Here is a 115,343-nt window from a genome sequence, read left to right as displayed (position 1 = left end):
TTGTTAATTCCCATATTTTCACGAAATGTCTCTATCATTTGTTGTCCAATCGTATCTAGCGGGTTGAAGGCTGTCATCGCATCCTGCACAATCATACATATTTTTTGTCCGCGGATTTTCCTTAGAGCATGGCCCGGCTGCTTCAGCAGATTGATTCCTTGATAATTAGCCTCTCCTGTTACTTGAAGCAAAGGAGAGACAAGACCTAGAATGGCTCTTGTCGTCATCGATTTGCCACTCCCGCTTTCCCCGACAATTCCGAGACACGAGTTCTCGCGAAGGGTGAAGCTGAGCTCTTTCACAAGCTGCAGATTCGTTCGGGAATCATTCACTGAAAGCTTTTTTATTTCGAGTAAAGACATGGACACGATCCCCTTTCCTTCTTTTCTTGCGATAGGTCTTCGGATTCATAGCGGAATGCAAGCTGTCGCCTAAGAAATTAAAGGCAGCTACAACGAGCAATATGGCAATACCTGGCGCAAGCATTTGCGTTGGATGGGTAATCATGACGTTCTTCGCATCACCGAGCATCATTCCCCATTCAGGTGTAGGAGCCTGTACGCCTAGTCCAAGGAAGGATAATGCGGATATGTTCAGGATCACCCAACCTGTGTCTAGAGTAGCGAATACCGAAACCTCTCCTGACACCCCTGTTAATAGATGCTTGCGCATGATATGACCCGTGCTGCAGCCGGATACCTTGGCGAATCGAATATAGTTCTTATCTGTATATTGGATGACAACCGAGCGGATCATCCGCGTATACCAGGCCCATTTGGCCATGATGTTGGCGATAACTACGTTCAATAAACCTGGACCCAGAATACCTACAATAGCAAGGATCATAACTTCTGCTGGAAAGGATAACATCATATCGCAAGCCCGCATGATGACCTCATCCACCTTGCCGCGGAAGAATCCAGCAAGCAACCCCAGAATAGTTCCTATTGTAATCGTAATGATGGTCGTTGCAATTGCATATAGAATGGTTGTCCGAACGCCATACAAGAGTCTAGAGAGTACACATCTCCCTAATTGATCCGTACCGAGCGGATAGGTTTGGCTGAATCGTGCATATTTCTCCACAATATTTACTGCGGTAGGATCATGTGGTGCAAGCCACGGAGCAGCAAGTCCTGCCATAATAACTAGTCCAATGAAACTCATACATAGCACGGCTACTTTATCTGAGACTAGGCGCTTCCATACATTCATGTTAACTTTCCTTTCTCAAGCGAGGATCCATTGCCGAATTGGCGAGATCAACCAACAGATTGAAGATGACGAACATGGCACCCATAATTAAAATATAGGCTTGAATAATCGGAAAGTCCGAGTTAAATATAGCGGTGACACATAAGCGGCCTATCCCGGGCCATGCGAATATATTTTCTACAACTACCGTTCCAGCTATGAGCTTAGGAATGGACATTCCAAGTGCAGTAATGGAGATCTGCAAGGAATTGCGGAACACTTTCCACACTATCGTTCGTTCCTTCAGCCCTCTAATTCTGGCATATAAGACATAATTCTCGTTCTTATTCTTAATCATATTGTTGCGAATCAGTCTGACATACGTCGCAATAAACACGAGAGAAAGTGTCAATGCAGGCAGCAGGACTGAGCTTGCCCCCTCCATTCCACTCGTTGGGAACCAATTGAGCCGCACAGCGAACAACCATATCAGCAAGATTCCGATCCAGAAGCTGGGCATAGAAGTTCCGATAAAAACGAACAGTCGCATGATGCGATCCAATAGGCTATCCTCATACATCGCGCTTAACACACCGATAACTGTGCTCACAACCATAATAATAACCAGCGACACGGCAGCCAGCTTCAGAGTAGCAGGCAGTGCCAATGCTATCTGCTCGCTGACAGGCTGCTTTGTAACATAGCTCATCCCGAAATCCCCTTGTATGCTGTTACCGATCCAGATGAAGTATCTCTCCAAGAATGGCTTATCGAGGCCAAGCGTCATTCTCATCGATTCAATCATTTCAGCTGTTGGCGTAACTTGATTCACCCTTAGAGCGATTTCAGCTGGGTCACTCGTTCTAAGATTGATTAATAGGAAGGCCAAGAACGATATGCCAATTAAGATGGGAATGATCGCAAATACTCGCTTCATCACATATTTCCCCAATGCCGATGCACCTCATCTTTCTAACATCTAAATGAAAAACCTCGCTGCCCGCTTCTCGTATCCAAGCGTGACAAACGAGGCTTACTGTTTATTTACTCTTCGAAATACATGTTCTCAAATGGAATTTCATATTGCGAGACGTTAAAGTCCACTCCCTGCAGTTCTTTGCTATGAACAGCTTTTGTTACAGAGTAAGTAAGCGGAATATAGACATTCTCTTCATGAATATAGGTAAGAATCTGCTTGTACATCTCTATGCGCTGCTCCTCGCTTTGTTCGACCATGAGCTCTGTTATCGTCTGATCGAGCCATGCCTTCTTCTCAAGACCTAACTGAGCTTGATAGTCCGCATGGGAAGGAACTCTCCAGGAAGACACATAGGTTTGAGGATCATAAGGCAGCCCCCAGGAAAGGGAATACATCAAATCGAATTCACCAGTCTTTTGACGATCAAAATAAGCTTGTTTTTCTTCTCCCACAATGTTCAGAGCGGCACCAACGAGCTTCAAATCGTTTTGCATGGACTCACTAATCGTTCGTTCCTGTGCATTATCAGAGTTATAGTAGATCGTAACTTCAAGCTTGAGACCATCCTTATAGCGATAGCCATCAGCTCCAAGCTCCCAGCCAGCTTGTGACAGCAGCTCTCCTGCCTTATCCGCATGATATGGAATACCAGTTAAGCCTGCATCAGCATACGGAATTGAGGGAGACAACAACGTGTCAGCTACTTTCTCAGTGCCATTCATGATGCCATCTGCAATCATGCCTTTGTTGATCGCATACATAAAAGCTTCGCGTACGAGAGGATCTTTCGTGGCAGATCGATTGGTATTCAATACGATGGCCCGTGAGCCTACTGGATGACTTATCACCGTTGTGTAAGACCCCTTCTCTGTCAGAGCCTTGAACGAATCGCTATCAATCATATCTCCGTCCGAACCGAACAAGAGGTCAACTTCTCCCTTTTCTAATGCAAGAAGAATGGTCTGATGATCAGGCATGACCTTCCATTTGATGGATTTAATCTTCGGTTTGTCGCCCCAATAACCTTCATTAATTTCAAACACTGCATATTGATTAAGCTTATGCTCCGTTAGAATATAAGGACCAGTTCCAGCATAGCCATTCACACCATTCGCAGTCGTTCCTTCGATGAAGCTCTTCGGTGAGATGAATCGGAATGGACGAGTAAGCCCCAGCTCCTCAAGTGTTGGATAATAGGGGTTCTTCAGCTCCAATTGGAACGTATGTTCATCGATAACCTCCGTTGACTTGATTTCTGCCACGAGGTTCAGCCAAGCGTTTTTCTCTATATTCTCGACTACAGCATCTACGTTCTTCTTCACTGCATCGGCATTGAATGGTTCTCCGTCAGTGAACTTCACGCCCTGCCGCAAATGAAAGGTATAGATTGTGCCATCCTCTGATATATCCCAGCTCTCTGCTAGAGCAGGCTTAATTCCTTCAGGTGTGTTAATGACCAGTGATTCGAACACTATATTCTGTGCAGGCATTTCACCTGCATATAGGTGAGGATTAATATCTCTAATATCCTTCGTGCTTGCAAATACTAATTCATCGTTCGTCTTAATCGAATCGCTTGTACCAGAGCTTGCGCACGCCGTGAGTAATACCATTGTAAAAATAAGTACAGCCATCATAAGCTTCAATCGAAAATTATTCATTTCATACCTTCCTTTGTGTTCAATGTCGTTGTGATGTATAAAGAGTGATATGCAGTTATCTAATCGTAATGATTACGGTTGTTAATCATAATAATTACGATTTGAATCGTACCACACAATGCTGCACATGACAATACCCTATTTACAATGGTCACATGCAGCATTCTATTAGATGCTTGACTAATATCTATGCCCAGCTCGGCATAAGGCTTCGATTCAGACGGGGCAAGTAAACAAGCAGGAACAAGGATCTTCCCAGACTAAATACGATGAATGCTAACCATAGTCCATGATTGCCGAGTGACGGAATGGCAGTCGCTTGCACACAAAAAAAGCATACAAGAGAAATAATCATCGAATTTCTTACAAAGCCTGCTGCTGCTGCGCCCGTGAAAACGCCATAGAACACGAGTCCAAAGCTGGCTGTCAGCGGGAACAACACCACCCAATTGCTATACTGGGCTGATAGCTCCAATACACTTGGAATATTCGTGAAGGCATGAAGTATCCTTTCCTTGTTAACATAGTAAGCTAGAGCAAGAATAATAGAGGTATAGATCGACCACTGCGTAGACAGTGAGATCGTTGCTCGATATAACCCATTATCCTTAGCCCCAATTGCTCTTCCAGTCAGTATACTGGAAGCGTTGGCGAAGCCATCGAAGAAATACGCCATTATATAATGAATTTGAATAAGAACAGCATTAGCAGCTAACATTTCAGTCCCTAATAATGCTCCCTGTGCAGTAAATAAATTAAATACGGTCAACAGACAGATCGTACGTATCAATAAATCCCGATTCATCGACATCATGCTTTTAATGGACACAGGGTCAAGGATTTTGTTGAGAGTAAGGGAATGTCTACTCCAAGGGACCGATTTTCCAACAATTATTATCCCAATAAAAAAGGCAATACCTTCGGCAAGTAGAGTGGAATAAGCGACGCCAGCTACTCCCCATTCGAATGTTAATACGAATAATAGCGACAAGACAATGTTAATTATATTCATTAAAATCTGTAGAAACAACGTGACTCTAATCATGGACTTGCCCATCATCCAACCGAGAATAACGTAATTCACCAGCGTAAACGGAGCGCCCCAAATACGAATGCCATAATATTCACGGGCAGCTGCCTCTACTTCCATGCTGGGATTAAAGAAATGCATGGCTACTTGTATAATGGGATTCTGTATTGCGACAAAGATTAATCCTAGTGAAACAGCTATCATAAAAGGACGCACTAAGGCCATGATGCTCTGATATTCATCATTCGCGCCTGATGCCTGAGCTGCAAAAGCTGAAGTGCTTACGCGAAGAAATCCAAATAACCAATACATCGTATTAAAAATGATGGTTGCAATAGCGACACCGCCAATATGGACCGGACTATCGAGCCTCCCTACCATTGCTGTGTCAATTGCTCCAAGAAGCGGAGTTGTCAGAGTGGAGATGGTTAGTGGTATGGCTAAGGCCAAGTACGTACGGTGATTCAACAAACGTTCCTCCTTAAAATCCCTTTCTAAATCAAAAACATTACGCTTTATAATAATGAAAAGCTGTGCATATGTAAATGAAATATTTTGGATATTACAAGAAAACATCAACATTTATTTTATCATTATAAATAAGAAAGAAGCCGCATTAAGCGACTTCTAACTACTACTGCTGGAATGCTTCTATTACTGAATTCACCAAGTACGTGAGATCCTCCTCGGTTGAGGATAACGGTGGCATAATGATGACATACGAGGAAGTGAATTGTATATAGGTTCTACTGAAAATATACCGTCGTCGCATCGTACTTGGCTTGTATATTCTAATTGGAATTAAGCTCCGCATAAGCTTAGGTATCAGAGAACAATTGACAAGTATACGGGAGGGTAACGATGGATAAAAAGAACTATAGTTCAGAGGATACAGTGAACAAAGCTCTTCACAATGATCAATGGGCGGGAGACTTACCTGCGGCCTTACATTCACAAACCGTAGGTGAGCGAGGCCCTGTGCTGGAACAGGATAACATCCTGCATGAGACACTAGAGACTTTCGTACATACCAAAATCATTGAAAGACCTGTACATGTCAAAGGCTATGGTGCTTTTGGGTACTTCGAGACGCTTCATTCCATGACGGAATATACGAAGCTGTGCTTCTTACAAAGCCTCGGCCAGCAAGTCCCTGTAACTGTCAGATTTTCACTTGCCGTCAGCAATAAAGGCACCCCGGATACTTCGCGGAATGTCCGCGGCTTCTCTACCAAATTTTACACAGAGCATGGCGTTTTTGATCTTATCTGCAATCATATCCCTGTCTTCTCCGTACGCGATGCCGTGCGGTTTCCGGAATCAATCAAGGCCTTCCTGCCTTCTAAGGCGAACAACCTAATTGATCCAGAACGGTTCTGGAGCTTTGTAGCTAGAGCGCCTGAATCCACTAATTTTCTGCTCTGGCTCTACTCTGACATTGGTACAGTGAAGAGCCTTCGCCACATTCGAGGCCATAGTGTGAACACTTACGTTTGGAGGAATGCACAGAACGTTCGGCGTTATTTGAAATACCATTGGATACCTCTTGCTGGTGAACAGTACATTGACCGTGAAGAGGCTGCTCGGCTAGCTGGAGAGAATCCCGATATAGCTGGTCAGGATCTATATGACACTCTTGCCAAGGGGGAAACCGTTGAATATGGGCTTTACGTTCAGCTGATGAACCCTAGTGATGAAACTAGTCTTCCATATGATCCATTAGATGATACTAAGATCTGGGATGATCTCCAATATCCGATGATTCCGGTGGGACGCTTGGTCTTGAACTGCAATCCCGATAACTATATGGAGCAGGTCGAGAAAATCGCCTTTGCACCTTCCAATTTGTTGGAGGGAGCCGAATTCTCGGATGATAGAATGCTTCAGGGCCGCGCTAATATATATACAGATTCACAGCGTCGGAGGCTTGGTCCTGACTTCCGACAAATCCCTGTCAATCACCAGAAGGACTGGACGCCCGAATCCCTTGTGACAAGCGGCAATGGTCGTTATGTTGAGGGTCATCTTATGCGGTCCGGCATATCGAAGCCCGATAATTTCAGTCAAGCTGGACAATTCTACAACGATCTATCCCCTACTCAACAAGATCACTTAGTAGGCAATCTTGCTGCTGATCTCACGGGCATATCCCATGCCACACAGTGCATTGTTCTGAGCTATCTAACCAATGCCTTGGCAGAGCTGGGGGAACGAGTTGCCCGGCAAATCGAGATGCATCAATAACACGATGGAATCGCTTATCGCACTTCCGAATGCCGAGCATAGGATCATCACTCAGGTATAACCCAAACAACCTCAAGCGGAAATGCCGCTTGAGGTTGTGTAACTAGACAATAATACTAGCTTATAAGATAGGAAACGGTCTGGTGAGCCTTCTCTTGTGACGCGCTATGGCTTAAGCCAAGTGACTGCGCTGTTGCTGTATGATTCTCTTGGAGAAGCTCTGTATTCTTCAACAATGATAAGCCATAGGAAGGAATCATTTCTTTAATCTTCGGTTCCCACTCATTCGCATGCTCTGGGAAGCATTTATTGATGACTTCGAGCATGACAGAAACGGCGGTAGAAGCACCCGGAGATGCGCCTAGCAAAGCGGCTATCGAGCCGTCAGCTGCACTGATAACTTCTGTACCGAACTGCAGTGTTCCTTTGCCAGCGGCAGTATCCTTTATGATCTGAACACGTTGTCCAGCTACCAATAGATCCCAATCCTCGATGTTAGCATTCGGGACGAATTCACGCAGCGCTTCCATACGCTTCTCTTTCGACAACATCAATTGCTTGATCAGATAAGTTGTCAGAGACATATTCTTGACGCCTGCTGCCATCATCGTTACAAGATTGTTCGTGTTCACGGAAGTAATCAAATCAAGCATGGAACCATGCTTCAAAAACTTAGGTGAGAAGCCGGCGAATGGTCCGAAGAACAGTGATTCTTTGTTGTCGATAACTCTTGTATCCAAATGCGGCACTGACATTGGCGGAGCACCAACAGGAGCTTGCCCATATACCTTCGCACGATGCTGTGCTACAATTTCCGGCTTATCACACACCATAAATAACCCGCTTACCGGGAATCCTCCAATTCCTTTTCCTTCAGGAATGCCGGATTTCTGCAGCAGATGAAGGCTCCCTCCACCACCGCCGATAAAGACGAATTTTGCAGTGTGACGTTCCACGATACCCGTATCGACATTGCGTACTTTCAAATCCCACATGCCGTCGCTAGTACGTTTAATATCATCAACATTTTGTTTGTATTTGATATCGACCTGTTTCTCTTGTAAATGGTCAAATAGTATTCGAGTTAACGCTCCGAAGTTGACATCTGTTCCTGATTCGATTCTCGTTGCCGCAATAGGCTGATTCGAAGTACGATCTTTCATCATCAGTGGAATCCATTCTGCCAGCTTAGCCGGGTCCTCGGAGTATTCCATTCCTTGGAACAGCGGATTAGTAGACAATGCTTCATAACGTTTTCTTAAGAACGTTACATCCTGTTCACCTTGTACAAAACTCATATGTGGTACCGGCACAATAAAGTCCCGCGGATTGCGTATCAGCTTGCTATTCACAAGATAAGACCAGAATTGCTTGGATAATTGGAACTCTTCATTCACTTTAATAGCTTTGCTAATATCTATGGACCCATCAGGTTTTTCGACCGTATAGTTAAGCTCACATAATGAAGAATGCCCCGTTCCCGCATTATTCCATTCATTAGAGCTTTCCTCTCCTGCCGTCTCGCGCCTCTCAAACACTGTAATTTCCCAGTCCGGTACTAATTCTTTCAGCAATGACCCCAAAGTCGCACTCATGATTCCCGCACCAATTAAGATAACGTCTGTTTTTGTTTGTCTGTTGCTCATCTTTACCGTCCTTATCCCCTACGTTTTGCAGAAAGGAGGCGATCCTGCTTAGGCGCCACTGCATGCCAGGGCGCGACCTAGGTCACTCATCTTTTCTGGATCAATAATAACCTTATAATAGTGTATCACTATTATTTATAGATTTAAATAATTGCACATGCTCTGGAACACTTTTTTTTAGCTTATTTCACTTGATTAACACATGTAATCTTTCGTACATCCATTGTTTAAATAATCCTGTGCATTACTCATGTTTAACTTGGAAAAACTTATTCAATTGTATAGTGCACTACTTGAGAAAAAGGCAGCCGAGTGTTCGGCTGCCATTGGTTCTTTTGTTTATTAAGCTATCTTCACCCGTTAGCTTAATACCGCTGCCAGTCATAGAGCTTGCCTCATGTAAGCAGAAGTTAGCAAACAGGCATTGTCCGCCCTTTATTATACTCCCCCTCCCCCTTACATTCAACACACAAAAAGGAAGTTCACAATTATCATGCTCTACTATCTTGAAGCCGCTGGCACTTCTTGCTGTTTCGCCTCACCTTGTGAATGACGATACAGCTCCTCATAATAGCCTTGTAAGTTCAGCAACTCTGAATGCGTTCCCTCTTCTACAATCTCCCCATGTCTAAGAACGATAATCCGATCAGCTTGCATGATAGTCGATAAGCGATGCGCAATGACGATCGTTGTTCTGCCTTCGGATACGACCTTAAGTGCTTGCTGCACCAGCTGTTCTGTCTGAGAATCCAAGTTCGCAGTTGCTTCGTCCAATATAAGAATGCCCGGGCGGAAAACAATGATTCGTGCAAATGAGATAAGCTGCCTCTCGCCTGCCGACAATCCACTGCCGCGCTCCGACAATATCGTATCATAGCCCATCTTCATGCTTCTTACTAACTGATCCGCTCCTACGAATTCACATGCACGAATGACTTGCTCTCGTGAGATCGACTCGTCGAACATCCTTACATTCTCAATGATACTGCCCGCATAGAGATAAGGCTCTTGCTGCACCAGCCCAACGATTCGGTGAAGCTGTGCCTGTGAGAAGTCTCGTATATCATAGCCATCAATGAGGATACTGCCTTCCTGAACGTCATAGAATCGGCACAGAAGGCTCATTAATGAGCTTTTGCCTGCACCAGTTGTCCCTACGATACCAATCATCTGTCCAGGATGAATATGGAAGTCGAGACCCCGGAATACAGTCGAACCATCCTCATAGCCAAACGTAATGTTATTGAAATCAATGCGTCCTTGTATGGATTCCTTCTTCACTTGAAGTGGTTCAGCACGATCTTGGATATCGGGCTCGGTATCGAGTACGCCCCATATTCGGTTTACAGCGACCGTAGCCGACTGTAGGGTGTTCCATTGCTGAGTAATAGCATTAATAGGCTGGAAAAATTGACGAATATACGTAATGAATGCATATAAAACTCCGAATTCGAGTGTTTGGCCTAATACAGCCTTGCCCCCAACCCAAATGACGAATGCAATCGTTAAGTTGCCCAATAGATCAAACGTCCGGTTAAATACAACCATCGTGCGAATTTCTCTAAGGTTCGCTTTGAAATACGCTTCATTCCGCTCATTGAATTGCTCTGCTTGGGCCTTTTGTTGATGAAAGACTTGAATCAGGCTCATTCCGGACAGGTTTTCGGCTACGAACGATACTAGACGGGATAGACGGGTACGTGCCATCTGATACGTAGTGCGCATGAACGAACGGAAAGACACGGCAATGATTGCAATAATCGGCAGCAGCAGAAGACAATATAAGCCGAGAGTTGCATCGAGATAAAACATCATAACAAGAATAGAGATCAATGTAAGGCCGTCACGCAGCAGCGTCAGCAGCACTTGGTTGAAAAACTGGTTTATGGCTTCCGTATCACTTGAAATATGAGTAATCAAGCTGCCGCTTGGCGTCTTATCGAAATACTTCATAGACAGCTTGGTAATATGCTCGAATAACTGCTTCCTTATTCTAGCCACGATACTTTGTCCTGCGGACTGCAGCAAATTATTCTGCAGGTAAGTAAACAGCAATCCCGTTATGGATAATCCCAAGTAGATTGCGCAGATTACAAGAATACTGCCGTAATCATTGTTGCCCGTCATCAAGTTATCATCGATCGCTACCTTTACTAAGTATGGCTGGAACAGCTCGGATGCAACCGCAATGATCGTACAGAGCACAACAAGCGCGAAAGTGCGTCTGTGTGGTCCTATATAAGAGCTTAAGATTCGAAAGGCTGATCGATATTGGGGCTTCGGCTGTTTGCCATGGTCCGCCTTTCCTTTTATCGGATTGTTACTGACCTGCGGCATGCTGGCGTCCCTCCTCTTGAATCGCATGAAGCTCAGCATATGGCCCCGATTGTTCAAGCAGCTCCTTATGCTTGCCTTGCTGTACGATTCTTCCTTCGTTTAGGACGATAATGAGATCTGCATGCTTCAATGCGCTAATTCGATGCGCGATGATAATCGTTGTTTTACCACGACGCTGCTCTTGAATAGTCTGAATAATCTCGGTTTCAGTTACAGCGTCCACGGCACTGACACTATCATCCAATATCATAACCGGCGCTTGCATAATGAAGCTGCGCGCCAGACTTGTTCGCTGTCTTTGCCCTCCAGACAAGGTAATTCCCCGCTCTCCAAGCTTTGTCTCGAAGCCGTCCTGGAGTTCGATGATATTGTCATAGATGCTTGCTTGTCTGGCTGCAGAATCAATCTCTTCTTGCGTCGCAGTCCGTCTCGCAAAGGAAATATTGTCGCGTATCGTTGTGCTGAAGAGAAAGCTGTCCTGCGGTACGTAAGCGATCTGACTTCGGAGGCTCTCCAGCTTCGTCTTGCGGATGTCCGTCCCTCCGAACTGAATGGTCCCTGCTGGCGGTTCATAGGTTCGCAGCAGCAGCTTGACAAGTGTGGTCTTCCCACTGCCGCTTCGCCCTACGATGCCGAGTGTCATGCCAGGCTCGATTGCTAAGTCCAAATGCTCAAGAGCAGGCCGTGATGCATCTGGATAAGTGAAGGTTAGTCCTTGAATACGTATGGTGCTGTGCTCAAGCTCAATAGGCACTGCATCTGCTGCTTCAACGATATCTGGCTGTATGGCAATGATCTCATTAAGCCTCTGCAAGGATGCGCGTGAGCGTTGTACGGTATTAATGACATTGCCAATCTGCTGCAACGGGTTCATCAGCATCCGGACGTACAAGGTGAGTGCGACGAAGTTACCGAGAGTAATGGTGCCATTAACCGTGTAGTAACCGCCAAGCGCTAATGCCATAATTAACGACAATGATCCGAGGAACGGCACGAGAGCTTGGAAGAGCGAGGATATGCGTACGAGAGACAACTGATTGTCGCGTATCCGGTCCACATAAGTGCCGAATCTGCCGATCATAACGGGCTCGACTGCGAATTTCTTAGTGACTCTTATCCCACCGAACTGCTCCTCGGCTGATTCGGTCATCGCGCCAAGCGCTTCCTGTACCTTAAGTGACCGCCTGCGAATATCAGGTCCTAGCCGCATCACAATCCAAGGGATAAGAAGCAGCGGACCTACCGAGGCTGCAATAAGATAGAGCGGGATATCGCTGAGAATCATAGCCCCTACACAAGAGAATAAGAGCATCGACGCCATAGCCATTTGGTTAATCCCCATCGAGATTGATTCCCTAACGCCTGTAACATCATTCATGAAGTAGCTCAGCATCTTGCCTACGCCATTCTTCGAATAATACTGCTCGCTGAGCCCCGAGAATTGTGCGAACAGCCGACCGCGTGTCATGTATTCGAACAATCTGCCTACATACATGACGAGATATTGGCCATATCCTCCGATGAACGCATACCCTGCGCCAATCACCAGCAATATAAGACTATACCGAACGAGATCATCACTCACTAAGCTTCCAGTCTTCAGGTTATCCGTGAAATCGCCTAATACCTTCGGGAAGTACGCGAATACAATGCTGGAGATTGCATGCAGCGTAATCGACGCGAGATAGATATGCCATGTTTTCTTAAAATAAGGCTTCAACACACCTTCAGATTTCAATTCTTATCACTTCCTCTGTCCTCTTCGTTTACTGTATCCGTGGAAGAAGGCTCTTCTGATAGTAGCTCATGAAGCTGGAACATCTGAATGAATTCATCGATAATCTTCTCTGTTGCTTTCAATTCTCCGCTAATGACCGGTTTAATGGCTTCAAAGCTTGGGTCATCCAGCTGCCGCAGTAAAGTCGCTCGATTAGTATTGAGCGTATCTAGAAATGCGATGGCTCTTCCACGTCGGAAGGTTTGAGCGATTTTGTTGGGATGATGACTATGCTCACAATGCTCTCGATGACCATGCCTGCCTTTGTGTCCATGTCCTTCTCTCATCGTATATCCTCCTCAATAATCGTATACATTTGTATACACACCTCTAATGTATACAAATGTATACAAAATCATGCCATCCGTCAACATGTATCTTGGAACGGGAATTCTGGAGAGCTGAATAGCAGCTTGGATAAAAACACAAAAAAGCTAAACCCTTTTCAATCGAAAAGTACCCAGCTCTTTCGGTTAATCTATCGTTACTAGTAAGGATTAATATTTTCGATTCGCCACATTTTCCGCTGCCATCGTCTCTGTGAATATACTCTCTGGTGTGATGATACGTTTCGGTAGACTGCGGCCTTGTATAATTTCATTCACAGCTTGCATTAAGTTAGGCCCTAGCAGGGGATTGCACTCTACTACACTATTCATCTTTCCTTCGACCATCATTTTGAACGCTTTACGTGTGCCATCCACTGAAATAATAATAATATCCTTTCCCGGTCTCAAGCCGTACTCTTCTATCGCTTCAATCGCACCAAGTGCCATATCATCATTATGCGAGTATAGAACCTTGATTCCTGTCCCCATCTCTTCCAAGAAAGAGCTCATTACCTCTTTCCCTTGGATAAAAGTGAAGTCTGCTGCCTCACTCTTCAATATGGTCAGCTTCTCCTGGCCTATAATCACATCTCTGAAGCCTCTGCCTCTGGCAATAGAAGGAGTCGAGCCCACAGTCCCACCAAGCTCCACTATTCCAATCTTATCCTCCCTGTTGCTCATCTTATCAATGAGATACTTACCTGCTTTGCGGCCTTCCTCATAAAAGTCGGAGCCTATGAAGGTCACATACAACGAGGGATCACTCACGTCTACCAACCGATCTAATATGATAAGTGGTATTCCGGATTGCTTGATCTCTTGCAGAATCGGGTCCCAGCCAGATTCGATTACAGGCGCGATGGCGATCACATCCACATTCTGTTTAATAAATGAACGGATGGCTTCGAATTGCTTTGCCTGTGATTGATTAGCATTCTCGAATAGCAGCTCGATCCCTGCTTCCTTAGCTGCTTCTTGTATAGAGGTTGAATTGGCCGTTCGCCACTCACTCTCAGAACCTAGCTGCGAGAAGCCTAATACAATCGGACGAACGGGCGTAGTCTCAAGCTCAGGATTCAGCCGCCCTTCACTTGGAGATACGATCCGATCCTCACGAATGGTATGAGAGGGGTGTGCAATCTTCATCGTTATGAATATACCCATTGCAATAATGGTAACTCCTAGGAGCAGCAGAAAGACCTTGCTTTTACACAATGAAAGAATAGATCTGCGAAGCATAAGACCCCCATCTCCTTTAAGTTGTATATATGGGATATGCCAAGTATAAAGCGCTTACAACATAGTGGCAACAGGTATACCCAAAAACGACTTTAGCAGACAATGTCACCATTGTCTGTCAAAGTCGTTCAAGCTATAACGCTGCATTGTTCCGATGCGACCATTTCCGCTCGCTTAATATCTTCTGAAGCAAGATAAAGAGGCATAGCAGCAGGCCGATCACTATTTTGGTCCACCAAGAGCTAAGCGTCCCTTCGAAGCTAACGATGGTCTGAATAACTCCTTGAATTAAGACTCCGAAAAACGTACCCGCAATGTAACCTGCACCGCCTGTCAGTAAAGTTCCTCCAATCACGACAGCTGCAATTGTATCCAGCTCCATGCCCATGGCATGCAGACCGTAGCCGGACAGCATGTAGAAAGTAAATACGACACCAGCTAATGCTGAGCAAAGCCCGCTGAAAGCATACACTCCCATTTTGGTTATAGCAACAGGCAAGCCCATTAGAATAGTTGACTGCTCGTTACCGCCAATCGCATAGGCATTGCGTCCGAACCGTGTATAATGAGCCAAGTATATGCCTACTGCTACAACAACGAGCGCAATAATCACACTTATCGAGATAAAGCTCCCTCCTGGCAGACGGATCTTTGTCTGCGCCACACTTGTGTAGAATGAATTGTTGATCGTTATGGTATTGATATTAATGACATAGCATAGTCCCCTCGCGAGAAACATACCAGCTAGTGTAACGATGAATGGCTGAATTTTAAAATAGTGAATAATCGCCCCCATTCCCCATCCGAACATGGTTCCAAATATAAGAACGAGTGGAATGACAATCGCTGGTGACCAGCCCTCATTCAGTAGAGACGAAGAGATCATCGTCGTTAATGCGATAACAGAACCGACGGACAGATCGATCCCACCTGATATAATAACGAAGGTCATTCCCACAGCCGATATGAGTAAGAATGCATTGTCTATGAATAGATTAAGAATAACTTGTAGGGAGAAAAATCCAGTATACCGGAAGGAGCCTGCAACATACATCAAGGCGAATAAACCAAAGGTCACATATATGGAAATATATTTGCGGTTAAGAAGCATGACGTTTGACCTCTCTCTCTGCCGGATAATGACGTGTTCTCCAGCGCAGCACTAAGGATTTGCGGAACGATTCGGATTGAATCAGACATACTAACAGCACAACAAAGGCTTTTACCACCAAAGTAATTTCTGGCGGAACTCCGATCATATAGATCGTTGTAGTCAACGTCTGAATAATCAGAGCGCCAATTACTGTACCTGCCAGATAGAATCTTCCCCCATTCAGTGAAGTTCCTCCGATAACGACGGCAAGAATGGCATCGAGCTCGTACCACAAGCCTGCATTGTTGCCATCCGCACTCGAGACATTCGAGCTGAGGATCAAGCCTGCGATACCTGCGCATACTCCGCAGAACATATATACAGCCAGCATAACCGTACGTGAGCGTACACCAGCCATAAGACTAGCTGTTGGTTTACAGCCGACTGACTCAATGAACATGCCGAGTGCTGTTTTGCGTGTCAGTGCAGCTGCAATAATAAATACAATCACGACGATGAAGATAGAGAAAGGCAGTGTGCCAAGTGATCCCGAGCCTATAAAGCCGTAGTTAGAGCTGTTTACCGTAATAATCTGTCCTCCTGTAATCAGTTGAGCGATACCGCGTCCCGCAACCATTAGGATCAAGGTTGCAATGATGGGCTGAATACCTGCTCTAGCGACCAGAACGCCATTCCATAGTCCAAGCAGCAGGGACATTATCAGAGCGATTGCAATGGATAGTATCAGCACACCTACTGTATTCTGATCACTGCTTTTGCTGATGGTTAAACAAGCTATTGCACCCGAGATTGCAACAATTGAACCGACGGATAGATCGATGCCTTTCGTCGCAATCACTACAGTCATACCAATTGCTACAAGAATAAGCGGAGAACCAAAGTTCAATATATCGATTAAGCTGCCATATAGATGCCCATCTCTCATTCTAATCGAGAAGAATTCTGGTGAGTAAATGAAATTAAATAGCAATAATGCCATCAACATACTCACTGGCCAAAACAAATGATGCTTTACCATGCTACTCAACCTCCTGCAATCGCCTTCATGACATTTTGCTGACTGATTTCCTGTCCGGACATTTCCAGTACTTTGTGCCGGTCCCTCAGCACGGCAATTCGCTCGCTTACCCGGAGAACCTCCTCTAACTCCGAGGAGATGAATAGAACCGACATTCCCGTCTGAGCTAAGGACAGCACCAGCTTCTGAATCTCTGCCTTGGCGCCAATATCGATTCCCCGTGTCGGCTCATCTAGAATTAAGAGCTTAGGATTAGTCAGCAGCCATCTCGCTAATAGCACCTTTTGCTGATTCCCGCCGCTCAGATTTTTAATGAATTGATTGGGATTCGGAGGATTAATATTGAGAGCACCGATATATTGATCTGCAATCTCATCTTGGCGTTTCCTAGGAATAACCTTGAACCACCCCTGTGTTGCCTGAAGCGCAAGAACGATGTTCTCTCGAATCGTCAATTCGTCAATAATACCCTCGGTTTTGCGGTTCTCCGAGCAGAAGGCAATACCTTGATCAATAGCCTGCCTTGGAGAATGAATGGATATAGGTGCTCCTGAGAACCTAAGAATACCAGAATCGGCTCGGTCTGCTGCGAAGAGCAATCTGGCAAGCTCGGTTCTTCCTGAACCTAGAAGGCCTGCTAGTCCGACAATTTCACCCTTGTGTATCGTGAGATCAGTTGGTTCAATGGACCCTTTCTTACCCAAAGAGGAGGCTTCTAATAGAACCTCCTTCTTATCTAGTTCAGCCCAAGGCAGCTTAGGCAGATCCTCCAGAAGATGAAGCTCCTTACCGATCATCATGGATACCAGATCTATTCGAGAGAGAGCTTTCGTCAGATGCTCTCCTATAAACTCTCCGTTACGAAGAATGGATATTCGATCTGAAATTTCATAGACCTGATCTAGAAAATGTGTGACGAACAAAATAGCCAGACCTTCGTTCTTAAGTCTCGTTATTACGCTGAACAGCTGCAGCACTTCGCCTCGATCCAAGCTGGACGTAGGTTCGTCGAGAATAAGCACTTTGGCAGATATACTAACCGCTCTTGCAATCGCAACTAATTGCTGTACAGCAACCGAATATGTGTGTAGGGGCAGTGTCACATCGATGTCCAGATTTAAGCGTCTTCGGAGCAGTTCCTTAGCATTGCGGTTGAGCTCTTTCCATTGAATCCGACCGAAGCGGAGCGGTTCCCTGCCGATATAAATATTCTCAGCTACAGAAAGATTGGGACAAAGATTGACCTCCTGATACACCGTGCTAATTCCCGCCAGTTGTGCATCTAGAGGGCTGCTTATTCGGAGCTGCTTATTGTCTAAGCGCACTTCCCCTTGATCGACAGAATAAACCCCAGTCAACACTTTTATCAGTGTCGATTTGCCTGCACCATTTTCTCCCATCAGTGCATGGACTTCTCCTGGAAACATCCGAAAGTTAACATCAGTTAAAGCCTTGATGCCGGGAAATTGTTTATGAATACCGGACATTTGCAGTACAGGATGATCATCTCTCATTAGATAACTCCTTTCCTATATAGAAAAGCCGCTCCAACACTAAATGTACAGTTGGAGCGGTTTCTCCTTGTTCATTCTATGTTCTAGTACTGACGTTCAGGGAGCACCTTCAGCGCTTCCTCTGAAGTGAATGTACCTTCCTCTGTAACGATGCGTTTCGGAATTTCTTTGCCTGCGAGCACATCATTGACAGCTTGCATCAATTGCGGTCCGAGCAGTGGATTACATTCTACGATAAAGTTGATTTTGCCTTCACTGGCAGCTGTCATCCCGTCTTTAGTCGCATCAACGGAAATAATCGTAATATCTACGCCTGGCTTCAGCCCTGCTGCTTCAATAGCTTGAATAGCTCCGAGTGCCATGTCGTCATTATGTGCATACAGCACATCGATATCTTTGTGTGCTTTGAGGAATGCTTGCATAACTTCCTTCCCTTTTGCACGTGTGAAGTCTCCAGTTTGTGAAGCAATGACCTTCAGATGTGCATTGTCCTTGATGATTTCGCTAAAGCCTGCCTTTCGATCATTAGCAGGAGCAGAGCCTGTCGTTCCTTGGAGTTCTACGATGTTAATGTCCTCTGCTGCATCTTTGAATTTATCCAGCATCCATTTGCCCGCCTTACGGCCTTCCTCTACGAAGTCAGAGCCAATGAACGTCACATACAAGGAAGTATCTTGCGAATCAACAGCCCGGTCAGTCAGAATGACTGGAATATTCGCATCCTTCGCTTCTTTCAATACCGTATCCCAACCGGATTCAACCACCGGGGAGAAAGCAATGACGTCCACTTTTTGTTGAATATAAGTACGAATAGCTTTGATTTGATTTTCTTGCTTTTGCTGCGCATCGGAGAACTTGAGATCGAAGCCTGCTTCCTTCGCTGATTCCTGAATTGAGATCGTATTCGCTGTTCTCCATCCGCTCTCTGCACCTACTTGGGCAAACCCAAGAGATATTGTCTTCGCTTCAGCAGGTGCATCTGTTGCAGCAGGTGCATCAGTAGCTGCAGCAGGAGTATTGGTAGCACCAGCAGTGTTGTTGCCACCTGAATTGCCATTATTCCCGCATGCCGCAGTAACTACCAGCATTAAGGAAATTGCAGCAAGAGCCCCCATTTTTTTTGATAACCATTTCATCTGTTCATTCCTCCCTATCATTCACCATTTGCTCGGTGTAGCCCAATTGTAGAACGCTTTCAATCCGCTTGATACGGAGTTTCAAGCTCATTTCTTGTGTATTTTTAAGGATTTGCTGTTGTGGATCAGGTCAAAAGTGTATTTTTTTAAGCGAAAATTGTTATTTCATGCGATGTTAGTTCGCTTCCATATCCATAATCTCTAATATTTGTTATATTGATTGTATCCAGCACAAAGGAAAGGCTTCTTCTATAATGATAAAGAAATACGCGGATTGGATTGCCTCAAGCTTACGTATTAAATTGCTTGCGATGTTTATTATTCTGACCTGTATCCCCCTTATTGCAGTCGGACTCATTTCTTACCAAATTTCTTATAACACTGTGTTTGACAATAGCAAAGCAGCTGCGCTGCTATCAGCAGAACAGCTTGCAGGAGATCTTGATGTTCAATTCACAGACACAAGAAGGCTGCTCGAGCTTGGCAATAATGCACAGGTCCTTCAATTCCTATTCTCACAAGAGGACATCTACGAAGATGCCAAGCAAATCCTAAGAACGATGGATTCTTACCGTCAGACGTATCAATATGAAAGCGTAATCAATATTACGATGGTTAACCTGTATGGAAGAGGAATTAGCGAGCGAAAAGGCGTATTTCAACTCGATAAGAATCCATTACGCAACAAGCACTTAAGCTATCTAATAGATCATCCTGACGAGGTATTGAATATCTCCCCTACCGAAGCAACCAATCTTGATCGTATAGACGGTTTCCAATATTCGAATACCAATGTAATCACTATTATGGCTGCTGTGAAACAGCAGATCACACATGAAGTTATTGGCTTCATTGTTATTGATTTGGACGATGAGATTGTGAAGAGATTTTGTGATCATGTGACCATTGGTAAGTCTGGTTTCTTCTTCGTGGTTGACTCACAAGGCAATCCCATCTTCACCCCTACCTTCTTGGATACAACGATACAATTGCCGCTGCCATCTGATCTAAGATCTGTATTAGGCAGTTCTAATACTAGCTATACGGATTCTTCAGCAGGCAAACCAAAGTTCATATTTGTATCTCCTTCATTAATGACCGGTTGGTCTATTGTGGGATATGTGCCTCTTCAAGAAATTGTAGAAGATGCGAATTCCATCCGTATGCTAACGATTATCACCGTCCTATTGAGCTTTATCTTCACACTTGGTCTGCACTTCTATATCTCATCGAGACTGACGCATCCCATCCAGTTATTGAAGAACAAAATGAAATTGGCAGCATCTGGATATCTCGAAGCCAAAATCATACCAACAGGTAAGGATGAAATTGCTGAACTAGGTTACAACTTCAACATCATGTTAAGTAAAATTCGAATGCTTCTCGATCAGAGCATTAAAGAGCAAGAAGCTATCAAAAAAGCAGAGCTTCGCGCATTGCAGGCGCAGATCAATCCTCATTTTTTGTACAATACATTAGATTCTATCGTCTGGATGGCTGAAGCCGGCAATCATAAACAAGTCATTCAGCTGGTTCAGTCCTTATCTAAGCTCTTCCGTATTTCGCTCAGCAAAGGGCGTGATTGGGTGATCATAGGCAAGGAGGTCGAGCATGTTCATAGTTATTTAGTTATCCAGCAAATGCGCTATCGGGATATTCTGGATTATGAGATCAACGTGGATGCAGAGCTGCATGCTTATCCCATCCTGAAGATGATTCTGCAACCGATTGTAGAGAATGCCATCTATCACGGTATCAAAAACAAACGTAGAAAAGGCATGGTTCGCATCAGCAGTTGCCTGGAACCAAATGGAGATATCATTCTTCTCGTCAAAGACAATGGCATCGGGATGTCAACAGATAAGCTGCTGCAGATCCGTGACTATATAGCCAATGAGACGCTCCCTGAGATGACTGGCAACGAAGTGTCAGGTGGCTTCGGTCTTCATAATGTACAGCAGCGTATTAAACTCTACTATGGGGACAGCTATGGTGTTACCATTGACAGCGAGCTTAATGAAGGAACTCAAGTAACCATTCGTATACCGAGGTCAGGGGGGAATATGTGATGAAGAAAGTACTGCTCGTTGATGATGAAATATTAATCCGTGAGACGATTCGAGACACCATTCAATGGGAAAAAGAAGGACTCTTCTTCTGCGGAGATGCTTCTGACGGAGAGCTCGCCCTTCCGATGATTGAACAATTCCAGCCTGATATTCTTATAACCGATATTAAGATGCCATTCATGGATGGTTTAGAGCTGAGCTCAATCGTAAGAAAGAATAGGCCCGATATTAAGATTGTCATCTTAAGCGGGCATAGTGAATTCGATTATGCTCGCAGCGCGTTACGAATAGGCGTAGACGAATACTGCATTAAGCCGATCAGCTCGGCTGATTTGCTCCAGACCCTTCACCAGGTTAGTGAAAAGATTGATAAAGAACGACAAGAAAAAGAGCAAATAGAGCAGCAGCAGCAACAGTCCAGCCTAACCGTAAGCAATCTGCTCAATGATCTATGCAGTGGATTCATCCCGACCTCTGAAGCCATTCACTTAAGCTCGAAATTAGACTTGAATCTGCTTGCTCGTTATTACATCGTTGTTACAGCAGATTTCCGTAAGCTGGAACATTCCAATACACCTCAAGAAGACATGACAGAGCTGATGAAAGTTGGAAATGATAGGATTCCTTTCTCTATTCCTACAAGCGATCACATCCTAATGTTCAAGCGAAGCAAGACGGAATTCGTATGGATTGTGAAGGGAGAGTCTCCCGAGCAATTAAAACAAGATTTAGAGTCCTATCAATACTTCCAGAATCAACCGATTACTGACTCCCCCTCTCTCATGTCCATCGGAATTGGTAGAATACAAGACCGTATGCAGGGTATACATATCTCTTTCCTAGAAGCGATGGAGGATATGTATTGGAGACGATTATCCAGGCAGAACCGACATTCCCTTTTCGAATATAACAGTGGCTCTCTCGAACAATCGATCTTTTTGGACCGAACACAATATATCGAATTTCTCAAATTGGGCTCCCCTGCCAATGTCATACCATTCATCCGTTCCTTCGCTTCGGTTCTCCAGAACATGGATTGGCATTCGTCACTCATTGGGTATTACATCTTGAATGATCTAACCCTTGAGGTGTTCCGTTCCGCTCGCAGCACGTATACGAATATAGAGCATTTGGCTGCTCCTCTCCAATCGTTTCAGAGAAGGATTGAGACGATTCATTCCTGGGAGGATTCTTGTGCTTATCTCATTCAATTAGCTGAGCAGTATTGGAGTTGGCGCTCTGATGCATCCGATAAGTATGGGAATATGTTAATTAAGGTGAAGAAGTATATTCATGAGAATTACGATAAACAAGACTTCTCCCTTCAAGATGCCGCGGATCATGTGAACCTTAGCGCAGGGCATCTCAGTAAGGTATTCAGTCATGAAATTGGTCAGACCTTCATCGAATATTTGACGCACACACGAATCAATAAAGCAATGGAGCTGCTTCAAACGACACATGCCAAGTCCTATGAGATTGCGGATAGGGTGGGATATAACGATGCACACTACTTCTCGAATCTATTCAAGCGAGTAACAGGCATGACAACGAAGCAATTCCGCCAACAAGGTCAGCTTAGTAAACAGCTTCCCACTCCCAATAGAGAGGAGCAGTAGTAAGTTGCCGTTATTCACTAGACAAATTGCAGCTGTGCTAATCGTTGCCTCTCTAATCGTAATGGCAGGCTGCGAGAAATCCAATTCATCATATTTTACGAAGTCAACGTCAATAGAGAACAAGGAGCAGCAACCTATCTTTACAATTGGTATTATCTATCCGGTCGCTCATCCCTTCTATGAAGAAATTACACAAATTGCGGAGAATGCAGCGGACTCTCATTCCGTTCAATTAGTCGTCAAGGCACCCGAGGATATTAACCTAGAGCAGCAAATCCGGATTATGGAGACTATGATCAAGCAAAAGATCGATGGCATTGCTATTAGTCCGATTGATCCCATCGCGCTTGTCCCAGTCATCAATAAGGCAGTCGAAGCTGGAATTCCGGTCATTTGCTTCGAGGTTGATTCGCCGAGCAGCAAACGTTTGTCCTATATAGGACCGGATCATTATCAAGGTGGTAGACGGATGGGAGAATTGGTCGACAAGCTTACAAGAGGACGAGGCATGATCCTTGTTGAATCAGGGAAATCAAGCTCTCCCAGTCAACAAGAGCGACTTGAAGGCATGCTCGAATATTTGAGTGATTATACCGAGATTCAAGTGCTTGAGGTCAGTTACAATGAAGGATCATCCGAAAAAGCACTAACTGATATGGAGCAAATGATCGATAACCACCCACATTTCGATACGTTAATTACACTCGATATTTTGTCCAGTACCGCTTCCATTCTACTATGGAAGGCGAAAGGTCTGAATCGTAATTCACTAGCCTATGGTATGATGCCTAAGGTTAGAGAAGCGATTATTAACGGACAGATTACTTCCGTCATCTCTCAGAACGAACAGCTCTGGGGCGATCTTATCGTTACCCAATTCATTCAAGCTCTCAATAAGGAGATAATTCCTGTACATATTGATACAGGTATTCAAGAGGTAACCTTGGATTCTCTAACGGAACCAACAAACAACTGAAATATAACGAGAAGGAGCAGGCTGATTGCCCGCTCCTTCTTGCTATTTATAATTATCCATTCCTGCCATAATAAAGCTTCAGATTCGTGATATCCACCATGTATAGAATATCTATGCCTTTGGGGCTGCGCTCCACCGCAATTCGCTCGATAGGTATTCCTGGAGCCAATGAGGTTGCAGTCCAGCTCGTTCCTCCAGCGTTCACGGCCATGTAGGCACGATCAGTTCCACTGTACTTCACATAATAGATTCTGGCCTCCGTACCCATCCATGTGACGTCGATAGCAGCTCTCGTCGCAGTAGCATCGTAGACGGTCTGCCGTGCCCAGCCGCTTGAACCGTACTTCGCTTGCTTAATGGCGAAGTTCGTGCTTCCTTCCTCTCGATAGCGATAAGCGATAATCGGGCTATTGGAAGCATCAACCGCTAATTTGGCGCTCTGTATGCCGGGACCCGCTGGATCGTCACCGCCTTGAACATAAACCTCGCTTGGTGCTAATGGTTGAACAATATCGGCTGTAGAGAGTGTGACTGGAATAGATACTGTTGTGCCGATTGCTCTGGAGAAAACCCCTGTTGACGGGCTGTATTTCAGGTAAGTAAGATCATGGCGCAAGGCGCTGGCAGCGAAATGAGCCCACTCGAACAAGATGTGCAAATCGCCATTGGAATCGAATACTAGATCATCTGGATATACGGATCGATTAAGTGTAGAGGCAATGATGCCGATCTGACTCCATGTTGATTCAGCATTGTTCCACCGCAATAGTATCCCCTCTCGCTTGCCCGCTGCATCCTTATCTACCCTGACGAATAGATACAAGTCTCCATTAGGTGCTGTTGTTAGTACGGGATAAGTAACCTTCATCGTGGGATCTGGCATATCTGACGAGTGATTCTGGGGAGCCCCACCAACTGTATCTGAGCGGAAGTAGCGCCAGGTATTATTATGCATAGAGGCGAATACATGGAATCGCCCACTGCCATCTCTTGCTATGGAAGGCTGATTATGTCCATTATCATCGATATATTCAGCGACGTTAGATCCGTCCATGACAGGGATATTGCTCCAGGTCCCTGTTCCGTCTCTTCTTGCAATATACAATTTATGCTTGCCTGCTGTGCTTCCAGGTGCATTATAAGCCATATAGGCATATTCATTGCCCGTACCATACGTATCGAGTGGAGACCACCATCCTGCTTGATTGCTGAAATCAATCGTATAAGGAACCTCTGTCAATGTTGCTGCTGCACTCCCAATTCCCGCTGGTATCATCATAACAAGTGTAAGAACAGTGAGCCATATTCTCCAAGCGCTGCTTCTTTTCACACGTACCGCCTCCAACTATTAATAGGGTTTCTCAATAAATAAAGCGTTTACATAAAAACTGCTGGTAAAACGTTTTATTTCGGCGCCGAATCTAGCTTAACATGATCCTTCTATCCTCGATAGAAACAAAATACCGCTGTGAATAGAACAAAAATAGGCATTTGCACTTGGAATAGAACGATCTACTCTGCTGCATTGCAATAGATTGATCGATACAGGATGACGTATAATAGTTTGTGTACCAACAATTGGGCCTAGTCAGGCACAAAAAAAGTAGTGTACCCTCGGAGCTACAATGCCACCAAGAAAGGACCCTAAGTCGGATGGCATTCTCTCCAATCACCCGACCATCTGCTATATGCCGCTCCTGTAATCAAAGCACGTGTCGAGGTGATTGAAGATATAGTGCCTCTGTATAACATTGCTGTCCGTGCTCACCTGCCATCCGTTTTGATCAAGAGGGTTTACATAGCTCATCGATGGAGGACCTGACCTATACGGTTAAGGAAAACGGCGCAATCGAATACACCGTTCCTGTTGTGTAGGAATAATTTACCAGATAAGAGAAGATTGCGAGCAATGGAATAACGACTCTGCGTGCTCTAATTCAAGTGGAATTAATGAGATTCTGTCACCTTCTAATTGAGGGAAGCTCATGCCAATTCTCCTTCCAAACAACCTTTATTAGAATTCAAGAACGTTTATTTAAGTAAAGACAGAATGACCGAGACTGAATGATTCACAAAGGATCGTTCAGGGCGAGACTTCATCAATACAGTAAGTCCAATTAACTGAACTACTAAGGTCTGTGCCAATGCTTTGGCACCTATCCCTCTTGTAAGCTCACCGGATTGAATACCTCGCTCAATGGCCTCCTGGAATATTACGGAGAGATACATCTGATGCTCTCTAGTAAGAATTTCGAATTTCTCATCATGAGGAGCAAGCTCTACCATTGTATTGATGCAGAAGCAGCCACGATTGTATACTCCTTCATATTCTTCTTGGACCACTCCTTCCAAATATTTACGAAATGCTTCTTTTACAGAGGAACTGTTCTGAAGCTTGGCGCGAGCACTCGAAGCATGAGAACTCGTGTATTTGCGAAGCGATGCTTCGAACAGTGCTTTTTTGTCTCCAAAGGCAGCATAGAGGCTTGGACGCTGTATGCCCATTCTAGCTGTCAATTCACTCAGAGAGGCGGCCTCGAAGCCTTTCTCCCAGAATAGCTGCAATGCAGCGTCTAACGCCTTATCCTCATCAAATTCCCGAGGTCGAACCATGTTTATCATCTCATTTCGTTATATATCGAACAGTATATTATTTATCTTAATCTCCCTCCTCTTTGATGTCAAATTCAGCTGATTCTTGCAGATGACTCCTCTATATTGGCGGAAGCTGCTTGGCTCAACCCAGCCTATTGGACTAATATTACTGCTCAATTTTCTCTTGACAGTATCCATTTAACCAAGTTATAGTTACCTCATTCATAACATACTGTTCGGTACGTAATGAATGATAATTTCCAAACTGATAACAATGGAGTGTGTACAATGGATAAGCCTCAACCAACACCAAAGATCCTCCTCAATGAAAATACTGTAGACGCGGTACTGGTTCAAGGAACGCGCAGCAAGCCTGAGTCCGTTCGAGGCAAAGATAGGCCACGTTATATCGAAATATTGTTCGCTATTGCCTGCGGCCTTGCTGTCGCCAACATCTACTATGCTCAGCCGCTGCTCGATTCGCTGGCAAGTGAATTCAATATCAGCCATTCGTCCGTTGGTATCGTCATTACCATTACTCAGATTTGTTATGCGCTGGGATTATTTCTGATTGTACCGCTTGGTGATTTAATAAATCGCCGGCGACTTATCGTTGGCCAGATGATGTTATCAGTAGTCGCCCTGACTGTGGTTGGCCTTGCTCCCAACATTACTGCACTATTCTCCGGTCTAGCTATGGTTGGATTGCTTGCGGTAGTGACGCAAGTGCTTGTAGCGTACGCATCTACGTTGGCTGCCCCTGATAAGCGCGGACGAACTGTCGGCTTGGTAACGAGTGGAGTCGTGGTTGGCATACTACTTGCGAGATCAGTTGCAGGCGTGTTAACCGATTTGGCGGGCTGGCGCTCGGTCTACCTTACCTCTGCAGGGTTAATGCTCCTCATGGCCATTCTGTTATTCCGAGTATTACCCATCAATGACCAGACTAGAGAATCATTATCCTACCCAAAGCTGCTGTATTCGGTGCTTATTCTATTCGCTCAAGAAAGAATCTTACGTATCCGTGCTATACTTGCTCTTCTCATCTTCATGGCGTTTAGCACATTATGGACCTCATTGGTGCTGCCGCTCAGCGCGCCTCCACTGTCTCTCTCCCATACAGCAATTGGCGCATTTGGTTTGGCTGGTGCTGCTGGTGCGTTAGCTGCAGCTGGGGCAGGACGCCTCGCTGATCGAGGGTTAGGGCAATGGACAACCGGAGCTGCGCTCCTTCTCTTGTTAGTATCATGGCTACCTATCCATTATATCGACAGCTCATTCTTTTCTCTGATCATTGGCATAGTTCTCCTTGACCTGGCGGTGCAAGCTATACATGTAACGAACCAGAGCTTCATCTTCAACCTTCGCCCAGAAGCACGCAGTCGTTTAACTGCAGGCTACATGATCTTTTATTCTATTGGCAGCGCTATCGGTTCAATCGCTTCTACCAGCATCTATGCCTACAAAGGGTGGGACGGCGTGTGCCTATTCGGTGCTGCTGTCAGTGCTCTAGCAATCGCAGTATGGTTCTTCACCCGCCATCCTCGTGGAATTTAACCTCTGTTATTACCATTATTTTCGTGCCGTTAATAAGCCACACAGAGCCATCTCAACTAAACAAAAAGGACTCCCCACCTGCCGAAGCAGCGGGAGTCCTTCTCTATTGTCCTATTCTATTTCTTCCATAAAGCTTCTAACGTTCTCGACAATTTCTTCGGAATGGGTATGGTGCAGATAATGACCAGCTTCGAATGTCATTACTTTTCCATGCTCTAAATCTTTGACCTGCTCTTCATGCAGTGGAATCCATCCTTCTACACTTGTATTATTCGCTTGTGCAAACAATATAACAGGTAAGCTCTTAGGGAATGCTAGATCCCGTGCTCCTAGAAAATTGGGATAAATATTTACCATTTCACTCAGGTTGCTTGGATTATTCATGTTTTTGAGAGAAAGAAATCTCATTTGTTCTTTTGTGTCATCATCAAATGGCAGCCCAGCATAGGGGTCACCGCTTATTTTCACGACCAATCTAGCTAATCCTGATTTTTTGAGAAATTCAAACGTTTTTATTGGGAATTCAACATCCATACCACCTTGCGTTGGCACACTGCTGTCGATTCCGACAAATGCGATGACCTCGTTCTCATATTTATTCACATAGTCTAGTCCGTATATCCCTGCAATGGAATGACCCATAAGAATGTATCGATCAATATCAAGGCTCTGCAGGGCTTCATGAATTTCACTAACCATATTCGCAGTCGTTCGTTCCTTATCAGTCAGATCACTTAATCCATATCCGAAAGGCTCAATGACGACTACTCGATAATATGGAGACAATTCATCTACAAGCGGCTTGAAATCAAGTGCTGGTGCTGCAGTACCATAGCCTGTTAATAGTACGACTGTCTCTTCGCCGTCCCCTTCAATCAGAACATTCATGTTTTTTCCGTCGACAGGTATTAACTGACCATAGGCTTCTATTTTTGTCAGCTCCGATTTGCTGGAGACAGCATTAACGATATATACAATCGCTAGAAACACTCCTATTGCTACAACGATAACTATTAATGCTTTCAGTATAAATCTGAACGTCTTTTTCATTATTCATTTCCTTTCTTCGTCCTCAGCTTATTAGTACCCCTAGGCTACTTAAGCAAGCTTATATGACGAAGATGTCCCCCTCGTGACGCCAATATGAACGGAATATGAATAAGGAAAAAAAGCTAATGTGTCACATGCAAGGTCGCTTGCCCTGATACCGGAGCCTCACTAATTAATTTGCCGTTGTAATTGGTAAGCTAACTATGAAAGTCGTTCCTTTGCCTAGTGCACTTTCCACTCGGATGTCACCTTGATGGAGTGACACGATCTGTTTGGCAATAGCCAGACCCATACCGCTGCCATCATACTTGCGACTATGTGAACGATCGGCCTTGAAGAATCGCTCGAATATGCGTTTTTGATCCTCTTGCGCAATGCCAATACCGGAGTCGGCTATTCGGACTATTACGTTATTGCTGTCTTGTTTGATGCTTACATGAATCGAACCGCCATCCTTGGAGAATTTGATACTATTGCCTAATATATTGGTCCATACCTGATTTAATAGATCATGATCTGCTAGTAGAATGACTGCCCTTAGATTGAGCTCGAAGGTGATGCCGCGAGCTGACCATTGCGGCCCAACCGCAACGATTACACGTCGAATTTGTTCATCTAAGCTAAGCTTGACCAGCTGCAGCTGCTGTGATTGTGATTCAAGCAGGCTTAGCTTTAGAAGGCTGTCACTCATCTTAGACATTCGCTCCGCTTCAGCAATAATAATATCGAGATAACGCCTTCGTTCGATATCGGTGATTTCGGATTGCTTGAGCGCAATAGCATAACCCGATATTGATGTGAGCGGCGATTGAACCTCATGGGACACATTCGTTACGAATTCTCGGCGCATCTGCTCCAGCTGATTCAGATCATGCATCATATCTTCGAAGCTGCGCGCCAAGGCTCCAAGTTCACCCTTTTGCTTAATGTTCAGCTTGACGTTGAAATCTCCAGCTGCTATAAGTCGTGTCGCCTCTGTGAGCTTTTTGATCGGTCTGATTAGAAACATAGAGGCAACGACAATGAATAGGCTTCCTGCTATCAGCGAATAAGATGAAAAGTGCATGATCCACATTATAACAAAAGTAGTGGATGGCGGGGCTATCGGTTCTATGAATATCGCTTTCGTTCCCGTTTCAGTGGTCAACGGTAATCCTAGGAGAATAGTAGAAACACCAATCGGATTAACGTGAACAACCTCTCCATCCAGCACTTTTCCCACTTGCTCCATTGTCACAGCTGCAGGATTGACGACATGCTCCTCTCCATAAGACTGGAACTGACCTGTTTCCTCGTAAATACGAATAAAATAGGAATTCAGCTGATTCATTTCACTTATGAAGGACTCTGCTTCCTGCAATGGCAAGGTGTCATAAATCTTGACGATATCCTGACCGAAGTTAAGCAAGGGGATACGCAGGTTCTCATTCAGCTTCTCTTTGAATACCGAGGTAGCTACAAAAAAGGAAATAATCGTGCCCCCAATAACAGAGACTAAAAAGGTAAGTACAACACGTGTATATAACGAGCTGATCATTCGTTCACCTCAAGACGATAGCCAAGCCCTCGCACTGTCTCAATACGAAAATCAATGGTATCCGTGAACCGTTCACGCAGCCGTTTGATATGTACGTCAATCGTTCGATCATCTCCGGTATAATCAATTCCCCATATCTGATCGATCAGCTGCTCACGTGTATAGATTTGCCCTGGGGTGCCAGCAAGCTTATATAACAGCTCAAACTCCTTGAATGGCAAACTAAGCGACTCCGAGCCTCTTGTCACTTTGTATGTCTGCCGATCGAGAACGATAGTACCTAGCTTGATCATCTGCGTTGTGCCAATCCGATACCTTTTCAGCAATGCCTTAACACGAGCCATCAGCTCTAATGGATCGAATGGCTTGGTCAGATAATCATCAGCACCAAGCTCGAAACCCTTCACTTTCTCCCAAGTCTCGCCTCTCGCAGTAAGCATAAGCATGGGAAGATCAGGATTGCCTCTTCGCAGCTCCTTGCATAAAGTCCAGCCATCCATAACCGGCATCATAATATCGAGCACGACAAGTTCGATAGGCGTTGAAGCATAGACGGATAATGCTTCTTGACCATCCGCAGCTTCGGCTGTTGTGAATCCTTCTTTGCGCAAAAACAAACAGACAAGTTCACGAATGTTCACATCGTCGTCAGCAACCAGTATAGTAGGCATTCGTTTCCTCATTTCTTATTCCATTTATATTTATCCATTAGCTTATTCAGCATCTCCTCCATTCTATCAAGAAGCTCAGGCGGCTCATATACCGTCGTTCGCTCTCCTAACCGAATGAATAATGCTGCAAAAAAATCCAAATCATCTTTGGGTACAAAATGACGAATATAGCCTGAACCGTCAGGCTTCATATGAATGGTCATTCGGCGGCCAAGATGTGCCTCAATCTCATGAATCGAATTCCTCTCCAATTCCACATAGAATGGAAGATAATGCTCTTCGGTCTTATCCTGCTCCGGAGCATCCCAATTTCCCAAATGGACATTCTCCCATGAGTTGGCTACAGCAACATAGACCTCTGCCTCAGTTTCTTCCACCCACTCTGCCGCCACCATGCGATCACATCGAAACAACCGGATATCCCCTCTCAAATAACAATACGCAGGGCAATACCAGAGTCCGCTTTCCGCATAAATACCGATAGGCCTGATTCGTCGCCTCGTTATTCCCCTTGCTGATTCATATTCAATCGACAATGACTTCTGCTCCACAGCTCCTTCTAATAGCATAGACAAGAATGGGAATGTCGCCTGCCTCGAAGGGATAAAGAAATCGATTCGATTCTTCATTCGATCAATTCGTTCTCTCGTGTCGCCGGGCATGTGAAGATAAAATTTATGCAGTGCAGAAGAGGCTTCGGATTGGAAAGGCAGAGAGGAATAATGACGAAGCGCATGACTCGCGAAGAAAAAAGCGATAGCTTCCTCCTCTGTTAACGCAATAGGTGGGAGCGTGCGCTCACGTATCACCTGATAACCGCCATGAGGTCCGACCTCAGAATATAAAGGTACCCCCATTCCGCTTAGCTCCTGCAGATCTCTTAGCATCGTTCGTGGAGAGACACCGAACTCTTGCGCAAGCTCCTTCACTGTAAACTTCCGCATGCGGTTGATCGTCATCATGAGCTCAAGAAGTCTCTTCGATTTCGTCATAGGAAGGTGTACCTCCCTTTCGTTTCTTACAGATTACAATTTAATCATGACAGGAATTGTCACTATTACATTTTATAATAAAAAAGCAAATAAAGTAACTTCCCTATACCCTAATGAAACGGAGTGATCGTCTATGAAAGATTTAGATGATGTTAAAACAAAGCTATTCGATGAGATGGAACATGCCGTTCGAACCTCTGTTACGCTCATGTCAAAAGTACAGCCAGAGCATCTAGCGTTCCAGCCCCATGAGAATATGCGAACGCTTCAACAGATAATCGAGCATCTTGCTTCTGTCCCTGCTGTCGATCTGCTGATTCTACAGGAATACAATGAGGAACAAGTACGTTCTCTCGAATCGGAGTATACGGTGGAGATGGGTATAGCGGCATTAGGAGAGCGAATGAGAGCAGGTATGAGCAGCGTACGCGACTATATGGAACAGCTTGAGGACAACGATTTCATCCATAAAGAGACGACTCCCTTTTATCTAGAGCATGGCTCATCGCAGGCCAAATGGCTGATAGAAATCGTTACCCATTTGTTCCATCACCGCAGTCAGTTGTTTACCTATATGAAAATGAGCGGATACGACATTAATATGTTCGATCTATACTAAGTCTCCAGCATAATAACAACCTGTTGAGCTCGCTCAACAGGTTTCATTGGTTTAGATCGAGTACGACTGTATAGGATCAATCCTCTCCTTACTAATCATAGCTTCGACAGCGCGGAATAGATTAGGCGGATACTCTGCTACTCGGTGACACAAGTACAAGTACCATTCCTGGCCATAAGTAAGATAAATGCGGACGGGATACCCCTCTGCCATCAGCTTGCTGCTTAGCTCAGGCCGAATCCCATACAGCAGCTCAAATTCAACATCTGCAGCCTCCATCCAGCCCCGCTCGATCACTCTCGTAATGAGCTGTTCATCGTGACTTGCGATAGACACCTTATATCCTCGGTCAATCGCCTGTTCAATAAGCTCCATGTAACGGTCGTCCAATGCCTGAGAACGAGGTAGCGCAAGCTCCATCGGCTCTTGATAAGCCCCCTTAACGATTCGAACCCTAGCTGCAGCTGGCAGTCTTTCGATTAAATCGTTAGTTGTTCGATGCAAATGTGCTTGCAGCGTTATTCCAATCAGAGGAAATCGAGCAGCAGCACGTTCATATAAGGTGAGAATTAGATCTGTTTTACTTGACTCCTCCATACTAATGAATAGCTCGACACCAATCCGTTCAGCTTGTTCTGCAAGCTTGACCAGATGTGAATAAGCAAGCTCCGGGTTCAATGAAAGACCAATATGCGATAAGTCGAAGGATACTCGTGCTGGTATTCCTTGTGCACCTAGCTCTTCAATTAAAGCGGTCATTTCAACCGTTGCTGCGATGCAGTCGGCGACACTCATCGTGTTCTCACCTATATACTCAACGGAGACCAGGTAGCCTTTGTCATTTAACCTTCTGGCTGCTTCCATACCATCATCCCGATTATCTCCTGTCACATACTGCAGAGCAGCTCGTCGCAATTGACGATATATCAATGGGTTCTCCTCGATGAACGCTTTAATGTCTGGGCGGCGAGCAATTGATTTGAGCGATTCAGTGAATGACTCTATTTCCGTTACTTGTAGCATAATGGTATCTCTCCTCTCGGTAATGCTTCTCATGTTACAGGAGAGGAGAAATCCGGTATTGTACGAAATTGATCTATTATCTATATGGAAATAGCATATTTGTAAGGCGTTGCTCCAACAATTCTGGTGAACATACGTGTGAAATGACTCTGATCATAAAAGCCCACTTCAGCAGCAATGTCAGCAATAGGGCGCTGCTTGGCTAACTCGAACTTGGCATGATTGATTCTCAGCAGATTCTGGTAGGCATGCGGTGGCAGATGATTCCCTTTCTTAAATAAACGAATGAGATGAAATCTGCTGATTCCCGCTTCCTTCTCTAGATCCTCGAGCTTTATATGTTCAGTGAAATGTGCTTGAATATATTCCTTCATGAGCTTAACATACTTTAGATCCTGGTTCTCTAAGAGGTCATGCTGGAGATCGTTAGCTTCAGGACTCACTATAGCTTGAATGAGCTCGATTAGAGCCGTTTCAATCGCAAGAGGATCCTTATGTCCCGATAGAGCTTCCATCGTATCACCAATCAACTTACGGCAGATGTCATTCTTACCCTTTCCTAGCAAGTAGGGAACATATAACTGCTCCTTCTGCTCCAATCCGTGAAACCACTGCGGTTTCACAAACAGCATTTTATAGCTCCAGTCACCTGCCTCGGGATGACAAGCATGCAGCATTTGCGGCGGAAAGCTAATAACACGTCCTGCTTCTACACGATGCATCGTTCCATCACACCATGCATTCGTCGTCCCCGTATCAATTAAGCCAATCGAATATTCCTCGTGAAAATGTTTGTGATAGACTAAATCATCAACGCGACATCTCTTCGCTTCCAAGAAGGGCAGCCTTTCATCACGATAAAAAGATACAGCTTCCATAAATTTCACCTCTATGACTCATATACCTAAGTTACATTCTAACACGCTGTTATCCATTACATCTATATACAGCTATATATACTGTACCGGTACAGTTCGAATTAAATACAGTGGTTCCTACGTGAATTCTACTGTACACTAACGGCAAGAAGCTCATGTTCGCGATGCGTATCTCGATGCGGCAGCTTACACTGAACACATAAGGAGAACAGGCTATGATCACTCAAGCTATTACGACAAGCTATTTACAGAGACTAGGATTCACAGAGAAGCAACCACCTACCCTATCCTTTCTTAAAGACCTTCATAAGGCACATGTAGAGCTCATTTCATGGCAAACGATCGATATTGTAGCGAAGAATCCTTCCTCAATCAATCTATACAACTCTCTTCAGCTGATGATCAGCGGTCGAGGAGGATATTGTTTTCACCTAAATGGTGCATTCGGTGAGCTGCTCCGGTCACTTGGCTATCAGGTGTCCTGGCATAGAGGAGGTGTCCAGCCACTTGGTCAAGAGCCGCGAATTAACTCCTTCCATCTTGGAATGTCTGTTTCATTAACGAATGAACAGCAAGGAGTTGAACAGTGGATTGTTGATGTTGGACTTGGCGATATGCTCTATGAGCCGATTCCGCTGGTGCACGGCACTTATAAGCAAGGAATTTTCCGACAAAAGGTTGCTCCATCTACCATTGACCCCAATGGCTGGCGACTTGAGCAAGATCCGATAAGCTCTGCCGTAGGGGCTGATTATGCTCCCGAGACCGTGCATGACCTTGGAGTATTCGAGTCCAATCATGCACTCTACAGCTCGTCTCCAGAGTCACCATGGATGAATCAGCTCCTCGTTCGTAATCGAACAGCATCAGGAAGCAATGAACTGAAAGGCTGTATCTATACGAATCGCAATAACGAGGGTATCCAAAAAATGGAGTTGCGAACCAAGTCGCAGTGGCTGGAAGTATTAGGTGATGTCTTCCATGAGAAGCTGTTGAACTATGATATGCAGGAGCAGGATATGCTATGGAAGCGAGTATGGCAATTGCATGAGGATTGGTTAAGGAGCAAAGCTGCTCATTAGGGAATCCTTCCTCCCCTATAATAAAAATGACTGTACAAGTTCAATCCCCTGTACAGTCATACTTCTATTTTTGAGAACCATCTATTTATTTCGCCGCTTCATATCCGAAAACCTCGATCTGACTTAATGCTGGGAATGGGGACGGATCATCCGCTTGAATCAGCTCACATAACGTAATCCACTCTACTTGTTTAGGTTCAATGTCAATCTGCTGGGACAAGTGGGTCTTCACTAGATTCACCGTTTGTCTGCTGCCATCCGAGAAGGTTAGTGTTGCCCGTTCCCAATAGCTGTCATGAGGAAAGTCAGCTCTAAGTGTCAGAACGACTTTATTTATTTCAACCATCCTGCCGAAGTTCACCGTAATCTCAGCATCTTTCCTCTGATTGATGCCCCATGACTCGAAGGGCCAATTACCGTGTGAGTAATTCACCGTATTACCGTTGATGGCATTACGTGCTGCGAAGACAGCCTCGCTGCGCGTCTCCACATTGGCTGATGCATGAGGATACATTGTTTCATTGCCCTGTTGATCATACACATTCAGCGCCAAGTTCTTATAGCCATTTATCTCTTCCCGAGTAGCTAGACGTGCAGTCAATACATGCTCTTCACCAGTGAAGGTTTTAGGTGAATAAGAGCATTTCTTCTCGTTAAATGGAATCACGAACCGATATTCCCTGCCGGTCAAATACACAAAGGCCGGGTTCAATGCATCTTCAAGCTGAATCACTAGAAATACATTTTCTTGAGCGCTGCGTAGAATAATCTCATCACCAGGCACATACACATTCTGATAAACCAAATGTGCTTGTCCCTTATCGCAGCTTGCTGCTTGTACAGCTCCCTCAATATTCTGAATTTCAAGAGTTAATTGGCACATTTCATGGTCACCTGCTCATAGAAAGTATGTTAATTGCATTGTACATTTTGCCATAGTATACCAGTCCAGTAGCATTTGGTCTACACATTCATCGAACTATGATTAGGAAAGTACGATACTATATTAAAATAGCTCCATCCCGTTGAGAAAAGTCTCAACAAGATGGAGCTATTATTCCTTCACTTATGCTGCTTCTGAAGCCTGTTTGTCTTTCGCTTTACCGCCTGATAGGAACCAGCCTACTACTGCAATGAGCACCAGTACGATGTAGAAGGTTGCTTTCCATGCCGCAGATTCTGCGAAGTCATGCGGGATGACGTGAAGCGTTGGATGTGCAAGAGTATGAACCGCTAGCTTCACACCAACCCAACCAACGATAACGAAAGCTGCGACTTCAAGTGCAGGTCTGCTGTGCAGCAGCTTCACGAACATATTGGCTGCAAAACGCATGATGATCAGTCCAATAAATCCACCTAGGAAGATAACGATGAATTGACCGCCATCCATACCACCTATTTTCGGCAATGTTGTAGCTGGCAATGCAACAGCAAGCGCGACTGCTGCAAGAATGGAGTCGATCGCAAAAGCGATATCCGCCACTTCAACCTTAAGAACTGTAAACCAGAAACCACTTTTCTTAGGTTCCTTACCAGATTTTTGATCTGCGGAATCTTCGCCTTTTTTCACAATAATTTTACGTAATATGTGATTGAGCGCTATGAACAATAAGTAGAGTGCTCCGATCGCTTGTACCTGCCATACATCGACCAAGAACGAAATGACGAACAAGGATGCGAACCGGAATACGAACGCGCCTGCTAAACCATAGAACAAAGCCTTCTTACGCTCTTCGTCTGGCAAATGCTTGACCATAATTGCCAGTACGAGCGCATTGTCTGCTGCTAGCAAACCTTCCAGTGCTATCAATACAAGCAGCACCCATCCATACTCCATTAACAATGCAAAATCCATTTTTGAATCCTCCTAAATGTAAGTTTGCAATCTCGGTGTCCACGCACACAAAAGACCTTTGCCTATCCGGCAAAGGTCTCGCTAACATTGCCTTTGTCTGGCAATGCCCATAAAGCCGGAGAACTTTCGTTCTCGTAATGACGACTTTTATGTAGCAGCTACTCCCCTTTTGCGTATGGGTACACTATTCAATTGCGACCTTGCTTAAAGCGTTTAATAAAATGTGATACGGTCCATGCATAGCAATGGTTTCATAATTAGAAAATAAATATTTTAAATTCATAGAATAGTAGATTCCCCTGTCACCATATCCTAAAAATTAACTTCTATTATTTTCCATAAATTACTTTCTGCGATACTCAATGAGAGGACAACAGTAATCAGTTCTAGTTACGCTACACCATTTCTCTGCTCCAATGCGATGGCCGAAGGATTGACGAAGGCAGTGATGTGCTGCTGTCCCCTTTGGCTGAGTTAATCTGAGATTGGGTAAGAAAAAGGCTCTTGGATAGTTCTGCTCCTCGTATGTCCGCATCACGTAAGTCTGCTCCGATAAGATCAGCACCAGCGAGAGTAGCTCTTCTTATATCAGCTGCGATTAGGTAAGCCCCTCTCAAATTAGCTCCGATTAGATCCACTTTTCTCAGATCAGCCCCTGTTAGATCAGCGCCTCGGCGAATGTGTTTCCTGCTCTCCGAACGAGTTCTTATTCCTCGTCTACTACTCCGTGTACTGCGAGCATCAGCTCGAACAAGCTCACTTGTCTGTATGAGCAGCGTATTCACGGCTTCTCGGTGCTCCGATGTATCTAGCTTCATTAATTCATTAGGGCTGAGGAAGGTAAGTCGTTCTGTCTCTTCAAGCATGGAGCGGAGCTTATCATGAATAGGTCTTGATGATTGTAGTGTCAACGACTCTGTCAAATACCAGAGCAGTTCATGGAGCTGCAGCATCGTAAAAAATACGGTGAACATGTGATCTCTAATATCTGCAGCGTTCTGCCAATTCTGTCCCTCGAAGCTCACCTGTGAAACCTTCTGTCCCGCGCCAAAGCAGTCAAACGTCATACATCCCTTAAGTCCCCGTCTACTAAGAGATTTATGAATAGCGCATCGGAAATCAGCTTCAAGGTTCACGCAGGGCTGACCCGCCTCTTTATCGATTGGAAATCCATCTAAAGCTGAGAATCTCATGGAAACACAGCATAATCCGAAGCACTTGTCACAGTCGGCCCGCAAATGATTACTACTATTACCCTGAGTCGTAGGATTTGAATCTTTGGACATAATAATACCTCCAAGGCTTATCCATAGTGTAATATATATGACGCATAACATGTGATCTGAGTTGCGAGAGCAGCATAGAAAAGGCCACAGATTATGGATCAAATATTCTTCTACAGCTTTGAACATATGTCACTTCATATAGTTCTCAATAATTAGACACCAATTGTTCAGAAAATAAGATAAATGCCTAATTAACCATGCAGTATAATTAGTTTACTTGAGCTACGGAAGGAGAATATATATCTATGCAGACGGCTCAAACACCAAGGTCATTCGCAGCCAAGGTTATGAATATTCGATTCGTATAAACAGCTGTAATGAATAATGAATGAGATACTAATAGTAGGTGATAATATTGAAGAATGTTAAATTGCTAAAATGGACCAGCTTCATTACAACCGTATTTATGTTCTTTGCGACCTTTGGCGGAGGTGTCGTTACTCGGACTGAGTCCGGGCTGGGCTGCGGTACTGAATGGCCCCTATGCCATGGCAAGTTTGTACCCGCCCATACGATTGCATCTCTGATTGAGTATTCACATCGCTTCATAAGTTCAATGGCAGGACTTCTTGCATTAATCACGTTCATCTTGTTTCTACTGTACGCGAACAAGCGCAAGGATTTGAAATTATTCGCTTTCCTAACTTTGTTTTTCGTCTGCATCCAAGGCATGATGGGTGCTCTTGCCGTAGTGTTCTCCCAGTCTCCGCCAGTCATGGCGCTGCATCTTGGCTTTGCACTCCTATCTCTTGCAGGCGCAGTGATGACCACACTTGGCGCAAGGCAAGAGGAACGCTTCGGAGGGAAATCCAAATTCGATCAACTGCCTCGGGTAAGCACAAAATTCCGTAACTTCATATGGATAAGCACGATCTATTCCTATATCGTCGTGTATACAGGCGCATTCGTCAGCCATACCGGATCAGCAGGTGGTTGCATAGGCTTTCCATTATGCAATGGACAAGTGTTCCCAGAGCTGTCTGGCAGCGTGGCCATAGCTTTCATGCATCGTGCAGCTGCATATGTACTCGTCCTTATCATTGTGATTCTATGTTTCCTCGTCTACAAGCATCATAAGGATAACAAAGAGATGAGAATTATCGCCTCTACAGCAATTAGCCTGATTGTATTACAATTGTTATCTGGTGTAGGCCTAATGCTGACAATGGATCACGCGGAAGTCTATATGTTCGTGGTGCTTGCTCACATGACCATCATTGCAGTACTATTCGGACTGCTATCTTATATGAGTCATCTAGTATGGAAGCTGGCCCAACCCGTATCAGTGGATAAATAAATCGAATGACACAGCAGACAATCCGACCGGTATACCGGTCGGATTGTCTGCTTATTATGCTTCATCTTCCTATACTATTGGCGGGTCGATATGAAGGTCTTGATCAGGATCTGTGAATTCCCACCGAGTGAAGGTAACTTCTAGACCCTCTCGGGTTGGCGAGCAAGTAAAAGGCCCTGACTGATTTCCATCTGCATATGGATAGCGAGCTACACGTATCGTACGCCAAGGGTGATTCTCAGTCCTTGCACGTACAATAACGGCTTCCTTCATAATAGAAGCTCGAAGTGTCACTACTTCTTCTCTGCCCCATTCTGGTACAGCCGCAAGTGACCAATCTGAGCAGCCATCCGTTACAACTGTGGACAGCTGAGGAATACCATCATTAATCTCAATACCCAGCTTAATCCATTGCCCAGGTCCATGATATAATAGAATGCCAGCTTGATCATACAGCTCGGTGAATGATTCTAATTGAAACGATACCTCAACAGCTGTATCGCTATTCCAATTCGCTAATAGAGCCGCGCCATCCTCATATTCAAATCCATATAACGTTTTTCTCCAGAAGTCTCGTCCCTTCTCAGGTGTTACCTTCAGGTATTCTCCATCTATGCGGGAAGATATAGGTGAATTGAGCCAAGCTCCTGCCTCCCAGTCCATTCTCTGCCTTGTCATTGCTGTACCCTCCTATTCCATCCTTGTAATAATGATGAAATCATTATACAACATTACCCTCGCTTCGCCATTAAAAAAGCCACAAGGAGATCGTCGATCCTCACATGTATACTATTATTTTTGAGAAGCATATAGCCCTATGAAGCTTATTACAGGCTCCAATCTAGCCTGATTAATTCTCAGCTTAATCGATGCTCCTTCTATTCCATCTGCAAGACGGCATATTTTCTTATAGCCAATCGTAGTACCAGCGTAGACAGCTCGCCACTGACCGTTTATTTCACATAGCAGCTCGAAGCTCTCGATCCGTTGCCCATATCGAATATCCTCCTGCAATACAATACGGTCGAACAAGCGCTCCTGATCAAGGCTAAGCTCCAGTTCAGTGTAAGGCAGGCTATCATCTGCTGCGATTGCACTTGAAGTACGAATCGCTGCTCCCGAAGCCTGATTCTGTCCATACATTCGACTAAGACGTTCACCAAGCAATCGAAGATTATTCGAATCAACCTCCGGTATAAGACCTCGTTGATCCGGTGCAAGATTAAGCAGGAACGTTGAATTGCCACCTACTGTCCGCTCATATAAATCGATTAAAGTCTCAACCGACTTCACTTGGTCATCTTCATCCGCGTGGTAGAACCAACCTGGTCGAATTGAAGTATTCACCTCGGAGGGATACCAAACAACACTATCCGTCTGAGCAAGAATATGACGACTCCCAATATCCTCCTCGCTAGAATCAATCCGCTTAGAGAATTCTCTATCATCCGTCTGCTGCGATTTTTCTTTAATCCTCTCATTATCCTGCATGGCTGTGGGAACTACGCTCCATTCCGATTGGCGGGTATGTCCAGCCTCGTTGCCACACCAACGCACATCTGGACCACAGACAGAGATAACCGCATTCGGCTGAAGCTCACGGATTAATGCATAATAGGCATCCCAGTCATATTGCTGCTGCTTCCCATTGCGTCCTTCCCCGCATGCTCCATCCAGCCAAATGCAAAACAACTCACCATAGTTCGTCAGCAGCTCCCTCAGCTGATTGAGATAAAAAGCATTGTAGGCAGCACTATCTCCGTAGCTGGGCTCATGCCGATCCCATGGAGATACATAGATTCCGAATTTGATGCCTCCAGCATGACATGCTTCAGCAACCTCTCGTACTACATCGGCTTGTCCGTTCCTCCAAGGTGCAGATTTCACCGAATACTCGGTATATTGACTTGGCCATAGCGCAAATCCGTCATGATGCTTGCAAGTTAGTATGAGACCTGTCATACCTGCAGATTTGCAAGCTTCTACCCACTGTGAGGGATTAAAGTGAGTAGGCTGGAATAGCGCGGGATCCTCTTCGCCATTCCCCCACTCCTTACCAGTGAACGTATTGATTCCAAAATGGATAAATGCATAGAACTCCATCTTTTGCCATTCTAGCTGTCTTACAGATGGAACGATTCTAGCAGCTCTTTGTATAGACACCGGCATATCGCAATCCACTCCCCTTCTAACTATCCTGTACGAAATTCAGAATTCGCTCATCGACAGAGGAAGTCTCACCAAGATCAGGACAATCGCTCAAGATGACCTCTGGATTTCCTTCATAGCCTTGCAGCTCGAACACAACAATCTCGTTCCGCCCTTTGCGGAGTATCGGCCCCGGGATATACAGCGCGCGCTGCGGACCAGCTTCCCAGTACCGCCCGATATTGAATCCGTTAATCCACACAATGCCTTTATGCCAATTATCGAATCGCAGGAAGGTGTCGGCCGGTTCATCTGTATCCAAATAACCGCGATAGAAAGCAGGCCTGTCTATTGCATGCCGGTCCTCAGCCTTCCTCATAGCTGCGCGATGCTGCTCAGTTGAGACCAAGCCTCGGCCTACCGGCTCCCCATTATCACAAACACTCTTGCTATTGTCAGTGAAACTGATCCGATTAAGCATCGCAGTATCAAGAGGCAGCGGATAGATTGTCCAATTCGATTGAAACTGATTGTCTATGAGTACGCCTTCCGTTATGCCTTTGTGGTCACGGAGATTAGGGCCATAATTAACTCGTCCCATATTCTCAACGAGAATATCTAGTCTCGCACCTTCCTTGGGGACGGAAATCTCGATTGACTGTGGATTCCAGCGTTCAACCACGCCAAGAGGCTTGCCGTCTATGAATACTTGAGCACGATCTCTCACCTCACGCAAGTGCAGCTTTTGTCTGGATCTCGGACCTTTAATCCACGTGGAATACAGGATAAAGCCATAGGCCTGATCAAGCTTCTCCATCGGCTGTATCGCGACTGACTCCACTCTTCGATCTGCGACAGTATCCAATTGACTTAATAAATCACTATGCTCCGTCAAAGTGATGTTTCCGTAGGCTTTTTTCGGAGTAGGCTCAGGCAATGGACCGCCTTCTGATATTCCATGCTTATTCAGCACCTTACGAATAGCCTTATATTTCTCTGTTAGATCACCCCATTCTGTTAGCGGAGCATCATAATCATAGCTTGTGATGGTAGGCTCGTAGACATCACTATAATTGGCACCATTGTAAAAGCCAAAATTCGTTCCGCCGTGGAACATATACAAGTTGACGGAGGCACCTTGTTCCAGCATCTCATCTAAGACGTCCGCTACATCAGATGCCTCGCGGATATGATGCGGCTTCATCCAGTGATCGAACCAACCTAGCCAATATTCCATTACCATTAACGGTTCATCCTGACGATACTCTCGGTATTTATCGAATGATTCGGCAACCCGGGAACCAAAGTTGACAGTAGCATGCAAACCTTCTACTGTGCCGCCAATGAGCATTTCATCAGTCGGGCCGTCCGAAGTGAACAGCAGGCAGTCGATACCGCGGCTGATTAAGCCATCGCGAACATACTCCAGATAGGCCGTGTCATTGCCATAGCTTCCATATTCATTCTCTACCTGCACCGCAATGACAGGACCGCCGTTCGTATGGAGCAGCGGAACCAGCAGCGGTATCAGAACATCGTAATACTGATCGACCTTCCTCAGATAGTCAGGATCCATACAGCGTAATGCCATATCCGTCTTCAACAGCCACGCGGGCAGTCCGCCAAATTCCCATTCCGCACAAATATAAGGACTTGGACGCACGATGACATGCAAGCCCAGCTCACCGGCAGTCTTGATAAACAGAACCACATTCGCCATGCCTTCGAAGTAGAAGACTCCCTCTTCTGGCTCGTGGAAATTCCAAGGAATGTAGGTCTCTACCGTATTGAAGCCGCAAGCCTTCAGCTTCATTAACCGATCACGCCAGTATTCGGGTACGACGCGGTAGTAGTGTATGGCTCCAGATAGAATCCGAAGCTCCTGACCCTCTAGAAGGTATTTGTGATGCTTCCAATTCAATTGACCCACGCTTACCAGCCTCCATGTCCTATAGTAGCAAAGAAGCTCCGGGCCAGCTGGTTAGCATTCCCCGAAGCTTCGATTGATTACTTCTTTTTATTTGCTTTCTTTCTCATTGATAATCTTAGTTGCTTCATCTACCATCCATTTCTGCACATCATCGATAGATTCTTTGTCACTAAGCATGAATTTACTGAATCCGTCACCAATGACTTTGGTCAACTCGGAGGTCGAGACCGTAATTACGCTTGAAGCGTCCAGATATTGAATGTCATCACCGAAGAGTGTCTGCTGCAGAGAATCAATGTCGTACATGTCTTTGTCTTCACTATTAATGAGACGGTCAAGCACTGCTTGATTGTCCGCTTTTTTCCATCCGGAGAATTCCGTTCTCGACTCGGAATCCGCAGTCGTCATGAAGCGCATCAGCTTGAAGGAAGCCTCTTTGTTCTTGGAGCTCGCACCCATAACCACTTGGCTGCCGCTTGTGAAATATTTGCCGCCTTCGTAATCTTTGGGCTCAGCGCCTGCAGGAGGCAGAGGCACTGGAGCAAATGCGGTCTTGAAGGTATGCGGATATTGCTCCTGATTGGCTGGATCTGGAATCGTCCAGCTACCTGTAAGCACCATTGCCGCTTCCTCATTGAAGAACTCCGTGCGATAGTTCAGCTTAGCTGCCAGAACGTCAGCGTAAGGTTTCGCCGATTGGTCAACAGCCTCCATGTCCTTGCGAAGCTGGAAGAAATATTTGTACGATGGATCAGATAGAATGGTACTGCCGTCATCATAACGGAACGGATCCTTCATTACTGTCTGTGCAGGGGCATTCATGTACAGCTCCCACGTATGGAAGTATGTACCGTAGCGCTTGTCCACGCCTTCGCCTTGGGTGAGCTTCTTCGCATAATCACGGTAGTCATCCCACGTCCAGCCATAGGTTGGCACTGGAAGACCAGCTTCGTCCAGCATATCCTTATTTAATAGAACATAGTTGAAGGAAGAATTGAGCTGCATGCCGTAATACTCATCGTTAATCTTTGGATTGACATAATATTCGTCCTCAGGAACGAGGCTTTCTTTGGTGTAATATTCATTCAGCGGCGCCAGAGCACCTCTCGTAGCGCGTTCATACACTGCACCGAGACTTGGAAGAGCAATAACATCAACCGCTTCTCCCGAAGAAATCAGAAAATCCAGCTTCTTCAGCATTTCGACGGAATCACCAGGCACTAGTACAACATGCTCGACCTTAATCTCTGGGTTCTGCTTCATAAATTCATCGAGCATAGCATCCGTCCCTACAGTCTGAGCTTCATTGTCCCAGTTGTAATACTTGATGGTTACCGGATCAGATGCACTAGCTGTGTTAGAAGTCGATCCGTTATTCGTTGTCTCTGTCGCAGTACCTGAGTTGCCCGAGTTGCCGCAACCGCTGAGTGCAATAGCCCCTGCCAGCAGCAAAGCCGCACCCACCGTGAATTTCCGTTTTGATCGTTGTTTCATCCTGCTTTTCCCCCTTGACCATGAATGGATGATGGAACTGATTTCTACTTCAGTATACAGAGCAGCTGGAACCGCCAAGTGTATAATTTTGATGTGCAAGGAGTACATTTTTTACCTTCTTGTCTTGAATCTGCTGCTAGCCCTTAACTCCTCCTAATGCAATACCATTAATAACTTGCTTCTGCATAATAATAAAGATGATCAGCAGCGGAATGATCGCGGACAGAGCTGCCATCATCATAATCGCATAGTTATTGGTGTAATCGTCCCGGAATAAGGTAATGCCTAGCGGTATCGTATAGAGATCCTTGCTCATGAGGAAAATGAGCGGATTCTGGTAATCATTCCAGGTCCAGATGAATTTGATGATCGCTACGGTTGCAAGAACAGGCTTACACAATGGAATCATGATGGAAGCAAAGATGCGCATATACCCTGCCCCATCAATCCGAGCTGCCTCAATGTACTCATCGCTAATGTCTGCCATGAACTGTCGCAGCAGGAAAGTGAAATAAATAGAGAACATACTCATCAGAATAATGGCCATATGAGTATCGTACAAGCCTAGCCAACGGATAATCAAAAATCTCGGGATCAGAGTAGCTTGGTCCGGAATAATCATAAAGGCCAGCAGACCTAGGAAGATCAGATTTCTTCCTCGGAACTTCAGTTTAGTCAACGAGTAAGCGGCCATCGAGGAGATGATAAGCGTAATAATCGTCGTCAGTATAGCAACCTTCAAAGAGTTGAAGTAAAAATGATAGAAAGGCACTCGATCCATCCATACTGCCTTAAAATTATAAAGGAAGTTGATATTCTCCGGAATCCATTGAATGGGGAATCGCATAACGTCCTTCTCGAATTTGAAAGCCGCTGATACCATCCAGATAAGCGGGATGAGGAACACGATCGAACCTGCTCCCATTATAGCTGTTAGGATGATTTTTGAACTATTTTTTCTTATAAGCTGCATGTTAGTCCCTCCATTATCTAAGCCTTTTCATTACGGAATTTCCAAGTCGCAGCCGTTATAAGACCAATGATTGCGAACAGAAGCCAGGAAATGGCTGAGGCATATCCCATGTCGTAGTTACGGAAGCCCTCATCATAGATACGATAGACAAGCACGGTGGAAGAGTTGTTCGGTCCGCCCTCTGTCAAATAAGAAATGATGTCGAACACTTTGAATGAGCCAATTAGCATCGTAATGAGAAGGAAGAAGGTTGTCGGACGCAGCAGAGGCACTGTAATCCGTAGAAATTTCTTAACCTGAGTTGCACCGTCGATCTCGGCAGCCTCATAGATTTCATTGGAAATGTTCGTTAGACCCGCCGTATAGATGATTACGGTATAACCTAGACTAGCCCAAGTGCTAATAATAGCGATAGACAATAGCGAGGTATCCGGATCTACCAGCCACTTCGGTGGTGAATCGATGCCGAGCTGCATAAGGAATTGATTGATCGGACCTAGTGAAGGATGCAGTAATGCACTCCAGACAGCCGCTATAGCAATAATGGATGAGATATACGGGATGAAAAAGACAACCTTGAAATACCCCTTCAAGAACACGTTATTGTTAATAACGACCGCAATCACTAATGCTAGAGCAATAGGTATTGGCACCGTCAGTAACGTATAGAGCAGATTATTCTTCAATGCTTCCAATACAGCTTCGTCCTTGAAGAGCTCTGCATAATTGCCCAGTCCAATCCACTTGATGCCAGACAGACCAGACAGCATATCCCATTTGGAAAAGCTTAAATACAGTGAAAAGCCAAGGGCAAATACATTGAGCAGCAGCATCCCGACAATCTCAGGGCCCAGAAACAGCCAGCCAACTAATGCTTCCCTTCGCTTCGGCGTCCAGAATTTCTTCTTCGGGGTTCCAATTCCCCCAACATCTACGCCATTTTTGACTACTTCCACTATCATCACCTCAGGCTTCATTTGTTAAGACAATCATAAGGGAATAGCCCGAATATCAAGGGACTGATTCTGACCCGTAACGAGTAAGATTTTGACTTATTTCAGGCGGAGCAGCAGGATACGCTGATCGCCTAGCATACTCTTGTGTACACCATAAGCGAAGGATTGAGCTTCTCTGCACATATAAAAAGCCGCGCATTATGCGCGGCATTACATATTGACCATGCTGCAGACTATGGAGTACGTCTCAGCTGTTTTTTCTGCTTATATTCACTCGGAGTCATCCCGATGTATTTCTTGAACACTTTGGAGAAATAAGCCCTGTCAGAATAGCCTAGTCCCATAGCTATCGTCTCAAGCGTCTGGCTTGAATTCTTCAGCATGTTTGAGGCAATCTTCATTTTGTAATGATGCACATAATCGGTGAAGCTGAGTCCGGTCAAGCGTTTGAAGTACCTTGAGAAATAGCTGGGATTCAAATACAAATATTGTGCGATATCGATTGAGGTCAGATTGTCGGACAGATGCTTGTCGATGAATGCCTGAATCACCTGTAATCTCGGCTCATGCGATATAGCCCCACCCTTATTGGCCTGCTGCTGTTGGTCTCGCATTAGCAGCTCTAAGCGCTTGAAAGCTAGCTCCAGCATATCCTCCATCGTCCTAGCTTCGCCGATATAGTAATACATATTCTCCTCCGGCTTGCGCCGAACGAACAGCATCTCCGATCCGCGAAGCAATTGAACCAGTTCCTCCGTCAGTTCATTCGGCTCAATCTTCCGGCTCTGAGCTTCGTCTCCGAATTCATTCAGCACATGCCTGATCTCATTCATATCCTGTTCCAATATGGCACGTTCCAGCTTGTTCTGAACAGGGGTAGAGAAGCCCTGAGGCGCAGGATAAAACACTTGATTCAACAGAATATTCGATGGTGTTATACTAACCAGCTCTTTGCTGTAAAATTCAGGCTTAGCCAGCCTTGTTTGTTGATATATCCATCCTACGGCTTGCAGAGCAAGCTTGTCCGAGTACACAACAATTTGAAGGGAGAGCCTTAAGTAGGCTGCACATTGTCTTTGCAATTCATCACAATAAGCCTGAAGATTAGTACTGTTAGCCAGATTCTGTCGGTAGTTGTATAGTACGATGAAATGCTCCTGCTCGATTAACGGCGTAATGCCCTCGTAAGCTCCTGCAAGCTCCAGCGCAATATTGTAGAGGGAGTATCGGAGCAGCGACAGATTACTGCGGTTGTAATGAGTATCGTAATCGGAATAGTGAAAGTTAACGATACCCAACATGAACCAGGGATAGTTCCAAGAGATGCCTAATCTTGCCGCATGAGATCGGGCTCTATCCAGATCAGTTCCGTCCATAATCATTTGCATAAGCGTACGTCTGAGCAGATCTCCTCGATATGCGATATCTTCAATTTCCCTTCCACTGGCCTCTGTCTTCAAACGTGTAATCGATTTGCGAAGACATTGTTCGAGCTGCTCCGAAGTCAGCTTGTCCTTCAACAAATAATCATCCGCGGCGAGCTTGACAGCCTGCTGGGCATAATGGAAATCTTCATGACAAGTCAGAAATATAATTCGAACCTCCGGCTTGATTGTCAAAAACTCCTCAGCCAGCTCAATTCCGGACTTCTGCGGGAGCCCAATGTCTGTTACAACAATATCAGGCAGCGTCTCCTTGAACATGTGCAGCGCCTTGGCACTGGAATACGTGCTTCCAGCTATTTGCAGCTCAAGCTGCTCCCATTCAATCATCTGCCGCAGCACCTTCAGCATCGGAATATCATCATCGATCAGCATGACTCTGTACATCTAACAACCCTCCAGTCAATCTTCAATGGCCTAGGCTGGAATACGAACAATAGCGGTAAGGCCGTCTTGTGAATTCGTATGAAGCTCTAACGACGCGGCTTCCCCGAACGTTAGTCTCAACCGTTGAATAACGTTGCGAAGTCCTACCCTGCGATACGAGGCATACTCTTCCGACTCCGGATCGTTAAGCTGGCGATTGAGTGCCAGGAGCTGACGCACATCCATCCCGCCGCCATTGTCTTCAATTTCAATAATGACCCACTCTTTCTCTCTACCAGCCCTCAGAGTAATCGACGGATCTTCTTGATCAATTAAACCATGCACAATTGCGTTCTCTACGATAGGCTGAAGCACTAGCCGGGGTAATGTAAAATGCTCCAGCTCTGGCTCCAGCTCGACATGCAGCTTAAGCGGCAGATCACTGCGCACCTTCATAATGTCAGCGTAATAGCCCAGCAGCTGGCATTCTTCTGCCAATGAGGCAGGCTCACTTACCTTCAGATAAGCACGCAGCAGGCTCATTAGAGAATCTATAATGCCACTGTGCACCTGATCTTTGCTTAAGATTAGACTGCACTTGATGGAATTCAATGTATTGATTAGAAAATGTGGCCTTATCTGCATGAACAATGCCTCAAGCTCAATCACCCTCTTCTGCTCCTGCTCTTGCTCAATATTCGCAATAAGCACCTCGATCTCGTCGAGCATTAGGTTGAACGAGCTGCCCAGCTCCGCAATATCGTCTTTGCCTTTCACATCCAACCTCATGTTACGGTTACCCATAGTGAACTGCCTAGCCACTCGCTGGAGCTTCTGGATCGGGCTATGCAGTCTTTTGGCTAACAGTAATGAAATGATGGAGAATAGGAGCGTGAACAGTAAGACCAAGCCCATTCCTGTATAGAACGTTCGAGACATCGGACCTGTCAATGCTTCCTCTGAAGCTTCGTAGATGAGCGTCCAATCCGTCTTGTCCAGCTGCGCCTTCGTTCGGAACATGTCCTTCTCAGCTTGCACTGGTTGAAGCGCTACTTGGGCATCACCGGCAATCCTCTGCTCACCGCCGTCGAACAGCGCAAGTGTGCCGAATTCCACTCGACTGAGCACCTGTTCAAAGTAAGAGGTCTCTATGCCGATCAGCAGAATGGATGAATAGCGCTCCGAGCCCCCAGTGCCTATCACTCTCGCAATATAATAGGTCCCTTCATCATCTGGGTTATCTTGCAGAAGACCCAGCCACTGCAGAACTGCCGGCCTTGAAGGATCAACTTCATTCAATAATTGATCCAGCTTATTATTAATGGCGCTTAAATTCTCAGAGTCTGGGGATATGACGAACCTTGCTCGGTTAACGAGATACATCCGTATATTATTGTTCAGCGGCTTAGAAGTAATCAGAGAGAAGCTGTCTTTAATTTTCATAAAGCGAGTGTAGTCCTCGTAGGTATGAATTCGACTTGTATCTGCGAATTCGTCCAATGATGTCTTAAGTCCTGAATCATTCACGAGATAATGCGATGCGAACGTCACATCGTCTATCGTTCGCTCAATTTCACCGACGATCACATTGAGCATGTTGCTGTTACTCAGTTGCACTTTCTCAATCATGTTCTGCTTCAGCAGGGTATAAGAAAAAATAGAGACCGCTAATATAGGCAATATAATAAATAATAGAAAAGAAAGCTGGATTCTCTGATAATAGGTTAGCTTCAACATGGCAGCACCGAGCCTTTTATACAGCATTTATTCCTTTATTGTAACAGCATCGAATACACGAAGAACATCCCTAAACCAGTATCTGCAATAAGAATTTTAATGAGATTAATGATCTAGCTGCGCTCATACCAGTAACCCGTAATGCCTTTTTCTAGACGCATCAGTGCTTCCAAATAGAAGTAATCTCCCCAAATCATATAGTCATCTGGTGATTGTTCACCTCGTACATGATAGGACCCGTGCTTCAGCAATCCCTCTGCCTGCTCATCGCCAATCGTGGCATAATGCAGAGCAAGTGATTCCAGAGAACGCAGCATACCTTCCTGATAATAGACATACTCTGAATCTTCTTGCTTCAGATGGGACAATAGCTCCAGCAATCCTGCTGCGGCGATGGCAGATGCAGAGCTGTCACGATAAGGCTCCTCCGTTCCATTCGGCAGATTGAAATCCCAGTAGGCGACATTGTCTGTCGGCAGATGTTCCAAGAAGTACCGTGCCATACGCTTAGAGGCTTCTAGAAATTGTGGATCCTTCGTGTAGCGGTAGGATAAGGCAAAGCCGTAGATCCCCCATGCCTGCCCTCTTGTCCACGTCGAACCATTGGAGTAGCCTTGATGCGTTGCTCCGCCGATCGGCTCACCAGTCTCTCTATTGAAGAAGAATGTATGATAGGAGCTGTCGTCGCCGCGCACTAGATAACGTCTGCTTTTGTTCGCTTGAGCAATAGCCGCATTCCGATAAGAAGAATCGCCTGTCTGCTCTGCAGCCCAATAGAGCAGCGGCAGATTCAGCAAGCAATCAATAATAATTCTCCCGCCTTCTACCGTGTCGTCCTTCACTCCCCATGCTTGGAAGTATCCGCCCGACTCTCGCCAACGATTCATTAAGCGGTCAGCTGCTTCGAGAGTCAATTCTCTCCCCTTATCATCCTGCTCCACAATCCACTGCGCCTTGGAAGACAAGGAATATAGAAATCCGATGTCATGATGATCAAGCACAATTCCTTCAGCTAGTCTGTTGCGGAAGCTATCCACCGTATTCCTCGCGGCGTCCTTGAACTGATCATCTCCTGTGTATTCATAGCTCAGCCACAGCATTCCACTCCAGAAGCCATTCGTCCAGTCATTGTTGTCAATTAACTTATAGCTCTCCCCTTCACCTACATGCGGATAAAGCTCACCGAAACGTTCTATATTACGCCTAACTTTGGCAATAGCATCCTCAATAGCATGTTTCCACATCATATCTCGATCCCTTCTACGGTTACACAATTGTTTGCCCTAATCGTATAGGAAGGAAAGCATCAGGAAGAGGATAACTTTTGTTCTGCGTGTGTACAATTTTGACTTTTTTCACTGCCATGGACTTCAAACCTGCCATCAGCCTATAATAACGATAATAGCTACATAATCCATAGTGAAAGAGGCGACATATGAGCAAGTACGCGCGAGTTTTTCAAGGAACTGCCTTCACCAGTCGAACCTTTCACGAGGTTGCAATCTTAATTGATCATCTATTCTGTATTAATGATCATGGTGTGATCGAGAGAGTTGTCGCTCCAGAGCATGATGATTATCGAGCCATTCTGCATACCTATGAGAATGAAGAGAACTTTCAGCGATTGAGCAAGGGTCAGTATTTGCTGCCAGGCTTTATTGACCTGCATGTCCATGCCCCACAATGGGCACAGTCTGGCACAGCTCTAGATATCCCTCTCTATAATTGGCTGAATACGTATACGTTCCCGCTGGAATCCAAATTTGCCGACTTATCTTTTGCACAGCAGGTTTATGAGGATGTTGTCAGTACGCTGCTAGCTAATGGAACTACGACCGCCCTTTATTTTGCAACTGTTCATAAGGAAGCTAGCCTGCTTCTGGCTGAGATCTGTGCTAGCAAAGGACAACGCGGTCTGGTTGGGAAGGTTGTCATGGACAACCCAGAGCAGACACCCGAATACTATCGGGACGCCAATACACAATCAGCGTTAGCAGATACGGAGCAATTCATTATCGCCGTCAAGCAGCTAGCGGAGACAACCAAACAAGGAGTCTACCCTGTGGTTACCCCAAGATTCATCCCAAGCTGTACGGATGATTCCTTGAAGGGGCTCGGCGAGCTGGCTGCCAAATACAATACCCATATTCAATCGCATTGCAGCGAAAGCGATTGGGCGCATGGCTATGTACAGGAAAGATTCCACAAGCATGATGCTTTTGCTCTCCATGATTTCGGTCTATTAGGAGACAAGTCTGTGATGGCGCACAGCAATTTTCTAGACGAGAATGACGCTGCTCTATTCGCTGAGACTGGAACGGCAATCAGTCATTGCCCAATCTCTAATGCTTACTTCGCGAACAGTGTTATCCCGATCGCTCGTTGGCACGCCAAAGGTGTTGAGATTGGGTTAGGCTCCGATCTATCCGGCGGGTATTCCCCCAGTCTATTCGATAATGCAAGACAAGCCGTTATCTCATCCAGAATGCTGGAGGATGGTGTGAATACGGAGCTGCCTGCCGAAGAACGCGGAGTGCCAGCATCGCGCATTACCATTGATGAAGCCTTCTATCTCGCAACTGCCGGTGGAGGAGAAAGCTTAAGCCTGCCGATCGGCCGCTTGGCTGAGAGCTACACCTGGGATGCACAGATTATCGATACTGCCATGCCAGGTGCCAAGCTTCCGATATTCAATGAAAGTGAAGCATTGCATGACATTTTCCAAAAAATCATGTATCTCGCTAGGCCCGAACATATTCGTGAGGTATGGGTGCAAGGTGAAAAAGTACATTCTCGCGAGTTGTAAATTTAATATTCGGACAAAACAAAACCGCCTTCTCACTCAGAGGGCGGTCAGACTGTAGAGAAACCTCCTGTTTTTTATGAAACCGAATGGTAGTGAATACAGTGTTTAGAAAGCTATTGACGATAAACCGCCTTGAGATTGCATGAAATACAGTCTGCATCACACGAGATAGGCTATTCATTGTGCGAGCTGAAGCTACATTGTATTTCGTGCAATAAAATCAGTGGAAACGGCACTAGAAGTCCGCTGAGGTTGCATTACATACAACCAAATCCGTTGTTTTGGTGCATTAAAGTAAATTTCAGGAAACTAAATTGTAGTGAATGCAGTGTATAGAAAGCTATTGACGATATACCGCCATAAAGTTGTATGAAATACAGTCTGCATCACGCGAGATAGACTATTAAATTGTGCGAGCTGGAGCTACATTGTATTTTGAACCACCAAATAAAAAGTGCCGAAAAACCCCTAGGACTTTCTCGACACTCTGACCGCCTTCTCACTTAGAAGGCGGTACTTTTTAATATACGAGCCAATTACTTCTAGGACGGTCTATCTAACTCTTTCTCGCAGTATTATTCTCTTCCTACTATTAAATGCTTCTCAATAAACTCCAGCGCTTTACGATTCTGGTCTCCTATCACGGCATGGCCTGTGAAGGGGTATGGAATAATCTCCTTCTCCGACTGCACACGATTATAAGCGGCGTAGATCGTTTCTGGCATCGTGACGGGGTCCTTGAGCCCAACAGTTACTAACAAAGGGATGCGAATGCGATGCGCTAGATTCATATTGTCGTAATAGCTAAGCGTGTCAATTACCGTGTTAAGATGCTGTGGGTTGCGCTCAATGAATCTCGCTGCTTCAGTCAATGAGCTGCTGGAATTCATGACGCCGAAGTCCATCTGGCACATATTCGGAATGTGGGCAACAGCAATGGCAGGCTTATCTGACAATGCAGCTGCGAGCATTGCGAGTCCGCCGCCCTGACTTCCACCAGATGCGCATATACGGGAAGAATCTACTTCAGGCTGAGCGCTTACGAAGTCCAGAGCTTTTAACGCATCAATCGTAATCGCTCTATAGTAGCACGTATCGCGGCCCAGAATACCTTGTGTAATCCATCCCGAAATCATGCCGTAGGATTGATCCAGATGATTGCCTGTCTCTCCTCCTTGACCTCGGATATCAATGGAGAGGACAGCCATTCCCATTAAGATGTAGGAAGCATGATCCTCTGGATAGCCCTTATTCCCTGTATAGCCATGATAGAGGACTACGCAAGGAATGGGTTCTGTTCGACTGAATTTCGGGAGAAGAAACCACCCGCTTATCCGTGTATCATCGAAGCCTTCATATTCGACTTTGAATACTTCCATATAGGATAATGGCGTTTCTACTTGTGTTCTAGTTGCATTCAAAGGTTTGGCAGCGAACTGCTTCAGTGTCTGATCCCAGTAAGTCTCTAGATCTGCCTTCGCTGTAAGCGGTGGGGATAGATTCTCCAATTCTTCTATACGTCTCATTATCGCGTTGCTCATGTATGAGTCAGCTCCTTCATTAATAACAGATCAACACACCTCAACAACCAAAGGCGCAAACAAGCCAATAGGTTGATAGACTAGGAATCGCAGTGAACAATACTGTTCTAGGCGAAAGCGTATTCTTATTGCACACCCTATTAACATACTTTTACTTCCACGAAATAATCAAGACTATTTATTACAAAATTCTCCTGACAATAGGATGGTCGGATTTCAGATTACACAGAAAAACCGCCTTAAGAAGGCGGTTAGCTAAGTTCAATTGCATATAATTCGGGGTAATTCCGATATTTGCCTGCATAGTCAAGACCATAGCCGACTACGAATTCATCTGGAATCTCAATACCCTCATAATCGACAACAATATCGACCTGACGTCTTGAAGGTTTGTCGAAGATGGTACACAGCTTAACACTTGACGCATTGCGGGCATGGAACCATTCCTTCAAGTGCTTCAAGGTCAATCCTGTATCAATCAAATCTTCAACAATAAGAATATGCTTGCCTGCGAGCTCGATGTCGGTATCTTTCTTAAGAGTAATCTGACCCGAGCTCTGTGAACTGTTGCTGTAGCTGGAAACCGCGATATAATCAACTTCGACCGGCATGGAGATCTCTCGCATCAAATCAGCCATAAATATCGCTGCCCCATTCAGAACACCGATAAGTACAAGCTCCATATCCTTGTAATCTGTGGAGATCTGTTCTCCGAGCGCGAGAACTTTGCTTCTGATCTCCTCTCTGCTGACCAGCAATCTCTTAATCATGGTTTCTATTCTCCTAGTACGTTCGATTGGCCGTTCCGATCCTTCAGAATCACATCATGAGCTCCACCTTCAATAATGCTTGTAGAAGAAACAACTGTCAATCGAGCTTTCTGCTGCAGCTCTGCAATTGTTACCGCACCGCAATTGCACATTGTGGATTTGATCTTGCTTACTGTTACGTCCAGATTATCCTTCAATCGACCTGCATATGGAATAAACGAATCGACGCCTTCCTCGAACTCCAGCTTAGCCTCCTTGCCTTCACTGCCGAAGTCATACCGCTGCCAGTTACGAGCCCTGCTCGACCCTTCCCCCCAATATTCTTTGACGAAGTTAGTGCCGAGCAGCAGTTTACGTCCGGGACTCTCATCGAACCGGGCAAAATACCTGCCAAGCATCACAAAGTCAGCCCCCATAGCCAGCGCCAATACAATATGATAATCATGGACAATGCCGCCGTCCGAACAGATGGGCACGTATATCCCCGTCTTCTCATAATATTGCTGCCTTGCTTCGGCCACCTCAATGATCGAGCTTGCTTGACCGCGCCCTATCCCCTTCTGCTCCCTCGTTATACAGATCGAGCCGCCGCCTATCCCAACCTTGATAAAGTCTGCGCCTGCTTCGACCAAATAAAGAAAGCCCTCTCTGTCAACTACGTTGCCTGCACCTATCTTGACGCTATCGCCAAATGTTGATTTGGCATACCGGATCGTATCCGCCTGCCACTCGGAGTACCCGTCGGAAGAATCAATACAGAGAATATCTGCCCCTGCATCCAACAAAGCAGGTATTCGTTCTTGATAATCCCTCGTATTAATCCCTGCACCTACGATGAGCTGCTTGTTGTCATCATGCAGCTCCAATGGATACTCATTATGGCTATCGTAGTCTTTGCGGAAAATAAGATAAAGCAGACTGCCATATTCATTCACTACGGGCAGACAATTCAGCTTATGCTCCCATATGATCTCATTAGCTTCTGGCAGTGTAATCCCTTCTTGCGCTACCACAAGCGAGGCAAGGGGAGTCATGAATGAAGATATCCTCGTATCAGCTAGCATGCTGTTCTCGCGATAGTCCCGGCTTGTGACAATACCCATTAGCTTGCCTGTCGGCCCGCCATCCTCCGTAATGGCAATGGTGGAATGACCTGTTCTTTCTTTGGTATGGAGTACATGCTGCAGCGTATCCTCAGGCTTAAGATTAGCGTCACTCGTTACGAAGCCAGCTTTATATTTCTTCACCTTTTTGACCATTTCAGTCTGCTGCTCTATCGATTGCGAGCCGAATATGAAGGAGATTCCACCGCGCTGCGCTAGTGCGATCGCCATGTTATGATCGGATACAGCTTGCATGATGGATGAGCTGACAGGAAGATTTATCTCAAGACTTGGCTTCTCGCCATTACTAAACTTCGTAATCGGGGTACGCAGAACGACGTTCTCAGGAATGCAGCTCTTCGTTGTCAGATTAGGAATAAGCAAATAATCACTGAATGTTCTTGATGGCTGCTCATAATAATGGGCCACTGTCATCTCTCCTTTTGAATGTAATACTTCCCTACACTTGGCTCAAAAAATGAACAGGAACAGCTAAGTCTTCCTCAAGCTTGATGTAATGTTCACCTTTGGCCAGTATCGCTTGAACACCGATAAGCTCTACTTTCATTTTACCAAATTGCTCAGCTATTGATCTAATGGTTGCGCCCGAACTGATTACATCATCTACGAGGAGAACGCGGTCTCCCTCTTTGAAGCCATCGTAACAAATATAATTCTCATTATATGCCGTCTCCCGACGAACACAGATTTGAAAATCCTTATATAGACTAGTGCTTAACCGCAATATATTAATTGGTTTCTTCAATTGATGAGCCGCAAGCATCCCCCATGTATGGCCGCCTGGCTCTGGAGAGACGATGTAATCAAAATTAGAAAAATGCTCTAAGATGCTGTTAGTCAGATGATTCGTAATTTCTTCTGTTAGCTCTGGTTCAATAAAGGTGCCTCTCTCGCCGAATGGATACAGCTTAAAGTCATAAGTGGTCTTGCTGTCTTTAACAATTTGGACGGTCTTAGCACCAGTAATCGAATTCTCCAATAAGGTAAGCTTGTTAGTCATCTGCCTTCACTCCTATGAATTAATAAGTACATAATACAAAGAACCCCAAGCCAATAAGGAGCAGAATAGAAGCCCAAATGGATGCGTAGCGAATCCGTGGGAGCATCTTCTTCTACTGCCTCTTGTAGCCTGGGGCAATTTACGGTTGCCTGTAGATACGCTCATCCCGATTAATGAGCTTATACAAGATTTTACGTCAGATAATATAACGCGAAACATTTTCAATATCCTACCACTATAAATGGAATGCGTCAATATTAACCTTATTAGACTTTATTGTATGATATTAAAATTAACATTGACAACGATACTGATTCCATAATATTATAATCACATCTTACGCGTCACATAAATTAACATATGTATTATCTCTTGTATAAGCTCATTAATTGGAGTGAGCGTCTCGACCAGGTGACCGTAAATTGCCCTAGGCTACAAGAGGCTGCATACGATGAAGTTCTCCTCATTCCGTCCTTAATGGAAGAGGTAATTTCAATATGCGCCTCTTGGGTCTAGGGTTTTATTGCTTTAACCACAATCATTCAATAATAAGGAGCGACTACTTATGATTAAGACTAATACGCTTGCTGAAACCCAATTGCAACAACTCCCTCGTGACTGTACTTTTACAGCGAATGATTGGCATGTTCTATCTCAATTCTGGTACCCTGTTGCGATTGCTGATGAAATTATGGATAAACCAGTTGCCGTTAAGCTGCTTGATGTTAAGCTTGTATGTTATCGCAGTCATGGCAAGGTTGTTATTGCCCATGACATGTGCTTCCACCGCGGAGCTCCACTTAGCAAGGGGTGGATCGAGAATGATGAAATCGTATGTCCTTATCATGGCTTCCATTACAACTGCGAAGGAACATGTACGGTTGTGCCTGCACATCCAAGCTCCAAAATCTCACCCAAGCTGAAATTAATCATGTATCCAGCCGTTGAACGGTATGGCTTGATCTGGACCTCTATCGCTGCTGCTGAAGAGCAAATCCCCGAATTCTCTGGATGGGATGATCCGGATTATATCAATATCCTGCCTCCAAGCTTCGATATCGCTGGTTCGGCAGGACGTCAAATGGAAGGATTTCTGGATGTATCCCATTTCGCTTATGTGCATACAGAAACATTCGGGGATCGGAACAACACAGAGGTTCCGCAATATAAAGTCACTCGCGCAGGAGACCAGCTGCTTGCAGATTATTGGAGCACCGTGAGCAATTATGGTAAAGGCCAGGAAAATCCGGCACCAGATGACTTCATGTGGCTGCGAGCTTTCCGCGTATTCGCACCGTTCGCAGCTTCACTAACGGTTCATTTTCCAAATGACGGTAAACTAATGATTCTGAACTGCGCTTCACCTGTCTCGGCTCGTTATACCCGATTGTTCTGCCCGATCTCACGCAACTTCGATAAGAGCGCACCAATTGAAGATACCATTAATTTCAATCTGCAAGTGTTCCAAGAGGACGCAGAGATGGTCGAAGCACAGACTCCTGAGGATCTACCTCTTGATCTTATGGCCGAAGCCCATATTCCAGCGGATCGCACCTCTATCGCCTACCGTCAGTTGCTAACGGAGCTTGGACTCGGAAGAAATTATACTTCTTAATTCATTATGCAGTTGCATACTGATATCAACAACTCTCCATAGTTAACATAAAGCTTGGACCTGCATATGTTCCTGATGCAGGTCATTTTTTTTGCCATACGGTATTAATCAGCTGACTACAGTCAGTACCCCATTGCCAATTCCTCGTAAACGGTGCATAAGTCTCAAAGGCTTTAAATTCAGTTATTCTTGAAGACAATCCGTTCCTTGCATAATAAAGTAAATTTTTGATCAATATAACAAAAGTTACTAAGAGGATTGAAAGGAACAAGCTTGATGAGAGGACGTCGCATTACTCTACCAATTAAACAAGATGACAGCAGCGTTCAGCCACAAAAAGCCGATTTGGAGCATCCGCTTTATTCTGAACTGCAGCAAAATGAACAGCAGCTCCGCTCTTTATATCTCAATTGCTCAGATGTCATTTTTCGCCCCTTCCTCATCGAAGGCAAGACGAGAGCGCTAATCGTTTATATTGACGGTTTAACGGACGCCGAAGGCGTTGAAAAGCATGTCATTGCCCCCCTGATGCAAGAAGGGACTGGGGATACATATTCCATCGTACAGCTTGCCGATCGAAAAATATCCGCTTCGCAAGCGATACCTTTTACAACCTTCAATGCATGTATCGAGAATCTATCAAATGGCTTCCCCATTCTGCTGAGCGATCAAGAAACGATAGGCCTTGCTTTCGGGCTGAACAAATGGGAGAAGCGCTCCATTGAAGAGCCTGTGGCTGAATCTGGAATCCGCGGACCACGTGAAGGCTTTACGGAGACACTGCGGGTCAATACTTCCATGATTCGCCGTATTGTGAAAAGTCCTCTGCTCAAATTAGAACCCATGACAATTGGTGGCTATACGCAGACAAAAGTTGTTATCGCCTACATTGAAGGACTCGCTGATCAGACTCTGATCGAAGAGGTGAAGGCGCGACTTGGACGGATTCGTATTGACGGCATTCTGGAGAGCGGCATGATCGAGGAATTCATTGAGGATGAGCCATTTTCTCCATTTCCGCAGCTGCTTAGTACGGAACGGCCCGATATCACCTGCGCAAATCTACTCGAAGGCAGAGCAGCAATTCTCGTCGAAGGAACGCCATTTGCACTTGTCGCCCCCATTACCTTCTTCTCTCTTATGCAAGCGGCGGAAGATTACTATGAACGTTTCTTAGTCAGTACGATGATACGATGGCTGCGTTATTTTTTTGCCATGTTGTCACTATTGCTCCCTTCGCTTTATGTAGCGATTCTGACCTTTCATCAAGAAATGGTGCCCGGCTCCTTGGTCGTCAGCATGGCGACTTCGCGTGATGCCGTGCCATTCCCGGCTATAGTGGAAGCGCTCATGATGGAGGTCACGTTCGAGGCGCTGCGTGAAGCCGGTGTGCGCCTGCCCAAACAAATTGGCTCTGCTGTCAGCATTGTCGGAGCGCTCGTCATTGGCCAAGCTGCCGTTCAGGCCGGTCTTGTCTCTGCACCAATGGTCATCGTCGTTGCAATCACGGGCATCGCATCCTTCATGGTTCCGCGCTACATTGCCGGGCTTGCGATACGTATGCTGCGCTTTCCGTTAATTTTGCTCGGGGGATCATTGGGGCTTCTCGGCGTTATGATGGGCATCATCGTCATCGTCATTCATATGTGCAGTTTACGCTCTTTTGGAGTCCCTTTTTTATCAAGCCTTGCAACTCCAAAGGCGAGAGAACTAAAGGACGTCTTAATACGGGCTCCATGGTGGATGATGGATACAAGGCCGCATCTTACAAGTGAGTATAATAAATACCGGCAAGATTCCCATCAAAAACCGGGACCTGAGCGAGGAGGTGAAGTATGAAATAAAGAGGGGGGTACAAATTTGAACGATAAAGGAAGAATATCAGCTTTCCAATTGGGATTCCTGCTGTACTCAGCTCTGCTTGCCAACGCTTTCCTATTGGTTCCGACCATTGTGGCTCAATATGCTGGAAACGATCTTTGGATCGTTATCTTATTCGTAGCTTGTACAGGTTTTGTCACTCTGTTCTTGGCAGTTCAACTGCACAAGCTTTATCCAAATCAAACGATCATCCAATATAGCGAACGGATCATGGGCAAAATAGCCGGGAAAATCGTAAGTTCGTTATATATTTTTCATTTACTGCACAGCACCGGAGCCTCTGCGCGTCAATATGCGGAATTCGTAACGGGAAATTTTTTATTCAACACGTCGAAGTTGCTCATTATTTCCGCAATGATTTTGATTGCTGCATTTGCCGTAATTGGCGGGATCGAGGTACTGGCAAGATGTGCTGTCCTATTAACTCCATTTTTCATGTTTCCAATGATTTTTTTACTGCTTCTCTATCCTGATATGGATATTAAAAACCTGCTTCCAGTACTTGGAGGCGGGATGGCTCCAGTATGGAAGGGAACGCTCGTATTGCAGCCTTGGCTTAACGAAGCATTCATGATCACTTTCTTCCTCCCCTTACTAACCGACCCGGAAAAAGGTGGGAAATGGGGCGCGATTTCCCTCAGTGCCGTCGTTATGAGCATGACTTATATCAACTTAATCGTTTTATTTGTATTTGGTCCAGATACTGCCAATAAAACCTTCCCTGTTTTGGCTATCTACAGGTATATCAGTATGGCTAATTTCTTTGAAAATTTGGAGTCACTATTGCTTGCGATGTGGGTCATCGGAAACTTCTTGAAAATCGGAGCAGGATTCTATGCGGCCTCATATGCTGTCGGACACTGGTTGGAGCTGGAGGATGTCCGCCCCTTTGTGTTCCCATTAGGAATTGCTATCTTAATTTTCAGTTTATGGGATTTGCCGGACTATGCCAGAATCGCAACCTTATTCAAGCTTATCGCACCATTTGAAACAACGTTGTACTATGTGGCCATCCCGCTGGTTCTTCTGATAGCGGCTACTATTCGCCGTGAAGGCGTGTCAGAAAAAGGTTAACCTTGCGAAGATAGGAGATTCGGCACCGTGAAACGATGGATCGCACTCACCGTCATACCAATTGTTTGCTTGCTTGGAGGCTGTTGGGATCGTGTAGAGCTCAACGATTTGGCGCTAATTACAGCACTGGCTCTCGACTTGGAGGATGATGGCCGAATTCGAACGACTGTTCAAATCATCATTCCGCAAAACCAAGGCGGCGGCGCACAGGGCGGCGGCAGTGGCGGACAGATGCAAAAAACGGTTTCGCGTTCGGAGAAAGGCACCAATATTTCCGATGCGCTGTCCAAGCTGCAGCGTAAAATTCCGCGAAAACTGTTCTGGGGCCAATGCAAAGTATTTATATTCAGCGAGAAATTGGCAAAGGCCGGTATCAGGAATGAATTCGATTTTCTGGTTCGTCATCCCCAGCCGAGGGAGAGAGCCTATATGTTCGTCAGCAAAGGGAAAGCCGGGGAAGCACTTGAGCTGTTCCCGCCAATTGAACGCACTTCATCTGAAGTGATTCAGGAGTTTTCCAAATTAAAGATTGGAGTCCAGGTAACGCTTGAAGAGTTAAGCATCATGTTGAAAGGAGACGCCCAATCAGCTGTGCTTCCAATTGTGCGCATTCTTCCGAAAACCAAATCTGCTAAACCGTTTCAGACGATACCGTACATCATGGGAACTGCCGTTTTCAAACAGGATAAAATGATCGGGGAAATCTCGGAAAGAATAACTCGCGGAATTTTATGGATTCGAAATGAAATAGGCGAATATACGGTTACGTTCTCAATGGACGATACACGCGAACTCGTGTCATTGCATCCGCTCAAAGCCAAAGTGAAGCTCATTCCAAAAATTGAAGGAGACAATTGGAAGATGACGATTAAAGTAAGAACGGAAGGTGATATGATTCAAAATGGCACTAACCTGAACCCGATGAATCCGAAGCTTCTGAAAAAAATGAACGAAGCCTTCGAGGAAGATTTAAAACTGCGGATCGAAGATTCGTTGCAAGCGGCGCAGCATGATCTTGAAGTAGATATTTTAGGATTTGCAACGGCTTTCTATCGCAAATACCCAAAGCAGTGGAAACAAAATAAAGAGCGCTGGGATGAGTTGTTTCCCGAAGTGAAAACGACAATTGATATCAAAACAGAGATTGTACGTCCTGGACTGATCAATGCGCCCGGGGGAATGCCGAAGGAAGAGGTGCAGGAAAAATGAGATGGGCTTTATTCAGTGGCATTACGATTGCAGCGCTGTTAATCTGGTGGTTTGAATGGCCACGAATGAAGACGAAGCCATCGAGGGACAAGGTTGTGTTCATATCGTTACTCCTTGCCGGCTGGCTGCTGTCCATGCTTGATTTACCGAACACACTTGGACCAACTACACTTCTTGAGTCGATCTTCAAGCCGTTCAGGGGACTGATAGAAAAATAAGATCAAGGAGATAAAAATCCAATGCTAGATAAAGGGAAGATTTCTGCTTTTCAAATGGCATTAATGCTGTATCCAACTGTTCTAGCAACTGGATTTCTCGCGTTGCCGACGATCACAGCCCAGTATGCGCAACATGATTTTTGGATATCTGGCCCTCTCTCCTTTTTCATAGGATTCGTGACAATTATTATTGTCGTTCGGCTACATACGCTTTATCCAAACGAAAATATCATTCAACATTGCGAACGCATAGCCGGGAAAATTCCCGGTAAATTGTTGGGTGCAGTCATCTGTTTCTGCATCCTGCAGGGTACTAGCATAATGGTCCGTCAGTATACAACTTTTGTTAATGGCAATTTTTTTATCAAGACTCCCTATTTTATCATCGCCTGCTCCATGGTTTTATTAACTTGCCTGGCTGCTCGAGGCGGACTGGAGGTGCTGGCGAGGTGTGCAGTTATCTTTACTCCGATCTTTATTATTCCACTGTTGTTCCTGATGCTTCTTGCACCCGAAATGGATTTGAATAATATATTCCCTATAATGGCAGATGGAATTGTCCCTATTCTACAGGCAACAGCCTCGCCACAGGCATGGGTGAGCGAGTTATGCCTTATGTCCTTTATGCTTCCTAATTTAACAAATCCGAAAAAAGCAGGGAAATGGAGCATCATTTGTCTAATCGCTATCATTATAAGCATGACCTATGTCCATATTATTTCGTTATTTGTGCTCGGAACAGATACCGCCAACAAGGTGTATCCTATGCTGGTCGCATTCAGGTATATTAGTCTTTTTAATTTCTTTGAAAATTCGGAGTCTTTGCTGCTAGGGATGTGGGTTGTCGGAAATTTCGTCAAAATCAGCATATTTCTATATGCCTCTGTCCTTTCTTTCTCGCAACTGTTCAAACTGTCGGATTACCGCCCCACTGTTTTCCCAATTGGTATATTGTTAATTGTATTTAACTGGTGGGGAATACGTAATTATACTGAAACAGCGACCTACTTAAGGTACGTTGCACCATTCTGGCTGCCATTAGTATTTACAGGTTTACCGCTGCTGCTGCTAATGGTGGACAATTTGCGAAGAACTTTAAAATCAATGAAGAATTAAAGATTACGTTCCTCCCCTGAACGCCTGATGACTGCTCCATAATTCATGCTACTAAAGATTGGAGTTTCAATCTCTTCTACTGAAAAGTTGCGAATATTGAATGGTTACGAACTATAAACCAAAAAAACAGCAAGCCCCCGAAACCTTCAGGAAGCTTGCCGTTTGATCTATCGTTATTTGGCTTGAATGTAACCTTCGGCTTTGAGCAGTTCAGCGATCAGAACAGCACCGCCTGCTGCTCCGCGCAGCGTGTTATGCGATAGTCCAACAAATTTGAAATCGTATAGGGAGTCCTCACGCAATCTTCCTGCTGATACACCCATACCCTGCTCGATATCACGATCAAGCTTCGTTTGTGGTCTATTCTCTTCTTCGAAATACGTAATGAACTGTTTAGGCGCACTTGGCAGACCAAGCTCCTGCGGACGTCCTTTGAATTGCGACCAACGCTCAAGAATTTCTTCTTTGGTCGGTTTTTTCTCGAACGATACGAATACAGTAGCGAGATGTCCATCCGTAACAGGAACACGGATACATTGTGTTGTAATTAAAGGTGAGCTTGCTTTTACAATCTCGCCATTCTCAACACTGCCCCAAATACGAAGCGGCTCCTGCTCACTCTTCTCTTCTTCTCCGCCAATGTAAGGAATGACATTGTCTAGCATATCTGGCCAGTCAGTGAAGTTCTTGCCTGCTCCAGAAATCGCCTGATATGTCGATGCTACTACTGTCGTTGGCTTGAAGTCAGCCAATGCATGTAGTGCAGGCACATAGCTTTGGATCGAACAGTTCGGTTTAACTGCAATGAATCCTGTTGATGTTCCAAGACGTTTTCTCTGTGCGGCAATCACTTCAATATGCTCTGGATTGATTTCTGGAATAACCATTGGGATATCCGGTGTCCAGCGGTGAGCGGAGTTATTCGAGATAACAGGTGTTCCTGTCTTCGCATAGGCTTCCTCGAGCGCCTTAATCTCATCCTTCTTCATATCAACCGCACAGAAAATAAAGTCAACATCAGAAGCAACTTGCTCTACAAGTGAAGCATCCTGAACGACGATATTCTTCACATCTTCAGGGATAGGGCCAGACAGCTTCCATCTGCCTTTCACGGATTCTTCATACGTTTTGCCTGCAGAACCAGCACTTGCTGCGATTGATGTTACTTTAAACCATGGATGCTGATCCAATAATTGAACGAACCGTTGACCAACCATTCCTGTTCCACCAACAATACCAACTTTAAGTTTTTCTGACATTACCTATTTCAATCCCTTCAGATGTCATATTGAATAGCAGCTTATTCTAATCGTCTCATTACCTTTACCATATGTTACATGTATTACGTTTTCCTCTGAAATATCAAAAAAATCCCACCCCCAAGACGGTTGTCTTAGGGACGAGATTTGAATACTCGCGGTACCACCCCAGATTCGCTACTACGTCGCCATAATAGCCTCTTCAAGTACGGCATTGTCACATCCATGCTTATACTCTAGCTCTATAACAGGAGCTCCTGGCACACCACCCCCTCCCTATTATGGAGGTTCCGATGAGCTGCTCTGAGACTTTAATTCAATAAATAACTCTTTGCTCCTTTTCAGCTGACGGAGCTCTCTGTGAAAGAATCCATTTACCTACTCTTCTCTTCATCGCATTTGCAATTATATTATCAGAAAATGCTCCCGAGGTAAACAGAAACCTTTAATGCATAGACATTTACTTACGCTTCATTCATGCATTCAGCAGCTCCGAGAATAAGACCTTAACAAGCAGGTGTCTAATGCAGCAAAATCAATCTATAGCTCCTTCACTCGAAGCTGCCGCTGCTGATTGCGGCGCTCGTTGAGTGGACGAGTTCAACAATACAACCCCTCCGATTATGAATACAATACCTGCCACTGTACCAATATTGAACGGTTCATCCCATATTAGAATACCAATTACAGCCGTTAAAGCCGTCCCTACTCCTGACCATATTGCATAAGCTAAGCTTAATGGGATCGCTTTGAGGCTGAGTGATAAACAATAGAACGCTATTCCAAACCCGATTAAGGTACCTATAGAAGGAAATAGATTAGTAAAGCCTTCTGATAATTTAAGCATCGTTGTACCGAATATTTCTCCCGTAATTGCAAGCGCAAGTGCAATATATCCTTTCACTATATCCCCTCCATTTCTCTACAAGCTAGTGTGAACCGCCAGTAAGCTTCATGATGACGACCCCACCAATAATAAGAACAAGGCCTGCAAATTTTTTGATGCTAAAGCCTTCTTTATAGACGACAACTCCGATTAAAGCTGTTAACGCCGTACCCACTCCTGACCATATCGCGTAAGCCGTTCCTAAAGGTATTTCCTTTAGTGCTATGGACAGGCTATAGAAAGCGGTACCCATTCCTAAGACGACCCCTATTGAAGGGAGCCATTTCTTAAAACCATTGGATAATTTCAGCATAGAGCTTCCAAATACTTCAGCCATGATGGCTGCTGCTAATAATAAGTAGGAATTCAAGTTAGTGTCTCCTTAATCGGTCATTTTTTTTAAGCTTTGAATTACTTTATCGCGTAAGTTATCGTCCACCTTGCCCAATCCGAATATTTCTGAGAACCACAGACCATCCAAAGCTAACCGGACTATGGTTGCTTGTATGGGGTCTATTCCATCGTTCTCTATATTTTGTTGCCATATGGCATACTCAGCTTGCAGCTTGGCAAGTAACTCTGGACTTGTAAAAAGTGACGCCGTAAGTGCTGTACTGACACCATTGCCTTCCGCAATATCTTTAATTGTCGCATCAACATATGCACGACTCCATTTGCCTTCACTAATTGTTGCATGTGCTACCCTATTATTCATGTCTGTAACAAAACGATCGGATACCTCCTCCACCATTCCTTGTATTAACGCCTGCTTATTGGAAAAGTGATGAAGTAAGCCTCCTTTGCTGATTCCAGCTTCTTTGGCAACAGCCTCCAGTGTAAGTTTCTCCACACCATGATTGTTCACTATATAGGAAGCTGCAGCTAGTACCTGACTACGCTTAGAATTACTATTCACAGGGAATCACCTCTATGTTTAGTGTACCGTCCAGACGGTTTTGTTGTCAAATTCAGCTATCACGCTATAAAAAAGAGAACCTGCAATGCATGATGCATGCTGGTTCTCTGCTGTACTTTATTATTCCTTATTACTTGCTGTTATCTTACACTGTCCACAAGCCGGTGTGCGGCATGATGTGTAGGTCCGACAAAGCGATTGAGCGGAAAACCACCCTCGATTGCCTTCGTAATAAAAGCTTTCCCTTCACGGACGGCTTCCTTCACAGTCAAACCCTTGGCAAGACCTGCGGTTACTGCAGCAGAAGTGGTGCAGCCTGCTCCATGTGTATAGCTTGTCTTCACAGCTGCAGCCTCATGCCATTCGAAGCTGTTGCCATCGTACAATAGATCTATTGCTAGACCCGGCTCGATAACGCCACGGTCTTTGATCAACACATGCTTAGCCCCATGCTCGTGAATGATAGCGGCTGCCTGCTGCATTTGCTCTCTAGAGCGAATAGGTCCAGTCTTAGCAAGCTGGGATGCTTCGAACAAGTTCGGCGTAACAAGATCAGCCTGCGGAATCAAATACTTCAACATCGCTTCTGTATTCTCCGGCTGCAATACTTCATCAGTACCCTTACATACCATTACCGGATCAATAACAATACCATTCATATCTGCACGCTTCAGCTTGGAAGCGACCAATTCAATAATATCGACTGTACCGAGCATACCTGTCTTCATGGCATTGAAGCCTATACCATCCATTACAGTGCTAAGCTGCGCCTCGACAACGCTCAGCTCAATCGGGTACACAAGATGATCCCATGAATCTGGCTTCATCGCAACGATCGTCGTAAGAACGGTCATACCGTATACGCCTAACTCCTGGAATGTTTTGAGATCAGCTTGGATGCCAGCGCCACCACTCGTGTCTGAGCCAGCAATGGTTAACGTTTTTGGAATAATCATAAGTACAATATTTCTCCTTTACTATTCAGTTGGAATTATCCTACTGTTTATGAGTAAGGTTGTCAAACATAAGCTTGCATTCTTGATAACGAGTTAGGCCGACTATTGGTCTTTCCATAAACAATCGCTCCAATGAAAAAGGATGACATCAGATAGTCATTTATGACTAAGAGATATCATCCTTTTCATTTTATCATCAGTTGGATTCCTTTAATTCAATTCATTTCTTTTCTTAGTGCATTTTCTTTTTCAAGCACGGCCGATTCATATCTAGAAATTTTATAATCTAATCGTTCCAATGTGTTCTTCATATCTTCCATTCTAGCCACAAGCTGCTTATTCTGCTCGACCAAGAGATCTTTCCTCGCCTCAATCGTTTCATCACCCTGCTGATACAATCCTACATACTCAATCAATACTTCTATAGGAAGACCTGCATTGCGCATACACTTGATAAATTCAACCCACCGACAGTCTTCTTCTGTGTAATCCCTCATACCGCTTTTATTCCGATTCACACGAGGAATTAACCCAACACGTTCATAATAACGGAGTGTGTCCTGAGTAAGATCAAATTTCTCGCTTACTTCTGTGATCGTCATTCTGTTCCCCCCTCTGGTCTCGGATATGTTATTCGGGTTTGTTAATTCCTAGACTCCGACGAACTTCTAATTCTGGCGTTTCAGACAATGTAACGACTAAGTCTGCAACACTCTTACATGATACAACCGATCCTTTGAATGGCTCACCTTTTTGAGTTGTCTCATAATCAATCTCATCCTGTTTAGTAAACCATGCAGGTCTTACAATTGTATAATCGAGGCTTGAAGCTTCAATGATTTCAACTGATTTTCTATAAGGACGTAATACGTCACCAAACTTCTCTCCCGGTACTTCATTATATATGCCCATCGAGCTAATAAAAATAAGGCGTTTAACATCAGACGCATTCATTGCGTTGACAATGCTGTTTGCCATTTGTTCTAGATTCCCTGCTAGATTGGCATAGACAACATCTTGCCCAGTCATTGCTTCTTTTAATAGTTCTAAATCCATAACATCGCCTTCGATTACTTGAACACGATCTGAATCCATGTTTCTTAACCTGCCTGAATTCCGCAAATAAAGCGTCAGCTTAGCATCGGTTTCGTTTAAAAATAAATCAATTGCATAACGAGCGATTTACCCGTTGGCACCAAGAATCAATACATTTTTACTCAACTTAACGCTCCCTTATTTAGAACATGTCCTGTATATATCAGTTTACAGTCTGGAGTTAACTCCAAGTCAATACTAATTAGCTTTAAGTTTTAAATACATATCTCATCCATACTCCATCATCATCCAGTCGTTCTATGCTCTTTAAGGTGAAATGAACGGGATCTTGTTTATTCAGATAAGAATTCGTTTCGAACAGAGTGACAGAATGAGATGCTCCAATTGCAATAGGCACCATAACTAAGCTCAACTCGTCAATTAGTTGAGCTTAGTGTGTTAATTAATGAAGAAATCATCGATAAGTGTTTATTATTTGGGCTATGTTATTTCTTAGTGTTGATTTTGGACCAAAATAAAACCGCCTATTGATGAAAAGGCGGCTAACTTAATTTGTGTTATAAGTTGTGATTATTAACAAATCATTAGTTACCAAACTTTGCTTTCCATTGCTCTGACCAATCTTTAAAACTGATAGAATGAACTTCTTCCAGTGTTCTTCCATCTAATGACCATACTCCACCCGTCATAAACTGGTCGATTACTGGATAAGAATGTCCGCCCACCGCTTGGTTATCCACGATATAAATCCAAGTTGTCGTTTTCCCCTTGGATTTTACGATATTTTCTGTTTTTGTGCTTGTTGATTTCCAATTATCTAATGGATGGTTTGTCACTACGAACTTTTGTAGACTAACTTCTTTACCCAGATACTTACTAGGGTCTTCGCTTTGTAGCCCCCAGTAATTGGAATAGGGTAAGTTCATTAACTTTTCTTTCGTTAATAAGTAGGTTTCGCTAGTACCTTCATATGAAGCGACTTTATAACCCTTAGATTCCAAATAATCTTTTGCCACAGTACCATTCTGGTCTGATATTTTAACACTTTGCGAAGCAGAACAACCTGCTATACTGAATATAAACACCATTAAAGTTAAGACAAATTTCACCAAAAAGCAAATCACTACCTCGACATTATCAATCAAGTGATACCGGATGAATGGCAGATGCCATGACGCTTGCTTATGGTCAAAAAAATGGAGCAGCTGCCATAGGCAGCTGCTCCATTCTTATTTGCGATAAATTAATTGTCCATCCACTGGAAGTGGAAGCTTCCCTCTTGATCCAGACGCTTGAACGTGTGGGCGCCGAAATAATCACGCTGCGCTTGCAGCAGGTTAGCTGGCAGCCGCTCTGTGCGGTAGCTGTCGTAATAAGCAAGAGCTGAAGCGAAGGCTGGAACCGGAATCCCTCTTGATACAGCGATCGAGATTACTTTTCTCCAAGCATCCTGATAATTCTGAACAACTCCACTGAAGTATTCATCGAGTAGAAGGTTACGCAGACCTGGGTCGCGGTCATATGCATCTTTAATATTTTGCAGGAATCTAGCACGAATGATACAGCCGCCACGGAAGATCATCGCGATGCTGCCATAGTTCAGATCCCAGTTGTATTCCTCAGAAGCTGCTCTCATCTGTGCAAAGCCCTGTGCATAAGAAGCAATCTTGCTCGCATATAGTGCTTGGCGTACAGCTTCGATAAATTCGGCTGGATCACCATCATAGCTTGCTGCTGCTGGCCCGCTCAGAATTTTGCTTGCAGCTACACGTTCTTCTTTCATTGCGGAGATAAACCGTGCGAACACGGACTCAGTAATAATAGAGAGCGGAACACCTAGATCCAGAGCGCTTTGGCTCGTCCATTTGCCTGTACCCTTTTGGCCTGCGGAATCGAGAATAACATCCACCATTGGTTTTCCTGTATCTGGATCTGTTTTACCGAAGATATCTGCTGTAATCTCGATCAGATAGCTATCAAGCTCGCCATTATTCCATTCGGTGAAAATGTTGTGCAGCTCGTTCGTATCGACATGCAATACATCCTTCAAGAGGTGATACGCTTCGCCAATAAGCTGCATATCGCCATATTCGATACCGTTGTGAACCATCTTCACATAATGACCAGCGCCGCCTTCTCCAATGTAAGTCGAGCATGGATCACCGTTAACTTTGGCAGAGATCGCAGTCAATATTGGCTCAACGAGCTCATATGCGCTTTTTTGTCCGCCAGGCATAATTGCTGGACCATTAAGAGCACCTTCCTCACCGCCAGATACACCGGCTCCGATGAAACGGAAGCCTTGCTCCTGCAGCTCTTTGTTCCTTCTCTGCGTATCAGGGAAATAAGCGTTGCCGCCATCGATAAGGATATCTCCTTGGCTGAGGTAAGGGATAAGCTGATTAATGGTAGCATCTGTAGCTTGGCCTGCTTGAACCATAATTAATATTTTACGCGGTGTTTCAAGCGATTGAACGAACTCTTCGACACTGTAAGTACCCACAACGTTCTTCCCTTGCGCTTCTGCTACAAGCTCTCTCGTCTTCTCTTCCGAACGATTGAACAGTGATACTGAGAAGCCCTTGCTTTCGATATTCAGAGCTAGGTTTTTGCCCATAACGGCCAACCCAACTACACCAATTTGTTGTTTGCTCACAATAAGTTCCCCCTGTTATTCTTGTCCCATTGAAGATAGACGCTTGGTTAATTCTGCTCGCTGCGCTTCGAAGCCTGGCTTGCCGAGCAAGGCGAACATATTCGTCTTGTAAGCTTCGACGCCTGGCTGGTCGAACGGATTAACGCCGAGCAGCAACCCGCTGATACCACAAGCCTTCTCGAAGAAATACACCATCTCACCGTACGTATATGCAGTAAGCTCATCGAGCTCTACGATCAGATTCGGTACGCCGCCGTCCACATGCGCAAGTCTTGTACCTTCGGCAGCCTTCTTGTTCACTTCATCCATCGTCATTCCCGCAATGAAATTCAAGCCATCCAGATTGCCTGTATCCTCTTGAATCGTCAGCTCTATGCGAGGCTTCTTCACAGCTAGAACAGTCTCGATGAGATCGCGACGCCCTTCTTGAACATATTGTCCCATGGAGTGCAGATCGGTAGAGAAATCCACCGAAGCAGGGTATAACCCCTTCTGGTCTTTACCTTCGCTCTCGCCGAACAGCTGCTTCCACCATTCCGATACATAATGTAGGGAAGGCTCGAAGTTAGCAAGCAGCTCGATTGTTTTTCCTTTACGATAAAGAGCGTTACGAACGGCTGCATACTGATAGCTCTCATTAGCAGCCAGATCGGCATTGTTGTATTTCTGAGCGGCAGCTGCAGCGCCAGCCATCATCTGATCGATGTCGAGGCCAGCAGCGGCGATAGGCAGCAGTCCTACCGCTGTAAGTACAGAATAACGTCCGCCTACATCATCAGGAATGACGAAGGTTTCATAGCCTTCTTCATCTGCAAGCTTCTTAAGCGCTCCTTTGGAAGCATCTGTTGTTGCGAAGATACGCTTGCGAGCTTCTTCCTTGCCGTATTTTTTCTCCATATATTCTTTCAGAATACGGAAAGCAACGGCTGGTTCTGTCGTTGTCCCTGATTTGGAGATCACATTAAGGGAGATATCTTTACCTTCCAGCAGTTCGAGCAGATGAGTGATATACGTAGAGCTAATATTTTGCCCGGCAAAATAAATCTGTGTGTTCCCTTCCATTTGGTTATGGAACGTGTGGGATAATGCTTCGATTGCAGATCTTGCACCAAGATAAGAACCGCCAATGCCGATTACGATCAAGGCATCCGAATTACTGCGAATGCGCTCTGCGGCTTGCTTGATGCGAGCAAATTCTTCTTGATCATATTGAAGCGGCAGGTTCACCCACCCCAGATAGTCAGAGCCGGGGCCTTGCTTCTCATGCAGCATACGGTGCGCCACATTGACGAATTCACCGAAGTAATCTACTTCATGCTGCTGAATGAATGATAGGGCATTCGTATAATCGAATGAAATACTCATCTGTAACGTCTCCTTTGAATCCTTATATAATGAAGCTAAATTATACGAGTACGGTTTTTTTCCAATCAGCAGCGAATTTCTCTAGACCTTGATCTGTCAGTGGGTGCTTGGAGATTTGTTCAATAACGGCGAATGGAATTGTTGCAATATGTGCGCCAGCCATCGCTACGCGAGTAACGTGATCCGGATGGCGAACCGAAGCTGCGATAATTTGTGCATCCAAGCTGTGCGTACGGAACATTTCAGCGATCTTAACAATCAGTTGAACGCCATCCTCAGAGATATCATCCAGACGACCAAGAAACGGAGATACGTAGGTAGCACCTGCACGAGCAGCTAACAGCGCTTGGTTCACAGTGAAGATCAGCGTTACGTTTGTTTTAACACCTTTTTGAGTCAGGTAACGGCAAGCTTCCAAGCCTGCAAGTGTCATCGGAAGTTTAATCGTTATGTTCTTGTCGTTGTTGTTGATCTTGATCAGTTCATTCGCCTGTGCAATCATCTCTTCAGCTGTAATGGCATCAGGTGTAACTTCAGCAGATACGGATTCAACCTCAGGCACTTCACGTAAAATCTCAGCGATACGATCCTCGAACTTCACGCCTTCCTTAGCAACTAGAGATGGATTAGTAGTAACACCGGATAGAACGCCGATTTTATAAGCTTTTTTGATGTCTTCCACATTAGCAGTATCGATGAAAAATTTCATTAGTCATTACCTCCATTTTTTTGTAAATCGATTTATTGGAATGTCTTGTCGTTATTTCAGTAATTCTTTGGTTTGGCGAACCACATTATCAACGGAGAAGCCGAAGTAATTCAACACTTCATTCCCCGGACCAGATGCGCCAAATGTATCGATGGATACTACGGCTCCATTTAGGCCTGTATAACGCTCCCAGCCTAGTGAAATACCAGCTTCAATAGCAACACGTCTGGTCACCGAGCTAGGAAGTATGCTTTGCTTGTATGCTGCAGATTGACGCTCGAACAGCTCTCTGCTCGGCATAGCTACAACACGTACAGATATGTTCTCTTGCTCCAGCTTTTCTTTGGCATTGACAGCCAGAGATACTTCAGACCCTGTACCGATTAGAATCACATCTGGATTGTCATTAGTCTCCGTAAGAACATAAGCGCCTTTGGATAAACCTTCAATATTGGCTTTCGTTGACTCATATATCGGAAGATTCTGTCTACTAAGGATTAGCGCTACCGGCCCCTCCTGCTGCTGTAAGGCATATGCCCAAGCGCTTGCGGTTTCATTGGCATCCGACGGTCTAATTACGGTTAACCCTGGAATGGTACGTAATGCAGCTAGATGCTCGACAGGCTCATGAGTAGGTCCATCTTCACCAACTGCAATCGAATCATGAGTAAATACATAAATTACAGGAAGCTTCTGCAATGCCGCCAAGCGAATGGATGGGCGTAAATAATCGCTGAATACGAAGAACGTACTGACGAACGGCTTCACACCACCATGCAGTGCCATGCCATTACCGGCTGCTCCCATTGCATGCTCACGAACGCCGAAGTAAATATTGCGTCCAGAATAGGACTCTATAGCGAACGTCTGCTCTCCATTGATATCTGTCATCGTAGAATGAGATAGATCCGCGCTTCCGCCAAAGATTGAAGGAACAGTTTTCACATAATGATTGATCGCTTCGCCACTTGCTACTCGTGTGGATATGCTTTTGGACGTATCGAACGTAAGAATATTAGCGGTGTCCAGTACAAGTGAGCCGTCGATTACTTGCTCAAGCTCCTTGCCTTGTGAAGGATACTGCGCGTTATATGCTGCGAGCAATTCATTCCATGCAGCTTCTTTGTCTGCACCTTGCTGTTTCAATTGCGCGAAATGAGCTTTTACATCCTCTGGCACCGTGAATTCTTCCTCATACTCCCAGCCATAAGCTGCCTTCGTTGCTTTCGCCTCTTCTTTACCGAGTGGATTGCCATGCGCTTTGTTTGTACCAGCTACCTTACTTCCGTAACCGATGATCGTCCGAATCTCGATAAGCGTTGGCTGCGAATCGTTATTCTTAGCTGCTGCAATCGCTGCTGTAATTAGGGATACATCATTACCATCTTCCACACGCAAGTATTCCCAGTTGGCAGATTCAGCTCTTTTTTGCACATTTTCTCCGAAGGATAGGTTCAATGCTCCATCTAGGGAAATATCATTTGAATCGTACAGAACGATTAACTTGCCAAGCTTCATATGTCCAGCCATGGACATCGCCTCATAAGAGATCCCTTCCATTAAGCAGCCGTCACCAACTAGTGCATAGGTGTAATGATCAACGACCGGGAATTCAGCTTGGTTGTACTTGGCTGCTAGATGAGCCTCCGCCATCGCCATGCCGACTGCCATGGCAATCCCTTGACCCAAAGGTCCTGTTGTTGCATCTACGCCATCCGTATGACCGAATTCGGGATGCCCTGGCGTTAAGCTGTTCAGCTTACGGAATTGCTTCAAGTCATCTAGGGAAACCTTATAGCCAGACAGGTGCAGAAGGCTGTATAAAAGAGCTGAGCCATGTCCTGCAGAAAGTACGAAGCGATCACGGTTGAACCACTTGGCATGACCCGGATTATGATTAAGAAGTTTCGCCCATAGGGCGTATGCCATTGGTGCAGCCCCCATTGGGAGCCCCGGATGACCGGAGTTGGCACTGTTAATGGCGTCGATTGACAAGGTTCTGATCGTATCAATAGCTAATTGATCAATGGTTTGTGTGATAGGCATATTGTTCTCCTCCTTTAATTTCACTCGCGTGTTCTTCCTTGGCATCGAACCACCAATGATAGCCATCCTCTGCAAGCAGAGCATCAGACTCAGTAGGTCCGTAAGTGCCGGCTTCATATTGATGTAACGGAACCAGATTCTCTTCGAATGCCTCAAGAATGGGTTGAACCCATTTCCAAGATAATTCAACCTCATCCCAGTGCGCGAAGAATGTAGGGTCTCCGTTCAAGGCATCGTGGATTAAATTCTCATAAGCCTCTGGAACATCGTCACCACTTGTATGAAGATCTATATGAACGGGTTTGAATTCCCCTTTGTGTTCACTGTCCTTCTCATTGAGCTGCAGCAAGATTGCTTCGTTCGGACTCATTTCGAATACGAGCAGATTAGGCACTGAGCCATCTTGATTAGCCTGTGAGGAATGCTTGATTGGTTCTTTGAATTCAACAATGACTCGTGTTGACTTCTCCTTCATTCGCTTACCAGTCCGAATATAGAAGGGAACGCCCCGCCAGAATGCGTCATCAATCTCTAGCTTGGCGGCAATGAAGGTATCATTCATGGAGTCAGGCGCAATACCTGGTTCAGATTTATAACCAACCACTGGCTTACCTTGCACGCTGCCTTCCTTGTACTGCCCGCGGATCACACTCATATTCACATTTTGTTTGTGCAGAGGTTCAAGAGCCTCCATCACCATTTTTTTCTTGAAGCGGACCACATCGGAACCACTCTTATGCGGAAGATGAATCGCGATCATCATGAGCAATTGCAGCATATGATTCTGGAACATGTCTCTTAGAGCACCAACATGATCGTAATAACCAGCTCTTTCTTCAACGCCTACCGTTTCATTAGCTGTGATCTGCACATTCGCAATGTAACGATTGTTCCACAAGGCTTGCACGATTGGGTTGTTCTGCTGCAAGCCTTCGAGCTTCTGAACCATCGGCTTGCCGAGATAATGATCAATTCGGAAAACCTCTTCCTCCTTGAACGCTTGGCTCAGCTTCGCATTGAGATCACGAGCAGATTGCAGATCATGTCCGAATGGCTTCTCTATGACTAGCCGCTTCCAGCCTTTAACCGATCCAAGTCCACTCTCATGAACGTTCGCTGCGATTGTTTCGAAGAACTCTGGACCGACTGATAAATAGAACAAACGATTCTGTGGAATGTTCAGCTCCTGTTCCCGTTGCTCAACCAGCTGCAGCAGCTTCTGATAATCCTCTTTACGTCCTATGTCGAGAACACGATAACGGAAAGCATCTAAGAATTGTTTGATTGATGCTGGGTCTTGAATGTCTCTTCTAGAGAATTCACGAAGGGATTGCTCGACATTCGCTTGAAAGGTTTCGTCCGACCATTCTCTTCTTCCAAGACCAATCAAGGAGAAGGACTTCGGAAGCTTCTGATCGACAAATAAATTATATAAGGCAGGATATATTTTTCTTTTGGCCAAATCTCCTGTTGCTCCAAACAAGACGAACGTAGTTGATTCCATCTTCTTTTCTCCTTCCATTCAGAGCAGCGTGTACGCTATCTCACAAGCAAGCTCTGTTTTCTTTTTCTTAATCTCACTATAATACGATTGCGAGCCATACAGGTAATCAATAAATTCCACAGTATCCATAGACAGTGTCTATGGACTGAAACAATGATTACTCTGTTTGTCCTATAGAGCATCACCTGTTAAGCTCTGGTTTCTTGTTCGTGGTTCCACTATAATACGAATAAGATCCATACATCAGGTTAATATATGTGACAGGAGCTATAGATGACGCCTATGAACAATAACTACGAATTGTACAAAGTATTCTATTGGGCTGCGAAGACAGGAAGCTTAACACAAGCTGCCAAAGCGTTATATATTACTCAACCAAGTGTCAGTCATGCCATCAAACAGCTGGAAGACAGCTTCGGAATCATTTTGTTCTATCGAAATTCCAAGGGAGTTGCACTTACGCAAGAGGGTGAAACGCTCTATTCCTACATCGAGCAGTCACAAATCCTGATTTCACTTGCAGAAGAGAAAATGGCCGCACTCAAAAACCTAGATAGCGGTGAACTGCGCATTGGCGGAAGTGATTCTCTATTCAAGCACTATTTGCTGCCTTATCTGGAGACCTTTCATGCCAAGTATCCTGGCGTCAGGCTGCATCTCAATCATGGTACGACACCCGAGATTATATCCTTCTTAAAAGAAGGCGAGATTGACTTAGGGGTTGTCCGTATGCCCATCGTCGATCCACAGCTTGAAGTGAGAGAAAGTATTCAGCTTCAGGATTGTTTTGTAGCCGGTCCGCATTATGCAGAGCTGAAGGACTCCGTTATTTCAACGGACACGCTGCTTAATTACCCTGTCATATTGTTCTCTCGCAACAGCCGGGCAAGAATGGCGATAACCGAGCTATTCCAGAGCCGGGGCTATACACTGAAGCCTGAAATCGAGGTCGGAAGCGTGGATCTGCTCATCGAGTTTGCACGTAGAGGACTTGGCATTTCCTATATAACAAGGGAATTTGTATCGAAAGAGCTGGAAGAGGGTTCCCTCTTCGAGGTTCAGCTAGACATTCAGCTTCCTCCCTCCCACGTCGGCATTATGATCATGCGCAATATGCCGCTGTCCATTTCCGCAGGCCGATTTGTTGAGCTGGTTAAGTAAGCCTGTTAAACTAAAAAAGGTGCTGAACAGTTGGAGTAGCTGCTCAACACCTTTGTATAAAAAGCCGCTAATAGGCGGTCTTTCGTTACTTTTTATATAACTAGTTATCCATCCCACCACCATTGGATGTGGATTTATTATATACGACTCTTTCCTTCGTTCCGTCATTGTATTCCAATTCAATCTCATCAATGGTGATTGAGTCTAGAGCTCCTTGATAAGTGAACCGATTAAAAACAACTAGCTGTCCTCCTGGTTCCACCGGTCCAACATAGTTGAGAGCAAATGTATTCTCCCCTGTATGCTGATCATAGGATGGATCACCCACTGCATTGAATGTACTAATATTCACAGTATAATAATTGATGGTCTTACCAGATAGATTATCGACAGTCCAAGTAAGTGTTATCCCATCAGCTGAATTGATACCGTACTCGAAATCTTCAGGTTCACTAAACCTACTCTCTGCGGTAACTGTCTTAATCTGTGCTTCCGGCTCCTCAGCCTCTTCAAGCTCAGGCTCTTTCTCCTCTTCAATTACCGTTTCATTACCTTCATCCGTTGGTTCTTCTACTGCAGCATCAACTACTTCTTCTGTTACTGGTGTAGTTGCTGCAGTACTGTCACTGTCGATGTCCAACGGCTTCTGTAAGCCAGCGTCGAGGCTTGTGGAGGTCTCCATATTCAGCGCTGATTTCACGTTGTCTGAGAAGTACACGCCGAACCCAAAAGCGAATATTAAAGCTAAAAAGAGAAATAAAACAAAATTAATCTTTGCAACCATTTCTGTTGTCTCACCTTCCTGTTATTTACTTAATAGTAATAGATATGTTTTGAAAATGAAAGGAAAATGTTACAAATAGACACTTGTCAACCTACAATATTTTGCAAATATTAAATACATTCCATTCCTTTAACAAAACAGCAGCAGCCTAGGACAAGAAATTAAGTCCTAGACTGCTGCTGTTTTATTGAGTAAGGAAGTGAGCAATCAAAATGAAATTATTGTTCTATTGCTTAACATTCAACTCTTCTTTTGTTAGAGTGCTCCAACCGTGTTTTACAAGGTGGATGAAATAAGTTTCCATTGGTATATTCTCAATTTCAATCGCAAGTGGAGATAATGAGACCCAGCTCTCATTGGATTCATAGTTTATAGTAACTTTTGCAACCTCATAACCATTATGGAAAGCTGGATGGAACCCAGGATCATCCAGTATATCACCTTTAACAGGACGGATATGTGATTCAAACGTTTTTATTAATACTTCTTGCGTGCCCTGAGGTGTGTCTTGTTCTTTGATTGAATTTAGAAAAAGTATTAAGTTAATTTTCACGTATTTCCCCTCCACTTCACTTTATTAAATCAATAATAACTAATTCTATCTCTATATAAAAGCTGCGACACGCCTTAAATCTCGCCGTATGGTGCGGGTTGAAGAAGACAGGCAGCAAGAGATTAAGTGTGCTACAATTTTTTTTGTTTTTTTAGTTTAACCTGTCACAAAAGTCGACCCTCGATTGTCTTAGATAGCAGAAACAACAAAAGAAGAGCAAATGGAGGAATTCAAATGAAATTACGTATGAACCATCGCACGGCCAATTCCGCAGGTTTCCAGGCACTACTTAAACTAGAGGACGCGGTTAACAAAATGAACAATGATCCGATATTGGTCGAATTGATCAAGATCAGAGCTTCCCAAATTAATGGATGCTCGTTCTGCTTGGATATGCATATCACTGACTTGCGTAAAATGGGTGAAACTGAGCAGCGAATCAATCTGATCACAGTATGGCGGGAAACTCCGCTCTTCTCCGAGAAGGAACGTGCTGTACTTGCTCTTACAGAAGCCGTTACAGTCATTTCTGCAGCGGGCGTTCCACAGGATATCTACGATGAAGCAAGCAATCACTTCAGCGAGAGCGAGCTTGTTGGAATTATAATGGCTATTAACGCCATCAACTGCTGGAATCGAATCGCAATCACAACAGGCATGTTCCCTGGCTGTTACGAGGTCTAATCCGAAAGCATACCAAGCTTCAAGCCACCCATCTGGGTGGCTTTCTTAGGTATATCCTGCTAGGATGATCATAATGGAGGTTGATACACTTATGTTGTCGAACGAGATAAACATGGAAGTCGAGGAGCTCTACATTGCGTACAAACCGGTGCTTACGTCCATTGCGTACCGAATGCTCGGTTCGATGAGTGAAGCTGAGGATGCCGTGCAGGATGTGTTCGTCACTGTAAGCCGACAAGGCCCACAAGATCTCACGCATCCGAAAGCCTACTTAGTCAAATTACTCACCAATCGTGTATTGAATATGATGAAAGCAGCACCTCGCAAGCGAGAGAGCTATCCTGGTCAATGGCTTCCTGAACCCATCATTGAGCTCGACCAAGAGGATGGGCCGCTAGAGCGAATCATTCAGCATGAACAGCTCGGCTATGCCCTGCTCGTATTGCTGCAGACTTGCACACCTCCCGAGCGAGCTGTATTCGTACTGCGCGAATCCTTCGGCTACGAATATACTGACATTGCAGCCATGATGGATAAGACGGAAGCTGCCTGCCGCAAAATTTATAGTCGTGCCTCTTCGAAGATCGGCCACTTGCCGCATCAAGAGACAAATACGGTGCTTGATGCTTCGATGGATCGATTCGTTCACTCTTTCTCACAAGCGATCGACACCGGCCGCTTCGAGTCATTCATTCATCTGTTATCCGAAGATGCAATATTGCTCAGTGATGGCGGAGGTATCGTTCGTTCTGCTCTTAATCCAATAGAAGGCCGCGACAGAATTATTGCTTTCTTCAATGGAATTGCAAGGAAAGGATCATTCTCAGGTCAATTGCTATCCGTCAGGATTAGTGGTCAACGCGGACTTCTGCTGCAACGAGAGAATCTTCCTCCATTCGCATTCATCTTCGATACGAACGCTGCATACACTGCGGTTCGCGGCATTTATTTGGTTTCTAATCCACAGAAGTTAACCCGGTTCGTACAATGATTGCTATGAACCGCATAGCTGAATAAACGGAGCTGCTGCTGCCGCATGCTGCTCCGTAAGTAAGGTTGATTTCTCTTTTATTGTAGGCCAACGGGTCCATATTGATTATCACTCTTTTGACTATCTTGACAAGTAAAAATAACTAGAATAATGATACCTATCAATGGGATAAGGACAATGCAGTTCCACCATCCACTTCTCCCGGTATCATGTAGTCTACGAGTACAAACAGCTAACGAAGGTAAGAAGATGAGCAAAATATAGATTCCCGATAAGATTGGTGGCATACTCTGTATCTCCTCATATAAGGAAGGAACCAAGGAAAAGATAGCACAATACAGCGTGAACATCCAATATTCCTTGCGACTAGCTCTTCCTTGAAAACCAACATAATTCTTCATGCCTTTAATAAACCATACCATTACCTTTCTTCCCCTACCTTTTATGTATTCTGACCCGAGTCTATCATGAAGTAACAATTCCTTGTACAATCAAAATATTCCATGAATCATCAGGTAGAGGAAACATTAACTCCTACTCCACTTACGTCGGTTTCATCTCCATACCTAACAGCCCGACAAAGGTTGACGCCTGCTGCGGCGCAATTATACAGCCTGACAAATCCTCTATTTCTACATGCAACTCGTCAAATTCACAATTGCTAAGATCGATTCCCTTAAGCTTGGTACCTGAGAACATCGATTGATCAATATTGCAGCGTTGAAGTTCGAAGTGCTGCAGCTCAGCACAATAATAATCTGACTTCATTAACGCGCAATCCTCGAATGCGACTTGCTTGAATTTTGCGAATCGATATACGGAATAATCACTCAAACAATGGATGAAGCGCACATTCTGGAACCTGCTTCTCGAGAAGTCTGTTCCTATTAATTTGCAGTTTCTGAACTCCACTCGATGAATGAAGGACCCTGACAAATCAATATTGGATAAATCACATTTGTCGAACACAATATCGGTAAGCTCCATTTCTGGCAATGAAGACTCTAGAATGGTTACATTTCTGAATATCATTTTCTCGAATGAGACTTTAACTGCTTCCTGGTTATCAATCATATGATCCTCAATTACCCCATGACTGAACTCATCTCTTGCATTAAGTGAATACAAGGCATCCCTTAATTCAGGCAAATGCAGCGGGATTTTGGGCACTTCAATCTTTTTGTTCATGTCAGCCTCCGTATTTAATCATTGGCACTATGCTTGTCCTACTCTAAGCTTACTACTTATTGAGCCTTATGTGCCCAATAAAAAAGAAAAGCAGTACAGAATCGCACTGCACTCCTTTTCTCCTTGATTGGTTTCCTTAGCCCATTCGGCCGCCTAATACTCTTGGCATCCCTATTAAACTTTCGAACGCTTGAACTGCCGGTGTAGCAATCTCGATATCCTGCGTGCTATTACCTCCGCTAACACCAATACCGCCAACGATTTGACCATTACTCACTAACGGAATGCCTCCTCCCAGAATGACAATTCTGCCCTCATTCGTTGTATTGATTCCATAAGTAGGGCCACCCGGTTGGGCGGATTGAGCCAGATTAGCTGTAGGCTGCTGCATACTAACACTCGTCCATGCCTTTTTCTCACCTAATTTATGATAGGTATGAATACTAGGATATTTAGTCAATGAGTTTATTTTTTTATAGTCCATTTTATTCATCCCCTCTTATATATCCCTCTCCTAATAATTTTAGGAAGAATTTTTATGTTTATGAATATTACTAAGCTAATAGGGCACCCTAGTACTCAAATGTCGACTTATTGAGTTGATTAACTAATTATCTAAACTATGGGGGTTATGATATGCATGAAGTACCTCAATTCGCTGCTGGACAAGAATTAAAATCGGATATAGACATTCGCAATGCGATATATCTACAAGCGCCGATCATGGTTTATCAGGATCGCATGAGATTGAGACCGCCTCAACCAATTATTGCTTTCAATGATGATATAGTAAAAATTGCTGATGGCACAACGTTTCTTAGAAGGGTAACTAATTTCAACATTATCAGTGATGAAGAACAAGCGGTCTATAATTCGAGTTTGCAAAAATAGAAGGAGGTGTATATACCTCTTTCTTACTAAATCTCGCTTGATGCATGCTTATGGAGATATAATCCAAAGAAATTAATGCCCAATAAATAAAACGGATAAATCATCAAGCCTGCTAGAGCTATTAATCCCGTAACCGGATTTGGGTTATCTGCCGGATGACTAATAGGGAAGAAAGAAAAAAATAGATACACATATTGAGCGAAATATGGAATCCAAAGAAAAATAGAAACGAAGCAAAAAATCCATCGCATCTCCTCACCTTATTCAATATGAACCATTCCTTATAATAGACGGGAATAGGTGAAATTTGGTTGCAATAAGAATATGGTGAGCCGTCTATTCCCTTCCAGCTTGTATCTGAATATGGTAAGAATGAGAGGCTTGGAAGGAACAATAGATAGGGAAGTGATAGAGTGGGAATGGAAACATTACTGGCGGTGCATCCGCCTAGATTTTTGAATGGGAATACGTATATCGGCCCCTATACTTACGGGACACCTGTGGTACTCTCCTACAGCTCTAGCAGTATTTGTGTAATCGGGAAGTTCTGTTCCATTGGGGGAACGATGGTCATGCTAGGAGGCAATCATCGATATGATTGGGGAACAACCTATCCGTTCAGTGCATTTATGCCAGAACATAACCAGATTTCCGATGTTTCAATATCCAAAGGCAATGTGATCATCGGAAATGACGTATGGATTGGAATTTGCTCAACAGTTATGTCTGGAATCACTATTGGAGACGGCGCTTGTGTCGGAACGAACTCCGTGGTCACTAAGAACGTACCCCCGTATGCCATCGTTGCCGGTAATCCAGCCCGAATCGTGAAATACCGTTTTCCGCAAAATATCATTGATCGAATGATGCAGATCAAATGGTGGGATTGGGAACCCCAGCAGATCAACAAGGCGATTCCACTCCTTATGTCTAATGACTTCTTCGGATTATTCCGGTTCGCTCAATCGATCGGCAAATAGCTGTTCATCGCATATTAATTCTGAAGAAAGAGCCTGAAGGATATCAGGCTCTTTCGGCGTGTGCAGCGAGGTGAAGCTCCCGATATTTAGCTGGTGTAATCCCTTCTTTTTTTCGAAAGGTAGCGACGAAGTGACTTACATCATTGTAGCCTGCTAATACAGAGACCTCTTTCAGTGCCATACCTGGATTCGTCACCATTATCTTCTTGGCCTCGCGAATACGCAGTTGAATTAAGAATGAGTAAGGGCTCAGACCGAAGGCATCTCGGAACAGCTCATTCAGATAGGAAACACTCATATTAGCTTGCTCAACGATCTCAGGGAGACCGACGTTAGCCGAGCAATTCTGCTCCATCCATTGGACGACAGGCCTCAGCTTTTCATAGAACTGTGATAGAGATGGCTGATCATTGCGCATACCGAATTTTTTGAGCTGCATAAGAAATTGATACAATTCGGTAGACCATTCGAGCCCAGAGAATTCAGTGTCTTCATCAGCCTTGTATATCATATCTTCTATTAAGTTGGCAAAAGAGACTTGCTCTGTCTCCGAATACATAGCAGACTGATTCATTTCTAGTGAATCTAATATGGCAGTAACAGCTGCACCGCCGAACGTAATATAAGCAGTCGACCAGCGATCTGATACAGGGTAATAAGAGTGAGGAGTAAAGGGCGTTAACAAAACACCTTTTCCAGCCGTTAATGATAGGGTCGAACCTGCGAATTCAAAGCTCCCCTCACCTTCCAGCGTATGAAGCCAGTGGTAATACGGATAACCGTCTGGTCTGTTGAAGATACGTTCCCAAGCACTGTATCCAATGGTTTCAATATATAGAGGAAGTGATCGTTCTAACGAATTAAATACACTCCTAATATTCTCATCATGACTTTTCACGAATCATCCCACCTATTAGCAGCTATACCAATTACGGTCATTCTCCCAATATTTGTTCGACAACATTCCATGTAATCCTTGTTCCTAATGGCTGAATGTTTGCTGAAAGTGTTATTAAAAAAAGTATTCTGTTAGATCTTGACGAACTAACAGAACACTCTGCTTTACAGGATATTAATACGATTTGTAAAATTTCACGTTATCCATATTGATCCAGTTATTCGCATTCGCATAAGAGATAATGCCAATCTCACATTGGCCGTTCGTTACTTGAATATTATCAATTCTGACTTTCACCCAATTCGTTGCACTTACTGGCAGAGCCTGCTGTAACTCTGTGCCGCCGTAGTTTTTGGCATAGAGATGAACATCGCTTTGTCCACCACTGTTCAGAATCCATGCTGTGAACGAATAGGTTCCGCTGGGAAGTCCCGTTACAACTTGATACGTCGAAGCTGTATAGGCTGTATCTTTCCAGTGGGTCAGCTTATTATCACCTGTAATGCCGGGCTGCTCTACCTTAATCGCAGTGTAGTCACTTGCAGCAGCTCCCCACACTCCCCAGCTCGTTGGTGTACTCGTCCATACATTGGCTTCAAAACCAGGGTTGCTGAGCAAGTTTGTTGGCGTACTTTCATTGAATACAGATAGTGAACTCAGTGCATTCCCATCGAAATCAAATAAAGTTTGATTGTCCCATGGATTAGACAATAGACCGGTATCGTCGTTGTACAGCTTCCCTGCTTCTGTACCCCAGTTAGCTCCAGTGACTGGAAGCCACGTCGGCTCCCACCAGAAGATGCCTCTTCCTCTTTCATTAGGCACATCTTGCACAATTTCTTTCAGATCGCGCATATAGGCAGCTTGTCCTGCAGGTGTAGCCGGATAGCCGCCAGTAGCCTCTTCCGCCGTATAGAAAGAGTTCCCTAGACCATCACCGTCATCTAATGTAAAGCCGTATGCGGTCTCAACAATCATCACGTCTTTGCTATACCTTTTACTTAAGTCATTCAGGTTGTTTTGCAATTCACCCATCGTGCCATGCCAGAATGGATAATACGATAAGCCGATAATATCGTAGTCTACACCTTGGGCTGTAATTTCATCAAACCACCAGCGATACAGATTATTATCTCCGCCCATATCCAGATGCAGAACAATCTCGATATCTTCTCCTGTTGCAAGCGCATCATTAACCCCGTTGATGCCAGCTGTCAACAGCTCTCCCAATTGAGTGAAATCACTAATCCCGCCTCCTACCTGTCCGTCTCCCCATAGAATGCCGCTGCTTGTTTCATTCCCCATTTGAACCATTTTCGGCATAACATTTTCGTTCTTCATAGCGATAATGACACTTTCTGTATAGTCATGTACGGCTGTTTTGAGCTGCGTATACGTTAAGCTCTGCCAAGCCTTTGGTTTAGTCTGTGTACCAGGGTCAGCCCAGAAATCACTAAGCTGGAAATCCAGCAGCACTTCCATGCCCTGCAGCTTAGCACGCTTCGCTAAGGCAATGGTTGTTGCAAGATCATTGGTGCCTCCGCCATAAGGATTGCCTAGACTGTCATACGGATCCACCCATATTCTTAATCGCGCATAGTTCATTCCATGAGAGCTTAATATCTGCAAGGCATCCTTCTGAACGCCCCCTTCAAAGAACTCACCTCCGAGCTGCTCCACCTCTTGAAGCATGGATACGTCACCACCCATGATGAAATCCCCTGCAGCCGATACGGTCTGATTGCCTACAGCAAGCGTGAGAAAGGTCACCACACACAATAGCAGAAAGCTCCATTTGATCCACTTCTTCATCATTACATCTCCTTTTCCTCTTTGAATTGTTGGAACACATTTATTGAATCGAGGGCATTTCCCTTGAAGTCGAATAACCCTTGGTTGGCCCAGTGATTCCCCATATTAGCGATGTCATTCCCATATTTCATGCCCGCATAGCTGGCCCAGCTCGTTCCTTCCACTGGCAGCCATGCGGGCTCCCAATATACAATCCCGATTCCCTTGTGCCCCGGCACCTGCTGTACGGTCATCATCAAGTCTTGCAGAAATTGGGCTTGCCCTTCGACACTAGGAGAATATCCAGCTTGATGAGACAGCTCTTCCGTGAAAATATCGCCTCCTGAGGCGCTTTGCGAAGTAAATCCGTAGGCTGTCTCTACGACAAGCACTTCTTTGTTATAGCGAGTACTAATATCCTCCATATTGAATCGCAGCTCATCTAATGTTCCATGCCATATCGGATAATAGGATAAGCCAATGACATCGAATTCCACACCTCTCGCACAGATTTCATCGAACCAAGTACGATACAGCACATTGGAACCGCCTGCATCGAGATGCAGAATAATCTTCATCGGTCCCGTTTCCCTCACAGCACGGACACCAGCATGTAGTAGACTAGCGAGGCGATCATAGGATGCTGCCCACTCTCTACTCTCTACCTCTTCGAACCTCTTCTCTTCGAATAAATACTTAGGTGTCTTGCCCTCTGGCCACAACATACCGTTGGTCGTCTCATTCCCGATCTGCACCATATCCGGCAATACATCACATGCTCTACACACCTCAATAACTTCTCTTGTGTAGTTATAGACTTGATTCTCAAGCTGCTCGCTAGATAAGGATTGCCAAGCCTTCGGCTTTATCTGCTTCTTCGGATCGGTCCAGAAATCACTGTAATGAATATTAAGCATGAATTGTAATCCATGAGCCTTCGCTCTCTTGGCTAATTCGATCGTCGTCTCCAGATCATTCGTACCACCCATATACGGGTTTCCTTCTTCATCATAAGGATTGAGCCATAGCCGAAGCCGGATGACATTCATCCCTTTTAACCTCAGAATTTCGAACAAATCTTTTTTTTCATTATTGAGGAAATATTCTCCCCCTAATGCTTCTACTTCCTTCAGCATGGATATATCCGCGCCTTTAATAAAAGTCTGATTCATTGCTACCTATCCTTCCTATCCTTTGTCTCCACCAGCCGATAATCCATTGATCAAATATTTCTGCAAAGCAATATACAAGACTGCAATTGGAATAGCTACCAATACAGAGCCCGCTGCGAACAATGTAAATTCATTCTTGGTTTGGTCACTGATCATAGAGTAGAGGCCAATGGCAACCGTCTTCTTAGTCTCACTAGAAATAAGCAATCTTGGCAATATGAAATCCATCCAAGGAGCAGCGAATTGCAGCACCGCCACGAACGTCAGCATGGGTGAGGCTAGCGGCATAATAATACGAACAAAAATTTGAGTACGTGAAGCTCCGTCAATTAATGCAGCTTCATCGAAGCTCATTGGAATATTGTCTAGATACCCCTTCAACAGCCATATGTTATAGGGCAGCTGAGCTGCTACGCCTACAACGACTAATCCGGTTAGACTGTCGAGCAGTCCAAAGTTTAAGAACAGCATATATACAGCGATAGCCGTTAAGAAGGTAGGGAACATTTGAAGAATTAGAATCGTGAGCAGGCTCGCTTTTTTACCTCTGAACTTAAATCTGGAGAACGCGTAGGCTCCTAGAGTAGACAATAGAACTCCACCTACCATGTTGGCTAGCGCTACCTTCAATGTGTTCCAATACCATATTGGAAAATTCGTATTCTGGAATAGATCCTTGTAATTCTGCAACGTGGCATTATCCGGTATGGCAGAAGCATTCGCCAGTCCCTTCGAGCTCCCGAAGGAGGAACCTACAATCCATATCAAAGGATAGACAACAATAATCGCCACGATGATCAATTCGATATAGATCAAGATTGTTTTTAATGCTCCTGCAATATTCGTACGCTTACGATTCATAGCTTAAAGCTCCTCGAACGATTTCGATTTCCGTAGATTAATTAATGAGAAACTAGCAACAATCAAGAAGACGATGATGGACATAACCGCACCCATATTGTAGAGCCTGTTATCTAGCGTCAGCTTGTACAGCCAAGTAATTAATAGATCGGTGTTGCCCGCAAAATTATAATCTGGATTCACTGGCCCTCCCTCAGTCAAGAAGTAGATGACACCGAAGTTGTTGAAGTTGCTTACAAAGGATAGCATCAGCAGAGGTGCTGTAGCTTTGTAGACAATCGGGAAGGTGATATGCCAGAACATCTGACGGGAATTCGCTCCATCGATGCGAGCTGCTTCATAGAAGCTGTCAGAGACATTCGTCAACGTCCCTCCTATTAATGCCATGAAGTAAGGAAAGCCGAGCCACAAGTTAATCAACAGAGCTAATATACGTGCAAGATTCGTCTGGCTTGGATCTGTGAACCAGTATATTCTCTCTGAAGTCAGGCCAATATCGAGCAGGAATTGACTGACTGGACCGAACTGACCATTGAACATGGATTTGAATACGAGAGCTGAGATCATAGCAGGCACAGCCCAAGGCAGGATGTATATACTTCGCCACAGTTTCTTGAACTTAATGCTCGAGTTGTTCAGTAGAACAGCTTGAAAGAAGCCTACGAAATAAGTTGTAACAGTAGCTAATATCGCCCATACGAATGTCCAGCTCAATACCCCTACAAACGTATGAACCCAGGAGAACACTTGTGTCACTGTAGCGAAATTATCCAGACCTACCCATTGGACAAGCTTGGTCGGCGGTGTATTGTTACGGCTGTAATCGGTGAAAGCAATCAATACGCCAAACACAATCGGCAATACACATATAAATAACAGCAGCACAGCCGTAGGCGACAATACGATATACGCATAGGTTGAATGCCATAGCTTTTTGAAATACTGCAGCGAGCTCTCACGTTGGCCTGAATGATTCATCACACTTCTTGCATGGGCAGCATCCTTAATGTTCCATATATAAAAGAAGAGCAGAATGACGATGAACATCAAGGCGATGATTCCATTTGCCATGAGAACGATGGAATGATCACCGGCAGTCAGCCCAGTGAGTCCCATCTTTCTTGGCTGCGTTCCTAATGTGAACAGCCCCCAAACCCCTTTTAAGAAGAAGCCTCCGTTCTCACGAAAGCGATAGCTGTCAGTCATATAGAGGTAGTTCCCAGAAGCCAGCTCTACGACAACACTGCTAGAGCCGATTAGAAAAAAGAAGAGGGCTTTCAAATACTGGCGATTCAGCCCTTGTCCAGCCCCCCATATAATCGCTGATAACAATCCTGCTATCCAGCCTGGTGTTTGCTTGTTTATTGAATCCTTCATTTCTTCACACCTTTGTCTCTATGCAATCGTTCAATCATTTTGTTTATTGACCTAGCGCTTTCAAATCTGTATATTCTTTCTCCGCTTTTTGTTGAGCGTCTGCAACAGACAGCAGGTCATCCCACACATTAACGACGAGTGCATTACCCGAAGTGTACAAATATTCTGGAATTTGCGGAGTTAAATCTGCATTCTCGGATTGTGCAATGATACCAGCGATATGCTCATTCCCATCGATGCCTGCTACATTCACAACCTGCTCTTTCTTCAATGCTGGAATAGCGCCTGTTGATTGATACAGCGCAGCAGCACCTTCATTAGATGCCATGAAGTTAGCGAACACCCTTGCAGCAGCAGGATATTCCGAATAGCCAGATACGACAGCTACTGAAATGCCTGTTAAAGAAGCAGCCACATCACCGGACGATACCGTAGGCAGGGTCGTCACGCCATATTCGAAGCTATTGTCCTTGGCAGCTTGATTGAAATCTTTGAATACCCATGGTCCAGTAATGACATAAGGTGTCTGGCCTTTGACGAATTCATTCTCTATGGAATCATAAGTAGCATCAGCAGAGTTGACATTCCAAATTTCTCTTAACGACTTGTAATACTCTAAGCCCTTCGTTAATGATTCTGAATTGAAATTAGGTTTATCCAGATCATTGTCTTCATAGAGATGCCAGCCTAAGGAAGACAGAACCGGATAAGCATAATATAGCTGCCCTGCTAGGAACCGAATCGTCCATTGGTTCGTGCTGCTATCGTTGTACTTCTTAGCAAGCTCTGATACCTCTTCCCAAGTTGTCGCGGGCTGATCGCTTCCTGTCAGCTCCTTCAACAAGGTTTTGTTATAAAAGAGTGCGATGGATTCGGTTGAGATTGGAATACCAAACATCTGATTTTCTTTGCTCGCAACCTCAATGAACGTTGCTGGAATTCTTTCTTGTAAGGCTTCTTCATATTGACCGATTGGTGCAGCTGTCGCATTCTCAAGCGCGAGGCCTAGCTTGTCGTAGTTGGTCGTGAATACATCAGCGCCTTTACCCGCTTCTCCATCCAATCCCATACGCTCTACACTTTCTACCTTCGCTACAATTTCATATTCGACTTTCACTTGCGGATATTTGACCTTAAAAGCTTCGATAAGGGCTGTAGCATAATCCTCATATTCAACCCAGATTTTCAAGGCTTTCTCACCTGAAGCGATTTCCGGCTCCATTACATATTCCTTCGCTTCTGCATCCCATTCAAGCTCACCTCTTGATTCTGAATTCGCAGAGCTATTCTCTCCAGCTCCACATGCAGATAGTATCAACATCGTTACAAGCACACAGATGAATCCTAGCATTCCTGTCTTTTTCACATTAATCCCCCCGACATGATATACGCCCACTTTTTCAGAAAGCGATTACACTGTTGCCTTGCACAATGAATTATAAAACGTTTTCAAATGGTTTTATATATAATAAACGTATGGTTGAAGTATAAGAATATTATTCCATATGGACGCCATACATTGGGAGAATGCTATATTCTACGCGGTAAAAAGCAAAAAAATAGACCTCCCGTTTACTCCTGGGAAGTCCGTTTTATAGAAGCATCATAATTCTTATACTCTAATTGAGCTTCTTGATGAATATGCCGAAGCAGCTCTACTAGATCCGACAATCGATGTTCATTGGAATGGTATATTCGCTCAGGCTGCAGTCTCTTGATATGTATAGCTTCGTATATTAACCCATGCCACTTCTGCGGAATTACAGTAAGACCGTATTGTCCCGCCTCAAGCTTACTCTTAATGTCATGCTCTCTTATCGTATACAACTGTCGTAACATTCCGAGTGTACACCACTCAACCGCTTCATCTAGCTGCTTTGAGATATTGGCATGCTCGTCTATAGAGAGTGACGTTAACTGTTGCTCTAATCGATCTATCCAGCTGACCCAATAGGTATTCAAGTTCTCAAAGACATAGCTGACCAACGATTCCATGTTTACGTCATAGGCGAAAGCTTGCTCCGCTCCATTAACCTTAATACCTCGATGCTTCAGAATCCACCAAGTAATAGGATTAATGTCAGCGCCATAACCATCAGAATGCAGCTGTTTATTATAGTAAGTAAAGCATGAGACCATTTCATGATAGGGCTTGCCTAAATCATCAGTCAGTACATATGCACCCATAATATCAGTGTCAGGTAATGCCGTCTCCAGCTTATAATGTGCTGCTGAGATAGCTTCTATAGTTAACTCCGTAGGATGATCCCGAAGAATAACGATAAAATCAATATCACTATTACCCTCCACATAATCTCCTAATGCAACAGAACCATATAGATAAACCGACTCTATATCCAAACAACTGCTTAAAGAATGACATAACAGACTCATTGTATGTTCAACTGCTTGTGGTAACATAATTCGCTCCCTTCAAGATCAAACATTCTTCATCTACCTTATTCTTTTCATAGATGCAGATATCCTGCTGCTGCTTATGTGTGATCGAGCCATGAATCAATGGCTGTTGCTAGTTCCAATGGTTCGATAGTTGGCTCGAACCTTGCCTGAACAACCCCATTCCGATCCACTAGGAACTTAGTGAAATTCCATTTCACTCCGTCACCTTCATAGATTGCCGGGTAATTCTCCTGTAGAAATTGTGACATCCATCGACCGCTCTCAGACTGCAGATCGAAGCCTTGGAATGGAGCCTGCTGCGTCAAGTAGTTGAATAGCGGATGTGAATCTTCACCTCTCACATTCAGCTTCTCAAAGATAGGGAATGTGACTCCAAATCCCATTCTACACTTGGACTCAACCTCATCGTTATGACCAGGTTCTTTATAGTTGAATTGGTTACAAGGGAAGGCTAGAATTTCGAATCCCCGTTCTGCACGAGCTTCATACAGCTTCTGAAGATCAGTGAATTGACGTGCGAATCCACACTGGCTTGCAGTGTTTACAATTAACAGAACCTTGCCTCGATAAACGGATAACTCCATTGGTGTGCCATTAATTACAGTTGCGTGATATTCGTAGATCGACATGGCATTGCTCCTCCATTTTTGTAAGAGTATTCTTACAGCAGCTATTCATGTTGAATATCTTATAGTGCTCGACCTATATAGGTCAAATATATAATGACTATTAACTATATAGGCTATGATTATAAAAGAATCCCTGAGGTTCAATCCTCCTCAGGGATTCTTTTATTTCGAGGATATTCGCGCCATTCATGCCGCCTCGCAGCACACTACATTAGATTAGGAGCTTCTCCTACCAATCAGCAGCAGGATAAAGGATATGACAATAATTGCTCCTGTCCAGGCCCATGCCATGACTGTGTTGCCGGAATCGACTGCAACGTAGATAGCCGTTGGAATCGTCTGCGTTCTTCCTGGGATATTCCCTGCAATCATTAGTGTAGCTCCGAATTCACCGAGACCACGAGCGAAGCCAAGAATATAAGCAGATACAACGGCACGCAGCGCCAGCGGAAGCGTAATATACCTGAACACTTGCCATTCATTGGCCCCGGTTGAACGGGCTGCTTCTTCTAACTTCTGATCTACGGAGGCGAATCCGAGCTTCAACGTCTGATACACAAGCGGGAATGAGACCACGATTGAAGCCACAACGGCTGCCCACCAAGTGAATACGATCGGTGCAGCGAACAGCCACTCGATCCATTCACCAATCCAGCTTCTTCTACCGAGCATAACGAGCAGCAAAAAACCGACTACCGTTGGTGGCAGCACAAGCGGCAGCATAAAGAACGTTTCTAACAGTATCTTACCTCTGAACCTTCGGCGGGACATCCACCAGGCGACAACTATTCCAATCACAATAACGATTACACTTGATAGTAGGGCAATTTGCAAAGACAGCCGAATCGGTAGCCAAAAGGTATGCCAGTCCATAGATGCCTTAATTAGTTGGAACAGTAAAGCCATATTTAATAAATACATCAAGAGCTTCTTGCGATTGCAAATACGTATAGAACGCTTCGGCTTCAATGGCATGCTTCGTTGCTTCTACAATACCGATCGGATACTCAATAGTTGGATAGCTAGCTGCATCTACGGAAAAAGCGACCTTGACTTGATCAGAGGTAAGGGCATCCGTCTTATAGACGAAGCCAACATCCGCATTCCCTGTCTCTACATATTGCAGGACCTGCCTAACATCCTTCGCCTGAACGGCTTTGGCCTGAAGCGTATCCCATAGCTTCGCATACGTTAGTGCTTCCTTCGCATAATTACCGGCAGGAACACTCTCCGGAATACCTACGGCTACGGTCTTAACATCCTCACGGGTAAGATCTGCAAGGGTGTTTATCGGCAATTCAGCATCTGTAGGAACTACTACTACAAGCTCATTCGTTAATAGGTTGATCTGCTTATTCGTATCGATTAGATCCTTGTCAACAAGCGCCGTCATATTCTTAACCGCTGCAGATAGGAAAAGATCAGCCGGTGCACCCTGCTCGATCTGCTGCTGCAGTGCACCAGATGCACCGAAGTTGAAGCTCAGCTTGATCGATGGATGAGCAGTCTCATACATTTGCTTAATATCCGTTAATGCGTCCGTCATGCTCGCTGCTGCTGAGATCGTCAGCTCTACCATTTCAGCCGGCTCCGCAGCCGATTCGACTGTGGTTTGCTCTGCAGCATTGGTACTAGCATTCGCATTCGTGCTCGTATTAGAAGCTGTACTACAGCCTGCAATTGCCAATGCTATTACAGTTAAAATAGTTAGTAATAAATAGCTTTTCATAGTCTTAACCATGTTTTCATCCTCCGTGTACCGCTCATCGCGGTTGTTATTCCATTCATCTATGACACGATATGATACAATGAGACTACTAGTAAACCAGCTAATAAGGAGGAGCATCATGTCCAGCGATGTCTCGTACACAACCGAAGAAATTGCCAAGCTGCTCAAAATATCCAAGCTCACTGTATATGACCTGATCAAGAAAGGCGAACTGCCCTCTTACCGAGTAGGCAAGCAGATGCGTATTGACCCTGCCGACCTTGAAGCCTATAAGCAGAGAGCCAAAGGCATACATAGCCATGAACGTGCAGCCAGGTCCGAACAGCCTGCAGGACCACTTACTCAAGTATCCCCTGTGGGGCAGCGCCCCATTGTTATTACTGGACAAGATCTTAGTCTAGACATTCTTGCTAAGCATATGGAGAAGAATATGAACGGTATACGTCCACTTCGCTCGTATGTCGGCAGTCTTGACAGTCTCATCTCTATGTACCGCGGCGAATCCGATATCGTCAGCACACACCTTCTCGACGGAGATACAGGCGAATACAATCTACCTTATATACGAAGGCTGCTTGTCGGCTCTTCCTACATCGTTGTCAATCTTTTATCAAGACAAGCTGGACTCTATGTACAGCGAGGCAACCCCCTATCACTGCAAGGCTGGGCTGATCTTGGCACTCCGGGCCTGCGGATCAGCAATCGTGAGAAGGGCTCTGGTGCTCGCGTGCTGCTGGATGAACAGCTCCGGCTTCATGGCTTGAAGTCCAGTCAGCTAATCGGCTATGAGCAGGAGCAGAGCAACCATCTTGGCGTGGCTTCCCAGGTAGCAACAGGTGAAGCTGATGTCGGCGTTGGCATCGAGAAAGCAGCGTCGATCGTTGGCAACATTGATTTTATCCCGTTAATCCAAGAACGCTATGATATAGTCATGCTCAAGACCGACAGTAATCAAGCATGGATTCAATCGCTGCTCTCCATTCTTCAATCAGACGAGTTCAAGAAAGAGCTTCAAGCCATTACTGGCTACGACCTGACACAAACAGGGCATATATGGCTGGAAACGTAATACATTTATAAAGCTTATAGAGCAGATAATCAAAGACCGTCATAGGCCAACTTGATTTCTATTCTTTTTTTTGTATGATTCTGCACCGCATATCTAAACCATACTAAATATATCTTATTATAATCATTTATCATGATATATCGGAATTTAGTAGAAATCAATAATATAATATAAGGTAAGTTCATAAACAGAATCTGCCTATATGGCAAAAAGAATGACTCCTCAAGAGGAGGAGCCATTCTTTCCGAATTAATGATTAGTTATTGGTGTTGATTGCGAGCTTCTTCGACCAGGATTGCCCACCATCCGTCGTGCGGTACAATGCCGGGCTAATCAAGCTAGTATCTGCCATCCAACCAATATTCTTGCTCGTGAATGCAATAACACTCTCATAGCCTTGAATACCTGTGAAGTTAGTCCATGATTCCCCCGCATTCAATGAACGTCCAACTCCGATAACCTCACCAGCTGGTGAGAAGCCTGCAAGAATAGCAGCCCCATCGACTAGAACCATATTGCTGGCATGTCCACCCGGCGATGCTGGTCCTTTGTTCACAACGCCTGCCGCTCCACCCGGTGCAGCCCCTCCCCCAGCTGTTGCCTGATTAATAACTTTACGCCAGCTTGCTCCATTATTAGAAGAAGCGTAGACCGAGTAAGATTGCTGGGACATGCCTGCACCGCCATTAAACTTAGCCCATACTTCACTGCCACTTGTATAAATGGCTCCACCGCTGACCTCTTCCGACTTAACTGTTAGTTTCATCGTCCAAGCTGCCCCGCCATTCGTTGTTCGGTATAGCTTCCAGGTACAATAACTAGCGCCCAACCGTGCAGCTCATCGGTAAACTCTGCATACCTAGTATTAGCAGGTGTCGCTATTCGTGTCCAAGATTTGCCGCTGTTCGACGTTTTGTAGCTATATGCTCTCGTATAGCCAAAGCCATGCTTAGCGTCTGTGAACTGAATGCGCTCAAGAGCGATGGACCCCATTGATATTTTCGCAAAAGTGCTTCCGCCATCCGTCGTATGAATAAGCGCATTCGTACCACTGCTAGAGGATCGAGCTAACGCCCAGCCAGTCGTATTGGATATGAAATTCAATTGTGTGAACTGCCAAGTTCCCTTATAGATAGACTGCCAGCTTGTGCCTGCATCTGAAGTTCCGATTAGAAATCCATTGCCTGCTGCTCGTCCGGTCGTGCTGTTAAGAAACTGAATATCGCTAAAATGATAGGTGGAATCGCCTGCTGGTGTGCCGCTGAATAAATCATCTCCTGTTCTATAAGCGGCTGCTTCCGTGTAAGGTGAAATGGCCGTAGTCAGCAACAGTGCCACTGACAATGCAATTGCTGATATTTTCAAATGGAATGATTTCATCATGTGAACTTGCCTCCTAGTTGTCATCTATTGGTCATAAGAGTAATTACCCTTCTCTGTCCCTAACGATTCAACTAAACAGAAGGTTGCTTGGGTATTCTGAATTCAATTCTATATACATAGGTATATAGTCTACGTTAAGCCTTTCATTCATTCCTGAGTAAACAGATGCATGAGTACATAAGAATGATTACAAAAATATTATTACAAACATTTTGTTAGTATCTTGACATTCAACATTAACTCCGATACTATTAGCTTATATTCAAAATACTTAATATTAAGACATTATGAATGAATATGAGTTTGAGCATATACCTCATAGCATATACAGCTGATTCATAAGATGCTTGAACTATAAACGGGTGGTGTATTGGATGGGATTTCTAGACAAACTTTTAGGTAGAACAACCAATGAGGAGGAACAAACAATGTCCAAATTAAACATCGGAATTATTCTAGGCAGTACTCGCCAAGGTCGCTTGAGTCCACAAGTAGGTGAATGGGTTAAGAGCGTGGCTGATCAACGTGGTGACGCTAATTATGAAATCGTAGATATCGCAGACTTCAAGCTTCCACTCCTAGGTGAAGCTGATGCAACAGCACAAGCGACTGCATGGAACGAAAAGCTTGCTACCCTTGACGGCTTCGTATTCATCGTACAAGAATACAACCACAGTATTTCTGCATCCCTCAAGAATGCTCTTGATTATGCTCGTGAAGCATGGAACAACAAAGCAGCAGGTATCGTAAGCTATGGCTCTGTTGGTGGAGCTCGTGCAGCTGAGCATCTGCGCGGTATACTTGGCGAATTGTCCGTAGCGGACGTTCGTGTACACCCTGCGTTGTCGCTGTTCACAGATTTCGAGAACGGCAGTGAGTTCAAACCAGCGGATCTGCATCTTACTAACGTGAATGGCATGCTTGACCAAGTTATCGCTTGGAGCGGCGCACTCAAAACTTTACGTTAATTCGAGTTACACCATAACAGGAAGAAAGACGTGCCAGCTGGCACGTCTTTTTGCTGCTCTTTATTTTGACTGGAGTAAGCTCTGGAATGACCCATTACAAGCACATTTCGAATAGTCTTAACGAAGTTGACCGAAGAACTTTCGGATGTCGTTAACTAATAGATCAGGTGCTTCCATTGCCGCAAAATGACCACCGCGTTCGAACTCTGACCAATGCTCGACGTTATGTTCGCGTTCGACAATACTTCTGATCGAGATGTCTTTCGGAAAAACCGCAACACCGGTAGGAACCGCAGAGCGCTGAGCAGGCATGCCCCAGGATTTCGCCTCCTCTTTATAAATCCGTGCCGATGACCCTGCCGTACCGGTGAGCCAATACAATGTGACATTAGTTAGCAAGTGGTCGAGATCAACAGCATCCTCCGGAAGATTTGCTGTAGGATCTGTCCATTCCTTGAACTTCTCAACTATCCAAGCAAGCTGACCGATGGGCGAATCAGTCAGACCATAGGCCAGCGTCTGAGGTCGTGTAGATTGTATAATTGCATAACCCGCTGTCTCGTAGCTTTGTTCAGTCAGCTTATCGTAGCGTGCTTGCTCGATTTCAGTTAAACCAACCGATTCTGCGGGATCTCCGGACGGGAATGTTGTAAGCCCGTTTGCATGTACCCCGATGACACAGTCTGGCGCAATTCTTCCAAGCGCTGGAGAGACCAATGCTCCGGTGTCTCCTCCTTGTGCGCCGTAACGTTCATAACCTAATCGGCGCATCAGTTCTGCCCAGGCTCTGGCTACTCGACCAATGTTCCAACCTACCTCAGTTGTCGGTCCAGAGAAGCCGAAGCCGGGGAGCGAGGGTATAACGACATGGAAAGCATCTTCCGGGTTACCGCCATGTGCACGAGGATTGGTAAGCGGTCCTATAATGTTCATGAACTCTACGATTGAACCCGGCCAACCATGTGTGATGATCAGTGGCATTGCTCCAGGTTCTGGTGAACGCACATGCAGAAAGTGTATGTTCTGTCCGTCTATAGTGGTAGTGAATTGCGGGAATTTGTTAAGAGATTCCTCGTGTTTGCGCCAGTCATTTTTGGATCTCCAGTATTCAGCCAGCCCCTTAAGGTAATCAACGGGAATACCATAGTCCCAGCCTACACCGGCCAAAGCATCCGGCCAACGGGTGCGGGTTAAACGGTCTCGTAATTCATCAAGGTCAGCCTGCGGAACATCGATACGGAAAGGCTTAATCTCCGTGCTCTGATGGCCACTGCGATCACTTTGTTGTTCTAAATGAGACATTTTGGAAAACCTCCTCAAATTTCTTTGTATATTCTTGTGACAGATTAATGTGCTGCCTCTATGTAAACTCATAATAAACCAAGCTTGTTGACAACTGTGTGTCAACAATCGATATAAAGTTTAGATATCTCCACAGCACTTTTCCGTACCGCTTCAGCAATATGCGGAGGTTCAAGAATGAATAAATCCGTTCTAAATTGAAGTAAAAAGCCGATTAACCAGTCGTTATCCGGGTAACGGACGCGAACGATAAGCGAACCATCAGGTTGCCGTTCAATTTCATCCGAATCAAAATGATCCTCTGCAGGAACCTTAGCCGCTCCTGTAAATCTAAGCACCAGATCGACCATTTTGGAATCGCGCTGCGGACCCCCATTTTCATTCAACTCAGACAGCGTCACCATTCGGCGCTGGAACGTATCCTCAAGAATAAGTAGCTTCCGGATCCGAGAAAGCCTGAACATACGGTAATCATCTCGGTTTAAGCAATAACCGTGAAGATACCATGTGTAGCCTTTGAGCACCAATCCCATAGGTTCAATACAACGTTCTGTTTCTCCACCTTGTCTGTTGGTGTATGTAAATTGGATCAGCCTTTTATCACTAACGGCTCTATGCAGCGTGTCATACTTGTTGCGTTCTGATGGGCTGCTTTTCCAAGGATTTAAATCTATGAGGACCTGATCAGCATCAGCCATACGACCTTGTTCTGCCTTCGAGACCAATGCGCCAACTTTATCGAGCAGTCCGTCCAAATTTTGTTTGCTGAATGCCTGTGTAGATTGAAGGCCTTGCAACGCTGTAGAGAGGGCAATAAGCTCATCGATTGACAGCATTTGCCGATCCAATCGGAAGTTTTCCATAATTTCGAATCCGCCCTCCGCTCCCGTGTACGAAACAATAGGAATTCCTGCTAGATTCAATGATTCCAAATCGCGATAAATCGTACGCAACGAAACTTCCAGACGATCAGCCAATTCTTGGGCTTGTACGCGTTTGCGATTTAATAGAAGGATAGTAATAGCCATGAGTCTTTCAAGTTTCACTGTTGTCCCTCCATTCAAAACATATTGTTACAGATGCTTTAATTTCACGATGTCAAGTATCATCTTATATGATTAAGCCCTAGTTAATAAAAAAGTATAATAAAGCTGCTCTTGATTGACTTATTCCGTTATCCCGCTCATTACTTTAATAACAAAAGGCAACCGATCGGTATGACCGGCTGCCTTGGTGTCGTAATTGAGCTAACGTGTCCCGTTTGTTTAATTCAATGGTCCCAATTTTGCTGCAATAACATATTTATCATTAACTTCGACTGCAATAACTTCATGGGGGTCTTTTCCTTTGACTTCAAATAGTGCACTTCCGGCTGTCACTTCGTTTGAGTCTCCATTTTTCTTCGGCATTGGGGTTGTTTTTCTTTCAACCTTCCCAATCTCTTTGCCGATTTCATTAACCGGAACCTCCTCTTTAGAAAATCCATACAGGATGTTATTCCAAGCAATGGAACTTGGATAGCTACTAGATGAGTTTGACCCCTTATTGTCACTACAACCTGCTGCCAGAAATGACATTAACAAAATAATAGTTATCATCCTCATACATATCCCTCTTTAAAGAAAATTTTGGAAATCCCCTCCTTTATTAGAACGCTTAAGTGTATCTGATTTGTTGCAGTAAACTTTCCGGTAGTGCAGATGAAAAAGAAAACAGCTACCTGTCGTAAGTCCGGTGCCGTTGTGTTGCATTAAGCTATCATTCCTCGTCGTAGTACCCCTCTGATTCCCATATATGGTCCACCGATTTCCAAAGTACCGCCAATTCCATCACAGACTCTCCAAGGCTTTTCCACATCTTCAGGATTATATGGGAGAAGGTGAGTTATGAATTCATCCACGTGTTTTAATGATCTTGAATCTAGCGCATAACATAATAATTGAATATTATCCGATAATAAGTTATGTCCTAAGTAAGCCGTAACATCCATACCCATTTTCTTTCCCCCCATACTATTAATTAAATTCATGAATTCCGTGTGTAAGAAGGTATACTACACTTCTTCCTCCTCGAAATTCAATTTATTTTAACACATATTGGAACTATCCTGCCTGTTCGTATAAAGAAATGGAGCAGCCGCCGTAGCTAGATTACCATTTTTAATATTCAGGATTTATATGTGGAAGATCATTTCGTATACCTCAATGATACAATGTGATTGATGCCGATTTTCTTTGCCCGTTTAATCGGTATTTGCTTGCGTTTGTATTCTTCAAAACCTAATTTAGAATAGAGTTTCATGGCTGGAATATTGGTATCCGCGATTTCTTCAATCAAGTAAACCTCATAAGGTGTATGCTCAAGGATATGACGAATCATTTGCGAACCAACACCTTGCCCTCTGAATTCGGCAGCTGTTCCTACAAATTCGATGGAGCCCATACCAGGTGATGGATTAACAAAGGGAGATTCAAATTCTTTTTTAAGGAAAATACCAGCCATACTTCCTTTATAAAAGCCTAAATGTTTACGAAGCTCCTTTTTATCAAGTTTAACCGAGTGTGAAATTCCATCTGTGCAGGCAGCCATTCCGACAACTTGCCCCTTAGATACAGCCACATAAAATTGATCCAGTACGAACATATGGGCGAATGCTGCGGCGATCATTTTCGGATTCTTGGAGAAATATCCGAGCCATTGTGTGAAGCCCTCTGCGAATATTTCAGATATCCCTTGCCTTACATCAAACTCAGCTTGATCAGCTCTCACTACGGTAATCATGACATAATCACTCCCCTTCCTTAAATAGAAATGCTGTGAGCACAGAAGGTGACGGCATGGTAAAGTTACTCTTTAGCAGCACCTTCATCTCAGCCAAACCCTGAACCGCCGCGTAAAAGAAGACCGCCATCTCATGCGCATCACCCGAGCGGAATTCTCCAAGCTGCTGACCCTTGGAAATGAGTTGCGCCGTAGCATCAATCAGTCTGGCATTGACTTGGAGAATCTCTTCATTTTGTTTAGAGGCTGTGCCAGCACCTGTTAATAGTGATTGATTGATAAGAATCAGCAGATTGGCTAGTTCCTCTCCATTCACCAAGTCGGTGTAGACTTCGTCGACAAACTGTGCCATTAACTTTTTAGGGGATTGATTGGATTCAAAGATAGCAATATTACGTTTCAATCCTACAACTGCGTAGGCCACCAATTCTTGAAATAACTGATCCTTTGTTTTGTAATGTCGATACAGCAATCCAATACTTATGCCAGCTGTATCCGCAATATTTTGAACATTCGTCGAGCCGAATCCTTGATGAACAAACAATTGCATCGCAGCCGAATGTATTTTCTCCCTAGTGGCATTACGCATTTCTTCGAACTGTTCCTTTGTACGGGGCAAATGAAATCCTCCTTTATTATGAGTGAGGTTTTACTCATTATAAAATAATTAAATCAGATTAACAACCCTGCTTCATATATATTCAACTTTCTTACCTTTAATTATAATAAGAAATGGAGCAGCTGCCGTAGCAAACTGCTCCTTGTTTAATTTAATGACTCATCGTTGATGATACACATCTTTTTCACCGGCTGTCGCTAAGTTATATATCTCAAAACCGTTATAATTACGCCAGCGGCTGCAACTAATCCGATGCGCATGTTATAGGCTTTTCGCGTTTCAGCATCTGCTTTGACATACATAGCCAGCAATAGCAACATACCTGGAATGTATACGACAATCAATATAATGACTGCGGATTGGAAGCTCACATAATCATGATCGCCGGCCAAATAGCACAATATAAGAAAAACAAACGCAAAAATACCGGTATTCCACCATACGCCGCGAAGCAGCTGCTTATCCTCCAGCGCCCGGATCCGGTTCAGCATCCCATTCACTCCCCATGTCCGAATTTAATTGCTTATTGATATTCATCTCCGTTTCAACTCCTTACATAAGAAACGTCATTGCTTTTATAAAGTTGCGTTAATCTGCCTGTTGTTTTTGCACTATCGTCTCCCGATAGCGTAGCCCTCTGTTCAATACCGCACCGTCAAAATCAAAAACAATCAGTATTCCTATTACCGTAAAAGTTGCTTTTAAACCACACCTCATTCGTTGATCTTCTTCACAGCAACATTCAAGTTTTTGATTATATGGAGTTCGACATGTTATTCCGCATAGCACTCACCGTTCTGACAACCATAGATATAAGGATCTGCTGAGTCGGGGTATCTAATATCTCTTTTCTCAAAATCAGAAGGAGTCGTCGCTGCGAGCCTTTGCATAAGCAAATAGGCCATCTCATGACTCAAATCTATCTCCTTTGTCCCACCGATTGCGAAGCCAGATGGTCCTTGATAAGCGGTTAATATCCATTTACTGCCGTCGCTTCTTTGCGCTTGAATCACATAATTAAAGGCATCTTCGGAGTTTTCCGACTCTTGAACAGGATCACCGAACAACGCAATCAAACTCCCCCGATGTAACTTAAATCATCAATCTTGGAAAAAGTAACGTCGGTTATTTGGGAAGAAGATTCTTTCACCCCATTTTCAATTGATTCCAACTCACCGTTTAAAATGTACTTTCTTGTAATTTCTCCTGTTACTGGATCCACGTGATATCCAGCTTCAGGCTGATTATTGCTTCCTTTTCTTACTCCTCCTACCATGACGTCGCCTCTCTCGTCATATCCACTCACTTCAATAATAAGATCTTTATTATCTTGGCACCATGCCGAGCAATCTTCTTTCACCATCTGGATCACCACTTCGTCCGAGAGCGTTTTTTGCACCCTCGATGTACATGAAACAAGTAACAGTCCACATACCAGAGCGACGAGTAGCCTGATATTACGTTTCCACATAATGCACCCTCGATCCTATCCCAAAGCATTATTCTGATAACAGACAATATTCACCCATTATATTACCATAATTGTAACTATCCTACGTGCGAGCATAAATATAGAAATAGAGCAGCCGCCGTAGCAAACTGTTCACCCTCCTGTCCTACACAGATAAAGTTGTGCAAGCATGCCCGATAGCGAAACGACATTAGCGGTCTATTTAGAAATAGGATGGTAGGTTGTCCACCCCCTCAGTTTATCCAGAGGTGTTGCAATAGGTCACTGCCAGGTTCAGGTATTGCCTTACTATGCTTTATGCAAAACTCAAAATATAACCTTTTAATGGTCTCCAAGTCATTTAGCAATTCCTCATGAGATTTACATTCGGCTCTTATTCATGGAAGCTCGGCTATGTGAGCGAAAAAGTGATTTCCATTTTCAGAGTTGAATTTCTCGATTATCACCTTGTAGTTCAGTTTCAATATTCTAAATCCCTCTGCATCTCCGTGAAATAGCTCATTGAATTAACGGTTAGTGTCCCATTAGCTTAGTCCCTTTAGAAATTACTATTCCAAAATGGCAAAGCTTGAAATAATAAAATACAGCCCAAAAATAAGTACAGAAAACACTACAACATTAAATACGAGCACATTAACTGACCTTCGATTCTTATTAAAAACAACTGCTATAAAACTTGCAATTAGTGATAATATTGAAAAAGCAATGCTGAGTACAGTAGATAAAATCATCGATAAGAATGCAATGATTCCCAGAATATATGAAATTCGAATTATGCCCAAGTTTTCTCCCCTTTAACCATCCATGGGTACCTCACACCTAACCTCTAGAACATATCCTTATATTACAATATTTGGAAATATCCTGCCCGTTAGCTTTATATACAAATTGGAGCCGCCGCCATAGCAAACTGCTCCTTGTTTGTTCAACTATCGTATCCCGTTAGCTTAAGCCCATAAGCGTTTAATCCATCCTCTTTATCCATTACCTAGTCCCGAAATGAAACATTTTGGGAATTGAAACAGTCTAATATTAAAAGCGAGGAGGTATGGTCACAGTGGGCAAATATGTGTACGTAATGCTATTTTGCATCAGCATAGTTATCTCTGGCTGCAGCCAATACAAAGGTGAAGAATTCACAATTTCAGGAATAGTTACTTCTATCGATGAAAGGAAAGGTTATGTTTACATTGATGAAGGCACAGAAATCAAATATAAGGACTACAAAAAATTAAAAATTGGGCAATCAGTCAAATTTGTATTATACAGCCCATATGAAGATGATGTTTGGATTACTGAGAAGATAAAAGTAAAGTCAGTTGAAATCCAGAACACTCCTTAATCAATTATGAAACTTAAATAAACTATGCTTTCTTGGTCAACTATGTTGTGTTAAACTGCCCGTTAGCTCAATAAAGAAATGGAGCAGCTGCCGCAGCAAACTGCTCCTTGTTTGTTCAACTATCGTGTCTCGTTAGTTGAATGACTAAAGGTTTCCATTTGAGACTTCCGACAGCCAAATCTCAGTCATTTCAACAATTTTTTTAATATCTTTTGAGCGAAATTCACTCAATGGTGGATTCCAATAAAGAGTATCAGCGTCTACTAAAACAAGAATATACTCACCATTTGGATTGAACTCTGGGCGCCTACCAAGATCCAATATTCGTTAAACCTTTTGGAAAAAAGATGAATAAGGATAACGCTTATTTTGTATAATTTTGATAAATAACCTGTGATGACATTGCAGTTAATTCACAGATTGTGTACCCTTTGGTGATTAAATCGTGAATTATATACATACCAATGAAATATCCGCTTAAAGGATATTCGGTAGCATCATCACCACTCCACATAAAAAACTGACTCATTTTCTCTGCGGTCAAGGGTGTCCCAAATTCGTTTACAACCGCCTTTTCTAACGAATTTTTATTATTCATGAGTTCCATTGTTTTATTTATTGGCAATCCCATTACTTCCGCCACTATCTCAATAGTTAAGTCAAAATCACAACTACCATATCTGAAAGCGACAGGACAATAAGTGCCCAAACCTTCCGATATTACCCGTTCGGTGAAGTCAAACATATCTATGTTTTGTAAAATAGCACCGCGCACCATATGATTTAGTTCATGCGGAATTAATGACTCGACGTTTGATTCACTTATATTTCGGTCAATTCCAATGTAAGCATAGGGGTTTCCGTGATTAACCGGAAGCGCAACGCCTCCGTGCATACCTAGGTCAAGCCCAATGTATAAATCAAAATCGCCATGATAATTCAACAATTTAATGGTTTTATTCACTGTATTGACAATCTTATCAACAATACCGTTATTTATATTTTCTTTCGCTTTCGCAAGACAAGAATTAAAGTCACACTGTTCTATCATTGATTGCAAATTGCTAATATCAGTCATATAAAAATACTTAAAAATACCGTCATATAAATCTGGATATTTTTCAGTATAACACTTATAAGCGTTAAATTTGCCCTGATTTTTTGTCATGTTACACATCTCATTGTAGTTGTCAATCATTTTTATTATTCTCATCTAAACAACTCCCAAAATATAATTTTTAAATTTCCGAATAGACAGCATCGTAGTCATTTCATCCCTCAAAAGATTGGATATTTCACATTAAATATTCGTGGGAAAGAAATCCATTCCTTTTTTGGAATTGTGTTAAACTGCCCGTTAGCTCAATAAAGAAATGGAGCAGCTGCCGCAGCAAACTGCTCCTTGTTTGTTCAACTATCGTTCCTCGTTAGTTCAGCTAACTTTAGCTACTCTAAAAGGACAAATGTATTTTCAAGTCCCATCATATCTTTCAGGGTTTTACCCAGTGCATAATGATTCGGTTTATCTTTCTTAATAACACAAATAATATTACCCGCCTTACCTTGGGAGAGGCTGGTTAGTTGAAGATACTCTACGTTATCATAGATAAAAGACACCAAATAATCGTAATAGTCATCAGCCTTATCAATAACATTCAAACCAACATTATAAAGCCTAACTTTTGTCCCAATCCAAATCTTTTCATCATCACTTATGTTCCGTAGTGGGATCCAGCTAGCTCTCTCCATAATACACCTCCTAAAATTTGAGCTATAGTTCACCGATAGCTTAATAATTTTTAGCAATAACAAAAATTTCAACAATCTCATTTAGAATCACTTGTTGATCATCTTCTAAAATTAAGAGGGTATTGACAAGACTCAACGCCTTCCCCCTTACTACCCTTTGATTGTTAAGAATCAAGACTACATTCCGTTGTTCCCTAACTGCATAATTCACAAATCTGAGACGCTCTTCCATGTTATAAACACACCTTTTTTTTCTAATCAATAAAAATAAGAAGAAGCCCGTTACTTCAACGAACAATGGTACATAATTCGTATGGTCGGCTCGTAATGTCATGTTTAAATCTTATTCCCCGTTTAGCTCAACAGTTTATTATCGTCTACAAGGTTTCAATCACCCTTGTTTATGCGCACAAATTTCGCAAAATTCGCACTTTCCAGTAATGTCTTGGTTAAGCTCTAGTTCTCCGTTCGTATTATGAGCTGTGCCCTACGCTTACGGGCTTTGCCACTTCACTTCCACTCTTCCAATCCCGATTTGTCCATTGTCTGGCAACACTTCTATCTCTATCACTCCAGGCACTTCATGAATCTCCGTTACAATTGGTTCAGACGAACCGAGGAATAAGATGGTAAAGCAGAGCGTACCCGTAAGAACAAGGGCGAGAGCCAGAAATAATATCCACTTGGGCGACTTCGACACGCCTTTTATCATAAGCACCTCCTATAGTAGACTAATGCATATTTATAAAACTATCCCTCTTTATGTGTTGGTCTCTTATTAGTCAATACCACTGCTTTTCATTAACACGCGAAGATATCTGGGATAAATTGTATCATATAAAAACCATAAATCCATCTAATAGTTGCGCCAACCTGCCCGTCAGCTGAACAAAAGCAGCCGATCACATGGATCAGCTGCTTTCTTAACATTATTGTGCTATCGTTCCCAGTTAGCGTAACAATGAACTACTCTTCATTAGACTTTTTGTTTTGTCTGTAACGCATTATCGCCAGAGGTAAATTCGCTACTCCAAGGATGAAACAAGATACAATAGGTATTAATTGAGGTATGGTGGGATAATTCGGTTTTCCATCTCCTACAGGTCCTATTTTGGGTTGATGGGCATCCCACAAACTATATAAAAGCCCTACCATGGGTATCAAAATACAAATTACACTGGTAATAATATGAAACACATACTTATTCAATTATTCCCCCTCCATCCGATGTCACCTGAATACGTCTCCTAATTTATACGTTCCCTATAATTGGAAGTTTCGTTAACCTGCCCGTTAGTTGAGCGAAAGGCAGTCATGCCGCAGTCCTTCGGCATTAAACTATAGTTTCCCGTTAGCCATCCATGCCGCTCACGCGACACCACAGATTATGGAAGTAATTGCGTTCTTCCATGGGAGTTTAATAACCTAGACCAAGAAAACGTGTATTGATGTTATCGGTGTTCTATCGTCCCATTCTTTTTCAGGAACGAAATGTATACCCTGCTCATCTCGTGGTTTAAAACGCCACCACATTGTGTCCTCAAGAAATGCCTCATCTAGCTCATAATTGAGGCTTCCTTTTATATCAGTTAATATTGACCCTAATCCTATAAGATTTTTATACTTCCCTTGATAATTCCCCATAGAATAAATATTATAAAGACCCTCGGTTTCATTTAAAGTAAACCAAAAATCGTCACTTGTTATGGCTATTGTTTCATTCGGGTAATGCTTAATTGTGTACTCGAAATCTATATGTTTCATAAGTTCATCCAGTCGCCAGCCTATTTGATACTTGCCTATTCTCTTCCCTGGTATGATTTCCAGTTCATATAATGTACTCAACAATATCACCACACATTGGTTTGTCGTCCATTCTTGGAGGCAGACTTGATTCATTGATTTTACCATAATCTATATTCGCAGTAGAACATTTATCACTTCGCTATACTGCCCGTTAGTTGAGAAAACGGCAGCTCATCATAAGATAAGCTGCCGTCGTGTTGTATTGAATTATCGTACCCGTTAGCTTAATCCCGAAATCCCTCGGCAGCCCGAGGGGTGGTAGCCCCAATGCTTGAATATGGTGTTATCTGAATACGCCATCTAGGAAACACTAACATTTCTTTTACTTAATTTCTTAAATACCGAGTATTCCTTATTGGACTTAATAAAACTTAATATCTTTTCGGCACATTCTATTGGATTCATCTCTTCCGTATTTACTTCAAGGTCATATTCATCAAAGCAATATACTTTGCTAAACTGTGAAGCTGCTAGTCCAATCTTTCTATCTCCTCTTGTTTGCTCTCTTCTTATGAGTTCTTCTTTCGAGCATATTACACCTATAAATAACGTAGGCTGATCGAAAAATTGATCAAGAAACTCATTAAACCTCTTGTCATTGTCGATTACGGTATCTACTATTACATTAAAACCCATTTCTGATAACAATTTAATTGTCGAATAGTACACTGAGATTATGGAATCATCAAGTATTTGTGCGACAACTTGATCATCTACTTCTCTTATAGGTTCATCTGGAAATTTATTATTAATAAATTCATTGTAATTATTAAAAAAATCATCAATTGATAAATGATAAAAAAGAATCTCTTTCTGATTTATCAGTTCAGTCGATATGGAGGTCTTTCCGGAACTTGAAGTTCCATTTAGAAAAACTAATATCCCTTGCTTCAATTTAATCATCCCTTCAAAAAATAATCATTGCGTATCTTTCAGATAACGTTATGTTCACAATGTTCATAAAATTATCCAACTCAGAGAATATTCGAGAAACGATTGAATGCTGCCCGTTAGCATAATGAAGTCTACTACATGGCAGCCCTTTCGATGTTCACTATCGTTCCTCGTTAGCGTAATGGCCAACAAGACAGTATTTTCATTATTTTTGTATCCCGAGTCAAACCCGATTACATAATTTGAGCTTGTTTCTCCAATTGAAGAACTGTCTCATCGAAAGTTTTAATAGGATGATACCCCAATTCGTTTCTAATTTTATTGAAACTATACGCCATTCTTATGGGGTTTCCATCGGGGATGCTTATAGTTTTTTTCATAGAACGAGCAATACGCATAGTAAAATCATTTTCCGCATAATTGCCGTCCACAGCGTTGTAAATCTGGTTAACTGCCGCTGGATTCGTTGCTGCCAAAACACACATCTCCGCTAAGTTATCCGAGTGTACCCATGGTGTTAAATCCTCAGGATGAATCCAAGTTACATGTTCGACTGCTTTTATTTTTTCAATAAGCCTGTCGCCCCAATGAGAGTTATTTTCAGCACAAATAATGCCAGGACGCAAAACTACACATTTTAGTCCATTGTTTATTCCATCTTGCAAGATTCTCTCCGACTCACATTTCGTTGAAGTGTACACTTCAGAGTGACCGTATGCTAATTTACTTGTTTCATCGAGTTCTACATCACCTTCCAAGTGACCATAAACAGAAACAGTGGAGATATGCACGAAGCGTTCAACTCCTGCTGATATAGCTCCCTCAACCAGATTTCGAACCCCATGAATGTTCGATTCCTCAGCAATGTGTTTATCGTTACCGAGGTACGCTGCAGTGTGAATGACGATGTTCACATTTTTTAAGGCGTCAATGATTGCTTCTTTATCAATTAAGTCCCCTATTATAGGGGTAATACCGAGATTAGTACAAATGGAAATCTGCTCTTTATTACGAACCAATCCTTTGACCCTTGCCCCCTCTCTGATACACCTTTTGGCAATTCTGTCCCCAACAGTTCCTGAAACGCCTGTAACTAGAACAACTTTATCGTGAAGTTTCATTTACACTCTCCTTATTAACAATGCCATATGCATTATATTCCATAACATTATTTCGTTATCTTGTCTGTTAGCCACCCATGACTCTTACGGGTCGCCACAGGAAAATGAAAATTGAGGGTTGTTGACTACTGATCTGAATTAGTGGGCTAGCTTAATGACAGAAGGAGCAACTGCCGCGCCGGCAAATTGCTCCCTGGATCATTAAACAAAAGTGTTGATAGAGCTATCTCTACTCATGAAGCAATGCTCGAAGCACACGGTAACAAATTTTCTGTGACGGCGTCTGATCATGATTGGACAGAACGATCACGCCGAGCCTTTCGGAGGGAACCATGCACAGATACGCGCTGACGCCTTGATAACCACCTCCATGCTCGATGATTGTATATCCCTTTTCCACGCTCGTTCCCCACCCCAGCGCGTAGCCCTCGTAAGGATCAAACTTCCATACGGGTTCGAACATCTTCTCCATTAAAGTAGGGGACATGAACGGACGATTACTCATGTAGGCATTGAGATATCGGCCCAAATCCTTCGCGGTCGAATAAAGGAAGCCCATTGGCGCCGCTAAAGGGTTGATAGGGAATGGTGACGGCAAGATGCTATTGTCGCCCGCCTCGGAACTATAGTATCTAGCATGATCCTCGTCCTGCACGACAATCTCGGCATCCAATGTCGTCCGGTTCAGCTGGAGCCCTTGGAACATGGCCTCTTTCATATAGTCATCCCAAGATTTACGGCTGACTTTCTCAAAAAGATCGGCGGCCACAATATAAGCATCAGTGCAATAATTCCAGCTGTTTCCCGGCCGATCGGCCAAAGCTACCTTGCGAATAAACCTCGTAATGTCTTCACGGCTGCGAATCGCGCGGAGCAACGAATCCGGCATCCCAACCTGTCGGGTCAGTTGATCGTAAAAAGCAAGTTCGGCGGCATTTGGCGCGACAAGATCGCCAATGCTCAGATCGCCACCAAACCCGGCTGTATGCGATAACAGTTGCTTCACAGTAATCAAGCCGCTTACTTCCGGATCGGTCGTTCTGAAATAGGGAAGATAGTGAACAAGCGGATCGTCCATATCAAGACGGCCATCCTCCACTAAGCTTAGCAAAGCAGCCACCGTAAAACTTTTCGCGATGCTCATAACGCACACGATCGTATCCGCCGTAAAGCCCCTTTCAGCCGAGCCAAGCTGCGCATGGCCAAATCCTTTTTCATAAATAACATGACTGTCTTTCACGACGACAACAGCCCCGCCTACCAAGAAATCCTGAGGATTCAAACTGTTCTCAATTAGGTTTACTAGCGATGATGGCATGTATGACGAGCTCCTTTTAATCATGAAGGTATGCGGACAGCGGCGCTTCACAGCAGCAGCCCGAAAGGCGCGGGGAACCAACCGGTCGTGCCACATTAGACCGTGTAGACGAACTCCATCTGCAACAATTTAAACGTGGCGTGGTATTGAACCCCTTCCACTCGAACTATATTTTACCAATTATATATAATACGCAAATTAATTTGGTTTTGTTGCGCTAAACTGCCCGTTCGTATTATGAGATCAACCATTTCTTTCTGGTTGATCCTTTTTGCATTTGCTTCGAGGATTAGAGTAGCCGGGTCGAACGTACCTGCCCGTGGGACTTGATCC

Annotated in this window: 110 protein-coding genes, 1 pseudogene, 2 riboswitches and 1 other annotated feature (1 of these 114 running past the window's edge); of the genes and pseudogenes, 24 read left to right on the top strand and 87 right to left on the bottom strand. The window is 44.3% G+C overall.

Annotated elements, in window-relative coordinates; genetic code table 11:
* The 5 genes from AC6ESP_RS08195 to AC6ESP_RS08175 all read right to left on the bottom strand — a co-directional run.
* Positions 1-362, bottom strand: the 5' end (the start) of a protein-coding gene (locus AC6ESP_RS08195) for an ABC transporter ATP-binding protein (RefSeq protein ID WP_497096216.1). 460 nt of this gene lie to the left of the window's left edge; 362 of the gene's 822 nt are visible here — the first part of the coding sequence; the start codon lies at positions 360-362; its stop codon lies off the left edge, out of view.
* Complete coding sequence (gene opp1C / locus AC6ESP_RS08190; RefSeq protein WP_497096215.1) at positions 325-1,215, bottom strand: nickel/cobalt ABC transporter permease; 891 nt, start codon at positions 1,213-1,215, stop codon at positions 325-327. The genes AC6ESP_RS08195 and opp1C overlap by 38 nt, the downstream gene beginning before the upstream one ends.
* Position 1,216: 1 nt before the next feature.
* A complete protein-coding gene (gene opp1B, locus AC6ESP_RS08185) occupies positions 1,217-2,131 on the bottom strand; it encodes a nickel/cobalt ABC transporter permease (protein ID WP_497096214.1) in 915 nt (304 codons plus the stop codon).
* A gap of 107 nt (positions 2,132-2,238) precedes the next feature.
* Positions 2,239-3,786 (bottom strand): nickel ABC transporter substrate-binding protein, encoded by a 1,548-nt coding sequence (gene nikA / locus AC6ESP_RS08180; protein WP_497096322.1) that lies wholly within the window; start codon positions 3,784-3,786, stop codon positions 2,239-2,241.
* A 235-nt stretch (positions 3,787-4,021) separates the two neighbouring features.
* The gene (locus AC6ESP_RS08175; RefSeq protein WP_497096213.1) at positions 4,022-5,332 is read right to left on the bottom strand and encodes an MATE family efflux transporter; all 1,311 of its coding nucleotides are present in this window, start codon (positions 5,330-5,332) and stop codon (positions 4,022-4,024) included.
* A 393-nt stretch (positions 5,333-5,725) separates the two neighbouring features.
* Between AC6ESP_RS08175 and AC6ESP_RS08170 the strand changes: the two genes are divergently transcribed.
* The gene (locus tag AC6ESP_RS08170; protein WP_497096212.1) at positions 5,726-7,108 is read left to right on the top strand and encodes a catalase; all 1,383 of its coding nucleotides are present in this window, start codon (positions 5,726-5,728) and stop codon (positions 7,106-7,108) included.
* Between the two features lie 116 nt (positions 7,109-7,224).
* Here the strand turns inward: AC6ESP_RS08170 and AC6ESP_RS08165 are convergent, their stop codons facing one another.
* From AC6ESP_RS08165 to AC6ESP_RS08125, 9 genes are all read right to left on the bottom strand, one after another.
* Positions 7,225-8,754, bottom strand: a complete 1,530-nt coding sequence (locus tag AC6ESP_RS08165; protein WP_497096211.1) for a malate:quinone oxidoreductase — start codon at positions 8,752-8,754, stop codon at positions 7,225-7,227.
* A 501-nt stretch (positions 8,755-9,255) separates the two neighbouring features.
* Positions 9,256-11,091 carry an ABC transporter ATP-binding protein gene (locus AC6ESP_RS08160; protein ID WP_497096210.1) on the bottom strand — a complete coding sequence of 612 codons (1,836 nt, stop codon included), beginning with the start codon at positions 11,089-11,091 and terminating at the stop codon, positions 9,256-9,258.
* On the bottom strand, positions 11,075-12,829 hold the full coding sequence (locus tag AC6ESP_RS08155; RefSeq protein ID WP_497096209.1) for an ABC transporter ATP-binding protein: 1,755 nt from the start codon (positions 12,827-12,829) through the stop codon (positions 11,075-11,077). The genes AC6ESP_RS08160 and AC6ESP_RS08155 overlap by 17 nt, the downstream gene beginning before the upstream one ends.
* Positions 12,826-13,155, bottom strand: a complete 330-nt coding sequence (locus tag AC6ESP_RS08150; RefSeq protein ID WP_497096208.1) for a hypothetical protein — start codon at positions 13,153-13,155, stop codon at positions 12,826-12,828. The genes AC6ESP_RS08155 and AC6ESP_RS08150 overlap by 4 nt, the downstream gene beginning before the upstream one ends.
* 210 nt (positions 13,156-13,365) lie before the next feature.
* Positions 13,366-14,436, bottom strand: a complete 1,071-nt coding sequence (locus tag AC6ESP_RS08145; protein ID WP_497096207.1) for an ABC transporter substrate-binding protein — start codon at positions 14,434-14,436, stop codon at positions 13,366-13,368.
* Between the two features lie 133 nt (positions 14,437-14,569).
* On the bottom strand, positions 14,570-15,547 hold the full coding sequence (gene yjfF / locus AC6ESP_RS08140) for a galactofuranose ABC transporter, permease protein YjfF (RefSeq protein ID WP_497096206.1): 978 nt from the start codon (positions 15,545-15,547) through the stop codon (positions 14,570-14,572).
* On the bottom strand, positions 15,537-16,568 hold the full coding sequence (locus AC6ESP_RS08135) for an ABC transporter permease (protein WP_497096205.1): 1,032 nt from the start codon (positions 16,566-16,568) through the stop codon (positions 15,537-15,539). The genes yjfF and AC6ESP_RS08135 overlap by 11 nt, the downstream gene beginning before the upstream one ends.
* Before the next feature lie 5 nt (positions 16,569-16,573).
* On the bottom strand, positions 16,574-18,082 hold the full coding sequence (locus AC6ESP_RS08130; protein WP_497096204.1) for a sugar ABC transporter ATP-binding protein: 1,509 nt from the start codon (positions 18,080-18,082) through the stop codon (positions 16,574-16,576).
* 83 nt (positions 18,083-18,165) lie between these two features.
* Complete coding sequence (locus tag AC6ESP_RS08125; protein WP_497096203.1) at positions 18,166-19,218, bottom strand: ABC transporter substrate-binding protein; 1,053 nt, start codon at positions 19,216-19,218, stop codon at positions 18,166-18,168.
* Positions 19,219-19,472: 254 nt separating this feature from the next.
* On the opposite strand from AC6ESP_RS08125, the gene AC6ESP_RS08120 reads away from it, so the two are divergent.
* The 3 genes from AC6ESP_RS08120 to AC6ESP_RS08110 are packed head-to-tail and all read left to right on the top strand — an operon-like array spanning position 19,473 to position 23,882.
* On the top strand, positions 19,473-21,287 hold the full coding sequence (locus tag AC6ESP_RS08120; RefSeq protein WP_497096202.1) for a cache domain-containing sensor histidine kinase: 1,815 nt from the start codon (positions 19,473-19,475) through the stop codon (positions 21,285-21,287).
* Complete coding sequence (locus AC6ESP_RS08115) at positions 21,287-22,906, top strand: response regulator transcription factor (RefSeq protein WP_497096201.1); 1,620 nt, start codon at positions 21,287-21,289, stop codon at positions 22,904-22,906. The genes AC6ESP_RS08120 and AC6ESP_RS08115 overlap by 1 nt, the downstream gene beginning before the upstream one ends.
* Before the next feature lie 4 nt (positions 22,907-22,910).
* Positions 22,911-23,882, top strand: coding sequence for a sugar ABC transporter substrate-binding protein (locus AC6ESP_RS08110; protein WP_497096200.1), 972 nt, complete (start codon positions 22,911-22,913; stop codon positions 23,880-23,882).
* A gap of 52 nt (positions 23,883-23,934) precedes the next feature.
* Here the strand turns inward: AC6ESP_RS08110 and AC6ESP_RS08105 are convergent, their stop codons facing one another.
* Together AC6ESP_RS08105 and AC6ESP_RS08100 are read right to left on the bottom strand one after the other, a co-directional pair.
* A complete protein-coding gene (locus AC6ESP_RS08105) occupies positions 23,935-25,212 on the bottom strand; it encodes a BNR-4 repeat-containing protein (protein ID WP_497096199.1) in 1,278 nt (425 codons plus the stop codon).
* A 701-nt stretch (positions 25,213-25,913) separates the two neighbouring features.
* A complete protein-coding gene (locus tag AC6ESP_RS08100) occupies positions 25,914-26,495 on the bottom strand; it encodes a TetR/AcrR family transcriptional regulator (protein WP_497096198.1) in 582 nt (193 codons plus the stop codon).
* A 270-nt stretch (positions 26,496-26,765) separates the two neighbouring features.
* On the opposite strand from AC6ESP_RS08100, the gene AC6ESP_RS08095 reads away from it, so the two are divergent.
* Positions 26,766-28,034 (top strand): MFS transporter, encoded by a 1,269-nt coding sequence (locus AC6ESP_RS08095; protein WP_497096197.1) that lies wholly within the window; start codon positions 26,766-26,768, stop codon positions 28,032-28,034.
* A 111-nt stretch (positions 28,035-28,145) separates the two neighbouring features.
* Here AC6ESP_RS08095 and AC6ESP_RS08090 read toward each other — a convergent pair whose 3' ends face one another.
* From AC6ESP_RS08090 to AC6ESP_RS08075, 4 genes are all read right to left on the bottom strand, one after another.
* Positions 28,146-29,084: an alpha/beta hydrolase gene (locus AC6ESP_RS08090; protein ID WP_497096196.1), complete on the bottom strand. Its 939-nt coding sequence runs from the start codon at positions 29,082-29,084 to the stop codon at positions 28,146-28,148.
* Between the two features lie 172 nt (positions 29,085-29,256).
* Complete coding sequence (locus AC6ESP_RS08085; protein WP_497096195.1) at positions 29,257-30,621, bottom strand: sensor histidine kinase; 1,365 nt, start codon at positions 30,619-30,621, stop codon at positions 29,257-29,259.
* Positions 30,618-31,292 (bottom strand): response regulator transcription factor, encoded by a 675-nt coding sequence (locus AC6ESP_RS08080; RefSeq protein ID WP_497096194.1) that lies wholly within the window; start codon positions 31,290-31,292, stop codon positions 30,618-30,620. Before AC6ESP_RS08080 ends, AC6ESP_RS08085 begins: the two co-directional genes overlap by 4 nt.
* A gap of 8 nt (positions 31,293-31,300) precedes the next feature.
* Positions 31,301-32,284, bottom strand: coding sequence for a helix-turn-helix transcriptional regulator (locus AC6ESP_RS08075; protein WP_497096193.1), 984 nt, complete (start codon positions 32,282-32,284; stop codon positions 31,301-31,303).
* Between the two features lie 133 nt (positions 32,285-32,417).
* On the opposite strand from AC6ESP_RS08075, the gene AC6ESP_RS08070 reads away from it, so the two are divergent.
* The gene (locus AC6ESP_RS08070; protein ID WP_497096192.1) at positions 32,418-32,903 is read left to right on the top strand and encodes a DinB family protein; all 486 of its coding nucleotides are present in this window, start codon (positions 32,418-32,420) and stop codon (positions 32,901-32,903) included.
* A 51-nt stretch (positions 32,904-32,954) separates the two neighbouring features.
* Here AC6ESP_RS08070 and AC6ESP_RS08065 read toward each other — a convergent pair whose 3' ends face one another.
* Both AC6ESP_RS08065 and AC6ESP_RS08060 read right to left on the bottom strand, forming a co-directional pair.
* On the bottom strand, positions 32,955-33,926 hold the full coding sequence (locus AC6ESP_RS08065; RefSeq protein ID WP_497096191.1) for a proline dehydrogenase family protein: 972 nt from the start codon (positions 33,924-33,926) through the stop codon (positions 32,955-32,957).
* Between the two features lie 80 nt (positions 33,927-34,006).
* On the bottom strand, positions 34,007-34,804 hold the full coding sequence (locus tag AC6ESP_RS08060) for a helix-turn-helix transcriptional regulator (protein ID WP_497096190.1): 798 nt from the start codon (positions 34,802-34,804) through the stop codon (positions 34,007-34,009).
* A gap of 215 nt (positions 34,805-35,019) precedes the next feature.
* On the opposite strand from AC6ESP_RS08060, the gene AC6ESP_RS08055 reads away from it, so the two are divergent.
* Positions 35,020-35,886: an arylamine N-acetyltransferase family protein gene (locus tag AC6ESP_RS08055; RefSeq protein ID WP_497096189.1), complete on the top strand. Its 867-nt coding sequence runs from the start codon at positions 35,020-35,022 to the stop codon at positions 35,884-35,886.
* Between the two features lie 85 nt (positions 35,887-35,971).
* Here the strand turns inward: AC6ESP_RS08055 and AC6ESP_RS08050 are convergent, their stop codons facing one another.
* The 3 genes from AC6ESP_RS08050 to AC6ESP_RS08040 form a co-directional block, all read right to left on the bottom strand.
* Positions 35,972-36,769 (bottom strand): carbohydrate-binding protein, encoded by a 798-nt coding sequence (locus AC6ESP_RS08050; RefSeq protein ID WP_497096188.1) that lies wholly within the window; start codon positions 36,767-36,769, stop codon positions 35,972-35,974.
* A 183-nt stretch (positions 36,770-36,952) separates the two neighbouring features.
* Positions 36,953-37,741 carry a TerC family protein gene (locus AC6ESP_RS08045; protein ID WP_497096187.1) on the bottom strand — a complete coding sequence of 263 codons (789 nt, stop codon included), beginning with the start codon at positions 37,739-37,741 and terminating at the stop codon, positions 36,953-36,955.
* A gap of 395 nt (positions 37,742-38,136) precedes the next feature.
* Positions 38,137-38,766, bottom strand: a complete 630-nt coding sequence (locus AC6ESP_RS08040; protein ID WP_497096186.1) for a pentapeptide repeat-containing protein — start codon at positions 38,764-38,766, stop codon at positions 38,137-38,139.
* Between the two features lie 607 nt (positions 38,767-39,373).
* Here AC6ESP_RS08040 and AC6ESP_RS08035 point away from each other — a divergent pair.
* On the top strand, positions 39,374-40,324 hold the full coding sequence (locus tag AC6ESP_RS08035) for a COX15/CtaA family protein (RefSeq protein ID WP_497096185.1): 951 nt from the start codon (positions 39,374-39,376) through the stop codon (positions 40,322-40,324).
* Between the two features lie 69 nt (positions 40,325-40,393).
* Here AC6ESP_RS08035 and AC6ESP_RS08030 read toward each other — a convergent pair whose 3' ends face one another.
* The 9 genes from AC6ESP_RS08030 to AC6ESP_RS07990 all read right to left on the bottom strand — a co-directional run bounded on the left by AC6ESP_RS08030 (position 40,394) and on the right by AC6ESP_RS07990 (position 52,614).
* Entirely contained in the window at positions 40,394-41,002 is a 609-nt protein-coding gene (locus AC6ESP_RS08030; RefSeq protein WP_497096184.1) for a DUF1349 domain-containing protein, read from the bottom strand.
* Positions 41,003-41,116: 114 nt separating this feature from the next.
* The gene (locus AC6ESP_RS08025; RefSeq protein WP_497096183.1) at positions 41,117-42,493 is read right to left on the bottom strand and encodes an alpha-L-fucosidase; all 1,377 of its coding nucleotides are present in this window, start codon (positions 42,491-42,493) and stop codon (positions 41,117-41,119) included.
* Between the two features lie 19 nt (positions 42,494-42,512).
* Positions 42,513-44,402 carry a glycoside hydrolase family 35 protein gene (locus AC6ESP_RS08020; protein WP_497096182.1) on the bottom strand — a complete coding sequence of 630 codons (1,890 nt, stop codon included), beginning with the start codon at positions 44,400-44,402 and terminating at the stop codon, positions 42,513-42,515.
* A gap of 87 nt (positions 44,403-44,489) precedes the next feature.
* Entirely contained in the window at positions 44,490-45,896 is a 1,407-nt protein-coding gene (locus AC6ESP_RS08015) for an ABC transporter substrate-binding protein (RefSeq protein ID WP_497096181.1), read from the bottom strand.
* A 136-nt stretch (positions 45,897-46,032) separates the two neighbouring features.
* Positions 46,033-46,869: a carbohydrate ABC transporter permease gene (locus AC6ESP_RS08010; RefSeq protein WP_497096180.1), complete on the bottom strand. Its 837-nt coding sequence runs from the start codon at positions 46,867-46,869 to the stop codon at positions 46,033-46,035.
* A gap of 17 nt (positions 46,870-46,886) precedes the next feature.
* Positions 46,887-47,825 carry a carbohydrate ABC transporter permease gene (locus AC6ESP_RS08005; RefSeq protein ID WP_497096179.1) on the bottom strand — a complete coding sequence of 313 codons (939 nt, stop codon included), beginning with the start codon at positions 47,823-47,825 and terminating at the stop codon, positions 46,887-46,889.
* 233 nt (positions 47,826-48,058) lie between these two features.
* Positions 48,059-49,654 (bottom strand): response regulator transcription factor, encoded by a 1,596-nt coding sequence (locus AC6ESP_RS08000; protein WP_497096178.1) that lies wholly within the window; start codon positions 49,652-49,654, stop codon positions 48,059-48,061.
* Positions 49,655-49,684: 30 nt separating this feature from the next.
* Positions 49,685-51,370, bottom strand: coding sequence for a sensor histidine kinase (locus AC6ESP_RS07995; RefSeq protein ID WP_497096177.1), 1,686 nt, complete (start codon positions 51,368-51,370; stop codon positions 49,685-49,687).
* A gap of 113 nt (positions 51,371-51,483) precedes the next feature.
* The gene (locus AC6ESP_RS07990) at positions 51,484-52,614 is read right to left on the bottom strand and encodes a glycoside hydrolase family 88 protein (RefSeq protein WP_497096321.1); all 1,131 of its coding nucleotides are present in this window, start codon (positions 52,612-52,614) and stop codon (positions 51,484-51,486) included.
* A gap of 191 nt (positions 52,615-52,805) precedes the next feature.
* On the opposite strand from AC6ESP_RS07990, the gene guaD reads away from it, so the two are divergent.
* On the top strand, positions 52,806-54,176 hold the full coding sequence (gene guaD / locus AC6ESP_RS07985) for a guanine deaminase (protein WP_497096176.1): 1,371 nt from the start codon (positions 52,806-52,808) through the stop codon (positions 54,174-54,176).
* A gap of 575 nt (positions 54,177-54,751) precedes the next feature.
* On the opposite strand, the gene AC6ESP_RS07980 is transcribed toward guaD, so the two are convergent.
* From AC6ESP_RS07980 to AC6ESP_RS07965, 4 genes are all read right to left on the bottom strand, one after another.
* Entirely contained in the window at positions 54,752-55,717 is a 966-nt protein-coding gene (locus AC6ESP_RS07980) for an acetylxylan esterase (protein ID WP_497096175.1), read from the bottom strand.
* A gap of 251 nt (positions 55,718-55,968) precedes the next feature.
* Complete coding sequence (hpt, locus tag AC6ESP_RS07975) at positions 55,969-56,496, bottom strand: hypoxanthine phosphoribosyltransferase (RefSeq protein ID WP_497096320.1); 528 nt, start codon at positions 56,494-56,496, stop codon at positions 55,969-55,971.
* Complete coding sequence (locus AC6ESP_RS07970; RefSeq protein WP_497096174.1) at positions 56,493-58,019, bottom strand: IMP dehydrogenase; 1,527 nt, start codon at positions 58,017-58,019, stop codon at positions 56,493-56,495. Before AC6ESP_RS07970 ends, hpt begins: the two co-directional genes overlap by 4 nt.
* 31 nt (positions 58,020-58,050) lie before the next feature.
* Positions 58,051-58,611, bottom strand: a complete 561-nt coding sequence (locus AC6ESP_RS07965; protein WP_497096173.1) for a phosphoribosyltransferase — start codon at positions 58,609-58,611, stop codon at positions 58,051-58,053.
* Positions 58,612-58,716: 105 nt separating this feature from the next.
* Positions 58,717-58,818: riboswitch (purine riboswitch) on the bottom strand.
* A gap of 145 nt (positions 58,819-58,963) precedes the next feature.
* A riboswitch (purine riboswitch) is annotated at positions 58,964-59,066 on the top strand.
* Between the two features lie 110 nt (positions 59,067-59,176).
* Here AC6ESP_RS07965 and AC6ESP_RS07960 point away from each other — a divergent pair.
* From AC6ESP_RS07960 to AC6ESP_RS07935, 6 genes are all read left to right on the top strand, one after another.
* Positions 59,177-60,226: a Rieske 2Fe-2S domain-containing protein gene (locus AC6ESP_RS07960; protein WP_497096172.1), complete on the top strand. Its 1,050-nt coding sequence runs from the start codon at positions 59,177-59,179 to the stop codon at positions 60,224-60,226.
* Between the two features lie 276 nt (positions 60,227-60,502).
* Positions 60,503-62,065 carry a spore germination protein gene (locus tag AC6ESP_RS07955; RefSeq protein ID WP_497096319.1) on the top strand — a complete coding sequence of 521 codons (1,563 nt, stop codon included), beginning with the start codon at positions 60,503-60,505 and terminating at the stop codon, positions 62,063-62,065.
* A gap of 21 nt (positions 62,066-62,086) precedes the next feature.
* Positions 62,087-63,181 (top strand): GerAB/ArcD/ProY family transporter, encoded by a 1,095-nt coding sequence (locus tag AC6ESP_RS07950; RefSeq protein ID WP_497096171.1) that lies wholly within the window; start codon positions 62,087-62,089, stop codon positions 63,179-63,181.
* A 27-nt stretch (positions 63,182-63,208) separates the two neighbouring features.
* Complete coding sequence (locus AC6ESP_RS07945) at positions 63,209-64,390, top strand: Ger(x)C family spore germination protein (protein ID WP_497096170.1); 1,182 nt, start codon at positions 63,209-63,211, stop codon at positions 64,388-64,390.
* The gene (locus tag AC6ESP_RS07940) at positions 64,387-64,608 is read left to right on the top strand and encodes a hypothetical protein (RefSeq protein ID WP_497096169.1); all 222 of its coding nucleotides are present in this window, start codon (positions 64,387-64,389) and stop codon (positions 64,606-64,608) included. Before AC6ESP_RS07945 ends, AC6ESP_RS07940 begins: the two co-directional genes overlap by 4 nt.
* 21 nt (positions 64,609-64,629) lie before the next feature.
* The gene (locus tag AC6ESP_RS07935) at positions 64,630-65,724 is read left to right on the top strand and encodes a GerAB/ArcD/ProY family transporter (RefSeq protein WP_497096168.1); all 1,095 of its coding nucleotides are present in this window, start codon (positions 64,630-64,632) and stop codon (positions 65,722-65,724) included.
* 173 nt (positions 65,725-65,897) lie between these two features.
* Here the strand turns inward: AC6ESP_RS07935 and asd are convergent, their stop codons facing one another.
* The 14 genes and pseudogenes from asd to zwf form a co-directional block, all read right to left on the bottom strand.
* Positions 65,898-66,983 carry an aspartate-semialdehyde dehydrogenase gene (gene asd, locus AC6ESP_RS07930; RefSeq protein ID WP_497096167.1) on the bottom strand — a complete coding sequence of 362 codons (1,086 nt, stop codon included), beginning with the start codon at positions 66,981-66,983 and terminating at the stop codon, positions 65,898-65,900.
* A 133-nt stretch (positions 66,984-67,116) separates the two neighbouring features.
* Positions 67,117-67,386: a binding site (T-box leader), on the bottom strand.
* Positions 67,387-67,518: 132 nt separating this feature from the next.
* Complete coding sequence (locus tag AC6ESP_RS07925; protein WP_497096166.1) at positions 67,519-67,887, bottom strand: DMT family transporter; 369 nt, start codon at positions 67,885-67,887, stop codon at positions 67,519-67,521.
* Positions 67,888-67,912: 25 nt separating this feature from the next.
* Entirely contained in the window at positions 67,913-68,239 is a 327-nt protein-coding gene (locus AC6ESP_RS07920) for a DMT family transporter (protein WP_497096165.1), read from the bottom strand.
* 12 nt (positions 68,240-68,251) lie between these two features.
* Entirely contained in the window at positions 68,252-68,785 is a 534-nt protein-coding gene (locus AC6ESP_RS07915; protein WP_497096164.1) for a TetR/AcrR family transcriptional regulator, read from the bottom strand.
* A gap of 140 nt (positions 68,786-68,925) precedes the next feature.
* Entirely contained in the window at positions 68,926-69,741 is an 816-nt protein-coding gene (gene thiD / locus AC6ESP_RS07910) for a bifunctional hydroxymethylpyrimidine kinase/phosphomethylpyrimidine kinase (protein WP_497096163.1), read from the bottom strand.
* Between the two features lie 215 nt (positions 69,742-69,956).
* Positions 69,957-70,343 carry a MerR family transcriptional regulator gene (locus AC6ESP_RS07905; protein WP_497096162.1) on the bottom strand — a complete coding sequence of 129 codons (387 nt, stop codon included), beginning with the start codon at positions 70,341-70,343 and terminating at the stop codon, positions 69,957-69,959.
* Positions 70,340-70,923: pseudogene (locus AC6ESP_RS07900) on the bottom strand (NAD(P)H-binding protein). The gene AC6ESP_RS07905 and the pseudogene AC6ESP_RS07900 overlap by 4 nt, the downstream one beginning before the upstream one ends.
* A gap of 121 nt (positions 70,924-71,044) precedes the next feature.
* Positions 71,045-71,218: a hypothetical protein gene (locus AC6ESP_RS07895; protein ID WP_497096318.1), complete on the bottom strand. Its 174-nt coding sequence runs from the start codon at positions 71,216-71,218 to the stop codon at positions 71,045-71,047.
* 163 nt (positions 71,219-71,381) lie between these two features.
* A complete protein-coding gene (locus AC6ESP_RS07890) occupies positions 71,382-71,942 on the bottom strand; it encodes a hypothetical protein (RefSeq protein ID WP_497096161.1) in 561 nt (186 codons plus the stop codon).
* Positions 71,943-72,040: 98 nt separating this feature from the next.
* Positions 72,041-73,453: an NADP-dependent phosphogluconate dehydrogenase gene (gene gnd, locus AC6ESP_RS07885; protein WP_497096160.1), complete on the bottom strand. Its 1,413-nt coding sequence runs from the start codon at positions 73,451-73,453 to the stop codon at positions 72,041-72,043.
* Positions 73,454-73,468: 15 nt separating this feature from the next.
* The gene (locus tag AC6ESP_RS07880) at positions 73,469-74,818 is read right to left on the bottom strand and encodes a glucose-6-phosphate isomerase (protein WP_497096159.1); all 1,350 of its coding nucleotides are present in this window, start codon (positions 74,816-74,818) and stop codon (positions 73,469-73,471) included.
* 40 nt (positions 74,819-74,858) lie between these two features.
* The gene (fsa, locus tag AC6ESP_RS07875) at positions 74,859-75,527 is read right to left on the bottom strand and encodes a fructose-6-phosphate aldolase (RefSeq protein ID WP_497096158.1); all 669 of its coding nucleotides are present in this window, start codon (positions 75,525-75,527) and stop codon (positions 74,859-74,861) included.
* Between the two features lie 51 nt (positions 75,528-75,578).
* Complete coding sequence (tkt, locus tag AC6ESP_RS07870; protein WP_497096317.1) at positions 75,579-77,567, bottom strand: transketolase; 1,989 nt, start codon at positions 77,565-77,567, stop codon at positions 75,579-75,581.
* Positions 77,551-79,077, bottom strand: coding sequence for a glucose-6-phosphate dehydrogenase (gene zwf, locus AC6ESP_RS07865; RefSeq protein WP_497096157.1), 1,527 nt, complete (start codon positions 79,075-79,077; stop codon positions 77,551-77,553). The genes tkt and zwf overlap by 17 nt, the downstream gene beginning before the upstream one ends.
* A gap of 282 nt (positions 79,078-79,359) precedes the next feature.
* On the opposite strand from zwf, the gene AC6ESP_RS07860 reads away from it, so the two are divergent.
* Positions 79,360-80,238: a LysR family transcriptional regulator gene (locus AC6ESP_RS07860; RefSeq protein WP_497096316.1), complete on the top strand. Its 879-nt coding sequence runs from the start codon at positions 79,360-79,362 to the stop codon at positions 80,236-80,238.
* A 100-nt stretch (positions 80,239-80,338) separates the two neighbouring features.
* Here AC6ESP_RS07860 and AC6ESP_RS07855 read toward each other — a convergent pair whose 3' ends face one another.
* Together AC6ESP_RS07855 and AC6ESP_RS07850 are read right to left on the bottom strand one after the other, a co-directional pair.
* The gene (locus AC6ESP_RS07855) at positions 80,339-81,022 is read right to left on the bottom strand and encodes a hypothetical protein (protein ID WP_497096156.1); all 684 of its coding nucleotides are present in this window, start codon (positions 81,020-81,022) and stop codon (positions 80,339-80,341) included.
* Positions 81,023-81,248: 226 nt separating this feature from the next.
* Entirely contained in the window at positions 81,249-81,575 is a 327-nt protein-coding gene (locus tag AC6ESP_RS07850; RefSeq protein WP_497096155.1) for a hypothetical protein, read from the bottom strand.
* Positions 81,576-81,809: 234 nt separating this feature from the next.
* Between AC6ESP_RS07850 and AC6ESP_RS07845 the strand changes: the two genes are divergently transcribed.
* Positions 81,810-82,259 (top strand): carboxymuconolactone decarboxylase family protein, encoded by a 450-nt coding sequence (locus AC6ESP_RS07845; protein ID WP_497096154.1) that lies wholly within the window; start codon positions 81,810-81,812, stop codon positions 82,257-82,259.
* Between the two features lie 91 nt (positions 82,260-82,350).
* Positions 82,351-83,250: a sigma-70 family RNA polymerase sigma factor gene (locus AC6ESP_RS07840; protein WP_497096153.1), complete on the top strand. Its 900-nt coding sequence runs from the start codon at positions 82,351-82,353 to the stop codon at positions 83,248-83,250.
* A 77-nt stretch (positions 83,251-83,327) separates the two neighbouring features.
* Here AC6ESP_RS07840 and AC6ESP_RS07835 read toward each other — a convergent pair whose 3' ends face one another.
* From AC6ESP_RS07835 to AC6ESP_RS07825, 3 genes are all read right to left on the bottom strand, one after another.
* Positions 83,328-83,672, bottom strand: coding sequence for a DUF805 domain-containing protein (locus AC6ESP_RS07835; protein WP_497096152.1), 345 nt, complete (start codon positions 83,670-83,672; stop codon positions 83,328-83,330).
* 121 nt (positions 83,673-83,793) lie between these two features.
* Positions 83,794-84,438 (bottom strand): pentapeptide repeat-containing protein, encoded by a 645-nt coding sequence (locus AC6ESP_RS07830; protein ID WP_497096151.1) that lies wholly within the window; start codon positions 84,436-84,438, stop codon positions 83,794-83,796.
* A gap of 136 nt (positions 84,439-84,574) precedes the next feature.
* Complete coding sequence (locus tag AC6ESP_RS07825; RefSeq protein ID WP_497096150.1) at positions 84,575-84,898, bottom strand: GlcG/HbpS family heme-binding protein; 324 nt, start codon at positions 84,896-84,898, stop codon at positions 84,575-84,577.
* Positions 84,899-85,074: 176 nt separating this feature from the next.
* Here AC6ESP_RS07825 and AC6ESP_RS07820 point away from each other — a divergent pair, with 176 nt between their 5' ends.
* Together AC6ESP_RS07820 and AC6ESP_RS07815 are read left to right on the top strand one after the other, a co-directional pair.
* Positions 85,075-85,329 (top strand): hypothetical protein, encoded by a 255-nt coding sequence (locus AC6ESP_RS07820; protein ID WP_497096149.1) that lies wholly within the window; start codon positions 85,075-85,077, stop codon positions 85,327-85,329.
* Between the two features lie 419 nt (positions 85,330-85,748).
* A complete protein-coding gene (locus AC6ESP_RS07815) occupies positions 85,749-86,309 on the top strand; it encodes a CatB-related O-acetyltransferase (protein WP_497096148.1) in 561 nt (186 codons plus the stop codon).
* Positions 86,310-86,352: 43 nt separating this feature from the next.
* On the opposite strand, the gene AC6ESP_RS07810 is transcribed toward AC6ESP_RS07815, so the two are convergent.
* The 10 genes from AC6ESP_RS07810 to modA form a co-directional block, all read right to left on the bottom strand.
* Complete coding sequence (locus tag AC6ESP_RS07810; RefSeq protein WP_497096147.1) at positions 86,353-87,207, bottom strand: AraC family transcriptional regulator; 855 nt, start codon at positions 87,205-87,207, stop codon at positions 86,353-86,355.
* Positions 87,208-87,381: 174 nt separating this feature from the next.
* Positions 87,382-89,019, bottom strand: a complete 1,638-nt coding sequence (locus AC6ESP_RS07805) for a glycoside hydrolase family 53 protein (RefSeq protein ID WP_497096146.1) — start codon at positions 89,017-89,019, stop codon at positions 87,382-87,384.
* Positions 89,020-89,021: 2 nt separating this feature from the next.
* Entirely contained in the window at positions 89,022-90,170 is a 1,149-nt protein-coding gene (locus tag AC6ESP_RS07800; protein WP_497096145.1) for a glycoside hydrolase family 53 protein, read from the bottom strand.
* Positions 90,171-90,185: 15 nt separating this feature from the next.
* Positions 90,186-91,031: a sugar ABC transporter permease gene (locus tag AC6ESP_RS07795; RefSeq protein WP_497096144.1), complete on the bottom strand. Its 846-nt coding sequence runs from the start codon at positions 91,029-91,031 to the stop codon at positions 90,186-90,188.
* A gap of 3 nt (positions 91,032-91,034) precedes the next feature.
* Positions 91,035-92,408, bottom strand: coding sequence for a carbohydrate ABC transporter permease (locus AC6ESP_RS07790; protein ID WP_497096143.1), 1,374 nt, complete (start codon positions 92,406-92,408; stop codon positions 91,035-91,037).
* Positions 92,409-92,451: 43 nt separating this feature from the next.
* A complete protein-coding gene (locus tag AC6ESP_RS07785) occupies positions 92,452-93,774 on the bottom strand; it encodes an extracellular solute-binding protein (protein ID WP_497096142.1) in 1,323 nt (440 codons plus the stop codon).
* Positions 93,775-93,980: 206 nt separating this feature from the next.
* Positions 93,981-94,802, bottom strand: coding sequence for a nucleotidyltransferase domain-containing protein (locus AC6ESP_RS07780; RefSeq protein ID WP_497096141.1), 822 nt, complete (start codon positions 94,800-94,802; stop codon positions 93,981-93,983).
* Between the two features lie 101 nt (positions 94,803-94,903).
* Positions 94,904-95,458, bottom strand: coding sequence for a glutathione peroxidase (locus tag AC6ESP_RS07775; protein ID WP_497096140.1), 555 nt, complete (start codon positions 95,456-95,458; stop codon positions 94,904-94,906).
* Between the two features lie 216 nt (positions 95,459-95,674).
* A complete protein-coding gene (modB, locus tag AC6ESP_RS07770; protein ID WP_497096139.1) occupies positions 95,675-96,364 on the bottom strand; it encodes a molybdate ABC transporter permease subunit in 690 nt (229 codons plus the stop codon).
* The gene (gene modA, locus AC6ESP_RS07765) at positions 96,339-97,199 is read right to left on the bottom strand and encodes a molybdate ABC transporter substrate-binding protein (RefSeq protein WP_497096138.1); all 861 of its coding nucleotides are present in this window, start codon (positions 97,197-97,199) and stop codon (positions 96,339-96,341) included. The genes modB and modA overlap by 26 nt, the downstream gene beginning before the upstream one ends.
* Positions 97,200-97,305: 106 nt before the next feature.
* Here modA and AC6ESP_RS07760 point away from each other — a divergent pair, with 106 nt between their 5' ends.
* Positions 97,306-98,256: a substrate-binding domain-containing protein gene (locus AC6ESP_RS07760; RefSeq protein ID WP_497096137.1), complete on the top strand. Its 951-nt coding sequence runs from the start codon at positions 97,306-97,308 to the stop codon at positions 98,254-98,256.
* A gap of 256 nt (positions 98,257-98,512) precedes the next feature.
* Here the strand turns inward: AC6ESP_RS07760 and AC6ESP_RS07755 are convergent, their stop codons facing one another.
* Positions 98,513-99,022 carry a hypothetical protein gene (locus tag AC6ESP_RS07755; RefSeq protein ID WP_497096136.1) on the bottom strand — a complete coding sequence of 170 codons (510 nt, stop codon included), beginning with the start codon at positions 99,020-99,022 and terminating at the stop codon, positions 98,513-98,515.
* Positions 99,019-99,639 carry a WD40/YVTN/BNR-like repeat-containing protein gene (locus AC6ESP_RS07750; protein ID WP_497096135.1) on the bottom strand — a complete coding sequence of 207 codons (621 nt, stop codon included), beginning with the start codon at positions 99,637-99,639 and terminating at the stop codon, positions 99,019-99,021. Before AC6ESP_RS07750 ends, AC6ESP_RS07755 begins: the two co-directional genes overlap by 4 nt.
* Before the next feature lie 428 nt (positions 99,640-100,067).
* Between AC6ESP_RS07750 and AC6ESP_RS07745 the strand changes: the two genes are divergently transcribed.
* Positions 100,068-100,607, top strand: a complete 540-nt coding sequence (locus AC6ESP_RS07745) for an NADPH-dependent FMN reductase (RefSeq protein WP_497096134.1) — start codon at positions 100,068-100,070, stop codon at positions 100,605-100,607.
* A gap of 117 nt (positions 100,608-100,724) precedes the next feature.
* On the opposite strand, the gene AC6ESP_RS07740 is transcribed toward AC6ESP_RS07745, so the two are convergent.
* From AC6ESP_RS07740 to AC6ESP_RS07700, 9 genes are all read right to left on the bottom strand, one after another.
* Positions 100,725-101,909, bottom strand: a complete 1,185-nt coding sequence (locus tag AC6ESP_RS07740) for an epoxide hydrolase family protein (RefSeq protein WP_497096133.1) — start codon at positions 101,907-101,909, stop codon at positions 100,725-100,727.
* A 101-nt stretch (positions 101,910-102,010) separates the two neighbouring features.
* On the bottom strand, positions 102,011-102,955 hold the full coding sequence (locus AC6ESP_RS07735; RefSeq protein ID WP_497096132.1) for a helix-turn-helix transcriptional regulator: 945 nt from the start codon (positions 102,953-102,955) through the stop codon (positions 102,011-102,013).
* Positions 102,956-103,174: 219 nt separating this feature from the next.
* A complete protein-coding gene (locus AC6ESP_RS07730; protein WP_497096131.1) occupies positions 103,175-103,513 on the bottom strand; it encodes a hypothetical protein in 339 nt (112 codons plus the stop codon).
* Positions 103,514-103,659: 146 nt separating this feature from the next.
* Positions 103,660-103,938 (bottom strand): hypothetical protein, encoded by a 279-nt coding sequence (locus AC6ESP_RS07725; protein ID WP_497096130.1) that lies wholly within the window; start codon positions 103,936-103,938, stop codon positions 103,660-103,662.
* A gap of 158 nt (positions 103,939-104,096) precedes the next feature.
* Complete coding sequence (locus AC6ESP_RS07720) at positions 104,097-104,690, bottom strand: GNAT family N-acetyltransferase (protein ID WP_497096129.1); 594 nt, start codon at positions 104,688-104,690, stop codon at positions 104,097-104,099.
* A 7-nt stretch (positions 104,691-104,697) separates the two neighbouring features.
* Positions 104,698-105,309 (bottom strand): TetR/AcrR family transcriptional regulator, encoded by a 612-nt coding sequence (locus AC6ESP_RS07715; RefSeq protein WP_497096128.1) that lies wholly within the window; start codon positions 105,307-105,309, stop codon positions 104,698-104,700.
* 197 nt (positions 105,310-105,506) lie between these two features.
* Entirely contained in the window at positions 105,507-105,800 is a 294-nt protein-coding gene (locus AC6ESP_RS07710; RefSeq protein WP_497096127.1) for a hypothetical protein, read from the bottom strand.
* 282 nt (positions 105,801-106,082) lie between these two features.
* Entirely contained in the window at positions 106,083-106,376 is a 294-nt protein-coding gene (locus AC6ESP_RS07705) for a hypothetical protein (RefSeq protein WP_497096126.1), read from the bottom strand.
* A gap of 5 nt (positions 106,377-106,381) precedes the next feature.
* Entirely contained in the window at positions 106,382-106,672 is a 291-nt protein-coding gene (locus AC6ESP_RS07700; RefSeq protein ID WP_497096125.1) for a hypothetical protein, read from the bottom strand.
* 666 nt (positions 106,673-107,338) lie between these two features.
* Between AC6ESP_RS07700 and AC6ESP_RS07695 the strand changes: the two genes are divergently transcribed.
* Together AC6ESP_RS07695 and AC6ESP_RS07690 are read left to right on the top strand one after the other, a co-directional pair.
* Complete coding sequence (locus AC6ESP_RS07695) at positions 107,339-107,578, top strand: hypothetical protein (protein WP_497096124.1); 240 nt, start codon at positions 107,339-107,341, stop codon at positions 107,576-107,578.
* Positions 107,579-107,837: 259 nt separating this feature from the next.
* Positions 107,838-108,122, top strand: coding sequence for a hypothetical protein (locus AC6ESP_RS07690; protein WP_497096123.1), 285 nt, complete (start codon positions 107,838-107,840; stop codon positions 108,120-108,122).
* A gap of 364 nt (positions 108,123-108,486) precedes the next feature.
* On the opposite strand, the gene AC6ESP_RS07685 is transcribed toward AC6ESP_RS07690, so the two are convergent.
* The 9 genes from AC6ESP_RS07685 to AC6ESP_RS07645 form a co-directional block, all read right to left on the bottom strand.
* On the bottom strand, positions 108,487-109,335 hold the full coding sequence (locus AC6ESP_RS07685; protein ID WP_497096122.1) for a DUF2268 domain-containing putative Zn-dependent protease: 849 nt from the start codon (positions 109,333-109,335) through the stop codon (positions 108,487-108,489).
* Positions 109,336-109,568: 233 nt separating this feature from the next.
* A complete protein-coding gene (locus AC6ESP_RS07680) occupies positions 109,569-109,871 on the bottom strand; it encodes a hypothetical protein (protein WP_497096121.1) in 303 nt (100 codons plus the stop codon).
* Between the two features lie 40 nt (positions 109,872-109,911).
* The gene (locus AC6ESP_RS07675; RefSeq protein ID WP_497096120.1) at positions 109,912-110,103 is read right to left on the bottom strand and encodes a hypothetical protein; all 192 of its coding nucleotides are present in this window, start codon (positions 110,101-110,103) and stop codon (positions 109,912-109,914) included.
* 261 nt (positions 110,104-110,364) lie between these two features.
* On the bottom strand, positions 110,365-110,583 hold the full coding sequence (locus AC6ESP_RS07670; RefSeq protein WP_497096119.1) for a hypothetical protein: 219 nt from the start codon (positions 110,581-110,583) through the stop codon (positions 110,365-110,367).
* Between the two features lie 254 nt (positions 110,584-110,837).
* Complete coding sequence (locus tag AC6ESP_RS07665) at positions 110,838-111,080, bottom strand: hypothetical protein (protein WP_497096118.1); 243 nt, start codon at positions 111,078-111,080, stop codon at positions 110,838-110,840.
* Between the two features lie 216 nt (positions 111,081-111,296).
* Positions 111,297-111,728 (bottom strand): hypothetical protein, encoded by a 432-nt coding sequence (locus AC6ESP_RS07660; protein WP_497096117.1) that lies wholly within the window; start codon positions 111,726-111,728, stop codon positions 111,297-111,299.
* Between the two features lie 249 nt (positions 111,729-111,977).
* The gene (locus AC6ESP_RS07655) at positions 111,978-112,571 is read right to left on the bottom strand and encodes a chloramphenicol phosphotransferase CPT family protein (protein WP_497096315.1); all 594 of its coding nucleotides are present in this window, start codon (positions 112,569-112,571) and stop codon (positions 111,978-111,980) included.
* Positions 112,572-112,804: 233 nt separating this feature from the next.
* The gene (locus AC6ESP_RS07650; protein ID WP_497096116.1) at positions 112,805-113,692 is read right to left on the bottom strand and encodes an NAD-dependent epimerase/dehydratase family protein; all 888 of its coding nucleotides are present in this window, start codon (positions 113,690-113,692) and stop codon (positions 112,805-112,807) included.
* Positions 113,693-113,921: 229 nt separating this feature from the next.
* On the bottom strand, positions 113,922-115,010 hold the full coding sequence (locus AC6ESP_RS07645) for a serine hydrolase domain-containing protein (protein ID WP_497096115.1): 1,089 nt from the start codon (positions 115,008-115,010) through the stop codon (positions 113,922-113,924).
* Positions 115,011-115,343 lie beyond the last annotated feature (333 nt).

Source organism: Paenibacillus xinjiangensis (genome assembly GCF_059686975.1).
Note: the sequence above shows the minus strand (reverse complement) of the source record. Positions and strands in the feature narration are given on the sequence as shown.

What these genes read in the sequence shown, in the direction of transcription:
- AC6ESP_RS08095 (WP_497096197.1), top strand. Translation starts at nt 26,766, where the DNA reads ATGGATAAGCCTCAACCAACACCAAAGATCCTCCTCAATGAAAATACT.
- AC6ESP_RS07960 (WP_497096172.1), top strand. Translation starts at nt 59,177, where the DNA reads ATGATTAAGACTAATACGCTTGCTGAAACCCAATTGCAACAACTCCCT.
- asd (WP_497096167.1), bottom strand. Translation starts at nt 66,983, where the DNA reads ATGTCAGAAAAACTTAAAGTTGGTATTGTTGGTGGAACAGGAATGGTT.
- yjfF (WP_497096206.1), bottom strand. Translation starts at nt 15,547, where the DNA reads ATGCTTCTTAACCGCAAATATATTTCCATATATGTGACCTTTGGTTTA.
- AC6ESP_RS08000 (WP_497096178.1), bottom strand. Translation starts at nt 49,654, where the DNA reads ATGTACAGAGTCATGCTGATCGATGATGATATTCCGATGCTGAAGGTG.
- AC6ESP_RS07880 (WP_497096159.1), bottom strand. Translation starts at nt 74,818, where the DNA reads ATGAGTATTTCATTCGATTATACGAATGCCCTATCATTCATTCAGCAG.
- AC6ESP_RS08025 (WP_497096183.1), bottom strand. Translation starts at nt 42,493, where the DNA reads ATGCCGGTGTCTATACAAAGAGCTGCTAGAATCGTTCCATCTGTAAGA.
- AC6ESP_RS08125 (WP_497096203.1), bottom strand. Translation starts at nt 19,218, where the DNA reads ATGAAATGGTTATCAAAAAAAATGGGGGCTCTTGCTGCAATTTCCTTA.
- opp1C (WP_497096215.1), bottom strand. Translation starts at nt 1,215, where the DNA reads ATGAATGTATGGAAGCGCCTAGTCTCAGATAAAGTAGCCGTGCTATGT.
- AC6ESP_RS08045 (WP_497096187.1), bottom strand. Translation starts at nt 37,741, where the DNA reads ATGGATTTTGCATTGTTAATGGAGTATGGATGGGTGCTGCTTGTATTG.
- AC6ESP_RS08080 (WP_497096194.1), bottom strand. Translation starts at nt 31,292, where the DNA reads ATGCCTACTATACTGGTTGCTGACGACGATGTGAACATTCGTGAACTT.
- AC6ESP_RS08030 (WP_497096184.1), bottom strand. Translation starts at nt 41,002, where the DNA reads ATGACAAGGCAGAGAATGGACTGGGAGGCAGGAGCTTGGCTCAATTCA.
- AC6ESP_RS07720 (WP_497096129.1), bottom strand. Translation starts at nt 104,690, where the DNA reads ATGATTACCGTAGTGAGAGCTGATCAAGCTGAGTTTGATGTAAGGCAA.
- AC6ESP_RS08165 (WP_497096211.1), bottom strand. Translation starts at nt 8,754, where the DNA reads ATGAGCAACAGACAAACAAAAACAGACGTTATCTTAATTGGTGCGGGA.
- zwf (WP_497096157.1), bottom strand. Translation starts at nt 79,077, where the DNA reads ATGGAATCAACTACGTTCGTCTTGTTTGGAGCAACAGGAGATTTGGCC.
- AC6ESP_RS08085 (WP_497096195.1), bottom strand. Translation starts at nt 30,621, where the DNA reads ATGATCAGCTCGTTATATACACGTGTTGTACTTACCTTTTTAGTCTCT.
- AC6ESP_RS07940 (WP_497096169.1), top strand. Translation starts at nt 64,387, where the DNA reads ATGAGATGGGCTTTATTCAGTGGCATTACGATTGCAGCGCTGTTAATC.
- AC6ESP_RS07650 (WP_497096116.1), bottom strand. Translation starts at nt 113,692, where the DNA reads ATGAAACTTCACGATAAAGTTGTTCTAGTTACAGGCGTTTCAGGAACT.
- AC6ESP_RS08160 (WP_497096210.1), bottom strand. Translation starts at nt 11,091, where the DNA reads ATGCCGCAGGTCAGTAACAATCCGATAAAAGGAAAGGCGGACCATGGC.
- AC6ESP_RS08100 (WP_497096198.1), bottom strand. Translation starts at nt 26,495, where the DNA reads ATGGTTCGACCTCGGGAATTTGATGAGGATAAGGCGTTAGACGCTGCA.
- AC6ESP_RS07700 (WP_497096125.1), bottom strand. Translation starts at nt 106,672, where the DNA reads ATGGTGAAAGAAGATTGCTCGGCATGGTGCCAAGATAATAAAGATCTT.
- AC6ESP_RS08065 (WP_497096191.1), bottom strand. Translation starts at nt 33,926, where the DNA reads ATGCTACAAGTAACGGAAATAGAGTCATTCACTGAATCGCTCAAATCA.
- AC6ESP_RS08135 (WP_497096205.1), bottom strand. Translation starts at nt 16,568, where the DNA reads ATGGTAAAGCATCATTTGTTTTGGCCAGTGAGTATGTTGATGGCATTA.
- AC6ESP_RS07725 (WP_497096130.1), bottom strand. Translation starts at nt 103,938, where the DNA reads ATGAATTTAATTAATAGTATGGGGGGAAAGAAAATGGGTATGGATGTT.
- nikA (WP_497096322.1), bottom strand. Translation starts at nt 3,786, where the DNA reads ATGGTATTACTCACGGCGTGCGCAAGCTCTGGTACAAGCGATTCGATT.
- AC6ESP_RS07670 (WP_497096119.1), bottom strand. Translation starts at nt 110,583, where the DNA reads ATGATAAAAGGCGTGTCGAAGTCGCCCAAGTGGATATTATTTCTGGCT.
- AC6ESP_RS07645 (WP_497096115.1), bottom strand. Translation starts at nt 115,010, where the DNA reads ATGCCATCATCGCTAGTAAACCTAATTGAGAACAGTTTGAATCCTCAG.
- AC6ESP_RS07990 (WP_497096321.1), bottom strand. Translation starts at nt 52,614, where the DNA reads ATGTGGAAACATGCTATTGAGGATGCTATTGCCAAAGTTAGGCGTAAT.
- modB (WP_497096139.1), bottom strand. Translation starts at nt 96,364, where the DNA reads ATGGCTTTACTGTTCCAACTAATTAAGGCATCTATGGACTGGCATACC.
- AC6ESP_RS08120 (WP_497096202.1), top strand. Translation starts at nt 19,473, where the DNA reads ATGATAAAGAAATACGCGGATTGGATTGCCTCAAGCTTACGTATTAAA.
- AC6ESP_RS07815 (WP_497096148.1), top strand. Translation starts at nt 85,749, where the DNA reads ATGGAAACATTACTGGCGGTGCATCCGCCTAGATTTTTGAATGGGAAT.
- AC6ESP_RS07740 (WP_497096133.1), bottom strand. Translation starts at nt 101,909, where the DNA reads ATGTCTCATTTAGAACAACAAAGTGATCGCAGTGGCCATCAGAGCACG.
- AC6ESP_RS07905 (WP_497096162.1), bottom strand. Translation starts at nt 70,343, where the DNA reads ATGACGATCACAGAAGTAAGCGAGAAATTTGATCTTACTCAGGACACA.
- AC6ESP_RS07790 (WP_497096143.1), bottom strand. Translation starts at nt 92,408, where the DNA reads ATGAAGGATTCAATAAACAAGCAAACACCAGGCTGGATAGCAGGATTG.
- AC6ESP_RS08145 (WP_497096207.1), bottom strand. Translation starts at nt 14,436, where the DNA reads ATGCTTCGCAGATCTATTCTTTCATTGTGTAAAAGCAAGGTCTTTCTG.
- AC6ESP_RS08050 (WP_497096188.1), bottom strand. Translation starts at nt 36,769, where the DNA reads ATGTGCCAATTAACTCTTGAAATTCAGAATATTGAGGGAGCTGTACAA.
- AC6ESP_RS07755 (WP_497096136.1), bottom strand. Translation starts at nt 99,022, where the DNA reads ATGAAACTAACAGTTAAGTCGGAAGAGGTCAGCGGTGGAGCCATTTAT.
- AC6ESP_RS08055 (WP_497096189.1), top strand. Translation starts at nt 35,020, where the DNA reads ATGATCACTCAAGCTATTACGACAAGCTATTTACAGAGACTAGGATTC.
- guaD (WP_497096176.1), top strand. Translation starts at nt 52,806, where the DNA reads ATGAGCAAGTACGCGCGAGTTTTTCAAGGAACTGCCTTCACCAGTCGA.
- AC6ESP_RS07955 (WP_497096319.1), top strand. Translation starts at nt 60,503, where the DNA reads ATGAGAGGACGTCGCATTACTCTACCAATTAAACAAGATGACAGCAGC.
- AC6ESP_RS07800 (WP_497096145.1), bottom strand. Translation starts at nt 90,170, where the DNA reads ATGAATCAGACTTTTATTAAAGGCGCGGATATATCCATGCTGAAGGAA.
- AC6ESP_RS07750 (WP_497096135.1), bottom strand. Translation starts at nt 99,639, where the DNA reads ATGATGAAATCATTCCATTTGAAAATATCAGCAATTGCATTGTCAGTG.
- thiD (WP_497096163.1), bottom strand. Translation starts at nt 69,741, where the DNA reads ATGATTATTCCAAAAACGTTAACCATTGCTGGCTCAGACACGAGTGGT.
- AC6ESP_RS08150 (WP_497096208.1), bottom strand. Translation starts at nt 13,155, where the DNA reads ATGAGAGAAGGACATGGACACAAAGGCAGGCATGGTCATCGAGAGCAT.
- fsa (WP_497096158.1), bottom strand. Translation starts at nt 75,527, where the DNA reads ATGAAATTTTTCATCGATACTGCTAATGTGGAAGACATCAAAAAAGCT.
- AC6ESP_RS07685 (WP_497096122.1), bottom strand. Translation starts at nt 109,335, where the DNA reads ATGAGAATAATAAAAATGATTGACAACTACAATGAGATGTGTAACATG.
- AC6ESP_RS07840 (WP_497096153.1), top strand. Translation starts at nt 82,351, where the DNA reads ATGTTGTCGAACGAGATAAACATGGAAGTCGAGGAGCTCTACATTGCG.
- AC6ESP_RS08075 (WP_497096193.1), bottom strand. Translation starts at nt 32,284, where the DNA reads ATGACGAAATCGAAGAGACTTCTTGAGCTCATGATGACGATCAACCGC.
- AC6ESP_RS08115 (WP_497096201.1), top strand. Translation starts at nt 21,287, where the DNA reads ATGAAGAAAGTACTGCTCGTTGATGATGAAATATTAATCCGTGAGACG.
- AC6ESP_RS07855 (WP_497096156.1), bottom strand. Translation starts at nt 81,022, where the DNA reads ATGGTTGCAAAGATTAATTTTGTTTTATTTCTCTTTTTAGCTTTAATA.
- AC6ESP_RS07830 (WP_497096151.1), bottom strand. Translation starts at nt 84,438, where the DNA reads ATGAACAAAAAGATTGAAGTGCCCAAAATCCCGCTGCATTTGCCTGAA.
- AC6ESP_RS07805 (WP_497096146.1), bottom strand. Translation starts at nt 89,019, where the DNA reads ATGAAGAAGTGGATCAAATGGAGCTTTCTGCTATTGTGTGTGGTGACC.
- AC6ESP_RS07860 (WP_497096316.1), top strand. Translation starts at nt 79,360, where the DNA reads ATGAACAATAACTACGAATTGTACAAAGTATTCTATTGGGCTGCGAAG.
- AC6ESP_RS07965 (WP_497096173.1), bottom strand. Translation starts at nt 58,611, where the DNA reads ATGACTAACAAGCTTACCTTATTGGAGAATTCGATTACTGGTGCTAAG.
- AC6ESP_RS07680 (WP_497096121.1), bottom strand. Translation starts at nt 109,871, where the DNA reads ATGGAGAGAGCTAGCTGGATCCCACTACGGAACATAAGTGATGATGAA.
- AC6ESP_RS07845 (WP_497096154.1), top strand. Translation starts at nt 81,810, where the DNA reads ATGAAATTACGTATGAACCATCGCACGGCCAATTCCGCAGGTTTCCAG.
- AC6ESP_RS08170 (WP_497096212.1), top strand. Translation starts at nt 5,726, where the DNA reads ATGGATAAAAAGAACTATAGTTCAGAGGATACAGTGAACAAAGCTCTT.
- AC6ESP_RS07730 (WP_497096131.1), bottom strand. Translation starts at nt 103,513, where the DNA reads ATGAGGATGATAACTATTATTTTGTTAATGTCATTTCTGGCAGCAGGT.
- AC6ESP_RS07775 (WP_497096140.1), bottom strand. Translation starts at nt 95,458, where the DNA reads ATGTCGATCTACGAATATCACGCAACTGTAATTAATGGCACACCAATG.
- AC6ESP_RS08010 (WP_497096180.1), bottom strand. Translation starts at nt 46,869, where the DNA reads ATGCAGCTTATAAGAAAAAATAGTTCAAAAATCATCCTAACAGCTATA.
- AC6ESP_RS08060 (WP_497096190.1), bottom strand. Translation starts at nt 34,804, where the DNA reads ATGGAAGCTGTATCTTTTTATCGTGATGAAAGGCTGCCCTTCTTGGAA.
- AC6ESP_RS08015 (WP_497096181.1), bottom strand. Translation starts at nt 45,896, where the DNA reads ATGAAACAACGATCAAAACGGAAATTCACGGTGGGTGCGGCTTTGCTG.
- AC6ESP_RS08090 (WP_497096196.1), bottom strand. Translation starts at nt 29,084, where the DNA reads ATGAAAAAGACGTTCAGATTTATACTGAAAGCATTAATAGTTATCGTT.
- modA (WP_497096138.1), bottom strand. Translation starts at nt 97,199, where the DNA reads ATGGTTAAGACTATGAAAAGCTATTTATTACTAACTATTTTAACTGTA.
- AC6ESP_RS08130 (WP_497096204.1), bottom strand. Translation starts at nt 18,082, where the DNA reads ATGAGAGATGATCATCCTGTACTGCAAATGTCCGGTATTCATAAACAA.
- AC6ESP_RS07795 (WP_497096144.1), bottom strand. Translation starts at nt 91,031, where the DNA reads ATGAATCGTAAGCGTACGAATATTGCAGGAGCATTAAAAACAATCTTG.
- AC6ESP_RS07980 (WP_497096175.1), bottom strand. Translation starts at nt 55,717, where the DNA reads ATGAGCAACGCGATAATGAGACGTATAGAAGAATTGGAGAATCTATCC.
- AC6ESP_RS07710 (WP_497096127.1), bottom strand. Translation starts at nt 105,800, where the DNA reads ATGCTGAACCGGATCCGGGCGCTGGAGGATAAGCAGCTGCTTCGCGGC.
- AC6ESP_RS07760 (WP_497096137.1), top strand. Translation starts at nt 97,306, where the DNA reads ATGTCCAGCGATGTCTCGTACACAACCGAAGAAATTGCCAAGCTGCTC.
- AC6ESP_RS07695 (WP_497096124.1), top strand. Translation starts at nt 107,339, where the DNA reads ATGGCAAAGCTTGAAATAATAAAATACAGCCCAAAAATAAGTACAGAA.
- AC6ESP_RS07935 (WP_497096168.1), top strand. Translation starts at nt 64,630, where the DNA reads ATGCTAGATAAAGGGAAGATTTCTGCTTTTCAAATGGCATTAATGCTG.
- AC6ESP_RS07745 (WP_497096134.1), top strand. Translation starts at nt 100,068, where the DNA reads ATGTCCAAATTAAACATCGGAATTATTCTAGGCAGTACTCGCCAAGGT.
- AC6ESP_RS07675 (WP_497096120.1), bottom strand. Translation starts at nt 110,103, where the DNA reads ATGGAAGAGCGTCTCAGATTTGTGAATTATGCAGTTAGGGAACAACGG.
- AC6ESP_RS07780 (WP_497096141.1), bottom strand. Translation starts at nt 94,802, where the DNA reads ATGAGTCTGTTATGTCATTCTTTAAGCAGTTGTTTGGATATAGAGTCG.
- opp1B (WP_497096214.1), bottom strand. Translation starts at nt 2,131, where the DNA reads ATGAAGCGAGTATTTGCGATCATTCCCATCTTAATTGGCATATCGTTC.
- AC6ESP_RS07835 (WP_497096152.1), bottom strand. Translation starts at nt 83,672, where the DNA reads ATGGTATGGTTTATTAAAGGCATGAAGAATTATGTTGGTTTTCAAGGA.
- AC6ESP_RS07820 (WP_497096149.1), top strand. Translation starts at nt 85,075, where the DNA reads ATGCATGAAGTACCTCAATTCGCTGCTGGACAAGAATTAAAATCGGAT.
- AC6ESP_RS08070 (WP_497096192.1), top strand. Translation starts at nt 32,418, where the DNA reads ATGAAAGATTTAGATGATGTTAAAACAAAGCTATTCGATGAGATGGAA.
- AC6ESP_RS07995 (WP_497096177.1), bottom strand. Translation starts at nt 51,370, where the DNA reads ATGTTGAAGCTAACCTATTATCAGAGAATCCAGCTTTCTTTTCTATTA.